Genomic DNA, 115,343 nt, shown 5'->3' on the forward strand with positions numbered 1-115,343 from the left:
CCGGACGAACACCCCAGAACCCGACCACGCACCATACGAACACCCCAACAACGACACCGGCGCCGCAGGAGAACCCTCCGACCCGGCCTCGGACACGGCGATCTCGCCGCCGTCGAGGGGAACGCGCAAGAGCTGGCCGGCCGTGGCCACCGTGACGGAGTCGGCCGAGCCCGAGGCCTGCTGCAGGACGGCCGAGTCGGCTTCGGGGATCTCGGTGCGGAAGCCGCCCGGCGTCGTCACGACGCCCTGAGCAGGATCGAGCACCACCGGGACGTCCCCCACGGCGGTGATGGTCGGCTCGCTGTCCTTCTTCAGCCCGTCCACACCGCCGGAGGTCGGCTCGAGGGGATCGCCCTGCGCGTCGACCGGGATCGTGTACACCCGGGCATCCTTCGGCGACACGGCGTAGACCGTCCCGTCGGCGCCGACGGTCACGTCCGCGTTCGCCCCGAGCTCGAGCAGCGGCTTCTCTCCGGCGACTTCGAATCCGGCCAGGCCCGTCACGGGCCTGATCCAGAGACCTCCCGACTCGGTGTCGAGGATCGCGGTGGTCTTCTCGCCCAGCGCCACCTTGCTCGCACCGGGGATCGCACCGCTGTCGCCGAGCTTCACGTTCGCGGGATCGACGGTCGTCACCGTCGACTCGTCGCGGTTGACGACGACCACGGTCGCCTCGTCCTGCAGGATGTCGAAGTTCTCACCCGTCGTCCGCAGACCGCCGTCGAGCAACGTCGACTCGTTGTTGAAATGCCCCACCAGCAGACTCGACGACTTCGTGATCCACACGCCCCCGTCGTTCAGATCCACCTCGGTCGTCGGGTTGCCCTCATACGCGAAAGCCAACGTGGTGATCGTCACCGCCGCGACCGTGACGGCGGCTGCCGAGGCCAGCGTCTTCGGGCGCGCACGGACCCAGCTCAGCACCTTCATTCGGCTGGTTCCCCCCTGGGACAGTTCGGACGTCATCGAACGCGGCGCGTTCGCTCTGGGCGCGGACATGCCCCGGCCATCTTAACCAGGGCTCCTGGGAACGCGGATGGGGAGAACTGCCCACCCGATCAGGCGGCGCGCCAGCAGCCCTCGACGTGATCGTCGACCATGCCGGACGACTGCATGAGCGCGTACATCGTGGTCGCTCCGACGAAGCGGAAGCCGCGCCGACGCAGTTCCTTGCTCATGGCGGTCGATTCGGGTGTCACCGCCGGGACGTCGGCGAACTCCCGCGGGCGCGGTCTCGGCGCCGGGGCGAACGACCACATCAACGCGTCCAGTTCCCCGTCGGCCATGGAGGCGACGAGCCGGGCGTTGCCGATCGTGGCCTCGATCTTGGCGCGGTTGCGGATGATGCCGGCGTCCCCCATCAACCGTTCGACGTCCTCGTCGTCGAACAGCGCGACGCGCTCGGGCTCGAACCCGGCGAACACCTCGCGGAATCGGGGACGCTTGCGCAGGATCGTGATCCAGCTGAGTCCGGCCTGGAACCCCTCGAGCGACATCTTCTCGAAGAGCGCGCGATCGCCGTGCAGCGGCCGCCCCCACTCCTCGTCGTGATAGCGCTCGTACTCGGCATCCGATCCGACCCAGGCGCAGCGTGTCCGGCCATCGGATCCGGAGGTGAGCGAAGTCATCCGCCCACGCTATCGCGCACAGCAGGACCGGGAGTCAGCGCTTCTTCGCCTTCAGCGCCTTCTCGGAGATCGGGGCACGACCGGATGCCTCGAGCTCGGCGTAGTACGCGCGGGCCTCGTCCTGACGCTGCTGCTCCGCGCCGGACGCGATGGGCGCGCGGACGTGCTCCGCCTCGTACCCGAACGCGTCGACCAGGTCCAGCGCATGCGGACGCAGTCGCGCGCAGAGCCGGTCGATATAGCTCGACACAGCGGCGGCTCGCTGCGTCGAGAGGCGCCCGTTGATGAGGTGCCAGGACAGGTGCTTCTCGATCAGGTGCAGGCCGAACAGGTCCCGCAGCCACGTGAGCACCTGCCGGGTGCCCTGATCGGTGACGCCGTGCACGGCATCCGTGAAGGCCTCCCACTGCAGGAGCTCGCCGTGCGCGCGAGCCGCTTCGATCAGCTCCGCCTGGTTCTCGTTGAACAGCTTCTCGCCGAGCGCCTTGTCCTTGCCGGCCGGACGCAGGCGCCCGGCGATGTCGGCGACCATCTGCTGCACGCGTTCGGTCAGCAGCTGGTGCTGCTGCTCCTCCCGCAGCCCGAGCTCCACCGAGCGCGCCGTCGAACCGAGATCGGCGACGGCCTGCCCGAGCGCGCGCAGTCCCGCGCCGTGGAAGACCTTCCCCGCGGTCTGGCCGACCGCGTACTTGGCGAGCGCCGCGGCATCCTTGCCCTGGAACTGGCGCGCGTAGTCGGTGAGGAGGCGCTTGCCGACCAGTTGCAGCAGCACGTTGTTGTCGCCTTCGAAGGTGACGTAGATGTCGAGGTCAGCACGCAGTCCCACCAGACGGTTCTCGAACATGAACCCGGCTCCGCCGCACGCCTCGCGCGCCTCCTGGAGCGTGTCCAGCGCGTGCCACGTGGACAGCGGCTTGAGGGCGGCGGCGAGGGTCTCGAGGTCCTCCCGGTCGTCCGGGGTGTCGGTGCGCCCGGAGAAGACGCCGTCGAACTTCTGCAGGAACTCGTCATGCGCGAAGATCTGCGCATAGGTCGTCGCAAGACGCGGCAGCAGGCGCCGCTGGTGCTTCCCGTAGTCGAGGAGCACGACCTCCTGCCCGTCGGCGCCGTCGAACTGCCGGCGCTGGGTCGCGTAGGTGATCGCGATCTTGAGCCCCAGTGCGGATGCCCAGGACGACGCTCCGTCCAGGGAGACGCGTCCCTGAACGAGGGTCCCGAGCATCGTGAAGAAGCGGCGCCCGGGGCTGTCGATCGAGCTCGTGTAGGTGCCGTCCGCGGCGACGTCGCCGTACTTGTTCAGCAGGTTGGTGCGCGGGATGCGCACCTGGTCGAAGCTGAGGCGGCCGTTGTCGATGCCGTTGAGTCCGCCCTTGAGGCCGTCGTCCTCGCGTCCGATGCCGGGCAGGTCCTGGCCGTCCTCTCCGCGCAGCGGGACGTAGAAGCAGTGGACGCCGTGGTTGACCCCGTTCGTGATGAGCTGGGCGAACACGGTAGCGGCGATGCCGTGCAGCGCCGCGTTGCCGAGGTACTCCTTCGTCGCACCGCGGAACGGCGTGTGGATGACGAACTCCTCGGTGTCCGGGTCGTACGTCGCCGTGGTGCCGACGGCCGCGACATCCGACCCGTGCCCGATCTCGGTCATCGCGAACGCGCCGGGGATCGTCAGGTCCATGACGCCGGGCAGCCACTTCTCGTGATGCTCGGCCGTGCCCAACTGCAGGATGGCCGAACCGAAGAGCCCCCACTGCACTCCCGACTTGATCTGCAGGCTGGGATCCGCGGCGACGAGCTCCTCGAAGCCGGCGATGTTGGCGCCGTTGTCCTCCTCGCCGCCGAACCGCTTGGGGAACGCGCGGTGCACGGCGCGGTTCTCGACGAGCAGGTGCAGCTGGCTCAGCACCCGCTCGCGGTGCTCGTCCTTGCCGAGTTCGTCCTTGCGCCAGAAGGCCGAGTCCTTGATCATCTCGCGGGCATGACGACGGGTGTCGGCCCACGTTCCGAGCAGCAGCTCGTTCACACCCGGGATGTCGATGCGCGGGGCGTTCTCATCGGTGGGAGCGGTCTGGGGGCGGACGGCGGCGTCGACCATGGATCTTCCTCTCGGAGGCAATCAGGATGCTTCGATGGTAGATCTGCGACAACGACCACGGAACTCGGCTGTGGATCTGGTCCAACCGGGACGCCCCGCGAGGTCGGCAGGCGTTGTCGCGTCCCCACAGATGCCGACGGGTGCTCAGTCGAGCGCGTCCTCGGCGTCGACGTCCTTGCCAGTGGGATCCCAGGTGATGACCAGCAGGGCGATGAGACCCGCCAGCGGTGCGAGCGCGACGATCCAGAACACGCCGGTCGACAGCGCCGCAGCCAGCACGGGGAAGAACACCAGCGAGGCGATGGAGAAGACGCGCTTGACGGCCTCGTTGAAACCGACGCCGACGCCGCGCAGTCGCGTCGGGTAGGACAGCGTCGCATAGCTCATCAGGTTCGCGCCGGGTCCGCCGGCCTGGGCGAACACGAAAGCCGCGAGCATCGCGATCGAGATCATCACCAGGGCGCCGGTCGGGATGCCGACGATCGCGAGCGTGATGAGCGACGCCGCCTGGATCGCGAATCCGATGATCGTGAGCCGTCGGGCGCCGAGGCGGTTGACCAGGCCGACGCCGAGGATGCCTCCGGCCGCACCGAAGCCGAGATTGATGACGAGAGCCGAAAGGATGGTGACGAGCGGACCCTGCTGGAAGAGCATCGAGATGATCAGCGGCGTGCCGTACGCCACCGCGTTGTACCCGAAGGTCGAGAACACCGACACGCACAGGGCGGCGATCGTGCGCAGCCGGTAGCGGGCGGCGAACAGCTCGCCGTACTGCCGCCAGTGCCCGGTGCGCGCCTTCGTGGTGCGGGTGGTGTCGGCATCCTCGGCGAGTTCGACGTCGAGGCCGTGGTGCGAACGCATGACGTCCACGGCACCGCGCAGGTCTCCCTGGTCGGCCAGCCACTGCGGCGACTCGGCCATGTACTTGCGTCGCACCAGCAGCACGATGATCGCCGGCACGGCACCGAAGCCGACCACGACGCGCCACAGGATGCCGTGCTGCGCGACCGGAAGCAGCAGGAACACCGCGAGCACCAGCAGGTAGCCGAACCCGGTGGCGATGTACCAGGCCGGAGACCACGCGTTCACGCGCTGCGACCGGCTGCCGGAGCCGCGCAGCTTGGAGAACTCGGCGAGGAAGGCCATGGCGACGGGAAGGTCGAGGCCGACGCCGATGCCCATCACGAAGCGGAAGAAGATGAGCACCCATTCGTTCGGTGCGAGGGCGCAGCCGATCGCGGCGACGACGAAGAACGCCATGTCCGCCATGAACAGCTTGTAGCGGCCGAACCGGTCGACCAGCATGCCGCCGAACACGGCACCGACCACCGAGCCCACCATGATGGCGGCGTTCACGATGCCGGTCATCAGCGGGTCCAGGCCGAACTCCTCCTTGACGGCGGTGATGCCGAAGGCGAGGGAGGAGAAGTCGTAGGCGTCCATGAAGATGCCGCCCAGGGCGAGCACGATGATCGCCTTCGTCTTCGCGCCCTGGGATCCCTTCTCCGCGAGCAGCGCGTGCACGTCTCGCGCCGTGCGGATGACCGCGGGCGCGGTGGTCGTCTGGTCGAGGCTCATGATCGCCAACGCTAGGACGCCGTGCGTCGATCGACGTCATCGGGCGTCACGAATCGTCATGCCCGTTCGGCGTCGTACGGTGGGAGCATGAGCGCCGTGTACCGCACCGAGGCCGTCAACCGCACCGGAGCGGACGGGGTCAGCGCCGTCTCCGGCGGACTCGCCGTCGCGGTCTCCTCACCGTTGGGCACCAATCGGGATGCCGAAGCCACCGATCCGGAGCAGCTGCTCGCCCTGGCGTGGGCGACCTGCCTGAACGGCACGGCTCAGGTGATCGTCGCCGGGGCCCGGCGCACGGCGGTGCGCGTGGAGGTCGAACTGCACCCGGCCGTGCCGGGACCGGGCTACGAGTTCCGCGTCGACGGCTACCTGTCGATCGAGGGAGCCTCGGATGCCGAGGCGCACGAGATCCTCGCGGCGGCGCACGCGCGCTGCCCCGTCTCGAAGCTGCTGCGCGACGCCGCGACAGTGCACGTGCACACGGAGGCGTACGCGATCAGCTGAGCGATCGCTGGGGCGGAGGTGCCGCCTTGGCCTCGTTCCATCGCCGGACGACACCCGCGCTCAGACGTCCCCAGGTGCGGTCCCGGATGAAGATCGCGTCGATAGCGATCATCGTGAGCGAGAACCACGGGAGCCCCATGAGCACGGCGATGCCGATGTGGAACGACAGGATGCCGAGCAGACCGATCAGACGCGTGGGCCGGGTGAGGAGCATCAGGGGGAAGGCCACCTGCAGCAGGATCGACCCCCAGCTGATGGCCACGACCATGGGTCCCCACGAGGTCACGAGGTCGCTCAGCACGGGCCAGGTTCCGAAGCGCGCGGTCTGCAGCGGATCATAGACCGCCCAGCCCTGGGCCCACGGGTCGCCGCCTGCCTTGTAGAGCGCGCCTGATGCGTAGACGAAGCACACCTGGGCGGTGAGGGCGACCAGAGCGAGATTGTGCAGCATCGTGCCGATGAGGGCAGGCTGGCTTCCCTGAGCGAACCATTCCCCCTTCTTCGCCCGTCGGCGCGCGTCGATCGACCAGCGTGCGGCCGGGTCGGCGAAGAACAGCAGGATGAGGGCGATGCGGAACATGTTGTCGCCCTGGTCTCCGACCATGTCGTTCGCCTCGATGAACCCCACCCACAGGCAGAAGAAGATCGGCAGGACGATCCGGAAGCGCCAGCCGATCGTGAAGAGCACGGCCATGCCCACCAGCACCACGTACAGCAGGGTGTACAGGGCCGCGTCGCCCATGACGGCATGGAAAGCGCTGAAGATCCAGATCCGCGGGAAGTCGCTCACCGGCTGGGCGAGCTCTCCGTTCCAGGCGGACCCGGGTCCGAACGTGTACAGCCGGGTGCCGAAGTTGGAGATCAGCAGCCCCAGGGCCGTGACACCGAACAGGATCCGGGTGACGGCGAGCCCGTAGAGAGCCTTCTTGCCGTTGAACAGCCAATCGTTCAGGAAGGCGGAGATGCGGTCGATCGCGGTGAGCACCATCGCCCAGAAGCCCGAGATCATCGAGCCCGCGAAGGTCAGCAGACGAGTGGGCAGGGATGCCTGCGGCGTCGGGAGCGCGTCGGCTTCGTCCGACGCCGACACCGTGGGCGCCTCTCTCACCTGGCTCATTTCTGCGTCCTCTCGAACTGGGAGCGGAAGACGTCGGCGAAGTCGTCACGGCTCTGCCCCTCCTCCTCGACGGGGCCGCGCCAGCCCGTCGTGGAGAACGTCGGGTCGGGCCGCTGCGCCGTCGGGTCGTTCCTTTCGGCGTACGGAACGACGTTCTGACGACTGACGCGGTACTGCACACGCACCACGTCATCGCCCCAGATCGCGTAGGCGACCTGCGTCGCGTAGGCGGTGGCGAGATGCTCCTCCCGCATGTACGCCTCGGTCGACGGCCCCTCGCCCAGCTCATCGAAGGAGCGCGCCATCCACTCCTCCCAGTCCTCGGCTGCGAAGTCCAGCGCGGCCACCGCCTGCTGCTTCTCGTCGAGCTTGTTGTAGGCGTTCATCTGACCGCTCGCGACCTCGCTGGACTGGATGCCGGCCCGCGGCGGGAACAGGTTGTATCGGATCATCGACAGCTCGACGTCGGTGGCGCTGACCCAGCCCGTCTCGATCTCCTCGCCGTCCTGCTCGATCACCGCGCGCACGTTGAAGTGGTAGTCGCCGTTGATCGGCTCGGGCGCGAACACGCTCCAGGACTGACCGAAGAGCGGGAGCATGTAGCCGGACAGCACCTCCTGCGAGGGGATCTCCCGCAATGCGGAGTACGGGGCGATCCACAGGAACGACGCGAAGATGTGCCACAGCGTCAGGAGGCACGCGGCGAAGGCGATCAGCTTCACCCACCATGCCGGGCGAGGTCTGGGCACGGCCTCCGTATCACCCTGCGCGGTTTCCCGCTCGTCCAGCGCCGTTTCGGGCTCATCGATCGTCGTGCTCATGCCTCATCCGTTTCACCGCTGAAGGTCGGGGCCGTCCAGACTGGACGACCCCGACCTTACAGTGTCGTGCCCTTACTCCGCGGCAGCGACCGCGCGCCGCGACCGGGCGACCAGCGCCGTGCCGAGACCGAGCATGAGGAGCAGGACTCCCAGCGCGATCCAGCCGAGCGGCACATCCGATCCGGTGCCGGCGAGTCCGTCGGCGACCACCTCGAAGGTCCCCGCGACGCTCCCCGACTCCGCGCCCGTCAGGGTCACGGTGTGCGTGCCCAGATCCGCGTCGGCCGGAATCGTCCACGTGAAGGTCACGGTGCCCTCGCCGTCGGCGACCTGCGTGCCCAGCGCGACCGGGTCGGACGTCATCACTCCGGTGACGACCTCACCCGGCTGGAAGCCGGTGCCGATGGCGGTCTGCTGGTCTCCGCGCTCCAGCTCGGGAACCTTGACCGTGATGCCGAGCTGACCGTCCGGGTCGGCGTTCGCCGAAGCGCTCGCCGCCGGGTCGGCAGCCGCCGCAGCCGAGGCGTCCGTCGCGGCGTTGGCCGAAGCCGCTGCCGAAGACGTCGCCGTCGACGCGGCCGAAGCCGCAGCCGCAGCGTTGGCATCGGCGGCAGCCGAGGTGTCCGCGGTCGTGCTCGCCGAGTTGTCCGCCTGCGCCGACGCCTGGGCGGCGACCGCCGCTGCGGCGTTGACGTCGGTGGTCGCGTCGGCGGAGGCAGCGCTCGTCGCGGTCGCCGTAGCTGCCGAAGCCGCAGCGGCCTCCGCGTTCGGGTCTGCCGCAGCATCCGCCGCCGTCGAGGCGTCCGCCAGGGCAGCAGCCACAGCGGCCGCCTGCGCGGCAGCGTTGTTGTCGCTGTCGGCCTGGGCGGAGGCCGCCGCCGAAGCCGTGGCGTTGGTGTTGACCTCAGCCGCAGCCGCCGGGTCCGCGTCCGCGTCGGCTGCCGCTGTCGCCGATGCGTCGTTCGACGAGGTCGCCGTCGCCGCCACGGACGCTGCAGCGGCCGCATCGGCATCCGCCGCAGCCGAGGCATCGGCCGCAGTGCTCGCCGAGTTGTCCGCCTGCGCCGCAGCCTGCGCGGCCACGGCCGCCGAAGCGTTGGCATCGGTGGTCGCATCCGCCGACGCGGCGCTGGTCGCCGTGGCCGTCGCCGCCGAGGCCGCGGCGGCCTCGGCGTCCGGCGTCGCGGCTGCATCCGCGGCCGTGGAGGCGTCCGCCAGAGCTGCGGCGACTGCCGCCGCCTGCGCGGCAGCGTTGTTGTCGCTGTCCGCCTGAGCCGACGCCGCCGCCGAAGCCGTGGCGTTGGTGTTGACCTCAGCCGCAGCCGCAGGGTCGGCATCCGCGTCGGCGTCGGCCGTGGCCGCCGTCGAGGCGTCGGTGGACGAGTTGGCGATCGCCGCCGCCTCGGCCGCGGACGACGCGTTCGCGTTGGTCGCGGCCGATGCCTCCGCAGCCGTGTCGCTGGTCGCATCGGCGAGAGCAGCGGCCTGAGCGGCAACCGCGGCGTTCGCGTTCGCAGCCGACGTCGCGTCGGCCGTGGCGGTGGACGACGAGGTCGCAGTGGCTGCTGCCGATGCCGCCGCTTCGGCGGTGGAGTCCGCCGCCGCCGTCGCCTCCGACGTGGCGTCGGCATAGGCGGCCGCCTGAGCCGCGACCTCGGCCACGGCATCCGTCGTCGCGTCGGCGTTCGCCGATGCGGACGCCGACGCCGCCGCGTTCGCGTTCGTCGAGGCCTCCGAGGAGGCGTCGGTCGACGAGTCCGCCGTCGCCGCGGCCTGAGCCGCCACAGCGGAGTTCGCGGTGGCCGTGGCCGTCGCCGCCGCTGCGACATCGTCCGAGGCATCCGCCTGCGCCGCGGCCTGCGCCGCCACAGCGGCCTGAGCGTTCGCGTCCGTCGTCGAGTCGGAGGAGGCGGTCGTGGACGCGTCCGTCGTCGCTGCGGCCTGGGCCGCGATGCTCGCGTCGGCGTTCGCCGCCGCGGTCGCGGCGGACGTGGCGTCGGCCAGTGCCGCCGCCTCAGCCGCCGCCTGAGCGGACGGGTCGCCGTCGGCGGTCGCGTCTGCCGACGCGGATGCCGAAGCCGCCGCGTTGGTGTTCACGTCGCCGGGATCGGCGGCCGTGACCTCGACCGTGTCCTCCGCGGTGATGGCGCCGGCCGTACCGGTGATGGTGAAGCCCGTGCCGGGCACCGTGTCCGCCGGGACGGGGTAGGACGTCGTGAACGCGCCGCTCGCGTCGGTGTCGACCGTCACGGCCGTGCCCACGAGAGCGTCACTCGCGTCCCTCAGCTCCAGCGTGACCGTCGTGCTCGGCGGCCAGCCGGTACCGGAGACGGCGAGGCTGCTGCCCGCCGGGACCGTAGAGGCGGCGTCGATGGCTGCGACCGCAGCAGCAGCCGCGCGCACCGTCGAAGATCCGAGATCGAGGTTGAGCGCGCCGAGCCCGGGGAGCAGTTCGAGACTCAGGGCGTTCGCCGTGAACGACTCCGCCCCCAGCACTCCCGGCTCCTCCTGCTCGTTGATCGTGATCTCGACGACCTGGTTCAGGGCGCCGAGCAGCGGGTCGAGACCGGTGACGACCGGGTTCACGATGCCGTCGACCGTGCCGGCCAAGCCACCGGTGACGGTGCCGAGCAACGTGCCGATGACCGGTGCGAGGCCGTCGGTGAGCAGGTTGATGACCGGGGTCGTGATCAGTCCGAGCAGCTGTCCCACGGGAATCCCGAGGAGGTCGCCGTCCACGGACACCACCGGATCGCCGGCGACCGCACCGGTCAGCTGACCGAGCGTCGCCTCGACGATGACGTCGACATCTGCCGCACCGACCCCGAGAACCGACAACTCGGCTCCCAGCGTGATCGTGACGGCCAGATTGTTGACCAGATCGGTGACGGCGTCGACGACCTTCGTGCTCAGCGTTCCGAGTGCCGCGCTGACCGCCGAGGTGATCGCCGTGATCGCCGCGTCATCCAGCACGAGCGTGTTGGGGTCCAGACCGTTCAGATCCGTCGCGTCCGGCCCGTTGACGACCTTGGCGAGATCGATCGAGACGACCCCCGTGCCGAGGTCGATCGACGCGATGCCGTTCGGATCGGCGAGCGGTTCGATGAGGAGCGTGTCACTCGCGGCGGCGATCGCGGCATCCAGATCGTCGATGGCGATCGTGCCGCCCCCGATGGCGATGTCCAGCAGAAGCGGGATGCCCAGATCCAGGTCGACCGCGCCGACGACAGTGTCCAGGACGCCGCCGGTCCCCACCGCGGCGTTGAGCGTGTCGCCCACACCGGTGAGAACGCCGTCGAGCGACGTCGCGACCGTGCCGACGAGCGGGCTGGAGATGTCCAGCGACAGATCGGTGACGGCGTACTCCGAGGTGAATCCCACATCACCCGGCACGCCCGTGGCGGTCGCGGTCGAGGCGAGAGCGCCGACCTCGAGCCCGAGGTTGTCGACCACCTGGTCGGTGATGCCGTCGATGCCCAGCTGCGCGAGCAGATCGGTGAGGTTCACCGTCGCGTTGTCGAAGGCCGCCGGGTTCTCGGGGTCGATCGCGATCGCGCCGTCGGCACCGATGACACCCGAGCTCGCGGTCGAAGACGTCGCGGAGGGCGAAGCGGCGAACGAGCTGAGCGTGCCGAAGTCGCCGAGGTCGAGCAGACCGGGTCCGCTGGGCCCCGAGATCAGGGGCAGCTGAAGCCCGCCGCCCAGGTCGACCGTCAGGGCGCCCAGCAGGCTGACGTCGAGCGGTGTGACATCGGGTCCCACGTCGCTCGGGTTGCCGCTGATCGCCTGCGAGACATCGAGGATGTCTCCACCCAGGAGCTCCGTGCGGATCACCTGTCCCAGGGACTCGGAATCGTCTGTGGGAAGGGCATTGGCCGCCATCGGCGCCAACCCGCCTCCCAGGACGACTGCCGCGGCGGTGATGCCGGCGAGTCCTCCTACCGCTCTGCGCCTGCGCAGAGTTCTGCCCTTGCTGTCCATCCAGTGCCCTCCCGTGATGCGGATAGCTCCGCTCCACAAGACCCTCCCCAGGCGTCGGCGCTCGCCGACAAGGCTCGTGTTCACGGGTCAGTATTGCGGTATTCCGGTACGCCTGTCCAGCGAACACTCAGAAACTTCGCGCCGACGAGCAGACAGGAAGAGGGCGTATCCGCGGATTTCCGCGGACGCGCCCTCTTCCTGTGCGGCGGAGTGTTACAGCACCAGACCGTGCCCGAACCGGAACAGCGGGTCGGCGGTGTCGAACGGGACGTCGGGTCGCGACGCCTCCACGGCCGCCATGGATCGCGGAAGGTCGAACGGCAGCCGCCCCCGAGCCTCGGCTGCGCCGGTGAGCACGTCCAGCAGCGCCGCCGCGGAGGCGCCCCAGTTCACAGTCACCGCGGCGGCCGTCTCCACGATCTCGGTGAGGATCGCCGGACGGTCGACGAGCACGTCGACGACGGTCGGGACGGCCGCCGCGACTGTGCGCACGTGCGCGATGACGTCATCGCCGAAGGCGAGAGAGCCCGCGTGGAAGAAGTTCTCGAACGCCGTCTCCCGTTGCTCGTAGGGAGCCTTCAGACGCAGGATCGCGACATCCGCCTCTTCCGGGCTCGAGACGACCTCGCCGTACTCCGCGGCGGTCTCCCGCTCGATCCCCTCCACGTACACCTTCCGCCCCGAGGCGACCGGCAGCGTGCCGTCGTTCGTCAGCACGGTGACGGACGCGCGCTGCGCGGCCTCGCCGGCGGCACGGAAGTCCGACCGGCCGACGATCTCCTCTGCGGCGTCCTCGTCCACGTACGGATTCTCGAACAGTCCGAGTTCGAACTTCTCGCGCAGGATGCGCGCGGCCGACACGTCCAGGCGCTCCTCGGAGACCGCCCCGTCCGCGACGAGTTCGAGCAGCAGGTCCGGGCAGGCTTCCCCGCCGAACTGGTCGGCCCCGGCATCCAGGATCTTCCGCATCCTCTCCTTCGGAGACAGATGCTCGACACCCCAGGCGCGCGCCGGGTGGTGATCGCCGAAGATCTCGGCATCCGTGATGAGCCCCCAGTCCGTGCAGACCAGACCGTCGAAGCCGAAGTGCTCCCGCAGGAGCCCGGTGATGACCGACTTGTTGAACCCGAATCCGACCTCCTCGTACTCGGTGCCCACGGGCATCCCGTAGTACGGCATGATCTGCCGCGTGCCCGCCTCGAAGGCCGCTGCGAAGGGCTTCAGGTGCAGCTCGAACCGCCCGCCCGGATAGACCTGCTCACGACCGTAGGCGAAGTGCGGATCCTCGCCGTCCTTCTGCGGGCCGCCGCCCGGGAAGTGCTTCGTCATGGTCGAGACGGATCCCGGTCCGAACGACTGCCCCTGGAAGCCGCGGATGTACGCCGCGCCGAGGCGCCCGGCCAGCTCGGCGTCCTCGCCGAACGTCGCGGTCTGGCGCGCCCAGCGCGGTTCGGTCGCGAGATCCACCTGAGGATGCAGCGCCACGCGCAGCCCCACGGCGGTGTACTCCTGACGGGCGATGTCGCCGAAGCGCTCGACGAGCTCCTCGTCGCGGATCGCCGCGAGACCGAGCGTCTCGGGCCACTGCGAGAAGGGTCCCGCCATGATCGCCGCGCCGGGATTGTCGCTGAACGAGTGACGCGGATCAGTCGACAGCGTCACGGGGATGCCGAGCCGAGTGGACGCCGCGAGCCGCTGGATCTCGTTCTGCCAGGCAGCGATCTCACGGCCGGTCGGCGCAGCGCCCAGCAGATTGAAGTGCGTCATCTTCCGGCCTTCGACGAACTCCCGCGCCGACGGCAGACCGAAGGCGGCGTTCGCCTCGTCGACGTCCGCGATCGCGATCATGGTGTGGAAGAAGAGCCCGGCCTTCTCCTCGATCGTCATGGCGTCCAGCAGGAGACTCACGCGCTCGTCGACCGGCAGGCTCGCGTCGAGCCAGGGGCGGTCGGTCACAGCAGCCGTCTCGGCCGTCCGGTTCGCGACATCCGTCATCACTTGACTCCCTTGATCCGATAGACGAGGACGGCACCGGCCAGCGCCACTAGGGCGCCGAAGAGGTACCAGACCGTGTAGCCGCCGAGCGGCGTCGCCGCACCGATCGCGATGATCGCGGGGGCGATGGCGGGCGCGATCGACTGCGGCAGCGCGTTCGCCATGTTCAGCACGCCGAGGTCCTTCGCGGTGTCCTCCGGGTTCGGGAGCACCTGCGTCGCCAGCGCGAGATCGACCGACAGGAAGGACCCGGCGCCGAAGCCGATGATGGCCTGCGCGATGATCACGACCGCGATGCTCGGCGCGGTCGTGAGCAGCACGAGTCCGAACACCATGACCACACCCGCGACGGCGACGAACGGGCGGCGCTTTCCGAACCGGTCGGACAGGATTCCGGCGATCGGGGACGAGACGACCATGGCCAGGGTCGACGCGATGTTGGCGAAGAGGATCGTGGTGACGGCCTCCTGCTCCCCCAGCGCGAACTTCGCCTGGAGGTAGTACGGCAGGTAGGTGGCGATGCCCGCGTAGCCGAACATGACGAAGAACTTCGTCAGCCACGTCCATCCGAAGTCGGGGTTCTTGCGCGGGTTGAACACGAACGAGCTGAAGAACATGCCGATCGTGAACCGCTCGGCGGGCTTCTGCTCGAGCCGGCGATCCTTCAGCACCAGCACGAACACGATCGCGAGGATCGTGGCGATCGCACCGGGGACGACGAAGCGCTCGAAGTCGCCGGGCAGGAAGTTGACGATGAAGCTTCCCGCGAGGATACCGAGCGGGGTCGCGATGCCGACGACGCCGGACACCTTGCCTCGGCTCGCCACCGGCGACTGGTCCGGGATGGTCGCGTTCGCCGCGGCGAGCACGGCGTTCATGGCGCCCTGCACGAGGCACCAGGCCAGCAGCACGACCCAGACGGATGTCGCGGCGCCGATGATGACGAAGCCGCCGAGCCCCACCAGGGACCCGCCGAGGATCCACGGCCGGCGCATGCCCCAGCGCGACGTCGTGCGGTCGGAGAGGCGACCGACCAGGGGGTTGCAGATCAGGGCGAAGAAGGCGCCGACACCGAGGACGAGTCCGAGGTTGGCGTCCGCGTTCGCGGCATCCAGGTGCTGGATCTTGAACGCCATGGCGACCATCACCGGCGTCAGCAGCGCCAGATAGACGCCGAAGTTCACTCCGGCCAGGGCCGGCGTGTAGCCGCGCGGAGTCTTCGCCGGCGTTGTCCCCGGCGCCTTGAATCCGGTCGTTCCGACGGCCGCGGCGCTCGCGGCGGATGACATCTCTGTCATGGGAAATAGGTCCTCTCGGGTGTGCCGCTTGTCCTCTGCGACGCGGCTGCATCCATGAGAATACATTAAACCCGACCGCTTGGTAACTGAAAGCAGTCTGATTGGTAACTGCACCTCGGTAGACTGCCGGAGGAGGACCGGATGATCGTCGCTGTACCGAAGCCTCGCCAGGCGAGCACGGCGCAGACGCGCGCCCGGATCGTGCACGCCGCGCGGGAGATGTTCATCGCGTACGGCTACCGATCGACCTCGTTGCGCAGCATCGCCGTGACGGCGGGCGTGAGCCATCCGGGGCTGCTCAAGCACTTCGCGTCCAAGGACGAGCTGCTGGCCACAGTCGTGGACGGCCTCGAGGACGCCAACGTCGAGCTGTACGACGAGGTCGTCGCGGCGAGCGAGCCCGGCGCGCTGCCGTTCGTCGAGATCGCGCGGCAGAACGAACGCACCCGCGGGTACCTGGCCCTGTTCGCCGCCCTGACCGGGGAGGCGTCGACGCCGTCGCATCCCGCCCACGACTTGATGCGTGCCCGGTACGCCCGCGTCACGGCGATGTCGACGGAGGTGATGGAGGACGCCGTCCTGCACGGAACCGTCTCAGACGATCGCGATCCTCACGGCGAGGCGATCCGGACGGCCGCGGCCTGGGACGGGCTGCAGTTGATCGAGCAGTACCTCCCCGACCGTGTCGACGTCGTGGCGATGCTCGAGGAGCGCGAGGCGTCCTGGGCGCTGCCGGTGGGATGGCGCGATCCCGAGGGGGAGACCCCGGATGCCGAGGCCGGCGTCTTCCGGCCGATGGTCGACATCGTGCCCGCCGAGGACGAGATCGGCTACGCCTCGGGACGACGCAAGCGCGCGAAGATCCTCGCCGACGCGATGGCACTGTTCGCCGCCGAGGGCTACGGGGACACCAGCCTGCGGGAGATCGCCGAGAAGGTGGGCGTGTCCAAGTCGACGCTCATGCACCATTACCCGACGAAGGAGGCGCTGCTCGGCGCCGTCCTCGCCGAACGCGATCGGACCATCCAGTCGCGCGCGTCCTACGTCCCGGCGGACACGGCGACGGCGGAGCTTCTCAGCCTGCCCGCCGGCGCCGCCGACAACGCCGCCACCGCGCCGGGGCTCATCGAGGTGTACGCGGTGCTGTCGTGCGAGGCCGTGCCCGCCTCGCACCCTGCGCACGGCCACTTCCAGGCGCGCTTCACCCACGTGATCGACCGGTTCGCCGAGCTCTTCCGCGGCGCCCAGCGCGAAGGATCGATGCCGGCGCACCGGGATCCCGAGCACGAGGCGATCTGGCTCGCCGCCCTGTGGGACGGGTTGCAGTACCAGTGGCTGTACGACCGGGATGCCGTGGACGTCGCCGAGCATCTCGCCGCGCACCTGGCGGACGTATTGCCGGGGCGCCATCCCGCTCGTTGAGCGAGGACGACGCAGTCGAGACGTTGGCCCGTTTCGACTCGCTCCGCTCGCTCAACGAACGAAGGAGGCGGTGAAGGTGCCGGACGCACCACCACCCCGCTCGTTGAGCGAGGACGACGCAGTCGAGACGTTGGCCCGTTTCGACTCGCTCCGCTCGCTCAACGAACGACGGGAAAGGGAAGGCGCGCCCCCCCGCTCGTTGAGCGAGGACGACGCAGTCGACCGAGTCGAAACGGGCTCACGACTGATGCACTCCGGATGGAGCGCGTTTCGACTCGCTCCGCTCGCTCAACGAACGACGGGAAAGGGAAGGGGCGAGCCGCCACCACCCCGCTCGTTGAGCGAGGACGACGAAGTCGACCGAGTCGAAACGCACCCACGCGGCCCGGACGCGAGCCCGTTTCGACTCGCTCCGCTCGCTCGACGAACGGCGGGGGCGTCAGGCGGCGGCGATCACGGCGAGGACCGCGTCCCCGTAGGCCTCGCGCTTCTTGGCTCCGATGCCGGTGATGCCGTCGAGATCCGCGAGCGATGCCGGCCGGTGCTCGGCGAGCGCGCGCAGCGTCGCGTCGCCGAAGACGATGTACGCCGACACGCCCTGCTCGCGCGCGGTCTCGGCACGCCATGAGCGCAACGCCTCGAACAGCCCGCGGTCGCCTTCGCCGAGCGTGTCGGCCGCCGACGCCTTGCGCGCGCGACCGGCGCCGCTCACGCGCCCCATCGTGTCCTTGCGCAGCGGGACCGGGGTCTCGCCGCGGAGGACGCCGGCCGCGGCATCCCCCGGGGCGAGCGTGCCGTAGTCGCCCTGAGCCACGAGAATGCCGCGCGCGAGAAGCTGACGGACCACGCTGCGCCAGTCCTGATCGGAGAGGTCCGCCCCGATGCCGTAGGTCGCGAGCTGATCGTGACCGAACTTGCGGACCCGGTCGTTCGACGATCCCCGCAGGATGTCGATGAGGTGACCAGCTCCGAAGGCCTGATTGCGCTCGCGCTTGAGCCGTACGACCGTCGAGAGCAGCTTCTGCGCCGGGATCAGGCCGTCGAACGTCTCCGGCTGCTCGAGGCACGTGTCGCAGTTGCCGCAGGGCTGCGAATCCTGGCCGAAGTAGCCCAGGAGGTTCTGCCGGCGGCACTGGACCGTCTCGCACAGCGCGAGCATGGCGTCGAGATGCTGCCCCATCCGCATCTTGAAGGTGCGGTCACCGGGACTCTGATCGATGAGCCGGCGCTGCTGGACGACGTCGCCGAGGCCGTAGGCCATCCACGCGACGGATGCCTCTCCGTCACGGCCGGCGCGGCCGGTCTCCTGGTAGTAGCCCTCGACGGACTTGGGCAGGTCGATGTGCGCGACGAAGCGGACGTCGGGCTTGTCGATGCCCATTCCGAACGCGATGGTCGCGACCATCACGACGCCGTCCTCGCGCAGGAACCGCGCCTGATTCGCCGCACGCACCTCGGCCGGCAGACCCGCGTGGTACGGCAGCGCGTCGAATCCCTGCGCGGCCAGATAATCGGCGGTCTGCTCGACCGACTTGCGGCTGAGCGCGTACACGATGCCCGCGGCGTTCTCGGGCTGCGACCGGATGAACGCCACCAGTTGCTTGCGCGGGTCGATCTTGGGGACGATGCGGTACTGGATGTTGGGGCGGTCGAAGCTCGCTACGAAGTGCTCCGCGCCGTCGAGGTGCAGTCGCTCGGTGATCTCCTGATGCGTGGCCCGCGTCGCGGTCGCGGTGAGCGCCATCCGCGGCACACCGGGGAACCGCTCGCCCAGGTCACCGAGGGCGAGGTAGTCGGGACGGAAGTCGTGGCCCCACTGGGAGACGCAGTGCGCCTCGTCGATCGCGATGACGCTCAGCGTCCCGCGCTGCAGAAGGGCGGTCGTGGCCGGACTCGAAAGCCGTTCGGGGGCGACGTAGACGAGATCGAGCTCGCCAGCGACGTACGCCCGCTCGACCTCGCGCCGCTCGTCGATCGACTGCGTGGAGTTCAGGTAGGCGGCCCTGACACCGTTGGCCCGCAGCGCGTCGACCTGATCGTGCATCAGCGCGATGAGCGGGCTGATCACGAGCCCGGTGCCCTCGCGCACCAGCGCGGGCACCTGATACGTGATCGACTTGCCGCCGCCGGTCGGCATGAGGACGACGGCGTCTCCGCCGGAGATCACCTGATCGACGATCGCCGCCTGGTCGCCCCTGAAGGCGTCGTACCCGAAGACCGTGTGCAACGCCTCCAGCGCTGTCGGATAGCGGCTCGGAGTCGCGGCCGGAGCGGGCGCCGGTACGGCAGTCGCGGGCCCGGGCCCCCAATCGAGCGGGGGCTCCCAGCCGTCCGCGGGCGGCTCCCAGTCCATGGGCTCCGGCGGGTACGCGTTGTCCCACGGCTCGTCCGGGAAGGGCAGGTCCTCGTACGGGTCACGGGGATTCTGCGGCATCCCCCCAGCGTAACCGTCGGCGCCGACACTCGCCCGGCTCCTCCACAGGCGTCCTAGTCTGGACGCAGACGGAAAAGGAGCCGCGATGACCGACACCGCAGTCACCCGCAACGACGAGGCCTCCCGCTACGAGATCCGCCTCGGCGACACGCTCGCCGGGTTCGCCGAGTTCGAGCGCCGCCCCGGAGAAATCCGTTTCACCCACACCGAGGTCGACCCCGCCTTCCAGGGCAAGGGGCTGGCCGGCGTCCTCGCGTCCGCCGCGCTCGCGGATGCCTCGGCATCCGGCGACACCATCGTGCCGTACTGCCCCTACATCGCGAAGTACCTCGAGACGCACGAGGTCGCGGGCGCCGAGATCCGCTGGCCGCAGGTGCCGGGAGCATGATCGGACGACGCCGCATCCCGCTCGAGCCGCGCGAGGTGCCGCTCGGAGGAGTCCGTGCCATGAACGTGCTGCGGACCCTCCCTCACAAGGACCTGCCCACGGTCGGCGCATGGTGCTTCCTCGATCGCTTCGGTCCGGGGCCGGTGCGCATGCGCGTCGAGCCGCACCCGCACATCGGGCTGCAGACCGTGACCTGGCCACTCGTCGGCGACATGCGTCATCGGGACTCGGTCGACAGCGACGTGACGCTGCGCCGCGGTCAGCTCAACCTCATGACCGCTGGAGACGGCATCTCGCATTCGGAGTACTCGCTCGGCGAGGATCCGATCCCGCTCGACGCTCTGCAGTTCTGGGTCGTCCTTCCGGAGTCCGCACGGCACGGCCCCGGCGGGTTCGAGCAGCACACCGAGCTGCCGACCGCCCCTCTGGACGAGGGGGCCGTGGCGACCGTGGTCCTCGGCGAATTCGCCGGGGTACGATCCCCGGCGACCGTGCACACGCCGATCGTGGGCACCGAGATCTCGGTGCCTGCGGGAGCCCGCGCCACACTGCCGCTGAGGCCGGAATGGGAGCATGCCGTCGTGCTCGTCGAGGGCGATGCGGCGCTCGACGGCGAGACGCTCGACCACAACGGCATGCTCTATCTCGGCGACTCGCAGGAAGCCGTCCGCGTCACGAGCGAAGAGGGAGCGCTGCTCTTCCTTCTCGGCGGCGAGCCGTTCGAGGAGGATCTCGTGATGTGGTGGAACTTCGCCGCGCGCACGCATGACGAGATCGTCGAGGCCCGTGAGGACTGGGAGTCCGGCTCCGGGCGGTTCGGCCACGTCATCGCGCACGGCGACGAGCGCATCCCGGCTCCCGAACTGCCCCACGTGCGGCTGATGCCGCGGCGTCGCCGGATCTGACCGCGCGGCTTCCGCGGGAACGTCCGGATCGATGCGGCATCCCCGGAGGGACACTCGCACCGATCCGGACGTCGGATCGGATGCAGCGGCTACTGCGCGTCGACCGTCACGATCGTCCGCACCGCCGAGTCGCCGTACTGCACGACCCCGAGATACTCGGTGCCCGCCGTGAGACCCGACCACGACAGGTCGTAGCTCGTCGGCTCACCGCGCACGGCATCCAGCGGGTTCGGCGTCGCCGTGAACGCTCCCTCGCCCTCCGGCTGCACGTTGGCGTAGGTCATGTCCCACGTCATCGGGCCGGTCGTGGAGTACATGTTGGCGACGACGAGGTACGTCCCTGCCGTGGGGGCCGGGATCGTCACCCGCTCGTCCGCGGACGCCGTCGCCGACTGCCACGCCTGGTAATAGCGCAGGTCCTCGGGGCTGACGACGCGGTACACCGTCAGATCCAGGTCGCTGCCCTCGTCGTCGGAGGAGTCGAGGTCGAAGCGCGACAGGGTCGTGCCCTCCGGCACGTCGACGATCCAGGACACGTCCTTGTTCGCGTCGCCCGAGTTCTCGTCGCCCGAGTGCCCCTCGACGGGGTTGGCCTCGTCGACGAGGAGCTGGAACGGCGTGAGGCCGGCCAGCGCGAGAGGCAGCTCGCCGCTGAGGCCCGGTGTGACCTCGACGGTCGCGCTGCCCTCGACTCCGGTGCCGGAGACCTCGGCCGGAGCATCCGCCGTGACCGGGAACACCGCGATCGGCGACCGGACCTCTCGGTCCTCGCCCGTCCAGGTGAGCGAACCGGTGGCCCACTCCTCGACCGGGGCGTCGACGTTGTCGATCGTGACCGTGAAGGTCGCCGTCTCCCCCGCCGCGCCGAACGTCAGCGTCGACGGCTCGACCGTGACGTCGAGACCCGGCACCTCCGCGGACGCGGTGTACGTGCCGGGTCCGGTCGAGGTGACCGTGCGTGTCACCGTCTGCTCGCTCGTGAGCGTGCCGATCGAGATCGACGCGAGGTTCAGGTCGCTGCCGTCGATCGGGTCGATGCCGTCGAACTCCGCGAGCTGCTTGCCCTCGAGGAACGCGGCCCAGTCGGACGGCCCGTTCATGTACAGCATCCCCGGCTCGAAGAACCGGGTCGGCTCGACCTGACCGGCTCCCTGCGCGAAGGGATCGGTGATCTCGGCGCCGGATGCATCCACCGTGTTCGAGGCGGTCGTCATCATCGCCGACTTGATCTCCGCCGGGGCGGCGTCCGGCCGCTCGGACAGGTAGAGCGCACCGAGGCCTGCGATGTGCGGTGCGGCCATGGACGTGCCGGACAGGATGCCGAAGGTCGGCTCCGCCTTGCGGGCGTTGTGCGTCGCCGCGAGGATCGCGACGCCGGGGGCCGCGATGTCGGGCTTGATGACGTCCGACCCGTCGGCGTTCATGGGACCACGGCTCGAGAAGCCGGCGATCTGCGGCGTCGGCGTCACGTCGTCGGTGGTGTTCTCCCCCACGAGCGTGATGGGCCGGTCTGTGCCGCCCTGGACGTACGCCAGCACCGCCTCGCGGTGGGCGGCGGCCAGGTGGACGGTCGGCACGACGTGGAAGTCGTTGTCGAGGGAGTCCGCTCCGCCCGGCACGTTCACGAGCACCATGCCGATGCCTCCGGCATCCTTCACGACCTGCGACTTCTCGGCGCGCGCGTTCTCACCGCGGTCGCACACCACGATGCGTCCCGCGACCGCGGCAGGGTCCAGGCTGCCCGGAAGGCACAACGCGGCGCCGTCGGCCGCTGCGGCGTCGCCGGCGTAGATCGACGGCCCCGTGACGCTCTCGCCGAACGGGACGGACACGCTGGCGCCCGCTTCGGCGAAGCCCTCGAACGTGACCGTGCCCTCCCACGTGGGAATGGTCGATGCGGCCACCGTGGTGTACCAGGGCGATGCGTGGTCCGCGGTCGCGGCATCCGGGCCGTCGTTGCCGGCGCTCACCGAGACGAAGACGCCCGCCGCGGCCGCGTTGAAGAACGAGATGTCGTCCGGCGCGAGCACGGTCGTGGCGGAGCCGCCGCCGATCGAGTAGTTGATCACGTCGACACCATCGGCCACGGCCTGGTCGATGGCCGCGATCAGGTCGCTCAGGGCGCAGATGTCGTCCGTGGTCACGAGGGGATCCGGACCCACGTAGCAGGCCTTGTAGGCGGCGACCTTGGCGGCCGGCGCGACCCCGGAGATCGTCCCGAAGTCGATGCCCTCGACGGATGCCTCGACACCGAACTCGCCCGCGGCCGTACTGGCGGTGTGTGAGCCGTGTCCGTCACCGTCGCGGGGCGACAGGTAGTCGTACTGGAAGTCGAATCCGGCTGCTTCCGCACCGGCGGAGAAGTACTGTCCACCGACGAGCTTGGTGGAGTACGCGTGCTTGTTCCAGTCCTGACCCTCGACGATCGCACTGCGGAACGTCGCTCCGTCGGACTTGTCGAAGTAGACGTAGGAGCCGTCCGTGTAGGGCTGCCCCTTGCTCTTCTTGTGGTCCTTCTTCTTCAGCTTGTCGCCGTCGAAGGAGGGATGCTCCGGGGCGATGCCGGTGTCGATGACCCCGACGACGACGCCCTCGCCGGCGTGCTCCACGCCGCCGGTCTCCTCCCACACGCCGCCCTTGCCCTTGCGGTCGTCGCCGAGCCCGAGGAACTCGGTGGACGTCACGGCGTCCGGATGCCGGATCTCGTCGGGGAAGACGCCGAACACGTCCTTCGATGCGCGCAGCTTGTCGACCTGTTCACCCGTGAGGTCGGCGCTGAACCCGTTGAGCGTGACCTGATAGGTCGTGTCCGGCGTCACACCGGCGTCCTGCGCGAGCTTGCGCTGCTCGTTCTTCAGGTGCGCGATGTACTTCTGCGAGTTCGCGGAGCGCGCGTCGAGCTGCTCGCCGGTGTCGGGCTTGGTGCTGCGCAGACCCCTGACCTCACCGGTGTACGTCGCGAGGGGATCGCCCTTCATCACCACGATGTAGTGGCCCGGCGTTCCTTCGACGGGTGCGGGATGCGTCACCTCCTCCGTCGCGTGCACTGTGGTGGCTGTGGATCCGACGAACAGGACGGCCAGGGTTGCGGCCGCTGCCAGTCGGAGACGGGTTCGTCCCATGTCTCTCTCCCGACGGTCGACGGTGCGACGTCGTTGCCGCACCGTCGATCACGGTAGTGCGAACCGCAGTCCGCGCACCATGGACGAATGGCTACACTCGCTCCGGCGTGTGCAGCCGGTCCAGGTAGCGGTCGGCGCGGGGCGGAGCACCGCGCGTGTCGAGCAGCGACACGGTCACCGTGACGGCCGTGGCGAGGGGAACGGTCCACGCCGCCGGCTGTGCCAGCAGCGGCGCCGCCGCGCCCACGCCGTTCACGGCCCCGTGCACGAGGAACGCGAGGGCGCACGACACGCCGCCGGTCACCATGCCCGCGACGGCACCGCGCGCCGTCAGGCGACGCCACCACACACCGAGCAGGACCACCGGCGAGAGACAGGATGCCGCGAACACGAAGACGATCCCGACGCTCGAGCCGAGCCCCGCCGGGATCGTCAGCAGCGCGAACGCCAGCGGCACGGCGCTGCACAGGAGTGCGGAGAGCCGGAAGGAACGCACGGACCCGGAGAAGACGTCCTGGCTCACGACGCCGGCCAGCGACACCACGAGCCCGGCCGAGGTCGCTAGGAAGGCGGCGAACGCACCCGCGACGATCAGGGCGGTCAGCAGTTCGCCGACCGGCCCCGGCAGCACGCGCGACGGCAGCACGAGCGCCGCGGTGTCGGCGATGCCCGGCAGCGCGAGATCAGGAGCCGCGATGCGCGCCAGCAGCCCCATGGAGCTGGAGACGGCGTAAAACGCGCTGACCATGACGATGACGAGGACCGTCGTGTGCCGAGCCGACACGCCGGTCGGACTCGTGTAGAAGCGCACGAGCACATGCGGCAGGCCCATGGTTCCCAGAAGCAGCGCCACCATCAGGGACACGGTCTCGTACGCGTCGAAGCCCGCTGGGCCCGCCTCGGCGGGGAACACCATGGCCGGGTCGATGTCGTGCGGTCCGCCGGTGAGCGCGAACGCGATGACGAACACGGGGATGAGCAGCGCCACCAGCTTCAGCCAGTACTGGAACGCCTGGACGTAGGTGATGGCCCGCATCCCGCCGGCGGCGACGGAGACCGCGACGAGGACGGCGATCGACACCTCGCCCACCCACTGCGGCAGTCCCGCCACCACGACGAGCGTGATGCCCGCCCCGTGCAGCTGCGGCACGATGTAGAGCCATCCGATGATGAGGACGGCGAGACTCGTGACCCGCCGGGCCCTGCGGGAGTCCAGCCGGGCCTCGACGAAGTCGGGGATCGTGTAGGCACCGCTGCGACGGAGCGGCGCCGCGGCGAACACGAGCACGAGCAGGTACCCGGCCGCATAGCCGATCGGGAACCAGAAGCCGCGGGACCCGTCCAGCAGGACGAGCCCAGAGAGGCCCAGGAACGTTCCGGCCGAGAGGTACTCGCCGCTGATCGCCGATGCGTTCCAGACCGGCCGCACGGTCCGTGAGGCCACGAAGAAGTCGCTCGTCGTGCGGGACACCCGTAGCCCGTACACGCCGATCAGAAGGGTCGCGATCACGACCGCCGCGATGCCGATCACATCCAGCACGGGATTCATCCGCGCTCCCGCAGGGCGCGATACCGCCGTTCGTTGCGCGCGGCCCCGCGCGCGTACAGGATGCCGAAAGTCACGATGATCGGATAGAACGCAAATGCGTGCAGCAGCCACGACAACGGCAACCCGGCCAGGACGATGCCGTCGATCTCGGGGACGAGCGCGAGCACGAGGGTGAGCGCGGTCGCCACGACGACGAACCCCGCCACCGTTCCCAGCGCGAGCCTGAGCTGGCTGACGCGCAGCGCCCTGGCGTACACCGCGTCCGCATCGTCCGCGGCCGACCCGGGGAGCGCGATCCCGCGAGTCGCCGCCGATCGCGGCGCGCGCACGGGGGCGGACGGGGCCGTGACACGCACGCGTCGGGGTGGCTCCTGCCCGGTCATCGCGTCGTCCCCTGGCGGACGAGCGCCTCGCGGACCGCGGACAGCAGCCTCCGGCTGACCGGCAGCACGATCGCACCCACCGACACCTGCGGCTCGGGTCCGGACAGGCGTGCTTCGGTGACGGCATCCCCTGCGACGAGATACGACCGGTGCACTCGGAGGAACCCGGCATCCGCCCAGCGCTGCTCCAGTTCCGAGATCGGGATGCGGACCAGATGCCCGAACCCGTCGCCGGTGTGCAGACGGGAGTAGTCGCCCTGCGCCTGCACCCAGCGGACGTCCGATCGATGCACGAAGCGCACGGCGGCCCCGACCGTGACCGACAGGACCTCGTCGGCGGCGGGCGCCGCGGTCTCTCCGAGTTCGAGCACCCGGTCGACCGCGCGGCGGAGGCGTTCCGCCCGCAGCGGCTTGAGCAGATAGTCCGCGGCTCGCAGGTCGAAGGCGTCGACCGCTCGCGCGTCGTCCGCGGTCACGAAGACGATCGCGGGTGGTTCGGAGAGAGCCGACACGGCGCGTGCGAGCTCCATCCCGTCCAGCCCGGGCATGTGGATGTCGAGGAACGCGATGGCGACCGTCCGCTCGGACAGGAGGGCGAGCGCCTGGGCACCGGAGGCCGCCGTGAGGACCTCGCCGATGCGGGGATCCGCCCGGAGGAGATGGACGATCTCGTCCAGCGCAGGACGCTCGTCGTCGGCGACGAGGACGTCGATCATGGACTCATCCCGCTTCCGCATCGTGCAGCGGCTGAGACTTCGGGATCCGCATCCGCACCAGCGTACCCGCGCCGACGTTCGTCTCCACCACCAGGCCGCCGTCGGGACCGTACAGCTGACGCAGGCGTGTGTCGACGTTGCGCAGGCCGACGTGCGCTCCGTCATCGGCCGCGCCGAGCAGAGTCCGCAGGGCCTCCGGATCCATGCCGACGCCGTCGTCCTCGATCGTGATCTCGGTGTGGGTCATGGCGTCGTCCGCCGAGATGCGGATCGTTCCGCCGCCCTCGCCGGGTTCCAGCCCGTGGCGCACGGCGTTCTCGACGAGCGGCTGCACCGAGAGGAACGGGATCACGGTCGCGAGCGTCTCCGGGGCGATGCGCAGCGTCACCTCGAGCCGGTCGCCGAATCGGGCACGCTCGAGCGTGAGGTAATGGTGGATGCTGCCGAGCTCCTCCGCGACAGTGGTGAACTCGCCCTGACGCCGGAACGAGTAGCGGGTGAAGTCGGCGAAGTCGAGCACGAGTTCGCGGGCTCGGTCGGGATCGGCATGGATGAAGGAGGCGATCGCGGTGAGCGCGTTGTAGATGAAGTGCGGCGAGATCTGCGCCCGCAGCGATCGCAGTTCCGCCTCGGCGAGCGCGGTGCGCGAGGCATCGAGCCCGCCCAGCTCGACCTGGGCAGAGCACCACTCGGCGACCTCGGCCGCGGCCCGGACGAGAGCGGCGCGCACCGGCGCGGCGAAGGCCACCACGACGCCGATCACGCGGCCGTCCACCGTGATGGGCGCGCCGACCGCCTCGAGGTCGTCCTCGGCGTCGTCGCGCTTCGGGAACACCTGACGCCGCCCCGTGTCGCGCACTCGCTGCGCGATGCGCACGGCGGCGGACTCCAGCCCGTCCGACGGGCCGTCGACGGCGACGGCCCCGCTGTCGTCGACGAGGGCCACGGCGGGGCTGCCGAGCAGCACCCGCAGATGCCGCGCCGCCCGCGCGGCCTCCGGCGCGCCCAGCCCGCCGCGCAGATGCCGTGCGGCGAGGCTCGCCTGGTGAAGGGCCTGATACGCGGCCTGCTCCGCCTCGCTGCCGAGTTCCGCACCGCTGCGGGCGAGTCGCCGGGCCAGCAGGAGCAGCACGGTCAGGACGACGCCGCCGACCACGCCCAGCAGGGCCGCGAGGACGACGGCGTCGGTCATGGAAACAGCCTAGGCTCGGCGCCGGCGCGAGTGCGCTCAGCAGCAGCGAGCACCGGGATTGCGGTCCTGATCGTCCATCTTCTGCCGCCAGAACTGCCGCTCGGTCAACGGCTCCTCTCCCGGGTGCCGCCGACGCTGATGGGCGACGTACGTCGCGTAGGCGCTGTCGCCCATCAGGTTCGTGACGTACCAGCGGATGCCGCGGCCGACCCGCCCGATGAACGCGAGGACCGTGGTCATCGGGCGGGGTGCGGCACCCGCCGGCGTCAGGGAGTCGGCCATGTCAGTGCCGCACCGCCCTGCGCTCCTCCGCGAGGATCGGCTCCCACTGCTTCTCGAGCTCCCGTTCGGCGGCCGTGGGGAGGAAGCCGGCCGGCGCGTATCGCCGCGAGGCCACCGGTGCGTCCTCGGTGTTCTCTCCGTCGCCGTTGATGATCGCCTTGACCGCGACGGTGGTCGCCACGACCATCACGATGATCGTCAGCACCACGAAGATGATCGACAGCGTGCCCTGCACGGCCGTGTTGCGGATGACCGCGTCCACGACCTCGGGTGCTCCGAGTGAGTCGTCACCGGCATCCCGCGCCGCGACGTACTTGAAGTGGTTCGCCCAGTACCCGATCGCCGGAACGGGCGAGAAGATCTTGTACATCGAGGCCGTGATCGTGATGACCGCCGTGAAGGCGAGCGGAACCGCGATGATCCACAGCCACTTCACGTAGCTCCTGCCGCGCTTCGCGACGATCGCCAGCACCACGGCGAGCGCGATCGCCGCCAGAAGCTGGTTGGCGATGCCGAACAGCGGGAAGAAGGTGTTGATGCCGCCCAGCGGGTCGGTGACGCCGAGGATGAGGATCCAGCCCCACCCGGCGACCATGATCGCCGTGCAGATCCACACGCCGGGACGCCAGGACACGTCCCGGAACTTCGGAACCCAGGCCCCGATCGTGTCCTGCAGCATGAAGCGCGCCACACGCGTTCCCGCGTCGACGGCAGTGAGGATGAACAGCGCCTCGAACATGATCGCGAAGTGGTACCAGAACGCCATCAGCGCCTGACCCCCGAGCGCCTCCTGCATGATGGTCGCGAGACCGAGGGCGAGCGTCGGCGCACCGCCGGTGCGTGACACCACGGACTCCTCGCCGACACCGGCCGCCGTGTTCGTCAGCATTTCGGGGGTGATGTTCACTCCGGTCAGGCCGAGGGAGTTGACGAAAGCCACCGCTCCCTCCACGGTGCCGCCGGTGAGCGCGGCAGGGGCGTTCATCGCGAAGTAGATGCCCTGGTCGATCGAGATCGCCGCGACCAGCGCCATGATCGCCACGAAGGACTCCATCAGCATGCCGCCGTAGCCGATGAAGCGCGTCTGACGCTCCTTCTCGACGAGCTTGGGCGTCGTGCCGGACGAGATCAGCGCGTGGAAGCCGGAGAGGGCACCGCACGCGATCGTGACGAACAGGAACGGGAACAGCGGACCGGAGAACACCGGCCCGAGGCCGTTCTCCCCGAAGATCGTGACCGCCGGGACCGAGATCTCCGGACGCACGAGGACGATCGCGCCGGCGAGCATGACGATCACGCCGATCTTCATGAAGGTCGACAGGTAGTCGCGCGGTGCGAGCAGCAGCCACACCGGTAGGATCGCCGCGATGAAGCCGTACACGATGATGCCCCACGCGATCACCTCACGGTCGAGGTGGAACATCGCGACGCCCCAGTCGGTGCTCGCGACCCAGCCGCCGGCGATGATCGCGCCGATGAGCAGCACGAAGCCGATGATCGAGACCTCGGTGACCTTGCCGGGGCGCAGGAACCGCAGATAGACGCCCATGAACAGCGCGATCGGGATCGTCATCGCGACCGAGAACACGCCCCACGGGCTCTCTCCCAGAGCGTTCACCACGACGAGCGCGAGGATCGCCACGATGATGAGCATGATCAGCAGAGACGCGATGATCGCGGCGGATCCGCCGATCTTGCCGAGCTCCTGACGCGCCATCTGACCGATGGTCCGGCCGCCCCGGCGCATCGAGAAGAACAGCACCGTGTAGTCCTGGACCGCACCGGCGAGCACGACGCCGACGATGATCCAGATCGTCCCGGGCAGGTAGCCCATCTGCGCCGCGAGGACGGGACCGACGAGCGGACCTGCGCCGGCGATGGCGGCGAAGTGGTGACCGTAGAGCACGCGGCGGTCGGTGGGGACGTAGTCCTTGCCGTCCTGCTTGACCTCCGCGGGGGTCGCCCGCTTGTCGTTGGGGCGGGTGATGTACCGCTCGATCACCTTCGAATAGAAGCGGTAGCCGATGAAGTAGGTGCAGACCGCGGCGAACACGAACCAGATCGCGTTCACGGTCTCGCCGCGGACGATGGCGAGCATCGTCCAGGCGACGGCTCCGAGCAGCGCGATGGCCACCCAGAGCACGATCTTCGGCCAGGTCCAGCGGGCCGCCTTGGCGTCCTGCTCCTCGGTGAGCGAGACCGGCGGAAGGGACGGATCGGTGATGATCTCGGGTTCGTCGTCGACGACGCCCGTGCCGCTGGATCGCGGCTGGGATGCAGACATGGTTCTCCTCGGGGTGCGCGTCTTTGCGTGACCCCACGCTAGGAGCACGGCGGATGCCGCGGCATCCGCGATCCGGTCGGCTGCGACGAGCGGTGCCGGCCGAGCGACGAGCGGCGCCGAGGAGACCTGCCGCCGATAGGCTGGATCGGTGCCGAAGAGTTCCGCCCTGCCCACGCGCGTGCTGCTGGTCTGCGCCGCGATCGGGGTCGCGACCGGCATCCTGGGCGGCATCGCCGGTCTCATCACCCCCGTGGTGCTGATCACCGCTCCGTGGGCGTACGGGCTCGTGCTCGGATCGCACGTGATGCCGGGGATCATCGCGCAGGAGGTGCTGCGCCGCCCCTTCGTCGCTCTCATCACGCATGTGTTCGCGGCGCTGATCTCGAGCGCGTTCAACCCGGCCTGGGCACTGCGCTTCCTCGGCACCGCTCTGCTGTTCGGCGCCATCCAGGAGGGAGTGGCCGCGCTCACGCGCTACCGCTCCTGGGGCCCGTGGCGGTTCTTCCTCTCGGCCATCGTGATCGGTGCCATCGTCGCGGTGGTGGTGTTCTTCGCCGTCGATCTGGGCGCGATGGCCGGATGGGCGCAGATCGCCTATCTCGTCATCAGCGTCCTGGGTCCGGTCGCCTGGACCGTCGTGGGACTGGGCATCGGCGATGCCCTGCGACGAGCCGGAGTGGCACGGGTCCACTGAGCGGATGCGACTCAGGTAAGGCTGGGCTAAGTTAGAGGGGTATCGATCACCGACCCGGGGTTCCGTCGTGCGCACACCCGCGCCCCTGCTTCGCGTGCGTGACCTCTCGCTCACCCACGCCGGAGCCGCGCACCCTTCGCCGAGCGACGTCTCCTTCGACGTCCGGCGCGGCGAGGTCGTCCTCGTCCTCGGTCCGAGCGGCTCGGGGAAGTCGACGCTCACCCTCGCGCTGAACGGGCTGATCCCGCAGTCCGTGCCGGCCGAGATCACCGGCACCGTCGAGGTCGGCGGACGCACCACGACCTCCACTCCGGTGGCCGAGCTCAGCACGGACGTCGCGATGGTGTTCCAGGACCCGGATGCCCAGCTCGTCACGGGCACGCTGCTCGACGAGGTCGCCTTCGCCCTGGAGAATCTGCTGCTGCCCGTGCCCGAGGTGCTGTCGAGGGCGGAGGACGCTCTGCGGCGCGTCGGATTGTGGGAGCGCCGGGGATGGAACCCCGACCGGCTCTCCGGCGGCGGGCGTCAACGGCTCGCGATCGCCTGCGCCCTGGCGATGGGCTCTGCGCTCATCGTCCTGGACGAGCCGACGGCGAACCTCGATCCCCAGGGCATCGACGACGTGTACGACGCCCTCGGCGACCTCGTGGCGAGCGGCGACCGTGCGGTCGTGCTCGTCGAGCACAACCTGGACGCCGCGATGCGCTTCGCGACGCGCGTGCTCGTGCTCGATCGCGCCGGCGCGCTCGTGTTCGACGGCCCGGTCGAGGACGTGCTGCGTCAGCACACCGAGGAACTGGTCGCCATGGGCGTCTGGCTTCCGGCAGCCACGCTGGCGGGCAGAATGCTGCGCGAGCGCGGCGTGCTCGACGCGGGTGCCCCGCTGCCGCTGACTCCGGAGGAGCTCGCGGCGGCGGTGCCGGCGTCCTCGGTGGGCGAGGGACGGGGCGCTGACGGAGTCGAGGGGGCGCTTGCGCTGGGACGCCGCGTTTCGACTCGCTCCGCTCGCTCAACGAACGACGGGGGCGTTTCGACTCGCTCCGCTCGCTCAACGAGCGAAGGAGGGGAGGCCCGCTCGGCGAGCGAAGGAGAGGAGGCCGGCTCAACGAACGAAGGGGGCGACGCGGACTCGATCATCCGGGCGCGGGGTCTGACCGTCCGCCGCGGGGGCGCCGAGATCCTGCATGGCGTCGATCTCGACATCCCCACCGGGTCGCTCTCAGCGATCGTCGGCGCGAACGGCGCCGGCAAGACCACCCTCATCCAGTCGCTGGCCGGCGTCGTGCCGCCGCCGAGACGGCAGGTCGACGTGGCCGGGCTGGATCCCGCGACCGCCTCTCCGCGCGACCTCGCCGCGCGCATCGGATTCGTGTTCCAGAATCCGGAGCACCAGTTCATCGCGCACACCGTCTTCGACGAGCTCGCGCACGGACTGCGGCTGCGCCGGACCCCGGACGCCGAGATCTCCGCACGCGTCGGAGCGATGCTCGAACGCTTCGGCCTCGAGCACAAGGCGGACGTGCATCCGTTCCTGCTCTCCGGCGGGGAGAAGCGACGGCTGTCCGTCGGCACGGCGCTGATCTCCCGACCGCGCGTGCTCGCTCTCGACGAGCCCACGTTCGGCCAGGACCGCGCCCGCGCCGCCGAGCTGCTGGGCCTGCTCGCCGACCTGCGCGACGCGGGGACGACGATCGTCATCGTGACGCACGACCTGCAGCTCGTCGCCGACCATGCCACGCACACCGTGATCCTCGCCGACGGGCGTGTCCATGCCGCGGGGCGGACAGCCGACCTGTTCGCCACGGACGGCCTGTTCGAGAACGCCGGCCTGCGCCTGCCGGCGTTGCAGCGCGCCCTCCCGGCCGACCTGCGGCGACTCGTCACCGAGGGGGCACGATGACCGCGACGACAGCCCCCACGCCGGCCATCGACCCGTACGCCGCGGTGGCTCCGGCATCCGCTCGGTTCTTCCTGCACCACCTCAACCCCCTCTCCAAGATCGCCGGGGTGCTGCCGGCGATGCTCCTGCTCGTCTTCGTGCGGGACCTCGCCACCCCGGCATCCTTCCTGCTGCTCGGCTACGCCCTCATCGTCTTCGGCGCACAGATCACGCGGCGCAGCGCCCTGCTGCTGTTCCTCGCCGTGCCCGCCGGCATCGTCCTGATCGGGGTCGGCTTCTCACTCTGGGTGGATGCCGCAGGCGTGGACACCACGGCCCCCGTGCTGCGGATCGGCGCCTGGACGCTGTACACCGGCGCGCTCGAGGTCGGCTTCGCGACCGCCCTCCGGCTGGGCGCGATCCTGGCCCTCGCGCTGATCGGCGGACTCACCACCACGGGACCGGACCTCGTGCGCGCAAGCGTCCAGCACCTGCACGTGCCGTACCGGATCGGCTACACCGCCCTCGCGGCCTATCGCTTCGTGCCCCGCTTCGGGCACGAGCTCGCCGTCATCCGGGCCGCGCACCGGGTGCGAGGGCACCACGGCGGCCGTGGACCGTTCGCGCGCATCGCCCGTGCATGGGGCTACGTCGTCCCCCTGCTCGCCGGCGCGATCCGGCACGCCGAGCGCGTCGCCCTCGCGATGGACTCCCGCGCCTTCGGAGCCCATCCCACCCGCACCGAGCGGCACCTCGTCCCGTTCCGCGCGCGCGACGTCGTCTTCATCGCCGCGGTCCTCGCGGCATCCGCGGTGCTCTTCATCGCGTTCTTCCCTTGGCAGCTGAACTGAGAGGAATCCATGGCCTACTCCAAGATGGTCAAGCCCGCGAGCGCGGAGCTCATCCACCTCACCGTGCTGCGCACGCAGCGCCTCGCCCCGCATTGGATCCGCGTGACCCTCGGCGGCGGCGAGATCGGCGGCTTCACGCCGATGGGCTACGACCAGTGGTTCCGGCTCTTCCTGCCGATCGGCGGCGAGGCAGGCCTCGAACGCGTGCCCGCCAAGGCCAACAAGACGCTCGGCTACCTGAAGTTCCTGCGCATCCCGGACGGCGAGCGCCCCGTCATGCGCAACTACACCGTGCGCGCCTACCGTCCGGCGACGCCGGAGACGGATGCCGAGATCGACGTGGACTTCGTCCTGCACGGTTCGGCCGCCGACGGCACGGCGGGCCCTGCATCCCGCTGGGCGGAGACCTGCCGTCCCGGCGAGAGCGTGCTGATCATCGACGAGGGGCTGACGTTCAACCCCGAGCGCGGTACCGACCGCGTCCTGCTCGTCGGCGACGAGACCGCCCTTCCGGCCATCGCCGGGATCAGCGCCTCTCTTCCCGCCTCGGCCACGGGCACGGCGATCATCGAGGTGCCGTCCGACGAGGACGCGCTCGAGTTCCCGCATCCGCCCGGGCTCGAGGTCGTCTGGATCATCCGTCCTCACGGCACCGCTCCGGGTGAGCTCGCGCTGGCGACCCTGCGCGACACCGACCTGCCGAGCGTCCCGTTCCACGCCTACGGAGCCGGCGAGCAGGCACTCGCCTCCGGCGTGCGCAAGCAGCTCGTCGGCGAACGCGACGTCGACAAGGGTCAGGTCAGCTTCTGCGGGTACTGGAAGATCGGTGCCGCATCGCCCGCCTCCAAGGCGGCGCGCGAACAGGCCGCGGAGCCGCTGGCATGACCGGCCAGGACGCCGCGTCGCCGGCGGAGCGGCGACGGTTTCCGACGGCGCTGCTGCTGACCTGCGCGGCACTCGGCGTCGCCGGCGGCCTGGTGCTCGCTCCCGCGAACTGGATCTCGACCGCGCTGAGCGGAGGGCTGCCGTTCGCGAGCATGGCGCTGGCGGGGTTCTGGCTGCTGCCGTCGGTGATCGCGCTGCGACTGCTGCGGCGCCCGCTGGTGGGGATGCTCGTCGCGCTCGTCGCCGGGCTCGTGCTCGTGCCCTTCTCCGGCTACGGGTTCTCGGCGATCCTCACCAACCTGTGGTGGGCCGCCTTCACGGAGCTGCCGTTCCTGTTCGTCGCGTGGCGCTATTGGGGCACGTGGATGCACTATCTCGGCGCCGTGGTCGCCGGCGTCGTCTATCCGATCTCAGCGTGGGCGTGGTTCGACCTCGGCGCCCTGTCGATCTGGGCCCAGGGCGGATTCTTCGCGATCACGATCGTCAGCTGCGTCGCCGCGACCGCTCTCGGGATCGTCATCGCCGATCGGCTCCGGGCCGCGGGCGTCGGCCGGCGCCGCTGAAGCGCGCAGCAGAAGTGCCGGTCCTGGGATCCCAGGACCGGCGCTTCTGCTCCCGCTGCGTGAGTGCTCAGCGCAGCTTCTTGCGGTAGACGGCCACCGCCCCGAAGTAGGCGACCACCAGGATGCCGACGAGCCATGCCAGCGCGACCCAGATGTCGGACCCGACCGGCTGCTCGGCGAACAGCGCTCGGATCGTGTTGACGATCGAGGTGACGGGCTGGTTCTCCGCGAACCAGGCGACCGGCCCCGGCATGGTGTCCGTGGGGACGAACGCCGAGCTGATGAACGGAAGGAAGATCAGCGGGTAGCTGAACGCGCTCGCACCGTCCACCGTCTTGGCCGACAGACCGGCGATCACAGCCACCCAGGTCAACGCCAGGGTGAACAGCACGAGGATTCCCGCCACGCCCAGCCACGCCGCGAAGGACGCCCCGGTGCGGAAGCCCATGAGCAGCGCCACGCCGATCACGATCGCGATCGAGACGAGGTTCGACACCAGCGACGTGAGCACGTGGGCCCACAGGACGCTGGATCGGCCGATCGGCATGGACTGGAACCGCTCGAAGATGCCGCCCTGCATGTCCAGGAACAGCCGGTACGCGGTGTAGGCGATGCCCGAGGCGACCGTGATCAGCAGGATGCCGGGGAGCATGTAGTTGATGTACGACTCATCGGAGCCGGTGTTGATGGCACCGCCGAACACGTACGTGAACAGCAGCATCAGCGCGACGGGCGTGACCGCCGTGGTGATGATGGTGTCGGGGCTGCGCAGGATGTGGCGCAGCGAGCGACCGGTCAGGACGCCGGTGTCGCTCAGGACGTGCGTGGTCATGACGCGCTCCCTTCCGTGGATGCCGCCGAGGCGGAGTCGGTCTCGCCGGTCTCTCCGACGAGGGCGAGGAAGACCTCCTCGAGGGTGGGCTGCTTCTCGACGTACTCGACGGTGGCCGCGGGAAGCAGGCGCTTGAGCTCGTCGAGCGTGCCGTTCTGGATGATCGTGCCCTTGTGCAGGATCGCGATGCGGTCGGCGAGCTGTTCGGCCTCGTCGAGATACTGGGTGGTCAGCAGCACGGTGGTGCCGCCCTTCGCGAGCTGGCGCACCGTGTCCCAGACCTCGATGCGCGACTGCGGGTCCAGGCCCGTGGTCGGCTCGTCGAGGAAGATGATCGGCGGGTTGCCGACCAGGCTCATGGCGATGTCCAGTCGCCGGCGCATCCCGCCGGAGTACTCGCCCGCCTTGCGTCCGCCGGCATCCGTGAGCGAGAACCGCGCGAGCATGTCGTCGGCGATCGCTCCGGGATTCTTGAGGTGACGGAGCTTCGCGATGAGCACGAGGTTCTCGCGTCCGGTGAGCACCTCGTCGACGGCCGCGAACTGCCCCGTGAGGCTGATCGACTCGCGGACGTCGTTCGGTGCCGACGCGACGTCGAAGCCCTGGACGGATGCGGTTCCGGCATCCGCCTTGAGCAGCGTCGAGAGGATGCGCACCAGCGTCGTCTTGCCGGCTCCGTTCGAGCCGAGCAGGGCGAAGATGCTGCCGGAGGCGACGTCGAAGTCGACGCCGCGGAGCACCTCGAGGTCCTTGAAGGACTTGCGGATGCCGCGCACCTGGATGGATGCGGTGGTCATGATCGGGTCTCCTTTCCGATGGCCTCGTCGAACGCCTTGTTCAGACGAGCGCGCTCCTTGTCGATCCATTCCTTGCCGCGGTAGGACTTGGCGAACGTCTCGGTGAAGTCCACCGGGTCGTCGCCGACGATGTCCCGGACCGGCGTGCCGTCGACGGCCGCCCGCTCCCAGAGGTCGGCGAGGTCGGTGAACATCGTCATCATCGTGTCGCCGTCGACGATGCCGCCGTAGTACAGGAAGTACCGGTGCATCGCGGTGGCCGCGGTGCGGTAGGGCTCCGGCAGAGCCTCGATCCGCGCCTTGTCCTGCCGGTACTGCTTCTTCTGCTCGAGCGATCCGGTGAGCGCTTCGATCCACTTCGCTGCCATTTCAGTTCCCTTCGGTCGTGCTGCTGTCGTTGCTGTCGATGTGGTGGAGCTGTTCGATGCGGTCTGCGAGGAAGCTCCAGGTCCTCCAGAACTCGGCGAGCTGGTCCCGCCCCTGCGCATTCAGCGAATACACCTTGCGCGGCGGGCCCTTCTCGGACGGGACCTTCTCCACGTCCACGAGGCCCTTCTGCTCGATGCGCACGAGCAGCGCGTACACGGTGCCTTCGGCGATGTCCGAGAAGCCGCGGTCCCGCAGCCACGAGGTGATCTCGTAGCCGTAGGCCGACCTCTCCGCGAGGATCGCGAGGACGATGCCCTCGAGGGTGCCCTTGAGCATCTCCGTCATCTGGCTTGCCATGCGATCACCTCCTTCTACTCAGTGATGTTGACTACCAGTAGAAAGTAACACTGAGTACCGGTACTTGGCAACACTGAATAGCAAAAGAGTTCCACCAGCGCCGTGCGGACGCGAAGAAGCCCCGGTCGGAGGACCACAGGGCTCGTGAAGGGGGCTCAGCGGGAGCGCACGCCGACTCTGCGGAGCCCTGCGCTCAGCGCGACCGCAGCGCCGGCCGCCGCGCCTTCGCCGAGGACGCGCGCGGCCAGAGTCGCGGTGAGGATGAAGGGTGTCAGATGAGCCGAGGAGAAGACGGGCAGCGAGACCACGAACAGGGCTGCGGCCGCGCACGCCGCGGCGGCTGCGAGGCGCCCCCGGCTCGGGACGCCGCGTCGTCGGAGGACGAGGTCGAACACGCTCGATCCGACGACGAGCACGATCAGCACGAGCGGGCCGACGGCACTGAACGGCCAGATGAGCACCCCGGCGACACCCGACGTGATGGTCGCCGTCCATGGCGTTCCTGTGAGCACCCGAGCCAGGAACGGCATGAGACTGTGGACGGCGGCGAGAAGCGCATACGCCGGCGGGAACACCGCGGCGGCTCCGGGCGAGAGCGCCGAGAGGGAAGCGGACAACACGGTCTGGACGGCGGCGAGCGCACCGCAGACCATAAGCGTCCGGGTCGTGAGGCCCGTGCCGCCTGATCGCGGAGCGGTACCTCCGCCCGACATCCGGTCCGTCACCGATCGACCGGCGGCGAGAGGAGGTGGTGGTGGAAGGCGGCCGCGAGCGCCTCCTCCCTGTTGCGCGCCCCGAGCTTCTTGTAGAGACGCTTCAGGTGGCTCTTGACGGTGTTGACGGAGACGAAGAGCTCCCCCGCGATCTCGCTGAGCACCCCGGATCGCGACAGGGCGTTGAGCACGGCCTGCTCACGTCCTGTGAGCTGCGGTCCGTCGGTGTGCGCCAGCAGCGGCTGAGGCGCCCACCTCCTGGTCAGGTCGTGAGCGCCTTCTGCCGTGAGGGCATCCGCGAGCACCAGGGCGTCCTGGGGCGGAACGAGCTGGATCGCGATCCGCTGGTCGGTCTGGCGCATCATCGCGATGAGCTGCTGCAGGACGGCACCGGTCCGACGATCACGACCGGTGCGAAGGCCGGCCGCCGCCTCGATCGCGAGGGCTTCGAGATGAGTGCGGGCGCTCTGCGGCGACCCGGCGATCGACCTCAGCTCCTTGAGCGCTTCTCCGGTGCGATCCGTCGCCAGGGCCAGGCGCGCCCGGTCGACGTGGTCCTGCGGCCGCTTGCCGGCATCGGTGCGCAGGATCCTCTCGGCAGCGGTGTAGTTGCCCAGCGCGACATGCAGAAGGCTTCGCGTCGAGGAGAGCCGCTGTCGCACGGCTCGCGGGTCGCCGTCCCCCTGGCGGAGCGCGGAGTACTCTTCGAGCTCCGCGAGCCCGAGCGAGGGATCACCGCCGAGCAGTCTCGCCAGCCCCTGCACGCGCACGATCGCGGTCCAATGCTCGATGCTCCGGCGGTCGTGCTCCATCGTGTCGAGGTGCGTCTGCGCTCCGGTCGTGTCGGCGTCCTCCAGGGCGAGCATCGCCTCGGCGAGTCGATAGAACGTACCCGGGTACATCCGCCGCTGCTCGTCGGTCCAGGGCTCGCCCCGCGCCAGGAGCACGAACTCGCGGGCTTCCGCGAGATTGCCGCTGAGCGCATGGATGCCGGCGGACATCGACAGGTTCCCGAAGCTCGACCGGTCGGAGGTACCGGCTTCGGCATACCCCCGCGCGAACACGCGCAACGCCTCGTCCTCCTGGTCGCCGTAGAAGAGACTGATCCCCAGTTGGGAGTAGACCCGCGGAAGGTAGCCGATGAGCGCGGCCCGCTCCTCGCGCATGCCGTCCAGGGTCTTCACTCCGGCCCTGGCCGAGCTGACCGACAGAGCATGCTTGCCGATCAGCCGCAGCGCCGAGCTCTCGCTCGCGAGGACCAGTGCCCGCTCCGCCGGTGACAGACGGGTGGGAAGCGAGCGCACGCCGGTCGCGGCGAGACCGAAGTAGTGGACGGCCTTGGATCGCCGGAAGCCGTCGCCGTTGATGGCGAGTCCGAGCGCCATCGCCAGGAGCGGGTGGGACATGAGCTGCGCGGCGCTGAGGCCTTCGAGGGCGTCGATCACGTGCGAGCGGTGGACGTCCTTGAGCAGATCGAACCAGCCGACCCGGAGCACGTCGACCGCCAGATCGAGATCGCCTCGCTCGATCGCCACGATCAGCGCTTCACCGAAGGCCCCTACCCGCATCAAAGTGAGAATGTGCTCGCCGGCGTGCTCGGGCAGGCTGTCGAGCAGTTCCCGTGAGGGTGCATAGGTCTCGTTCGACGTGTCCGAGGGTGGGTCTGCGATCGTCATGTCTCTTGGGGGGTCGGTGGTTTTCGGCCACCCCCAGGCTGACCTCTCTCTGATGCTAGTCGGCGCCGCGACCACGGCGGACCGGCTGGCGCGATCTGCGCCAGGTCTGGCACGTTCTGCCGGAGCGCGTCACCTCCGCATGCTGCGGGGGCGACGCGCTCCGGCACGGGTCAGTCGACGACCAGGGTCTCCCGCTCACGACGACGGATACCGAGCAACAGCGCTCCGCCGATCAGGAGCACGCCGGCCAGACCGGCGACGCCCCAGGCGATCGCTCCACCGGTGACCGCGAGCGGCGGTGCCGGAGGCACCTCGTGCGTGGTGGCGCAAGCACCGTCCGGATCGCAGATCGCCCGCTCGTCGGGGCTCGTGACCACGTTGCGGAGCTCGGCCGGACCGGCAGCGGTGACCGTGACGGAGTAGGTGATCGTTGCCGTCTCGCCCTGCGCGAGGTCTCCCGTCCAGGTCAGCGTGTTCCCGTCGCGGGAGACGTTTCCCGCCGACGCTTCGGCATCGTCGTTCCAGCGGGCGTCGTCGAGCACCTCGGTGAGGTCATCGGTGACGATCGCGTCCGTCACAGCACCGTCACCGCGCTGGGTCACGGCGACCGTGTACGTCACGGTCTCGCCGGCGCTCACCTCGGTTCCGGATGCCGGATCGGAGGTCTTGGAATACACGTACCCGCCGGTCTTGTGAACCGTGCGGCATCCCTCCGTGCCATCCTCCGCCGTCACGCACTCGCCCCCCGGCGACGGAGACGTCACGACGTTCGCCAGGGTCGTGTTACCCGCACCCGTCACCGTCACGGAATACGTGATCGTCACGGATTCACCGGGAGCCAGATCTCCGTTCCAGGTGAGCGTCGGCCCGTCGACTGCGGCCGTTCCGGCCGTGGCCGCCACGTCGCCGTTGTAGTCGGCGTCGTCGATCACGTCGGACAGGTCGTCGACCAGCGAACCCGCGACAGCGGCCGGGCCCTGCTGCTGGACCGTCACCGTGTAGGTCACGACATCTCCCGCCTGCACGTCGCTGTTGTGGATCGGGTCCGCCATCTTCGAGAAGGTGAACCGACCCGTCTGATGCGTGGTCGTGCAATCCGGGTTCTCATCCGCGGCCGGCACGCACTCGCCGTTCTCACCCGGCGTCACGACGTTCGTGAGCGTCATGTCGCCCTCGCCCGTCACGGTCACCGAGTAGGTGATCGTCGCCGTCGCGCCGACGGCCAGGTCGCCCGACCAGCTCAGTGCCGTGCTGTCGGCATCGAACGCCGCCTCGCCAGCGGACGCCGCGAGGTCGTCGTTCCAGGTGGCGTCGTCCAGCACCGCGGACAGGTCATCGTCGAACGAGGCATCCGCGACCGCTCCGGCACCGCGCTGGGCCACCGTGACGGTGTAGGTGATGGTGTCGCCGACGGCGACATCAGATCCCGGAGCGGCGACCGCGGTCTTCGACACGGAGTAGTCGCCGGTCCGGTGCGTGGTCGTGCACCCGTCCTCCGCACATCCGTCGCTGGTCACGACGTTGGTGAGTTCGGTGTCCCCGGCGCCGGTCACCGTCACCGAGTAGGTCACGGTGACGACGTCATCCACCCCGAGATCGCCGGACCAGGAGAGGATCGGTGCGCTGAAGTCGACATCGCCCGCGGACGCCGCGAGGTCGTCGTTCCAGGTCGCGTCGTCCAGCACCGCGGACAGGTCGTCGGTGAACGAGGCGCCCTCGACGGCCGCCTCCCCGACCTGGCTGACCGTGACCGTGTAGTCGATCGTGTCGCCGATCTGCACGTCGGAACCGGATGCGGGATCCGACGTCTTCTCGGTCTCGTACCGGCCCGTGAGGTGCTCGGTCGCGCAGTCGCCCGCGGTCTCGCAGCCCGGAGACTGCACCGTGTTGCCGATGAGCGTGTCGCCGGCCGCCGTCACCGTCACCGAGTAGGTCACCGTCGCGACGTCGCCGGGGCCGAGGTCTCCCGTCCAGGCGATGATCCCGTTCTCGTACGTGAACTCACCTGCGGATGCGGCAATGTCATTGTTGAATGTGGCGTCATCGAGCACGTTGGCCAGGTCGTCGTTGAAGAACTGACCGACCACGCGCCCCTCGCCCGACTGGGTCACGGTCACCGTGTACGTGATCACATCGCCGACCTGCACGGCCGAACCGGATGCCGGATCCGCCGTCTTCACGGTCGTGTACGTCGCGGTGTAGTGATCGGTGCTGCACGCGCCCTCCGAGGCGCAGCCTTCGCTGCTGACCACGTTGCGCAGATGCGTGTCGCCCTCACCCGTGACGGTCACCGTGTAGGTGATCGTCACGACGTCGTCTACCGCGAGGTCGCCCGACCATGTCAGCGACGCCGTGGCGGCATCGAAGTCCGCCGTGCCGGCCGAAGCACCCAGATCGCCGTTCCACGTCGCGTCGTCCAGCACTCCCGACAGATCATCGACCAGCGACGCACCGTCGAACGACGCTTCACCGATCTGCGTCACCGTCACGGTGTACTCGATCGTGTCGCCGATCTCGACGTTCGATCCGTCAGCGGGATCGGAGGACTTCTCCACGGAATAGTCCGCGATGAGGTGCTCCGTGCTGCACGCGTCCACGCAACCCGGGCTCGCGACCTGATTGCCGACGGTGTAGTCGCCGTCCGCCGCGAGGGCTGCCGAGTCCTTCACCGTCACGGAGTACGTCACCGTCGCGACCTCGCCGACCGGCACCGTGCCGGTCCACGACAGCACGCCGTCGGTGACGGATGCCGTGCCGATCGATGCCGACACGTCGCCGTTGTACACGGCGTCGTCCAGCACCGCCGACAGGTCGTCGCTGAACTGCGCGACGGCAGGAACGTCGCCCTGCTGGGTCACGGTCACGGTGTAGGTGATCGTGTCGCCGGGCTCCACCGTCTCACCAGAGGCCGGGTCGGACGACTTCTCCGTCTCGTAGTTCACGACCTGCACACCGGCCGGATCGCAGAGGATGGTCGGGGCCGCGGCGTCCGGCGGCGTGTCTGCCGTGCCGCACGCCGTGTTCACGACGGTGCCCCCGCCGGTCATCGTGACCGTGTACTCGTGCACGTCCTGCTCGCCGCGCGCCAACTCCTCGACGACGAAGGAACCCTCGGGGAAGAGGTCGTCCGTGATCTCGAGGTTGGTCAGCGTCCCCTGACCGATGTTCTCCACCACGATCCGGTACGAGACCTCGTCACCGACCCGGTAGGTCGGGAACTCCGCGGTGCTGTTGGCGTCCACCCACTCGCCGTCGACATCCTGCACGTACTTCTTCAGGTCGACGCCGTAGCAGTTGGCGATCTGCATGACCGCGGAAGACAGCATCGGCAGGGCCGTGTGCTCCGCCCACGAGCTGGCCGTGTTCACCAGGATCTGGCCCGGCTTGTTGTCGTCCTCGGCGGGAGCCTGACAGCTCGATCCCGCGGGAGTCTCGAACCCGATGCGGACGATCTGGCTCGCGCCCGGAGCGAGCTCCGGTCCGACGATGCGGATCGCCGTCGGATGATCGACGGGAGTCGTCGACCACCCGACCGTGTTGCCGCTGACCGACCCCGGCGTCCCGCCGTTCGACGCATCACGCGGGTCCGTGCTGAGATCGGCGAGCGGTGCCGTCGAGTAGTACACCGTCGCTCCCGCCGGCGCATCGACGCCCGTCACGGTGTACGTGCCGTCGATGTCCGTCCCGCGTCCGTCTCCGACAGCGGGCAGGATGTCGATCGTGTCGGTGAAGTCGCTCGCGACCGGGTCCTGGGAGTTGATCGTCAGCACCCACGCCGAGCTGTCGCCGTCGAAGGACAGCACGTTGGCTTCGGCGGACTTGCCGAACATCGTGGCGGATGCGCTCGGGACGGTGACCGTCGCCGTGGCGGTGCGACCCGGCGTGGTGGCCGGTCGATTGTCGCCGGGCACGTTGATCACCGCGGTGTTGACGAGGTTCGTGCCGGGCGCGATCACGCTGTCGGCGGGGCGCTGCGCCTGGTATCTGATGTTCTGGAACACGTTGGCCTCGACCCCGTTGAAGTTCCAGGTCAGGGTGCGACCGTCCGCGCTCACGCTCGTGGGGGCCGGCTCACCGGACCCGGCGACGTACTCCATCCCGGCGGGGAGGGTGTCCACGACCGAGAACGACACCGGAGGCGGACTCGTGACGAGGTTCTGCGCCTGTGCCCGCAACGAGTACGTCACCGGCACCCCCGGTTCGGCCGTCGTGCTCGAGACCGCCTTCTCCAGCAGCCCCATCGGACCCTGCAGCCGGAAAGCGTCTCGATACCCCTGCATATTAGGGCCGTAGGTGCTCCCCGGAAGGTTGACCCCGCCCGGCGTCGTGCTGATGTTCACCCAGTTGTTGAGGTTCGGATAGCCGGGCCAGGTGGTCGCCGGGTTGTTCGGCGAGTTGAAAGCACCGGCCGTCCACCCCTCACCGCTTGTCGGGGCGTCCTCGTCGATGGGGCCGAGTGCTCGCACGAAGGCGTAGCCCTGGGCAGTCCGCTGCCGGTCAACGGTCGGGTCCCAGGTCATCTTGACAGCAGTGACCCCTGCCGGGAGCTGCATCAGGATGCCGCTCCCGATGCGCGGGTCGGTCAACTGACCGTCCGGCGGCACGACCTCGATCCACTTCGAGCTCGGGGCGGCTTCACCGCACGTCTCCGTCTTGGTGTCGATGGGGGCGGTCGTGTAGTAGAACCGCGCCGTCGTGTAGTGGAGGTATCCCTGGCCGGCATCCCAGCCACCGCCGTCGAACCAGGTTGGCACGAACACCGGGTTCTGGCTCATCGTGCACAGACCCGCCAACTGCGCCCCTCCGGCCCCTTGATAGCCGTTCCACATCGCCGAGTTGGCCTGCATGTACAAGGGCAACCGGTCGATGGTGCCGTCCGCGATGGCTGCGTAATAATCGTCCAGGTCGTCGATGCCCGGCTGGGGCAGCTCGACGCCCGCGCCGGTACCGGGACTGACCCACAGGTTCGTGTCCCACGCCGAGCGAGAGGCGGCGACGTCTCCGGCCCAGTGGTTGGTGAAGCCGCCCGGGGGCACGAGAGTCGTGTTCGAGGAGTTGTTCGCCGCGTCCCCGTCGGAGCGCGTGGTGCCGTCGGCGAATGTGAACACACCCGGCGCGGCGGTGAACGTGACGTTGGTCACCTGCGTGACAGGGGCCGGAATGCTGAACCGCACGGTGCCCGAGGCGATGTAGGCGCCGTTGCCGGGCAGGGGCTGCCCCAGGCTGTCCTTGGTGGGCGTGTTGACCAGCGTGTAGTCCAGGTCCGACAAGGACACCGTGTAACTGGTGCCGGATCCGCTCACCGCACAGGACGGGAAATTGGTGCGGTCACTCTGCGCGGGATCGGAGTAGGGCTGCCCCGTTGCCGGGGAGCTGGTGCCGATCGGCGCACAGCCCTCCCACTGCAGCCCGTTGAGCGCGCCCGCGACGTTCGTGCCGAGCGTGACGGGGAACGAGTACGTCGCGGGTCCGGGCACGCTGCCCGCCGCGAGGATCAGCGAGTAGTTCATCGACACGAACGTGCGATCGCCACCCGTTCGACTCGGCCCGGTGCCGCCCTGGTATGCCTGCCCAGGTGCGGAGTTCAGCGAGAGGTCCATGCCGTATGTGTAGGTGATGGGAAGCGGCCCGGGATCGGCGGGACCGGCCTCATCGACGGCCGTGTCCGATGTCGCCGTGCCGACGACCGTCAGCTCCCCGCCATCCGCGGAAGAAGCTCGCAGAGGGGTCTGGATGACGGTCGAGGTGCCTTCCTCAACCGTCCCGAGGTTGCACAGCAGCGTCGTCCCGTCTTCCGAGATCTCCGAGACCGGCGTGACGTCGCGGACCAGACAGACCGACGGGATGCTGGTGAAGACGCCGTTGCCGGCGGTCAGCGTCGCACGGACGTTCTCGACCGGCTCGTTCGAGAAGGGGTCGCTCGAGTCGTTCGTGTTGACCCGCCACTCGGCCCTGACCGGCTGTCCGAACGGCGCCTCGGTCGGCGCGGGATCTCCGGCCCAGGTCGCGGTGATCTCATGCGTCGACTGCGGCGCCGCGGTCGCCGCCATCGCTGGGAACAGCGACAACGTCAGCGACGAGATCACGGCGGCGACGCCCAGTCCCATCGCCCTCCGCGAGGAGCCGAGCAGAGTGCGCTCGCTCTCATTCCTCCGGCGTCTTTCGGGCAACCACGATCGTCCCACGAATATCCCCTCCCACACTGCGGACAGAGCAGTCCAGGACCATTCCTATGCGGTTTCGATGCCCGCCGGAGCCGATTTCACCCCGACTTCACCCCGGGCGACCGCCTGTGGGCATGACGAAGGCCGCCCGCATCCGATGCGGACGGCCTTCTCGGGTCAGCGCGTCAGCGCTTCCCGGCGATCTGACGGCTCACGATGTCGCGCATGATCTCGTTCGTACCGCCGTAGATGCGGTGCACCCGGGCATCCAGGAAGGCGCGCGCGATCGGATACTCGGTGATGTAGCCGTAGCCTCCGTGCAGCTGGACGCCGATGTCGAGAACCTCCCACTCGCGCTCGGTCGCCCAGAACTTGATCTTCGCGGCCTCTTCGGCCGAGAGCTTCTTGTCCTTGTACGCCAGCAGCGCGCGGTCGATGTACGCCCAGAGCGCGTCGACCGTCGCGGACATGTCGGCGATCTTGAAGCGCGTGTTCTGGAAGTCGATGACGCGCTCCCCGAACGCCTCACGATCCTTCGTGTAGGCGACGGTCCAGTCGAAGGCGGCCTGGGCGGCCGCCGCGCCGGCGACCGCGATCGACAGGCGCTCGAGAGGGAGGTTCATCATCAGCTGGATGAACCCCTGTCCCTCCTGGCCGCTGATCAGGTTCTCGTCGGGGACGAACACGTCGCTGAACGAGAGCTCGGCGGTGTCGTGGCCGTGGAAGCCCATCTTGTTGAGCTTCTTGCCGTGGTCGAAGCCCTCCATGCCGTTCTCGATCAGCACGAGGCTGAAGGCGTCGGGGCGGTTGCCCTCGCCGGTCTTGACGAACGTGACGACGAGGTCGGCGGTCTTCCCGGAGGAGATGAACGTCTTCGCCCCGTTGACGATGTAGCCGCCGTCGACCTTCTTCGCGGTGGTCTTGATGCCCCGCAGGTCGCTTCCGGCGCCCGGCTCGGTCATGGCGAGCGCGCCGATGATCTCACCGGTCGCCATGCGCGGCAGCCACTTCTCCTTCTGCTCCTGCGTGCCCATGTGCACCAGGTACGGCACGGCCAGATCGTCCTGGATGCCGAAGGCGCCGGCGAGGGAACCGGCACCGGCCGCGATGATCTCCTCGTTCACGATGGCGCGGAACCGGTAGTCCTGCAGCATCCCCGCGCCGCCGAACTCCTCGGGAACGCTCAGCCCGATGATTCCGGCCTCTCCGGCAGCGAGCATCGTCTCGCGGTCGACCTCGCCCGCGGCATCCCACCGCTCGATGGCCTCATTCGTGACGTAGCGCTTCACGAAGTCCTTCACGAGATCCCGGAATGCCTCGTGGTCCTCTTCGTAGATGTCGCGTTCCATGCCGTCCTCCCGAACGTGTCGTGCGTCGTTGCTGCCGCGATTCTATGCCGACGCCCGATGCCGCCCCAGCCGATTGTGGAATGCGTTCCCACATTCAGTGAGACCGGGTACCGCCGTTGTGGGGTGGGACCAGATGCGCTCAGCCGGCGTAGTCGGGGGCGGCGGGGAGCCCGAAGAACTCCTCGAGCGTCGTGTATCCGCCGGCGTGATACGCGGCGGCGAGCTCCGGACCGATGTAGCGCAGGTGCCAGGGCTCCGGCGAATACCCGGTGACCGAGGTCTCGCCGTCGAGGTAGCGGACGATGTACCCGTACTCCCAGGCGTGCTCGCTCACCCAGTCGCTCTCGCGCGTTCCGCCGAAGTCGTGGATGCCGCCGCACCCGTTGCCGCAGGACACGACGTCCAGCGCGAGACCGGTCTGATGCTCGCTGTATCCGGGACGCGCGGAGACCTCGTCGGCGGCGTTCTGGCCGGTGGCTGCGACGTGCTGCCGGTAGGTGTTCTGCTGCATGCCGTACGACCGGTACCCGTTGTTCATTCCGAGGCGGCCGGCGCCGGCATCCGACAGCGCTCCGGCGAGCGCGTCGATCGCCTCCGTGGCCTCGGCGCGCATCGAACCCGCCGTCGTCGTGGTCTGCAGAGCCGTGTCTACCAGACCCGTCGGCGTGAAGTCCGCGTCGAGCGGTCGAGCCTTGTTGACCACCACCCAGATCCGATCGGGGTCGGTGAGCGAGATGCACGGCGCGTTCCCGGCGGCGACCGCCGCACGGAAAGCCTCGCCGCCGCCGAACGCCGCGATCGTCGCCGCGTCGTCGCCCGAGGCCACGGCATCCTGCACGGCCGCCTCCGCACACGGGTCGACGGCGACTGTCGCCTCGACGTCCACCGGAGGCAGGTGGAGCGCGACGGCGGGGACGGGCTGCTCGACGGGCGCGGGAGCCGGGACGTCCGCCAGCGCCCACAGCGCCCCGATCGCCGTCACCGCGACGCCGATGGGCAGCGCGATGGCCAGGGTCCGGGGTCGCGGTGCGGCGTGTCGGGGTGCCGTCGCCTCGCTCATCCGTCCATTCTCTCCTGCCCGGCTGAGCGCTGACCCGCCGGCCAGGAACCCAATTGATCATTCATCATACGTCCTAGTAATCTGGAGCTTCACGAGTGAGGAGCATTCAGTGCTGACTGCGAACTATGTGGGCGACCGCACCATCGACATCCGCGAGGCCGAGCCCGAACCGCCTGCCCGAGGCGAAGTGCAGATCGCTGTCGCCTACACCGGTTTGTGCGGCACCGATCTGCACATCCTGCATGGGCACATGGATGCCCGTGTCCGGACGCCGCTCGTCTTCGGTCACGAGATGAGCGGAATCGTCTCCGCTCTCGGCGACGGCGTCTCGGGATGGTCCGTCGGCGACAAGGTCACGGTCATGCCCCTCGCCTGGGACGGCACGTGCCCCGCCTGCGTCGCCGGCAACCAGCACATCTGCCAGAACCTGGACTTCATCGGAATCGACTCCCCCGGATCGCTCCAGGGGCGATGGAACGTCCCCGCCGCCGCCCTCGTCGCGGTCCCGAGTGCTGTGCCGCTGGATCATGCCGCCCTGGTGGAACCCGTGGCCGTCGCGGTGCACGACGTGCGACGCTCGGAGCTCACGGCGGGCCAGAAGGCCGTCGTCATCGGTGGCGGTCCGATCGGCACTCTGATCGCGACGGTCGCCCGGCACGCCGGCGCTGACGTCACTCTGATCGAGATCGACGGCGAACGCCGTGCACAGGCGGAGGGTCTCGGATTCACGACCCTCGACCCGTCGACCGTCGACCAGGTCGCGTGGGTCGACGAGTGGACGGGTGGGGCGGGAGCCGACGTCGTGTTCGAAGTGTCCGGCGCAGCGGCGGCCGTGCGCGGCATGACCGCGCTGGCCAAGGTGCGCGGGACGATCGTGGTCGTCGCGATCCATCCGACGCCGCGTGAGGTCGACCTGCAGCGCGTCTTCTGGCGCGAACTCCGCCTTCTCGGGGCGCGCGTCTACCAGCGCGACGACTTCGAGGCAGCCATCGAGCTGATCGCCGCAGGGGTGATCCCGACCGATCTCGTGATCAGCCGGGTCGTGCCGCTCACGGAGACCGCGGCCGCGTTCGCCGAGCTCGAGGCCGGACGGGCGATGAAGATCCTCGTCGACGTGCAGGCGGGCACCCGATGAGCGGGCCTTTCGACCTGACAGGTCGTCTCGCCGTCGTGACCGGCGCGAACCGCGGCATCGGCTTCGGCATCGCCACCGCTCTCGCGGACGCCGGCGCTGACATCATCGCGGTGAGCTCTCGCATCCCGGATTCCGGCAGCGAGATCGAGGCGGAGGTGAGAGCGAGGGGGCGCGAGTTCCGGGCGGTCCGGTGCGACCTCGCGGACGCCGACGCCGTCGCCGCCCTCGGCGCCGAGCTGCGCACGAGCGACGTGGACATCCTCGTGAACAACGCCGGGACCATCCTGCGCGCCCCGGCCGCCGAGCATCCGATGGAGTGGTTCGAACGCGTCCTCCGGATCAACCTCACGAGCCAGTTCGCGCTCGCGCAGGCCGTCGGAGGACGGATGCTCGAGCGCGGACGCGGGAAGATCGTGTTCACGGCGTCGCTGCTCAGCTTCCAGGGCGGGATCAACGTGCCCGGGTATGCCGCGGCCAAATCGGGGCTGACCGGGGTCGTCAAGGCGCTGTCGAACGAGTGGGCAGGGCGCGGGGTCAACGTCAACGCCATCGCCCCCGGGTACATCGCGACCGACAACACGCAGGCCCTGAGGGACGACCCTGAGCGCTCACGAGCCATCCTCGACAGGATCCCCGCGGGACGATGGGGCGAGGCGTCCGACCTCGGCGGAGCCGCGGTGTTCCTGTCGTCCCGCGCCTCCGACTACGTCGACGGCGTCGTGCTGCCGGTCGACGGCGGATGGCTGGGCCGCTGATGCAGGCCACCGCCCTCCGAACCGGCACGAGGCTCACGCGATTCGGGCTCGGCGGAGCCCAGCTCGGCAACCTCGGACGCGTCACGACGGACGCGCAGGCGCACTCGGCGGTGGAGGAGGCCTGGAACCGCGGCGTGCGCCTGTTCGACACCGCACCCCACTACGGGCTCGGATACTCCGAGCGGCGGCTCGGCGCGCTGCTGGCGGACCGGACGCGCCACGACTACGTGCTGTCGACGAAGGCCGGTCGCACTCTCGTCCCGCAGGATCACGCCACGGGGCAGCTCGATGACGGCGGATTCGCCGTGCCGGCCGCCTTCCGTCGCGCCTTCGACTTCTCGCGCGACGCGATTCTGCGCGGAATCGAGCAGAGCCTGGAGCGGCTCGGCCTCGACCGTCTCGACATCGTGTACCTGCACGATCCCGACGAGCACTGGGAGCAGGCTTCGAGTGACGGAATCGGCGCTCTCATCGAGCTGCGTGACCAGGGCGTCGTCGCCGCGATCGGCGTCGGCATGAACCAGTCCGCGATGCCGGCGCGCTTCGTGAGGGAGACGGACATCGACGTCGTGATGCTCGCGGGACGATACACCCTGCTCGAGCAGCCCGCACTGGACGACCTGCTTCCTGCGGCGCTCGAACACGGCGTCGGGATCGTGAACGTCGGCGTGTACAACTCCGGGCTGCTCTCGCGCCCCCGTGTGGCGCCCGACGCGACCTACGACTACGCGCCCGCCCCTCGGGACCTGATCGAGCGCGCCAACGCCATCGCCGTGGTCTGCGAGCAGTTCGGCAGCGACCTGCCCACCGCGGCGATGCAGTTCAGCATGCGGCATCCGGCCGTCACGTCCGTGGTTCTCGGATGCCGCGACGGCCGGCAGGTCGCGTCCAACGTCGACCGCCTCGAGGCGGACGTCCCCGACGCCCTGTGGGAGGCGCTCATCGAGCGGCGTCTGCTTCCCGAGGGCGTCTTCGGCTGACCGGCAGGTGCGGGGGTGACCCGCCGGACTCGCCCCGCTCAGCGGGAGGCGAGTTCCAGCGCCCCGTCCACGCGGCGGGGGATGTCGACCGGGCCGTCGCGCAGCTCGTCCGGGAGCACGTCGGAGGGGGCATCCTGCCACGCCAGCGGCCGCAGGAACCGGCGGATGGCTGTCACGCCGACCGAGGTGTGCTGGGTATTGGTCGCCGGCCACGGCCCGCCGTGGTTCATCGCCCACGACACTCGCACGCCGGTCGGGTAGCCGTCGTACACGATCCGTCCGACGAGCTCTCCGACGGCCTCGGTGAGCGCACGCCGGAGCTCCTCCTCCCCGGTCTCGGAGTGGATGGTCGCGGTCAGAGAACGCGGCACGGCCCCCAGCGCCTCGCGGACCTCCCCGATGCCGTCGTAGCGGATGAGCACGACGAGCGGCCCGAACGCCTCTTCGGCCACGGCCGCCGTCACGTCCGCAGCATCGATCTCGAGCACCGCGGGCGTCACCGAGAATCCCTCGGCCCCCACCCTCGGCTCGACGAGACTGCGGGCCCCGCCCTCGGCGATGAGCCGGGTGCGGATCTCGTCGAACGCGCCGTGGATGCGCGCGTTCAGCAGAGTCTGCTCCGCGGCGCTCTCCGCCCGATCGACGATGTCCGCCACGAGGGCGTCGCCGGCCGCTCCCTGCGGCACGAACGCGATCCCTGGTTTGGTGCACAGCTGACCCGCCGAGCCGGTGACCGAGCCGTACAGCCCCTCGCCGATCGCAGCGGTGCGCTGCACGGCGGCGCCGGGACTGACGATCAGCGGGTTGAGACTCGACAGCTCTCCGTAGAACGGGATCGGCGTCTCGCGCTCGTCGATGATCCCCTGCAGGACCCTGCCCGTGGACAGCGACCCGGTGAAGCCGACTGCGGCGATGCGCGGATCCGCGACGAGAGTCGCGCCCGCCTGCTGCCCGTAGACGATGCCGAGGGTTCCGGCGGGCACTCCGTACGCCGCTGCGGCGCGCTCGAGCGCGTCGAACGAACGCTGCGAGGTGACCAGGTGCGATCCGTGTGCCTTGATGACCACCGGGTTGCCCGCGGCGAGCGCGGACGCCGTGTCGCCCCCGACGACCGAGAACGCGAAGGGGAAGTTGCTCGCTCCGAACACGGCGACCGGCCCGATCGGGACGAGCATGCGCCGCACGTCGGGCGCGGGACCGAGCGGAGTGTCGCCGGCGTGATCGATGACGGCTTCGAGGTAGCCGCCGTCCTCCACGGCGTCGGCGAACAGTCGGAACTGGAACGCGCTGCGGCTCAGCTCGCCGTTCAGGCGCGCTTCGCTCAGGCCGGTCTCCGACATCGCGGCTCCGACGAGCGCCACCCGGTCCGTCTCGAGGCCGTCCGCCAGCGCACGCAGCAGCCCGGCCCGCCAGGTACGCGGTCGGGTACGCAGGTCCGCGAACGCCTCGGCCGCGGCAGCGGTGATCGCTGCGACACCGGCGTCGTCGGTCGCCGTGATGCGCGTGGGCGTGCTGGCTCCGGTGCGCGGGTCGACGGTCGACAGTGTCGTCATGCGTTCTTCCTTCCGATCAGGTCGCGCTCGGCGAGGTTGGCGATGAGCGCTCCGATGCCGAAGTCCCACGGCGCGATCTGCTCGCTGTGCCGTACGCGGTTCACGAGCGCACCGAGTCTCGGCGAGGCGATCCGCACCACGTCGCCGACGTGATGCGTGAAGCCGTGACCCGGTTCATCCCGATCGTCGGTCGGCGCGAACATCGTTCCCAAGTACAGCACGAAGCCGTCCGGATATGCATGGTGCGCACCGCTCGCCTGCCGGACGAGGTCGGCGGGGTCGCGGCTGATCTGCTCCATGTGCGAGCTCGCCTCCATGCGGAATCCGTCCAGGCCGCGCACGGACAGAGTGACGGTCTCCGTGCGCACGTCATCGAGACCGAAACCGGCGTCGAAGAGGCGGATGAACGGGCCGAGCGAAGCCGAGGCGTTGTTGTCCTTCGCCCGACCGAGCAGCAGGGCCGATCGGCCTTCGACGTCCCGGAGGTTGACGTCGTTCCCGAGAGTCGCCCCGACGATCGCTCCTGTCGACGAGACGACCAGGACCACCTCGGGCTCGGGGTTGTTCCACTGCGACTCGCTGAGGACGCCGACATCGCCGCCGGCGCCGATCGTGGCGAGCACCGGAGCCTTCGTGAAGATCTCGGCATCCGGGCCGATCCCGACCTCGAGGTACTGGCTCCACAGCCCCGCGTCGATGAGGACGTCCTTCAGGCGCAGAGCCTCGGCAGAGCCGGGAACGAGATCTCGCACGTCACCGCCGAGCGCGCCCAGGATCGTCTCGCGGATCCCCGAGGCGTCTTCGGCCTCACCGCGTGCCCGTTCCTCGATGATGCGCTCGAGCATCGAGACGGGAAACGTGACACCCGACGCCTTCACGACCTGGAGATCGATCGGAGACAGCAACCACGGCCTGCCGGTGTCGCGGTCATCGGGCGCCGTGTTCGCCCAGACATCCTCGAAAGCGCCGATCGCCCTGCCCGCGGCAGCGCGGACGGCGGTCGCCGGTTCCGCGGACTCGGTGAGCTCGCGCATCGTGGCGAACCTCGCCGACAGGTCGTACAGAACCCCGTCGCGGAGCGCGACGACGGCGGGTCCCTCCGGCAGCTGTACGCGGCCGACCAGCAGCGCGGCCGCCGCATCGATCGGCAGGATGTCCTGGAAGTCCTCGGTCATGATGCTCTCCTGTCTGTCCGTGAGCGTCCGTCAGCGTCCGCGGAAGGCGCCGGGACGCTTCTCCGCGAAGGCCGCGCGGCCTTCGACCGCGTCCTCCGTCGCGAAGGCGATGCCCTGCATCTCCCTTTCATAGGCGATCGCCTGGTCCTGCGGCAGGTTCCACGCCGCGCGCAGGTTCGCCTTCGCGGTCTCCGCCGCGATCGGGGGCCGGGCGGCGATGGTCGCGGCCAGCTCCTGCGCGCGTGCGAGCAGCGCGTCGGAGGAGACCACCTCGCTCACGAGACCCCAGGCCAGCGCGCGCTGCGCATCGATCGGATCACCGGTCATCAGCATGTACGCCGCATTGCTCGCTCCCACCGAACCTGCCAGCAGCGCGGACATCCCTCCCCCGCCGATCCAGCCGAGCTTGATCTCGGGGGCGGCGAAACTCGCGCTCTCGGCCGCGACGCGGATGTCGCAGGTCAGCGCGGCCTCCAGGCCGCCGCCGAACGCATAGCCGTTGACCGCGGCGATGACCGGCTTGCGCAACGCGCGCAGCGCATCGCAGTAGTCGCGCCGGTTGCGGAACTCCCAGGGCGTCGCGTACTGATCGAGCGTCGAGATGTCGCTGCCCGCGCTGAAGGCGCGCCCCGTACCGGTGTAGACGACGGCTCGGATGCCGGGGTCCTCGTTCAGCGCCCCGACGATGCCGACGAGCGAATCGCTCATCGCCTGTGTGACGGCGTTCAGCTTCTCGGGACGGTTCAGCCGCACCGTGGCGACCTGCCCGTCCGTCTCGACGACGATGAGGTCCGTGTCGGAGGAGATCGTCATGCGGGTTCCTTCTGTTCGAGCGGGATGGGCGTGCTCTGCAGCAGCGCGAAGCGCTCCTCGATCTCGTCGAGCGCGTCGTCCGGACGCCGCGCTCCCGCCAGGACGGCACGGACCGCCGCAGAGGCCAGGGACTGGAAGGGGATGTATCCCGGGAGCCGTGGACGGACCCAGGACGACTCGATCGTCGCGAGCGTCGCGGAGTAGAACCCGTGCGCCGCGGCATCCACCTCGGCATCGGTCCACGCCGCTCGGAGCCCTGGCTGACCGGCGTGCTGCGGGATGAAGCCTCGCTGCACCGGCTCGGAGAGCAGCCAGGCGAGGTGATCGAGCAGCCGCGCCGACGGCTCCGAGCGACGGGTGATGGCGATGCCCGTACCCCCGATCGTCGAGCCGACACGGCCGTCCGAAGCCGGCGGAGCGCCGAACGCGACGGAGTCCGAGCTGTAGTTCACGTAGCCGTAGACGAGCGGGACGAATCCGATGTCCCCGCGGTCGCGCATCCGGTCGAGCAGAGCGATCGGGTTGAGACCGTGCGTCCCTTCGGGGGCCCGCTGACTCAGGGACGTGAGGATGTCGAGCGCGCGAAGGGCGATCGGGCGATCGAACATCGCGCCGGCGTGACCGGGGTCGTCTCCCAGCGAGACGACGACGGAGCACAGGGAGAGGAACGCGTGCGGACCCGCCAGGCTGGTCGCCACGAGCCCGCTCTCGGCCAGGTCGACGGCCTCATCCCAGGTCTTCGGGGCGTTCGGCACCAGATCTCTCCTGCGGGCGGAGACCTGCGTCGCGGCATCCAGCGGCAGCGCCCACAATCGGCCCTGCATCCGGTACGAGGAGATGCTCGGCCCGACCGCGCCATCCGCCCATCGCGAGATCTGCGTGGAATCGAACAGCTCGTCGAGCGGGCGCAGACTGCGGGTCGACAGCGCATCGCCGAGGTGCGGATGGTCGAGGACCAGCAGGTCGTACCGCTGCGCCAGCTCATCGATCGGCGCGGACTCGAATCCTTCCAGGGACTGGACCTCCCACCGAAGCGTGTCGCCGTCTCCGAGGTCGCCGGAGGCGGCTTCGAGCGCACGACGTCCTCGTGGGTGGTCCCAGGTGAGCCCGATGTAGTCGGTCACGCGCTCACCGGGGTCCCCGCCGTCTGTGCGACGACTCCGGAGTCCAGCAGTGCACGGACCCGGTCCGCCCCGATGCCGAGCTCGGCGAGGATCTCACCGGTGTGCTCTCCGACGAGCGGCGCACCACGATCGATGCGCGCCGGAGTCTTCGTGAACCGGTACGGGAAGCCCGGCGTCTTCACCCGCCCCTCGGTGGGGTGGTCGTACTCGACGAACGTGCCGTTGTGGATGACCTGAGGATCGTTCACCAGCTCCTCGTACCCGTATACCGGCCCGACCCACATTCCCGCAGGCAGCAACGTGTCCAGCCAGTGCTGCGTCGTCCGCTCGCGCAGGTGCCCCGCGACGGCCGCGTACAGCTCGTCCCGGTGCGTCCAGCCGTGCTCCTCCGGGTCGAGTCCGGCGAACGACGGCTCTTCGAGAACCTCGCCGAGCTTCTCGAGATCCGCGAATCCGAGCGCGAGGTAGCCGTCCGAGGTCGCGAACACGCCGTACGGAGCCCGGATGTAGACGTGCGCGTTCGGCTCGGAACCGCGCTTCTGCGGCACTCCTCCCACCGTGTACACGCTGAGCTCCTGCATCTGGAGGGTCGTGAGGGCGTCGAGCATGTTGACGGTGACGAGCTGCCCTTCGCCGGTGCGCTCGCGGTGCAGCAGAGCCGCCAGCACGGCCTCGAACGCCGTGGATGCCGTCACGGCGTCCGCCAGGTACTGGCCGGCCGGGGACGGCGGCTCGCCTTCGCGCCCGGCCGAGAGCATGGCCCCGCTCATGGCCTGCAGGATGAGGTCCTGACCGGGACGGTCCTTGTAGGGTCCGTCCTCGCCGTAGCCCGACATCGAGACGTACACGAGCGACGGGTTGATCACCGACAGCGTCTCGTAGTCGAGCCCGAGCCGGGCCGCGACCCCGGGGCGGTAGTTCTGCAGGAAGACGTCGGCGCCGGCGATGAGCTCGCGCACGACCTCCTTGCCCGCCTCGGACTTGAGATCGACCGCGAGCGATCGCTTGTTGCGGTTGAGCGACAGGAAGGAGACGTTGATCTCGTTGCCCTTCGCACCTCCGGCGGCGGCGAAGCGCTGCCACTCACCGGCGGTCGGCTCGACCTTGATGACGTCGGCGCCCAGATCGCCCAGCCGCTGGGCGGCGAAGGGGCCGGCCATCGCGATCGAGCAGTCGATGACGCGATAGCCGTCGAGGATGCCGCGGGGAGTCGGGGATTCTGTCATGTCCTACCTCGGTTGTTCAGACGGGAGTGTCCACGCCGCCCGCCGCGGACGAGCGCAGCAGGGCGTCGATGAGTTCGACGGAGCGCGCGCCGACCGCGGCGTCGGAGTTGTTCTCGCTGTGCGTCCCGGTGATGAGCTCGATGAATCGCGCGGGCGGGACCAGGCACTCGTACTCGCCCTCGTCCGGAGCGATCGCGAGGTCCTCGCGATGCCCGTCGTAGCGGCTCAGCGTCACACGCTCCCTCTCCACGTCGATCATGAGAACGCCGTCGGTGCCGAACAGCCGGATGTCGACCTGATACTTGTCGCCGTCGGCGAGGGTCGCGGCGCCGGACAGGGAACCGAGAGCGCCGTTCTCGAACCGGATGACCCCCGCGTCGAACAGGTCGACCGGGGCGCCGGCGGCGATCACCCGGCCGGCGACGGATGCCGCGCGCAGGCCCGTCAGCCAGAACAGCAGCGCCGAGGAATGGGTGATCTGCCCGTGGGCATATCCGCCGCCGTGCTCCGGGCTCGACCAGGTCGTCGGATCCGGTGCGGTGTCGGAGTTCCAGCGCTCGAGCATGTGGGTCGGGTCGGAGCCGAACAGTCCGCGCGTCGGCGAGGCCATATGACACAGTGCGTACTGGATCTCGCCGATGGCGCCGGCCTCCAGCATCCGCTTGGCCGCGACGGTGAACGGCTTGTAGTTCCAGCCGTACGGGACCAGGAACACCGTGCCGGCCTGTTCCGCGCGGGCGACGAGATCCCAGGCCTCGTCCGCTCGCAGGGTCATCGGCTTCTCGCACAGCACGTGCAGCCCGCGCTCCAGCGCCCGCGCGGCGAGCGGATGGTGGAGGTCGTGCGGCGTGGAGATGACGACGGCGTCGATGTCGGCTGCCAGCAGCTCCTCGGCGTCCTCGGTGGCGAAATCGAAGCCGAACTGCGTCCGCACCCCTTCCACGCCGGGGCCACGGCCGCAGACGCCGACGAGCTCGACGTCCTCCCGAGCGGCGAAGATCGGGAAGTGGTTGCTCGTCGCCCACCAGCCGGCGCCGATCGCGCCGAGCCGCACGGGGCGCGAGGTGATCGTGGTCGTCATGCGCTGCGCCTCCAGGTCCGGATGCCGTCGCGTTCGCCCTCGAGGACGAGACCGCGCTCGACGAGTCGCTCCAGATTGCCGGTCATGGGGAAGATGAGGTACTCGGCAGCGGGCTCCGGCCACGGGCCGAGGTCCGGAGCCGCGCGATGGATGAGCTCGAGAGAGGTGAGCTCCTCCCCATCGGCGAGCACGTCGGCGATCACGCGGTCGATGCGCTCGGTGTACGCGAGCGACCGGCCGAGGAACGCCGCGACGGCGGCGCCTTCGTAGACCGGGTAGTGCGCGGTGAGCAGGAGGTCGGCGTCGAGCTCCTGGAGACGCCGGATGGTGTCGACGTAGGCGACGGTGTCCCGGTAGGTCGGAGGGAACGCCGGGTTCCCGTCGGCGGTGGGGACGGTCTCTCCGAGCACGGCGTCCGAGATGAGCAGCGTGCGGTTCGCGCCATCCCACAGGGCGAGGTGCCCCGGGGAGTGCCCCGGGACGGAGAGGACCTCGATCGTTCGGTCGCCGAGGTCGATGCGCTCACCGCCGTCGAGCGCGCGCTCCACGGCGACCAGCCCGGTGGAGCGTCGGACCTCCGCGGTCGTCTCCGGCGGGTCGTCGAACCGGTCCTTCGCGGCGAACTCGCCGTAGCGGCCCGTGATCAGGAGTTCGATGTCCTCGGTCATCGGCACATCGGCGCGCCCGGCGAGGAACTCGGCGTCGGGCGCTGCGGCCTTCAGCGCGGCGTTCCCGCCCGTGTGATCGAAGTCGCAGTGCGAACTGATCACCCAGCGCAACCGGTTCCGGTCGAATCCGATCCCGTCGAGATATGGCAGCAGAGTCCCGGTCACGGACTCCGCGACGCCGGTGTCGAACAGCAGACCGCCTTCCGGACCCGTGAGCAGGTACATGGCGATGAAACGCTCGCCCAGGGGCGCCTGGATGCGGTGGATGCCGGGACGGATCTGCATCATTCCCCCCAGGTCCCGGTGTCGACCAGGCGCAGGCCTGCGCGCGGCGAACGCACGTGCGGCCCGGCCGGCTCCTGCCAGTCCCCGGAGCGCCGGGCCGATTCGATGGCGCGCTCGTCGACCTGGATCCCGACGCCGGGGAGATCGCCGAGGACGACGCCTCCGTCGGCGAACTCCTGGTCCAGCGTGAGCCCCAGGGGGGAACCCAGGTCCTGGACCTCCGCGGAGAGGTGGTTGGGCACGGCCGCCGCGGCGGCGGTGACGGCGTGGTTGGCGGTGAGGCCGACGGGGCTGACGGGCAGATCCCTGCTGTGCGCGGCGATGGCGACGCGCAGGAAGTGCGTGATGCCCCACACGGCGCCGGCCTGGACGATGTCCGCGCCTCCGGCGTCCAGCAGCGGGCGGTACTGTTCGAGTCCCGTCAGGTTCTCCCCCGTCGCGATGGACGCCTTGACCGCACCGCTCAGTCGGGCGTGCCCCGGCGCGTCCCATCGACGCAGCGGCTCCTCGATCCACGTCAGATCGATGTGCTCCTCGAGGGCGCTGACGTACCGCACCGCCTGCTTCAGGTTCCACGACTCGTTCGCGTCGAGCATCAGAGCCGGCGACGAGCCGGGTCCCGAGAGGATCTCGGTGAGGATGCCGAAGCGCCGCAGGTCGGCTTCGAGATTGCGTCCGCCCTTGAGCTTGGCCGCGGTGAACCCTCGCTCGGCGAAGCCGCGGTACTGCGCCGCGAGCTCGTCGTCGGTGAGCGCGGCATCCAGGGCTGACGCGTACCCGGGGACGAACCGGTCGCCGGCGCCGAGGACGCGCCACAAGGGCTCGCCGATCAGCTTGGCCTTGATGTCCCACAGCGCCGTGTCGAGGGCTCCGATGCCCCCGAAGGTCGCGCCGCCATGCGAGGACTTGAAGACCCGCGCCAGCATGGCGTCGTAGAGGGTCGCGACGGCTCGCGGATCCTGCCCCTCCAGGGCAGGGAACAGGCGCTCGAGGTCGGCGTGCGATCCCATGCCGACTCCCTCGACGCCCTCATCCGTCTCCAGGATCACGATCGGGACGTCGGTGACGCCCGACGCGATGTAGCCGTTGACGTCGCCGACGGGCCGCCCCCAGTCGTGGACGGTGCGCAATGTGCGAAAGCCGGTGATCTTCATGTCGCCCTTGAGTGTGAGATCGAAGAAGTGCTAAACACCATACATCATATGTCTGCCGTTTGGCGAGTGTCTACGCGGCCGCACCCGAGGAGGTCAATAGAGTGGCACCCATGACCATGCCTGCAGAGCGCGACGCGTCAGGCCGCACGCGCACGCCGATCGATCGCATCGGCGTGACCGTCCTGAACGAACTCGTCCAGTCGATCGTCACCGGGGAGTTCGCCCCCGGCGACGCCCTGCCGCCGGAGAGCGTCATCAGCGTGCAGTTCGGAGTGAGCCGCACCGTCATCCGCGAGACGATGAAGCGCCTGCAGGAAAAGGGCATGGTCACCGTCGCCCAGGGACGAGGCACGCACGTCACGCCGTCGACGAGCTGGAACGTGCTCGATCCGCTGGTGCTGTCGACCATGATCCGCAACGACTCGACGCTCGGCGTCCTGGACGATCTCAGCGTGGTCCGCGGCGCCCTGGAGGCGGCAATGGCCGCCGCCGCCGCGAAGTCCGTCGACGACGAGGGACGCACTCGGTTGCGGGAGAGCCTGGAGGCGATGGCGGAGCGCGTGGAGGATTCGGTTGCGTTCCGCGAGGCGGATGTCCGGTTCCACCTCGCCGTCATGGAACTGTCCGAGAACGGGCTGGCCGAGAACATCTCACGGGTCCTGATCGCGCACGCCGTCGGAAGCGACCGCTTCACGGGACAGGACCCGGCGCACGCCTTCGAGCTGACCCTCGCGGAGCACGAGAAGATCGTCGAGGCGATCTCGGCCGGCGACCCCGAAGCCGCACGCGTCGCCATGAGCGAGCACATCCTCGGATCGTGGGAGCGTCGCCGCCTGCCCTCCGAACGCCACCCGGACTGAACCCGCCCACCGGCGCTCGCCGCCTTCGGACCCCCCGGTGTGCCGCCGAGGTCACGGTTGAACATCAGTCATGTGATGTTTGGTTGACGGAGTTCATAAGACGTAGTACGTTTCCTGTCAACTGACCTGCACCCTCAGGTCCCTGCAGCACCCATCAACGTTGAGAGGATCGCAATGAAGCGAAGGATCGCCATCCCCGCCATGGTCGGCGTGGCCGCACTCGCACTGACCGGATGCGGCGGCGCGTCGCCGACCGGATCGACCGGCGACGCCGGTACGGCCGACAAGCTCGTGGTCTGGAACTGGGGCGACGCCGACGAGGCGGCCGCGGCCTACACCGAAGACGTCAAGGCCGCTTTCGCGGAGGCTCACCCCGATGTCGAGGTCGAGATCGTCAATCAGCCGTTCGACCAGTACTACACGCTGCTCGGCAGCGCCGTCGAAGCGGGCACGGGCCCGGACGTGGCGCTGTTCAACGGTGGAACGCAGCTCAAGAGCCGCGCCTCGACTCTCGTCCCCGTCACCGACGAACTCGCCGATCTTGAGGACAAGCTGGCCGGCTGGCCGGCGTTCCAGGCCGACGGCGAGACCTACTCGGCCCCGATGTTCCTGCAGGGCTTCCCGATCTACTACAACAAGGCGCTCTTCACCGAGGCCGGCCTCGATGCGGACACTCCGCCCACGACGTGGGACGAGCTGACCGCGGCGTGCACGGCCATCCTCGAGAAGACCGACGCTTCGTGCTTCGCGCTCGGGAACAAGGAGGGTCTCGGCATCGAGTTCTTCCTGTCCGGGTTCGGATCCGGTGTCTTCACCCCCGAGGAGTACGACGCCTGGATCGACGGCGAGCGCGACTGGACCAGCGAGCACGCGACCCAGGTCCTGCAGATGTGGGCCGACTCCGCCGCCGACGGCTGGTACAACGACGGCGCCAACTCCACCGCGATGTTCAACGACTCCTTCGACCTGTTCTCCGGCGGCAGCGCCGGCATGGTCATCGGCCTCATGAGCGGCACCGCGCACTGGAAGCAGTTCGACGAGTTCCTCGGCGAAGACCTCGGCTTCATGATGCCGGTCACGGTCAACGACGGCACGGCACTGGCGCTGCCCGCGGAAGGCGGCATCGGCTACGGCATCCTGAACGAGGACAAGAAGGACCTCGGCGTCGACTGGATCAAGGCGACCGTCGACCACGACGCCCTGTCGAACTACTCGCTCGCGGGCGGCCAGATCACGTCCGACACGACGATCGAGCTCGACACGGACATCGCGTCGGCCAACGACATCGTCGCGGAGCTCCCGGGCAGCAAGCCGCTGCTTCACACCGCCCTCGAAGCCGAGACGCTCGACCTGCTGCACCGTCTCGGCCAGCAGCTGCTCGGCGGCGAGGTCACCGTCGAGGACGCGGCAGCCCAGCTGGCAGCGTCGGAGGGCTGATCCCTTGTCGATCGACACCACCTCGACCCGGAGCGTTGTCCTCAAGGACAAGGCTCCGGGCCGCGGGCGCGTCACCACGGACGTCCCGCTGCGCAAGAAGCCGTGGACGTCCGAGCGGATCGCGCCCTACCTCATGGTGCTGCCGGTCATCCTGATCCTCGCGATCTTCCGGGTCTATCCGCTGGTGCTGGGGATCAACTTCTCCTTCACCGGAGACAAGGAGCTCAACGGCCAGTTCATCGGCCTCGACAACTACATCGCCCTGCTCGGCGACGAGCGCTTCCAGGCCTCCGCGCGCAACGTCCTGGTCGTGCTGCTGTTCGTGCCGATCCAGGTCTTCGTCGCGGGGATCCTCGCGACCCTCGTCTTCCTGAAGGTCCCCGGCCACCGGTTCTACCGCAGCGTGTACTTCCTGCCGGTCGTGCTGTCCCCGATCATCATCGGCGCGATCTTCAACATCATCCTGGCCGCGAACGGCCCGCTCAACGCGGCTCTCGGCGTGGTGAACATCCCGGGCGTCGACTGGCTCGGCCTGCCGTCGACGGCCCTGCCGACGGTGCTCGTCGTCCACATCTGGGCCACGTTCGGCATGGCGTTCACGATCTTCCTCGCCGGCTTCGCGACCCTGGACGCCGAGCTTCTGGATGCCGCGAAGATCGACGGGGCGAGCATGTGGCAGCAGGTCGTGCACGTCATCATCCCCGGACTCAGCCAGACGATCCAGTTCGTGTTCGTCACGACGACGATCGGCATGCTGACGGGCCTGTTCGGCCTGCTGTACACGATGACCGCCGGTGGCCCCGGGACCGCGAGCTACCTGCCCGAGTTCCTCATCTGGAAGCTCAACGGCGAGGCGCGTCCCGCCCTGGCGTCCGCCGCCTCCGTCTTCCTGCTGCTGATCGTGCTCGTCATCGGCCTGATCCAGATCCGCGTGCTCCGCCGCGCCACGAAGGAGTCCTGATGCGCAGGGAACGCGCCGCCCGGTGGGCGCTCGCCGTGCCGATGATGCTGCTGGCCATCGCGACCATCTATCCGATGGTCTTCGGCCTGAACGTGTCGCTGAAGACGCGCAAGGACTATGTCCTCGACCGACTCGGCATCACGCAGACTTTCAACGTCCAGAACTACATCGACGCCTGGGTGAATGCGGACATGGGCCGCTACTTCCTGAACACGATCATCGTGACCGTGGCGTCCGTTGTCCTTCTGCTCGTGCTCGCGTCGATGTGCGGCTACGCCCTGAGCCACCTCACCTTCCGCGGCAGCAAGCTGGCCTTCCTCATCATCCTCGCGATGATGATGATCCCGTTCCAGGTCATCATGGTGCCGACGATCAAGGTGCTCAGCGACATGGGTCTGATCAACACGTTCCCGGGCCTGATCATCGCCTACGTCGCCCAGTTCCTGCCGTTCACGGTGTACTTCATGACGGCGTACTACTCCGGCATCCCGAAGGAGCTGACCGAGGCCGCCCGCGTCGACGGGAACGGCCTGTTCGGAGTCTGGTGGCGGATCATGGTCCCGGTGGGCAAGCCCGCCCTGATCTCGATGGGCATCCTCAACTCCCTGTTCGTGTGGAACGACATCCTCATCGCGCTGCTCATCATGCAGTCGCCCCAGAACCGGACGGTGATGGTCGGGGTCAGTGCTCTGCGCGGCCAGTACCCGGACAACGTGCCGACGTACATCGCCGGTGTGCTGCTCGCCGTGCTGCCGATCATCGTCGTCTACCTGATCTTCCAGCGTCAGATCACCGCCGGCGTGACCGCGGGCGCCACGAAGGGCTGAGCGATGAGCACGGACAGGATCGAGGTGCATGTCGCGCCCGACGGCTCACCGTACGCCGACGGGTCGCGCGGTTACCCCGCGAACGACCTCGAGCACGGGCTGCGCCTGGTGCGTGCGCGTCGGGAGCCGGGACAGCGCGCGGTCATCTGGATGAGCGGCGGCGAGTATCCCCACGCCGAGCCCGTCGTGTTCACGGGCGGTGACTCCTTCACGTCCGTCGTGGCGCGGGACGCCGACGACCCGCCGCTGCTGCGGGGATCGGTCCGCATCAGCGGGTGGCGGCCCGTCAGCGTGAACGGCGTGCAGGCCTGGGCCGCGCCGGCTCCTCGCACCGGGGGACGCCGCCTGTACGTCGGGGGCGTCGCCGCACCACGCCCTCGCTTTCCGCGCGATGGGTTCCTGCGCGTCGAGGAACAGGACGGACTCGATCCGGCCGGAAGCTTCGTCGGCACTCTTTTCGACGGCGCCGCGTCGTTCCGCTACGTCGACGGCGACATCCCCGAGCTGGCACAGCCCGAGGCCGTGGAGGTCGTGGTGCCCCATTACTGGGTCCAGGAGCGCATGCCGATCACCGCGATCGACCGCGAGACGCGCACCGTCACGAGTTCGCTGCGCAGCATCTTCGCGCTCCGGGACGACGCGGCGGCCCTGTTCGCCCGGTACTACCTGGACAACGTCGCGGAGAGCTTCGGCGAGGTTCCGGGCGAGTGGTACCTGGACGCCACCGGTGCACTCGCCGGGGCGAGCGGGCCGCACGTGCTCTACCTGCCGCTCGAGGGTCAGGACATGACCGACCTCGATGTGCGGATGCCGGTGACCGACGCGTTCGTCGAGCTCGCCGGGACCGCACAGGATCCCGTGCGGGAGGTGCGGTTCGAGGGCATCCGCTTCGCCGAGGCGGATTTCGCGTCCGTGCCGCCGGCCATGCCGCCGTTCGGCGTGCGAGAAGACCCGCAACTGCCGGCCGACGGTCGGTATGCGGCCGATGTTCAGGCCGCGAGCACCGTGCCGGCGGCTCTGCGGTTCACGCATGCGCGCTCCTGTGCGCTCATCGGCGGGGCAGTCGAACGCGTCGGCGGATACGCTCTCAGCCTCGGGGCGGGATCCCGCGGCACCCTCGTGAGCGGAGTCCGCTTCACCGATCTCGGCGCGGGCGCCGTGCGATCCGGCGGAGGGATCGATGCCCTCGGCCCGGACTACAACCAGGCGAACGAGGTCTCGGACTGCCTCATCGAGCGCGGCGGTCAGGTGTACCCGAACACGGTCGCCGTCCTGTTCCAGCACGGCTCCCACAACGTGATCGCGCACAACGAGATCCGCGACTTCTTCTATTCCGGCATCTCCGTCGGGTGGATGTGGGACTACCTGCACAGTCCATCCGAAGGCAACCGCATCGAGGGCAATCACATCCACGACCTCGGCAAGGGGCTGCTCAACGACATGGGCGGCGTCTACCTGCTCGGCATCGCGCCGGGAACGGTCGTTCGCGGAAACCATATCCACGATGTCGAATGCGCGAACTACGGCGGCTGGGGGATCTACCTCGATGAGGGTTCGTCGCACGTGGTGATCGAGCAGAACGTCGTCCACGACGTCTCGAGCCAGTCATACCACCAGCACTACGGCCGTGAGGTGATGATCCGCGACAACATCTGGGCGTACGGCCGGAGCGGGCAGGTGTCCATCACACGCCCCGAGGAGCACGTGTCCTTCACCTTCCACCGCAACATCGTCGTGAGCGAGGGCATGCCCGCCTTCGTCGGCTATCCGGATCATCGCGACATCAGGAACTTCGGGATCGACAGCGACCTGAACCTGTTCTGGGATGCGACGCCGATACCGGGCGCGGAGCGCGCGGCGAACGCCGCGCGCGAGACCCGGGCGGACGGCTCCGTCGGTTTCGAGATCGTCGAGCCGCTGGATGACGAGTGGGCGCGACTCGGCCACGATCGTCATTCGGTGACGGCCGATCCGCTGTTCGTGGACGCCGAGTCCCGCGACCTCCGCGTGCGACCCGGTTCCCCCGTCGACGGGCTGGGCATCCGGGTCCCCGATGTCTCGACGGCCGGGCCCCGACCGACGCGCGAGCGACGACACCCGCTGGCCGCGCCGACGCGGCCCGACCCGTTCCTCCCCACGCAGGGATAGAACTCTTCTTCGAAGACGACTTGACATCACATCGGCCTTTTGTTCGAATGAAGGCATGCGATGGCAGGGGCAGACGATCGACGAAGTGGACGACTCCGCTCTGCCGGGACTCGAGAACCGCAGCGGCATCGTCCGGTCCGTGACGACCCCCGAGTTCGCAGGCATGACCTTCCACGAGGTGCTCGCGAAGTCCGCGCTGAACAAGGTGCCGGGTCCGTCGCGCATGCCCTTCTCATGGACGATCAACCCGTACCGCGGATGCAGTCATGCGTGCGTGTACTGCCTTTCTCCGGACACCTTGATCCTGTGCGCCGACGGAAGGCAGCGTCCCCTGAGCGAACTCGAGATCGGGGACGAGATTTTCGGCACGGTCGTGCAAGGCATGTACCGCCGATATGTCCGCACGATCGTCAAGGCGAAATGGCACACACGGAAGACCGCGTATCGCGTCAACCTGGCTGACGGTACGCAGATCGTCGCGAGCGGGGATCACCGCTTCCTCACGGATCGAGGCTGGAAGCACGTGACGAGTGGTGAAACCGGACAGCGTCCTCATCTGACGACGAACAATCGACTGCTCGGATTCGGCACTGGCCCCATCTTGGCGCTCGATACAGGGACCGCGGGAGAGCTCTCGATCGAGAACACGGCGGTCAAGACGGCTTCGGACCTGCGTGTGGTGAGCATCACCCCGCTCGAAGGCGAACGCGACCTGATCGACATCACGACAGGCACGGGTGACTTCATCGCAAACGGAGTGATCAGCCACAACTGCTTCGCCCGCGGCACACACCAGTACCTCGATCTCGACGGCGGCTCGGACTTCGATACGCAGATCGTCGTCAAGACCAATGTCGTCGAGGTGCTCCGACGCGAGCTGCGCCGGGGCAGCTGGCAGCACGAGACCGTGGCCCTGGGGACCAACACCGACCCGTACCAGCGGGCTGAGGGGCGGTACCGTCTGATGCCCGGCATCATCGAGGCGCTGGCCGAGTCGGGGACTCCGATGTCTCTCCTCACGAAGGGGACGCTCGTGCGCCGCGACATCCCGCTCCTGGTCGATGCGTCCGCACGCGTGCCCGTCGACATCCAGATGTCCATCGCGATGTACGACGACGACCTGCAGAAGAGGATCGAACCCGGAACCCCTTCGACGCAGGCGCGCCTGGACACGGTCCGGGCGCTCACGGATGCCGGTTTCCGCGTGACGGTCTTCCTCATGCCGATCATGCCGCACATGACGGACTCGGTCGCCGCCATCGACGCCGCACTGGCGCGCATCAGGGAATCCGGTGCGGCGCGCGTCATCTACGGCGCCCTGCACCTGCGCCCCGGGGTGAAGCCGTGGTTCATGCAGTGGCTCGGCGAGCACCGACCCGACCTCGTCTCGTCCTACCGCGGGCTCTACCCCGGAGTCTCCGCCGAGGCGCCCAAGGCGTACCGGCAATGGCTCGCGAAGCGCATCCGGCCGCTCATCCGGATGCATCGACTCGACGGACGCGACGAGGACGATCTGTATGCCGCGAGCCCGCGCGGCACGCGCGCCCTTCCACCTCGGCCGGGAGCACCGGCGCCCCCGGCGTCCGCTCCGGCGCAGCCGATGCTCTTCTGACGTGCACATCGCACGAACCGGCGACGCGTAGGCTCGAGAGCTATGGCGATCGGCGCGATGATCCACACCTTCACCGTCCAGTTGGCGGACATGGACCGCGGGGTGTACGACGATCTGACGCTCCGGGTGGCGAAGCATCCCTCCGAGACGGACGCCTACATGCTGACGCGCGTCCTCGCCTACTGCCTGGAGTTCACCGACGGCATCGCGTTCAGCGAGGGCCTCTCCTCCACCGACGAGCCCGCGATCGTCGTGCGCGATCTCACCGGCAGCATCACGGCGTGGATCGAGATCGGCGCCCCGGACGCCGAGCGCATGCACTTCGGCAGCCGCGCGGCCTCCCGCACCGTCGTCTACACGCACCGCGATCCGGTCAAGGTCGTCGCCGCTTGGGAGGGCAAGCGCATCCACGACGCCGACGCGGTCCGCGTGTACGGCTTCGATCCCGGATTCATCGACGCCGGCACGCGCGTACTCGAACGGCGAAACGCCGCCACGCTCACCGTCACCGAGGCGCAGCTCTACCTCGACCTCAACGGCACGCCTCTGGAGTCGACGCTGCACGCGCACCGGATCGTCTGACCGCACGCGCGAGACTTGGGCTGCGGCGTGAGACTTGGCCCAATCAGCCAAGTCTCACGCCGCAAAGGACGTCTCGCGAGTGTCAGGCGGTCAGATCCGCCGCGGTCGGCACGCGACCGGCGATCTCCTCGATGACCTCGTCGCCGACGCGCGCCTGCTCGAACGGCGCGTCGATCTCGGCGCGGTCCAGGAGCTCGGACATCCGGCGCTGACGCTGGCGGGTGATGAGCGTCACGACGCGACCCGACCGGCCGGCGCGGCCGGTGCGGCCGCTGCGGTGCAGGTAGGTCTTGTACTCGTCCGGAGCATCGGCCTGGACGACCAGATCGATGTCATCGACGTGGATGCCGCGGGCCGCGACGTCCGTGGCGACGAGCACCTGCACCTTGCCCGAGGTGAGCCGAGCGAGGTTGCGCGTACGCTTCGCCTGGTTCAGGTCGCCGTGCAGCGAGACGGCCGGGATCCCGGCATCCTCGAACTGCTCGGCGAGCATCTCGGCGTACGCCCGGGTGCGCGCGAAGACGAGCGTCTGACCGTCGCGATCGACGAGCGAAGCGAGGATCTCGGCCTTGTCGCGGTGGTCGATCACGAGCACGCGGTGCTCGATCGTGCCGGTGTCCTGGTTCTCGCCGGCGACCTCGAAGACGGCAGGGTCCACGAGGAACTCGTCGACGAGCGCGGCGACCTCACGGTCGAGCGTCGCCGAGAACAGCAGCTTCTGGCTGCCGTCGGCGGTGCGGCGGAGGATCCGCTGCACCGGCTCGACGAACCCGAGCTCGCACATGTGGTCGGCCTCGTCGAGCACCGCGATGCGGCAGTCGGAGAGGTCGAGCTTGCCCTGGTTGATGAGGTCCTCGATGCGCCCGGGAGTGCCGATCACGATGTCGACGCCCTTCTTCAGCGCCCCGACCTGGCGGGCCTGCGGCACACCGCCGTAGATCTGAGTCGTGAAGAGTCCGACGCTGCGCGCGATCGGCTGGATGGTGCGGTCGATCTGCAGCGCCAGTTCGCGTGTCGGCGCGAGAATGATCGCCCGCGGGGCACGGCCGACCTCGCGCCGCTTGCCCTTCTGGGACGTGAGGATGCTCTCGACGAGCGGGGCGCCGAACGCGATCGTCTTCCCGGAGCCGGTGCGACCGCGCCCCAGGACGTCACGGCCTTCCAGCACCGCGGGGATGCTGGCCGCCTGGATCGGGAACGGCGTCTCCGCGCCCATGTTCGCCAGGGTCTCGACGATGTTCGAACCCAGCCCGAGGTCCGCGAACGTCACGTTCTCGACCTCGGTCGCCTGCACGGTCTTCGCCTCGAGCCGCTCGTGGACGACGTCCTCGGTGGGCTGGAAGGATGCCGCCGGCTTGGCGTTCCAGTCGTCGCGACCGGGACGGTGCTCACCGCGACGATCGTCGCGACGCGGGCGGTCCTCGCCGTAGCGCTTCGGGCGGTCCTCGTCGTAGCGCGAACGCTGCGGTGCGCGCTCGCGGCGCGGGCGGTCCTCGACGTCGCGACGCCGACGGGCGTCGTTCCGGTCGGACTCGTAGCGCGGGCGATCGCCGTAGCCGTCGCGGCGAGGCCGATCGCCGTCACGGCGCGAACGGTCCTGATCGCGGTCGCTGCCGTACCGCGGACGATCTCCCTCGTACCGCGGACGGTCTCCGCCGCGCGCGCCGTCGTAACGCGGGCGGTCGGGGTCGCGGCCTGCCCGCCCGGTGCCACGGTCGTCGCGGGCATCGCGCCGCGGTCGCTCGCCGTCGTAGCGCGAGCGATCCTGACCGCGATCCCCGCCGTACCGCGCACGGTCTGCGCCGCGGTCGCTGCTGTACCGCGGCCGGTCGGCGTCGAAACGACGGCCACCGCCGCCGGATCCTGCCCGCTCGCCCGTCGCCCGCTCCCCGCGGTGATGCGGAGCCTCCCGGCGTCCGCCCTCCGCGCGACCGCGGATCGAACGTGCCTCATCACGGCCGGCGCGCTCCTGCTCGGTCCAGCGACGCTTGGGAGCTCCGGACGCGGGCTCGGGCCGATAGCCGCGATGCTTCGGGCTCCGGCTCCCCGGTCCGGAGGGCCGGTAGGAGGAGCGCTCGTCCCCGGCATCCGAGCGCGAACCGCGCCCCTCGCCGTGGCGGTCGTGGAACGGGGTCTTCTTGGCGTAGCGCGGCTCGAAGTTCCGCGCGGGCCGGCCGCCCTTGGGCTTGTGGTTCTTGGGCATGGGTGTGTCCTTCAGTTCTCTGCACGAGAACAGCAGCCTGCGCGCACGCAGACGATACCCGGACATCCGTCGGCCGGGGCCATTCATGTGATGGTTCATGCGCGTCGATCGACGCTCACCATCGGCCCCTGGACTCACACTTCACACAAAAACGCCCGCGCCGCTGCGCGGCTGTCCGAAGCCGACCCCTCCAGAGTATCGCGCCCGGCTGAGAAGTCACCCGTACGATGTCGTGGTGACTTCTCTCTCCCCCACCGGCACTCAGATCCATCTGCAGCGGGGCGCGGTCACCGCGCAGATCGCGCAGGTCGGAGCATCCCTGCGATCCCTGACCGTCGGAGGCACCGGCCTCGTCCCGCCGTACCCTCTCGGGGAGCCGACGCCGGCGTGTTCGGGTGTCGTGCTCGCGCCGTGGCCGAACCGGGTCAGAGACGGCGTCTGGGACGACGACGGCACCGCCCGCCGACTCGCGATCACGGAGCCGAAGCTGGACAACGCCAGTCACGGACTGCTGCGCTTCACCGCGTACGAGGTCGTGCAGAACGGCTCGCAGGCATCGCTGCGCGCGACGATCGTGCCGCAGACCGGCTGGCCGTACGAGATCGGAACGACGGTCACGTACACGCTCACCGAGACCGGCATCGCGGTCGAGCACGTGCTGGAGAACCGTTCGGATGCCGCGGCCCCCGTCGCCCTGGGCACCCATCCGTTCGTGACGATCGACGACGTGGATCCGCGAGAGCTCGTGCTCACGGTCCCCGCACGGACGCAGTTCGAGGTGGACGACCGGATGCTCCCGACCGGGACGTCGCCGGCACCGGCGGAGCTGCGCGACGGCGTCCGCCTGGGTGACATCGTCCTCGACACCGGTTTCGCGGATCTCGCGAGGGACGCCGACGGGCGCGTGCGTCACACGCTCACTGCTCCCGACGGCCGTCGGGTCACGCTCTGGCAGGGCGACGGCTTCGACTACGTCCAGGTGTACACGACCACGTCCTACCCGGGGCAGCAGCTCGCCGTCGCGATCGAGCCGATGACGGCGCCAGCGGACGCGCTCAACAGCGGCCTCGGCATCCGCCGGCTGCTCCCCGGCGAGAGCTGGACCCTGCACTGGGGCATCGAACTGGGCTGACCGCGCCCGGCGCGGTCCCGTCGACGGCGGTCCGGGATCCGGACGATCGCGCGAGATCCGGATGCTCCGGCGCCGTTCGTCCGGATCTCGCGTTGTTCTCCGGGTCTCGGGAGCCGAGCAGGCGGTCAGCGCAGCGGGTTCGCCGGCGGGAGACCGGTGTGACGCTCCCGCAGCTCACGTCGGGTCCGCGCGTGTTCGCTCTGGTCGACGGACGCGGCCACGGCCGATGCCGCGGCGGCGGCAGCAGCGGCCGCGGCGGCAGCGGCGGAGGCGGCGGCAGCAGCGGCGACCGCGGACGTGTTCGAGGAGTGCTCCGGCTCGGCGTCATAGGCCGTCAGCCGATGCGCAGGAGAAGCCGACCGCTCCATGTCCGTCGACCGCGATGCCTCCGCCGGCTCTCCGACGCCCTGATGGCCGTCCGTCGCACGCTGTCCGGACGGCCCGGCAGGCGCCCCCTGCTCCGTAACCGGAGCTTCGGCGCCCGCGCCCACGAACGACCAGGCCCGTGCCGGGGCATCCGCCGCGGCACCGCTCTCGGGCGCGTCGGTCCGCGGACCGGATCCCGGCGCCGGGTCCGCGGGACCGCCGTCGCCGTCGCGTCCGGCGCGCTTCGCCGCCCGTCGCTCCTTCGCCCCCTCGACGAGGTTGTAGAGCGTGGGCAGCACGATGAGCGTCAGCACGGTGGACGACACCAGCCCGCCGATCACCACGATCGCGAGCGGCTGCGAGATGAACCCGCCGTGACCCGTGATGCCGAGAGCCATCGGAGTGAGGGCGAAGATCGTCGCGAGCGCCGTCATGAGGATCGGGCGCAGACGCTTCTCGCCACCCGCCATGACGGCGTCGTGCGCCGAGAGCCCCTTCTCGCGGTACTGGTTCACGAGGTCGACGAGCACGATGGCGTTCGTCACGACGATGCCGATGAGCATCAGCACGCCGATCAGCGAGGCGACGCCGAGCGGGATGCCGGTCACGATCTGCAGCAGGATCGCACCGGTCGCCGCGAACGGCACCGAGACCAGCAGCAGCAGCGGCTGGCGCAGCGACTTGAACGTCGCGACCATCACGACGTACACGATCAGGATCGCGGCCAGCATGGCCAGTCCGAGCTGCGAGAACGAGTCGGCCTGCTGCTCGGCGACGCCGCCGACCTCGGCATCCGCGCCATCGGGCAGATCGACGTCCTCGAGGGCTGCGGTCACCGACGCGGTCGCGACCGCGAGGTCGTCGGATGCCGGGGGCACCGTCACGGTGGCGGTGCGTCGCCCCTGTTCGGTCGTGATCGACGTGGGTCCCTCGCGTTCTTCCACGGTCGCGACGTCCTGCAGCTCGATCATGCCGGCGGGCGTCGGGATCGCCAGCTCGCGCAGCGCGGCCACGGTCGTGGGCGGCTCGGGGTCGGCCAGGTAGATCGTCAGCGCGGTGCCGTCCAGCTCGATGGACCCGATCTGCTGCGGTTGCATCGCACCGGACACGATGGATCCGACCGCGACCTCGCTGAGCCCGGCCTGGGCCGCGGCCTCACGGTCCACGACCACGGCGATGTACGGCAGCGAGGCGGCGAGGTTGTCCGTCACGGTTCCGATGCCGTCTCGTCCGTCGAGCTCGGAGGTGACGGCATCCGTCGCCTCCTGCAGCGCCTCGGCGCTCGGAGCCGTGATGTCCACCTCGATGTCCGTGCTGCCGAAACCGGCCGAAGCCGCCACGGTCACCTCGCCGACGTTCTCGAGATCGTCGACGGCGTCCTGCACGTCGGAGCGCAGCGCCTCCTGGTCGGCGTCGGGATCGGTCTGGATCGAATACGTGATCCCGGCGCTGCCGGAGAAGGCGTCGCGCAGCGAGGATCCGCTGGATCCGATCGAGACCTGCACCGTCTCGATGCCGTCGACATCCATCAGGGCGTCCTCGACCACGGCCGCGGCCTCGTCCTGCGCCTGCAGGCTCGCGGTCGGGCCCAGATCCTGGGTGACGGTCATCGTGTTCTGCCCCGAGTCGCTGAGGAAGTTGATCTTCATCAGCGGGGCGGCGGCGAGCGTGCCGGCCAGGACCACCACGGCGAGGAGCACCGTGATGCCGGAGTGCTTGAGCGTCCAGCTGAGGATCGGCCGGTACGCCTTCTGCAGAGGCGTCGGCGGCGCATCGGGGTGCTCGGGGTCGATCTCCTCGCCGTTCTCGTCGAGCAGCGGCTTGCCGGGACGGAGGAACCAGTACGCCAGCACGGGCACGATCGTCAGGGCGACGAGGAGGGACGCGGCCATCGCGATGGTCACCGTCATCGCGAACGGCCGGAAGAGCTCCCCGACCATGTCGCCGACGAACACGATCGGCAGGAACACGGCGACAGTGGTGATGGTGGATGCCGTGATGGCGCCGGCCACCTCGCGCACGGCGAGAACGATGGCGCTCATCTTGTCGGCGTCGCCGACGTAATGGCGTTTGATGTTCTCGATCACGACGATCGAGTCGTCGACCACGCGCCCGATCGCGATCGTCAGGGCGCCGAGGGTGAGGATGTTCAGGGTGTACCCGAACGCCTGCAGGCCGATGAAGGTGACCAGCACGCTGGTGGGGATCGAGATCGCCGTCACGAGCGTGGAGCGGACCGACAGGAGGAAGACGAGGATCACGATCACCGCGAAGGCGAGGCCGAGCAGTCCCTCGGTCGCGAGAGTCTCGATGGACTGCTGGATGAACGGCGCCTGATCGAACACGACCGTGAACTCGGCGTCCGGGAACGCGTCCGAGATCTCGTCCAGCGCGGCGATCACGCCCTGCGACACCTCGACGGTGTTGGCCGAGGGGAGCTTGGTGATCGAGATCGTGATGGCGTCCTCACCGTCGACCCGCGAGATCGAGGTCACCGGATCGGAGCCGAGGCCGACGGTCGCGACGTCGCCGATCGTGGCGTCGGATCCCACGAGCGGGAGCGCGGCGATCTCGTCGACCGTGGACAGCTTCGCGCCCGTCTGCACGGTCAGCGTCTCGTCGCCCTCGGTGATCTCGCCGCCCGGGAAGAGCACGCCGTTCTGCTCGAGGGCCGAGCTGATCGCCTGCGTGCTGAGCCCTCGCTCGGCGAGCGCGGCGTCATCCGGGGTGATCGTGACCCGCTGGCCGATGCCGCCGACGATCTCAGCGGCGTTCACGCCGTCGACGTCCTCGAGATCGGGGATCGCGACGTTCTCGAGATCGGCCTGAGCGGTCTGGGCGTCGTCGAATCCGGTGACGGCGATCTGGATCACAGGGAGGTCGTCGATCGAGACCGACAGCACCTGGGGTTCGACCTCGTCGGGCAGCTGCGAGGAGATCCGGTTGATCGCCTGCTGCATCTTCTGCTCTGCAGTCGCGAGGTTCTCGCCGTAGGCGAAGGTCGCCTGCACGATCGAGGCGTTCGTGGTGCTCGTCGCGGTCGTCGATTCGAGTCCCGGAACCCCCTGGATCGCGGTCTCGATCGGCGTGGAGACGTCGTTCTCGACGACCTCGGGCGAAGCGCCGGGGTAGCTGGTCATGACGATCAGCGCCGGCAGCTCGAGCGAGGGGATCAGCTCCTGCTTGAGGTTGTTCAGCGCGAGTCCGCCGAACACGGCTGCGACGATCGTGACGAGGGCGATGAGCGCGCGGTTGCGCAGACTGAGGACGGCGAGCTTCGACAAGGCGGCTGACTCTCGGTAGAAAAGCGCGACAGGGGTGCGGGCGTCAGTATTCCACAGCCGGCATGCAGCATCCTGTGAACCCGTTCACAGGATCAGGCCGATCCAGAGCCCGAGGATCGCGGCGAGCACGGATGCCCCGAACGTGCCGACCAGATGAAGCGCGGATGCCGCGCGGGCCCCGTCGCGCCAGAGGCCGATGCTGTCCAGCACGGCGGTGCTGAAGGTCGTGTATCCGCCGAGGAATCCGGCTCCGAAGACGAAGGCGGCGTCCGGGAGCAGTGCGGTCAGGACGCCCAGGGCGAACGACCCCGTGACGTTCACGACGAGGATCCCCCAGCCGAAGGCAGGTGCGGCGGACGGGCGGCCGCGGCGCAGCGCGGCCGTCACGCCGACGTCGACGAGGTAGCGCACGGCCGCGCCGAGTCCCCCGGCGCCCGCCGCCAGCGCGAACACGAGCGTGCTCACACCGGCCTCCGTGGCGCGCCCAGGCGGATGCCGGCGAGCGCGGCGAGGACACCGAGGACGAGCGTCAGCAGGACGTAGAGGGCTGCGAGCAGCGGTGCGGCCGTCCACAGCTGCACGGTTCCCACGGCGAAGGCGCTGTACGTGGTGAAGCCGCCGAGGACGCCGGTCCCCAGCAGGATCCGCAGATCGGCGGAGGCGGGGAGCCGCGCCGACAGGATGCCGATGAGGAACGCGCCGAGGATGTTCACCACAAGGGTGGAGATCGGGATGCCCGCGGCATCCGGGATCGCCAGGCCGATGGCGAGCCGCGCCGCCGTGCCCAGCGCACCTCCGAGCGCCACGAGCAGGGCGCGGCGCACATGGATCACGCTCGCCACTGTATCCGGCCGCTTCGGCCCGTCGGTGTCACCCTGTCCGCCGGAGATCGACGGACAGGGTGAACACGAATGAGGATCGGCCTACAGATTCGCCTCCGCGTAGATGCGGAGCGCGTCGCGGACGAACTCGGCGCCGGCGGTGCCGCCGTCGGAGGTGGCGTAGTTCGCGCCGAAGCGCGGGTCGGCCACGTACATCTCGCCGAGCCCGATCACGTAGCCCTTGACGTCGCCGTCGGGCCGTGCGGCCGGAGTCCCGGGGACGCCGGTCAGCCACTGCACGTGGCGTCTCGCGATAGCCTGCGCCTCGTCGGAGGCGGGATCGATGCCGCGCTCGGCGGCGGCGATCCAGTCGCGTCCGAGGTCGGACACGAGCTGCTGCCATTCGGCGCGCTCGGCGTCGGTCATCCCGCGCCACCAGCGGTCGCTGTCGGCGTAGGCCTTGGTTCCCCAGCGCTGCTCGACCTCTTCCTTGTACTGGGTGTGGTCGAAGCCGTCGAACATGTTCTCTGCCATGAGTTCTTCACCTCCTCTCAATGCGGCGATGGTGGATTCGACCGACGCGATCTGACGCGTCAGCCTCGTCTGCTCCTCGCGCAGGAGCGCGAGGTGGGTCTCGAGCGCGGATGCCTCGGCGCGCTCGCGGGAGAGCACCTCGGCGATCTGCGGCAGCCCGAGTCCGAGCTCGCGCAGCAGCAGGATCCGCTGCAGCCGGACGAGCGCCTGCTCGTCGTAGTGGCGGTAGCCGTTGTGCGCGATGCGGGTCGGCGGGAGCAGCCCGATGTCGTCGTAGTGACGCAGCGTCCTGCTCGTCGTGCCCGCGAGGCGGGCGATCTCCTGGATCGACCAGTCCCGTGTGGCCACGGCATCCTCCTTCCGTTCTCGATATCTCGACGATAGAAGTTGACGTTGCGTCAATGTCAACTCCGTTTCTGCCGGAGTTCTTGACAATCTCGAGATATATCGTGTTACCCTTCTGGCACGCGATATATCTCGATATCGCCGAACAGGAGAGACGAACATGACCGAGAAGTGGCTCATCGCCCCCGGCGACGAACGCGTCATCGACATCGCCCAGGCGTCCCGGCTCAAGGTCGGCCTCGTCGGCGGCCAGGTCGATGTCATCGCCCACGACGAACCCGGCATCCGCATCGAGGTGCACGGCGTCACGACCAAGGACCTGCGCATCGAATCCGATGGCACGCAGATCGAGATCGATCACCCCCAGCTCGGCTGGGACAACTTCCTCGAGGTCTTCCGCAACTTCGGGTCCGGCGGCCCCAAGGCCGAGGTCAGTGTCGCGGTCCCCCGCGGCATCGCCCTGACGCTCGGCGTCGTCAGCGCGGGTGCACTCGTGTCGGGCCTCGCGAACGACGCGAAGCTGAACACGGTGTCCGGCGACATCATCGTCGACACGCACACGGGCGACCTGTCGGTGAACTCGGTCTCCGGTGACGTGCAGATCCGCGAGCTGACCGGAGCCCTCAGCGCCAACAGCGTCTCGGGCGACGTCGCAGTGACCGGTTCCGTCCGCAAGGCCACCATCGACACCGTGTCCGGCGCGATGTGGGTGGATGCCGCGGGCAACGTCAACACGATCAACCTCAACACGGTGGCCGGCGACAGCACCATCCGTCTCGAGGAGACGCTGCCGGCGAACTACGTGATGCGCTCCATGAGCGGTCGCGTCCTGATCGACGGCATCGACCGCGGTTCGTCCGGCCCGACCAACTACACCGGATCGGCCGGAGAGCTGGCCGGCAGCTTCGTGGACATCCGCGCCAATTCCGTCTCCGGCGACATCACCGTGCTGCGCCAGCCCGTGCGCACCGTCGCCGACGACGCGGAGTGGGAAGCATGAGCCCCGCGGTCTTCTCCCACGGCGACCTGCGCCTGTATCTGCTGTCGCTGCTCGCGGAATCCCCGCAGCACGGGTACGGCATCATCCAGGCGTTGACCGACCGGACGGGAGGCACGTACACCCCGAGCGCCGGCACCATCTATCCCCGGCTCGCGAAGCTCGAGGAGGAGGGGCTGGTCACCAAGACCGTCGACGGCCGCACCACGATCTACGCGATCACGGACGCCGGCCGCGCCGAACTCGCCTCCCGCGAGGACGACCTGGCGGGCATCGAGAACGATCTCGCGGACTCCGTCCGCCTGATCGCCAACGAGGTGCGCCAGAGCGTCCAGGAGGCGATGAAGAGCCTGCGCGCGGATCTCGCCGCTGCGGCCAAGGACGAGCGTCAGGGCTCCAAGGACCGCTCGCGCTCCACCGGTCCCGATGACGTCCGCGTCACGAGCCGGGAACAGCTGCAGCGCGCGGATGCCGCGGTCAACGGCTTCCGCGGTCGCATCCGGGCGGACCTGCGCACGCACGTCGCCCGCGGCGGCGCGCTTCCGGCGACCGTCGTCGACGAGCTCGAGCGGGCCCTGGATGCCGCAGCCAAGGATGTGACCCGGGCCCTCGCGGAGTGAGGCGTCGCCCTCCCCGTGCGTCGCACGGGGAGGGCGCTCGTCTATTCGGTCCAGATCTCGGCCTGGTCGTCGGGAACCGGCTCCTCGAGCGGGACGACGAGGATCGAGCGGTGCTGGCGGTGCGCGAGACGCGCCGCCACGGATCCCGTGAAGAACTCCCGGATCGACTCGCCGATGCCGCGCTTGCGCGTGCCGATCACGATGAGCTGGGCGTCGAGCTTGCCGGCGAGCTGCTTGATCGCAAGAGCGGGGTCGCCGACGAGTTGGCGCGCCGTCCAGGTCAGCCCCGTCCCCTCGAGCGCCTTGGTCGCGGCCTCCTGGACGTGCTCGAACTCGGCTGCACCGGTCTCGATGTTCATGTCGATGGGAGCGGAATGCACGTAGCCGTCGGGGTCCTCGTACGTGACGAAGCGCGTGACGTCGACGTGGACGACCACCAGCGGCGCGCTCAGAAGAGTCGCGTAGCGGACGGCCTCCTGCAGCACGCGCGCGGGCTGATCCGGCTGGACGCCGACGATCACGGCCTTCTGCAACTCGCTGTTCTGGACGGCTTCCTCGGACGACGCGGAACCGGCATCTGACATGCGGATCGCCCCCTTCCCCTGGTCTCGATCGGCCAGTCGCTCTGGCCCTCGTGCTATCCTGAATGCTACTCTTACCGGCCGTCAGCCGGTGTCGTGAATGCGCGGGCCGCAGCTGCCCGCAGCTTAGATCGTGAGGGGGTCTCGCGCATGGGCCGTGGCCGTCAGAAGGCGAAGCACACAAAGATCGCCCGCGAACTCAAGGCGTACAGTCCGTCGGTGAACTACTCTGCGCTGGAGCGCGAGCTGGGTCATCCGAGCGACTCGGAGGACGACGCCTACGTCGACAAGTGGGCCGACCAGTACGCGGACGAAGACGAAGACGAGCTCGAAAGGGCTTGACGCCCGGGTTCGCTCATCGATGACCCCGTCGCACCGCGGCGGGGTCATCGTCATGCCCGGATGCCCTGGGCAGGCGTGACAGGATGACAGACATGCCTCGCGTCGTCGCCCTCTTCCGTCACCCCGTCAAGGGGTTCACCCCCGAGGCTCGCGACGAACTGGTCGTGCAGCCGGACGGACGCATCGCCGGCGATCGGGTTCTCGCCTTCCGGTTCGCGGACGCCACGACCCCCGAGGATCGCGACGGCCTGGACTCCTGGCCGAAGTCGAAGGGACTCGCGCTGGAGTCGTTCCCCACGCTCGCCGAGCTCCGACTCACGTACGACGACACGGCGCGACGGGTGCGGATCATGCGCGGGGACGCACTGCTGGCGCAGGCCGGCCTGGACGAGGACGGTCGTCGCGAGCTGTCCGAGGCCGTCACCGCCTTCGTCATGGAATCCGCCGAGGCGAAGCGCCTGCGTCGCCCGGGGCGGCTGCCCATCGTGCTGGTGGGCGACGGAGAGCGCTCGCGATTCCAGGACCGCGCTCGCGGTTACGTGTCGGTGCACAGCACCGCGAGCGTCGCGGCGCTCGGCGCCGCGCTCGAGCAGGAGATCGACGATCGCCGCTTCCGCTCCAACATCGTGATCGACGGCGTCGAGGCCTGGGACGAATTGGACTGGACGGGAGACGTGCGGATCGGAGACGTGCGATTCACGCCGGCAGGACCGATCGTGCGATGCCTCGCGACGCACGCCAACCCCGATACCGGCGTCCGCGACGCCAGAGTCCTCACCACGCTGACGTCGCGCATCGGCCAGGCGGAGCCGACGCTCGGGCGCCTCCTGCTGCTGCCGGGTGTGAGCGGGGACGTCGACGACCGCTCCGGCCGGGGCGGCGTCATCCGCGTCGGCGACGAGGTCGTGTTCGACTGATCGTCAGCGTGCAGCGCCTTCGGTCGCTGAGAACGCCCGGACACAAGCGGCTCACCAGCGTCCGTGCCGCAGCTCCCACTCGTCCTCGACGGTTCGGCGGCGGCCGGCGACGATGCCGAACGGGATCGAGAGCACGAGGACCGCGATGATCACGAGCAGCGGCGCCGTCCACGCATCCGTCGCGTCGTGCAGGATGCCGACGGCGAACGGGAACGCCGCCGCCATCACGTAGCCGGCGCTCTGCACGAAGCTCGACAGCGCCACAGCGCTCTCCGGGGTGCGCGCCCGGATGCTGATGAGCACGAGAGCCAACGGGAACATCGCCCCGACGATCCCGAACAATGTGATCCACAGCCAGACCAGGACGGGCCCCGGCCAGAGCAGGAGACCCACGATGCCGACGATCCCGCTCACCGCGGACACGAGGAACAACGGCCTCGTCGCCTGGAACCGCACGACCAGCACCGGCACAAGCAGCGAGGACGGCAGGCCCATGAACGCGAACAGCGACAGCAGCAGGCCCGCCGTGGCGGCTGAGACCCCGGTGAGATCGGTGACGATCGAGGGCAGCCAGGCGAAGGAGACGTACGCCATGGTCGAGGAGGTGCCGAACACGATCGCGAGGGCCCAGGCGAGCGGCAGCCGCGCGAGCCGTCCGAAGATGCGCGAACTGGTCGGTGCGACCGCGATCGGTCCGGTGGACAGCGTCGCGGGATCGATCTCGGGATCAGCCGGCTGACGCATCACGGGCGGGGCTGGGGCCGTCGCGGCCGCGGTCCTGTCCCTCACCAGCATGATGATCCAGGGGATGACTCCGGCGATCGCGAACACGCCCCACATGCCCAGCGAGAGCCGCCAGCTCGCGGCATCCGCCACCGGCACGGCGACGAGCGGCGGCAGGAACGTCGACAGCGACATCGACGTCGTGTACAGCGTCATCATCGTGCCGAGGCGATCAGGGAAGTGCTTCTTCACCAGCGGCGGCAGCAGGATGTTGCCCATGCCGACCCCAGCGAAGATCAGCGCCGTCGCGAGCAGCAGCGTCACGGCATCCACCGAGAAGCCGCGCAGCACGAGTCCGGCGGCGATCGCGGTGAGCGCGATGACCGTGACCCGCTCGAGGCCGAGCCGACGTTCGAGTAGGGGTGTCGCCAGCCCGAAGAGCGCGAAGCACACCGGAGGCGCCGTGCCGATCAGGCCGAGCACGGTCGACGAGAGCGTGAAGTCCGCGGCGATGTGGTCGATCAGCGGTGAGAGCGAGGCGACCGCCGAGCGCAGCGAGAACGCGCACAGCAGGATGCCGAGGACGGCGAGCGCCCGTCCCCGCCAGAGCGGACGAGCACTCACGTCCGCCGTCACGACGTCTGGGTGCTTTCCACCCAGCCGAGATACTCCTCCGACACCGTTCCGGTGACGTAGTTCCCGTCGAACGGGCTGAGGTCGAGCTCGGAGACCGCGGACCCCTCGGTGATCGCGGCCTTGAGGTCCTCCACCTCCTGGTAGACGAGATGGTCGCAGCCCAGCTCGGCCGCGATCTCCGGGATCGTCCGCCCGTACGCCACGAGCTCATGACGCGACGGCATGTTGATGCCGTACACGTGCGGATGCCGGATGGGCGGCGCGGCCGACGCGAAGGTCACCGACAGCGCCCCGGCGTCCCGGGCCATCTGGATGATCTGCTGGCTGGTGGTGCCCCGGACGATCGAGTCGTCGATGAGCAGGACGTTCTTGCCCTGGAACTCGGTCGACATCGCGTTGAGCTTCTGCCGCACGCTCTTCTTGCGCACCGCCTGCCCGGGCATGATGAAGGTCCGGCCCACATAGCGGTTCTTGTAGAAGCCCTCGCGGTACTCGATGCCGAGCTTCCGTGCGACCTCCATGGCCGCCGGACGCGAGGAGTCCGGAATCGGCATGACGACGTCGATCTCGTCGAGCGGGACGTGCTTGGCGATCGTGTCCGCGAGGCGGTCGCCCATGCGCAGTCGCGACTCGTAGACCGAGATGCCGTTCATGATCGAGTCCGGCCGTGCGAGGTAGACGTACTCGAACGCGCAAGGGGTCAGTTGCGTGGACGTCGCGCACTGGCGCGTGAACAGCTCGCCCTCGTTCGTGATGAACACGGCTTCGCCGGGCTCGACGTCGCGGACGACCTCGTAGTCGCCGTTCTCGAGCACGAGCGATTCGCTCGCGACGACCCACTCGTCGCGCCCCTCGCGTCCCTCGACGGTCGACGGTCGGCGTCCGAGGATGAGCGGTCGGATGCCGAACGGATCGCGGAACGCGAGCAGACCGTATCCGGCGATCACGGCGATCACGGCGTATGCGCCCTCGATGCGCTCATGGGTGCGAGTGACCGCCTCGAAGATCCGCTCGGGCTCGAGGTCCACGGGGGACGTGGTCTCCTGCAGCTCGCCGGCGAGGACGTTCAGCAGCAGCTCGGTGTCGCTCGAGGAGTTCAGGTGCCGGCGATAGCGGCGGGCCATGTCGGCGGTCAGCTCACGCGTGTTGGTCAGGTTGCCGTTGTGGATGAGGATGATGCCGTACGGCGCGTTCACGTAGAACGGCTGGGCCTCCTCCTCGCTGGACGCCGTGCCCTTGGTGGCGTACCGGACGTGGCCGAGGCCGACGTTGCCGAGCAGGGACCGCATGTCACGGGTGCGGAAGGCCTCGCGCACCATGCCGGAGGCCTTCGCCATGTGCATGACGCCGCTGGTCTCGGCCGTCGCGATGCCGGTGGCGTCCTGTCCGCGATGCTGCAGCAGCAGGAGCGCGTCGTAGATGTCCTGGTTGACCGGGGCGTTCCCGACCATGCCGACGATTCCGCACATGGGGTGTTACTTCGCTCCGTCCGCGTAGGCGCCGATCAGGCGCACCGCTCCGCCGTCGACGCCCTTGGCGCCCTCTTCGAACACTCCGGCGGGACGCGCGCCCGTCGAGACGGTCGCGACCTGCCAGGCGGGGATGCCTTCCGCGGCGAGCGCGCTGATCGCGGCATCCTTCTTCTCCGCCTGGACGACCGCGAGGAACCCGATGCCGAGGTTCCAGGTGCCCTCCGCCGACTCGAGCGTCGAGCCGGCGATGTCGCTGAGCACACGGAAGACCGGGCTCGGCGACCACGTCGAACGATCGACCTCGGCCCAGCTGCCCTGCGGCAGGACGCGGGCGAGGTTCGCGGCGATGCCGCCGCCCGTGACGTGGCTGAGCGCGTGCACTCCGCCGTCGAGCGTCGAGATCAGCCGCAGCAGCGGCTGCGTGTACAGGCGGGTGGGCTCCAGGAGCACCTCACCCCAGGTCGCTCCGAAGTCGGCCGCGTTGTCGCCGTAGCCGATGCCGGCTCCGGCGACGATGTGGCGGACCAGGGAATAGCCGTTGGAGTGCAGCCCGCTCGACTCGAGCGCGAGCACGACGTCGCCGTCCTGGACGCGCTCCGCGCCGAGCACGGCATCCGCCTCGACGACGCCTGTCGCGGCTCCGGCGACGTCGTAGTCGCGCGGGCCGAGCAGACCGGGGTGCTCGGCGGTCTCGCCGCCGACGAGGGCGGTGCCGGTCGCCTTGGCTCCCTCGGCGATGCCGCGCACGATGTCAGCGATGCGCTCCGGGACGACCTTGCCGCACGCGATGTAGTCGGTCATGAACAGCGGTGCGGCCCCCACCACGACGATGTCGTCGACGACCATGCCGACCAGGTCCTGCCCGATCGTGTCGTGCTTGTCGATCGCCTGCGCGATGGCGACCTTCGTCCCGACCCCGTCGGTGCTGGTCGCGAGCAGCGGCTTGCGGTAGCTCAGCAGTGCCGAGGCGTCGAACAGGCCCGCGAAACCGCCGACCCCGCCGAGGACCTCGGGGCCGTGCGTCGCGCGCACGGACGACTTCATCAGCTCGACGGCCAGATCACCGGCCGCGGTGTCGACGCCGGCTTCGGTGTAGGGGTTGGTGGGAGAGGCAGCCACCCGACAAGACTACCGCCGCCGACACGGCCCCAGATCCGCGGATGCCCCGGCCGCGGTGTCCTCCTACGATGGGGCTATGTCCGACAAGCCGCAGTGGCTGATTCGCGAGGATGCGAGCGTTCCGGTGCTCGTCGCGCTCGCCCTGCGCCAGGAGCTGGGCGTTCGGGCTCCCGAGGACCTGCCGGCCCTGCGCGACCTGGTCGTGCGGGCACCGGATGCCGCGGATGCCACGCCGGAGCTCGAAGAGCAGTGGCGGGACTACTGGGACATGACCGTCGAGCCGCGGGCGCATCCGGCATCCGTTCCGCTGGAGCTCGTCGACGGCTTCGACACGCTGGTCGCCCTTCCACAGGCGGGCGCCGACGAACTGCGCGCGGCTATCGCCCCGTACGCCGCGTCCTCGCTGCAGTACGCGCGCGCCGCGCACCGCCGGTACTCCGACACCATGCGCAACGCGGCGGGCGGGGACGCGTACCGCGCGTACGCGTCGGCGATCGCCGAGTTCGAGCGCGAGATCGGGCGGCGCGCCCACTCGTTCGAGCTGAACGTGCAGGTGCTGCCGTTCACCCAGCGCGGGATCTGGTGGATCGGCGCGCTCACCGTCGCCGTGACCGACGGCCTGCGCCGAGATGTCGTGGCCTTCGACACCGCGATCCGGCCGGTGATCGCCGAACTGGCCTGAGTTCAGGACCCGTTCGCGGCGTCCCCCGCCGGATCGCCGGTGACCGTCTCATGGTCGACGCGGACGACGCGGTCGTGCCGGCGGGCGACGCGCTCGAGGACCAGTGCGACGACGCCGCCGAGGGCGAGGCCGATCGGGACGGTCCACAGCAGCGCGAAGCCGAACACCTGGCCCGGCGGGTAGACGATGCCGAGCGCCTCGGACTCCTCGTAGCTGCCGACCATCGTGACGATGCCCGCGGCGATGACCCCCAGCACGATGCCCAGGCCCATGAACACGCCGAAGCGCGGCACGCGGCGGACGGTCGCCTCGGTCGTCTCGTGGGAATCGGAGGTGGTCATGTCTCCATTGTCCCACCGTCGGCGGAGGCTCGCGCCCGCAGCGTCACGGCCGCAACGGGAGCAGGTCGGCCAGATCGGCGCGGATGCCGGACGCGCTCACCCGCCCGGATGCCGCCGCATCCGCCCAGACTTCGGCGCCGGTCGCGACCGCGATCCAGGTCGACGCGTCCATCTCCACGACGTTGGGCGGAGTCCCCCGGGTGTGGCGGGGACCCTGCACGACCTGGACGGCACCGAACGGCGGGACGCGCACCTCGACGCTGTTGCCCGGCGCCTTCTCCTCGAGCAGCTGGAGGAGATATCGCACGGCGGTGGCGAGATCGGTGCGAGACGGCTTGGTCCCGGCATCCTGGGCGGTCCCGACCGCGGCGAGAGCCGTCCGCCCCGCCGCCATGTCGATCTTCCGCGCCATGGGCTCAGCCTAATCCGGGCTGTCACTGCGGCGTTCACCCTCAGGACGACGGGTCGATGAGCCGCACGAAGCGGACGACGAGGTCGTCGGCCGCGTCGTCCGCTTCGTCCAGCGCGATGCGCAGGCGCGTGGCCTCGGCTCCGACCGCCCCGGCAGGCAACGCGATCGTGGCCGTGCGCCACCGGCCGGAACCCGTGCGCTCCACCGCGACGGTGTCCCCGGCATCCGTTTCGACGACGAACGAGCCCGCCCCCTCGTCCAGGAAAGTGACCTTGAGCACGGCACCGCCCTGGACGGCTCCGGCGAAGCGCTCGTCGACGGAGAACACGAAACCGGTATCGCCGCCCGCGACGTCCGTGGACAGCCCCTCGTGCGCGGTGCCGTTCTCGGCCTCGACCTCGCCGGTGTGCACGTCGACGTCCGTGCGATGCGCCACGGACCCCGTCTCGTCCACCTGCACGAGCCAGCGCTCCAGGTTGCGCACCCACGGCTGCGCGTCCCACTCGCCGGGGAAGTCCTCGTCGATCCAGAAGGTGTCCTCGGCGTCGCGCAGCGCCGCCCAGGCGTCGGAGGACGTCTCGGCGGTCTGCCCGAGCGAGAGGCGCACCCAGTCCCAGTGCTCGGGGAACTCGGTCAGGTACGCATCGTCCGGCACGACGTACATCCAGTTCATCCGCAGTTGCAGCGCCTTGAGATTCGCCTGCCGCACGGCGTAGTACGGATCGGTCGTGGCGTACCCGCAGTCGTCGAAGCACTCGTGCTCGGTCGCGACGATCCGGTCCCCGGCGTGGATGGGCAGCGATTCGTCGACGACGAGATGACCGTCCGACTGGACGTGCGAGCCGTAGGACGGCGCTTCGGAGAGGTGGAAGTTCGACACCTCGGTGATGCCGTTGCGGATCCCGAGACCGGCGTCCACGGCATCCGCCGCGAGGAGGTCGTCGGCCGCGCCGAACGGCCCCCAGGGGTAGTCCTCACCGGTGAAGACGAGCTTGTTCGCGTGGTTCCCGAACAGGTCGACGAGGTCCGCCCACGCCTGCGAATACCACGCGAGATAGGCGTCGGCGTCGAAGTCGCCGGCAGCCACGGCATCCGAGACGATGTCATAGTCGAACTCGGCCCAGTCGAATGCTCCGGGGACGTAGACGAACCGCAGACGCGGGTCGGCGGCCAGCCCTTCGTCGACGAACAGCCTCTCGTAGGCGTTCAGCAGGTGCCCCCAGACGCACTCGTCCCAGATCGGCAGATGCTCCTGGCCGTCCTCGTCCGGACCGTAGGTCGTGACCCCGCAATCCTCGGCGACCCACGCGGGCGCCCAGCCCTCGGCGCTCGCGAACAGGCGCATCCAGAAGTCCCCGGGCTCCGCGAGCTGCTCGTCGAGAGGGGCGAGCTCCATGCCCTGGGCCTCTCCGGTCGCGGTGCGGTCCACGGCCCCGGGCTCCACGGGCTGCAGCTGCGCCCAGGTCACGTCGACGGAGTGCACGAGCACGAGGTCGTCCTCGCTGGTCTCCTCGGAGAAGAAGCCGGAGTTCGCCGCCGGAAGCGCCGAGGCCGGCAGGGTCCAGTCGTCGCCGTCGACGACGGTGACGCCGCGCGGCCCGGGTTCCACGAACGCCGCTCGCGGACCGACGTCGGGGGTCGTGTGCAGCGGCGCTCCGGTCGGCAGCGGTTCCGCGGCCGGTGCGCAGCCGGCGAGGACGATCGCCAGGGCCGCGGCAGCGGCCGACGGTCCTCGTCGCTTCACGTCGTCTCCTGTCCGGGGGTCGCGAGGCTTGGTCTGCGGAGTGAGACTTTGCTCGGCAACGCAAGTCTCGCTCCGTAGACCAAGTCTCACGGATCCGATCGCGCCGCCACGTCATAGGCTCGAGGAATGACCGATCCGCAGCATCCGGAGGGCGCACGCGCCGAGCTGCTGCGCGCCACCGCCGCGCATGGCTGGGGCGGCCCGTTCCCGCAGCTGGCGGATCCGGATGCCGCGCGCGAGGCGGCGGTGCTGATCCTGTTCGGCGTGCTCGACGGCATCCCGGCGCCGACGCCCGACGCGGCCGTCGCGCGCGATCTCGACGTGCTGCTGCAGCGACGGGCTCCCACGCTGTCGTCGCATCCGGGGCAGGTGTCTTTCCCGGGCGGCGGCCGGGAGCAGGGCGATGCGGATGCCGCGGCCACCGCCCTCCGGGAGGCGGAGGAGGAGACCGGTCTCGACCCCGCCGGCGTCGAGGTGCTCGCGACGCTGCCCGAGATCCCGCTCGCCGCGAGCAATCACCGCGTCACGCCGGTGCTGGGCTGGTGGCGACGGCCTTCGCGCGTGGCCGCGGTCGATCACGCCGAGACCGTCGAGGTGTTCCGGGTGCCGGTGGCGCAGCTGCTGGATCCGGCGACGCGCTTCACCTCCGTGATCGAACGACGCGGGATGCGCTTCAGCGGACCGGCGTTCGACATCGACGGGACGATCGTGTGGGGGTTCACCGCGATGGTCCTGGACGGGTTGTTCGAGGCCTGCGGATGGAACGTGCCCTGGGACCGAGCGGTCGAGCGCCCGGTCGAGGTCTGACGCGGGGAGCCCACCGTCTCCGACCGAAACCCGCCGGCTCGGCCTCGGTAGTCTGGAGGGGTGAAGATCCTCGTCCTCGGTTCCGGTGCCCGTGAGCACGCGATCATCCTCGCCCTGCGCGCGGAGGACGCGGAGCATGAGATCTTCGCCGCGCCCGGCAACGCCGGCATCGCGCAGGATGCGGCGCTCGTCGCCCTGGACCCGCTCGACGGTGCTGCCGTCACCTCCTTCGCCAACGAGAAGGCCATCGACCTCGTCGTCGTCGGCCCCGAGGCTCCGCTCGTCGCGGGTGTCGCGGATGTCCTGCGCGAACGCGGCATCCCCGTGTTCGGCCCCGGGAAGGCCGCGGCGCAGCTGGAGGGGTCCAAGGCGTTCGCCAAGCGAATCATGGATGCCGCAGGCGTCCCGACCGGACGCGCCGTGCGCGCGGCCACAGCGGCGGAGGTCGAGGAGGCGTTCGACGCGTTCGGCGCCCCGCACGTCGTCAAGGCCGACGGCCTCGCCGCGGGCAAGGGCGTCATCGTGACCAGCGACCGCGCCGAGGCTCTGGCGCACGCGGCGCACTATCTTCCCGAGGGCCCCGTGCTCGTCGAGGAGTTCCTCTCCGGACAGGAGGTGTCGCTGTTCTTCCTCAGCGACGGGGACACCGTCCGCGCGCTGAGCCCGGCGCAGGACTTCAAGCGCGCGTTCGACGGCGACGAGGGCCCGAACACGGGCGGCATGGGCGCCTACACTCCCCTGCCCTGGCTCGCCGAGCAGTTCGGCAGCGAGGAGGAGTTCGTCGCACTCGTCACCGAGCAGGTCGCCCTTCCGGTCATCCGCCGCCTGGATGCCGAGGGCACGCCGTTCATCGGCCTGCTGTACGCGGGACTCATCCTCACCGAGTCCGGTGTGCGCGTGATCGAGTTCAACGCCCGCTTCGGGGATCCGGAGACGCAGGTCGTGCTCCCGCGCCTTCGCACGCCGCTGTCCGAGCTGCTTTTCGCCGCGGCATCCGGGACCCTCGAGGACCAGCCGCAGCCCGAGTTCAGCGACGACGTCGCGATCACGGTCGTGCTCGCGAGCGAGGGCTACCCCGAGGCGCCGCAGACCGGCCGCCCGATCGAGGGGCTTGCCGAGGCCGCCGCGGTGGAAGGCGTGCGGATCGTGCACGCGGCGACGGCGGGGCCCGACGCTCCCGGCGGAGATCTGCTGGCCACGGGCGGTCGTGTGCTGAACGTCGTGGCGACGGCATCCGATTTCGCCACCGCGCGCGCGAAGGCGTACGACGCGATCGGGCGGATCACGCTCGAGGGCGCTCACTTCCGCACCGACATCGCCTCCCGCGTCGCCGAGTAGCCCGCCCGCCGCGGGCGGATTCTGCGACACTTCTCGACTTCTGCGACAGAAACTTCCTGGCGCATTCGCGGACAAGTGTCGCGGAACCGGGCGCGGGACGCGTCAGAGCTCGATCCAGTAACGGCGCAGCCGCGGGTGACCGGTATCCGACGCGTCGATGATGTCCTCCAGCTCACCGCCGGCGCCCTCGATCGTGCGGTACGACCCGGGATTGTCGTCGTCGCACGTCAGCATGACCCGCTCGTATCCGTCGGCCCGCGCGATGGCGAGCACCTGCCGCAGAGCGGCCTTGACGATCCCCTCACGACGGCGCGACGGGATCACCGAGTAGCCGATGTGCCCGCCGACCCGGCGGAGCCAGTCGTTGAGCTCACGGCGGAACGCGATGAATCCGACGACCTGATCGGCCTCGACGATCCAGAAGAAGTCGCACGGCACATGCCCGTCGGGGAGTTCGGCCGCGGGGTCGGCGTAAAGCCGCGCCTTCTCGACGAACGCCTCGCACGCGGCCCGATCGGGCACGAGGCCCTTCTCGTAGCCGCCGCCGTCGATATGCGCGCCGTCGAACTCGGCGACCGCGGCCGCCCAGCTCTCGAAGAGGTCGGTGGTGGGACGGGCGAGCTCGATCGTCATCGCCCCAGCACACCAGACGCGGCGCGCGGGAGCAAACCGATTCCCCCGGGTTCTGCCACACCTCTCGGCATCCGCGACAGGAAGTTCCTGGCGCATTCGCGGAAAGGTGTGGCAGAACCCGGTGGGAGGGCCCGGAAGGGGCGGGCCGGAAGGAGCGGGAGCGGGATGCCTCAGGTGCGCCGGCGCCGCAGGAACAGCACCGCCACGACGCCCAGCAGGATGGCGGCCGCCGGCAGCAGCATGGTCTGCGCCATCGCGTCGGCGAACGGTGCCGCGACGACATCCGGCATCGGGCCCTCGCCGAAACCGCCGGTGGCATCGGACGCACCGGGGAGATTCGCCTCGAGCCGGTTCTGCATGAAGGCGGCGATCGCGGCAGAGCCCAGCACGGAACCCACGGTACGCGTCGTGTTGTAGATGCCGGAGCCCGCGCCCGCCTGACGGGGCGGCAGGTCGCGCGTCGCCGTCGTGGCGAGCGGCCCCCACATGCCGGCGTTGCCGAAACCGAGGATGGCGGAGGGGATCAGCAACCAGCCGATCGGGATGTCGGTGTTCATCATGAAGGCGAACAGGAACAGCGAGATCGACACCAGCAGCAGGCCGGGCACGAGCATGAGGCGCGGGTCGATCCGATCCAGCAGCCGGCCCGCGAACGGAGAGACGATGCCGGCCGCGAGCGCCATCGGGATCAGCAGCAGAGCGGATTCGGTCGGAGTCAGGCCGCGGGCGAGCTGCAGGAAGAACATCAGCGGAAGCCCCTGTGCCGTCACGGTGAAGCCGACGACGGCTATCGCGACGTTCGACCAGGCGAAGTTGCGGTTGCGGAACAGCTCCAGCGGCACGAGCGGCTCGTTCTTCGTGCGCGACTGGTACCAGAGGAAGAGCACCAGCACCACGACACCGGTGATGATCAGGCTCGGCACGGAGATCGGCCCCCAGATCGTGCCCCAGTCGTACGCCTCGGCCTCCTGCAGCCCGAAGACGATGAGGAACAGCGCGATCGCACTGAGGAATACGCCGGGGATGTCGAAGCGGTGCTGATGCGTCTGCAGCTTCGGCACGAGGATCCAAGCGAGGATGAATCCGACGACGCCGACCGGCAGGTTGATGAAGAAGATCCATTCCCAGCCGAGACCGTCCACGAGGAATCCGCCGGCCAGCGGCCCGACGAGCATGGCGACGCCGGATGCCGCACCCCACAGTCCCATCGCCGCACCGCGGCGCTCGGGCGGGAAGGTCCGGGTGATGACCGCCATGGTCTGCGGCGTCAGCAGCGCCGCCCCGAGCCCCTGCACCGCGCGCGCCCAGATCAGACCGTCGAGCGTGGTCGACAGCCCGCACCACAGCGACGCGAGCGTGAACACGGCGAGCCCGATGAGGTAGATGTTCCTCGGCCCGAAGCGGTCGCCGAGCCGACCCGTGACCAGCAGCGGCACGGCGTACGCCAGCAGATAGGCGCTCGTGACCCAGACGACCCGGTCGAGGTTGTTCGACGTCGGATCCAGCGCCTCCTTGATCGCGGGGTTGGCCACCCCGACGATCGTCGTGTCGACGAGGATCATGAAGAATCCGATGACCATCGCCCAGAGGGCGGGCCACGGACTGCGGGGGCGGTGCCCGGTGGCGTAGGTCCCGGTCGAGGGCCCGGAAGCGGGAGTGTCTGTCATCGTCGTGCGGCCTTTCGCTGAGCGCGGTAGCGGTCCGAGTCCTCGAATCCGGCGGGACCCCAGGGAATCTCGTCGGCCTCGAGCCGGTCGATCAGGGAGCGCATCCACTCGAGCTCGGCGTGCAGCAGCACTTGCTGCCGCTCGATCTCGAGGAGGAACTGCAGGGGAACGCCTCTCGCGCGCGCGTCGTCGATCCCGTACGCGTGCAGGGCGTGCTCCTCTTCGAGCGCGACCTGACGGATGCGCAGCAGGTCGACGACCTCCTGACGATCGAGGTTGTGGGCCTCGGCGAGCGCGACGCGGAACGTGGTCGAGAGCTCGGCGCTCGAAAGCTCGCGCCGCACCCAGTCGCGCACGACCTCGCCGCCCCGGGGCGTGAGCGTGTAGGTGGTGCGCTCGGGGCGATTGCCCTCGCGATCCACGCCGACCTCGGCGATGAGGTCCTGCTCCAGCAATCGCGCCACCGAATGGTAGAGCGTGCCGTTCGTGATCTTGAGCAGCCGGTCGTCACGGCGCTGCCGGAGCAGCCGCACCATCTCGTACGGGTGCATGTCGTCCTCGCTGAGCAGCGCGAGGATCATCACGCCCATCGGCGTGATCTTCGTCACCGGCTCTGCCATGGATGCTCCACTTCAAATAGTCCACATGGACTATACCCCAGCGCGGCGGTCGCCTCCGCATCGTCTGCGAAGATGGGCGGGTGAGCGAAGCGATCAAGATCCCCGGCTGGCGGCACATCTACTCGGGCAAGGTCCGCGACCTGTACGCGTCGGAGGATGCCGCGGACCCGCGCATCCTCGTCGTCGCCAGCGATCGCGTGAGCGCGTTCGACTTCGTGCTCTCCCCCGGCATCCCGCAGAAGGGCGCCCTGCTCACCCGCCTCAGCCGCTGGTGGTTCGAGCAGCTCGACGATGTTCCGAACCACATCGCCGACGGCGAGATCCCCGCCGTCGTCGCCGACCGTGCCATGCTCGCCCAGTCGCTCGAGATGCTTCCGATCGAAGGCGTCGTGCGCGGGTACATCACCGGCTCCGGGTGGCTCGAGTACCAGCAGAGCGGCACGATCTGCGGCATCCCCCTGCCCGCCGGACTCGAGAACGGCGACCGCCTTCCCGAGCCGCTGTTCACCCCGGCGTACAAGGCTCCCCTGGGCGAGCACGACGAGAACATCACGTTCGACCGCGTGATCGAGCTCGTCGGCGAGGAGCGGGCGGTGCAGCTGCGCGACACGTCGCTGAGCCTGTACACCCGAGCCGCCGCGATCGCCGAGGCCAAGGGCCTGATCCTCGCGGACACGAAGTTCGAGTTCGGCACGGATGCCGACGGCACGCTGCGTCTCGCCGACGAGGTCCTCACGAGCGACTCCTCCCGCTACTGGGACGCCGAGGCCTGGGAGAACGGCACGACCCCGGCCGAGCGGATGGCCAGCTTCGACAAGCAGATCGTCCGCGACTGGCTGGCATCGAACTGGGACAGGCAGGGGGAGCCCCCGGCACTGCCCGAGGAGATCGTTCAGCGCACGGCCGATCGCTACCGCGAACTCATCGACCGCCTGACCGCCTGACCACCTGAGGGCCTGGGCGCTCAGCGAACGCCCAGGAATCGGTAATGTTGCCCCAGCATCCCTCGACATTCCCGAGCCCTGAGGAGCCCCCATGCCCGTGTGGAAGATCCACGGCGACGGCCGCACCGTCGAACCCGGTCAGGTCGTCAAGCCCGAAGAACGGCTGAGCTGGCCCGCGACCATCGCGATCGGCGCCCAGCACGTCGTCGCCATGTTCGGCGCGACGTTCCTGGTGCCGATCCTCACCGGCTTCCCGGTCACCACGACCCTGCTGTTCTCGGGCGTCGGCACGCTGCTCTTCCTCCTGCTGACCCGCAACCGCCTTCCCAGCTACCTCGGCTCCTCGTTCGCGTTCATCGCCCCGATCACGGCGCTGAACGCCGGACAGGCGCTCGAGACGCCGGAGCAGATCACCCAGGCGCTGGTGGGCGTGGCCGCAGCGGGCATCCTTCTCGCCGCGATCGGATTCCTGGTCCAGGCGGTCGGAACCGGCTGGATCGACAAGCTCATGCCACCCGTGGTGGCGGGATCCATCGTGGCGCTGATCGGCTTCAACCTGGCCCCCGCAGCATGGAACAACTTCCAGGCGCAGCCGGAGCTGGCCACCGTGACGCTGGTCGCGGTCGTGCTGTTCAGCGTCCTGTTCCGCGGGTTCCTCGGCCGCATCTCGATCTTCCTCGGCGTCATCGTCGGGTACATCGTCGCCGCGGCCACGGGGCAGCTGAAGTTCGAGGGCATCGAGGACGTCGCCTGGATCGGCCTGCCGGACTTCCACCTCGCCGCCATCACGGATCCGGCGGCGTGGGCGCTGGTGCCCATGTTCCTGCCGGTCGTCCTCGTGCTGATCGCCGAGAACGTCGGTCACGTGCGGGGCGTCGCTACCATGACCGAGGACCCGTCGATCAACCGCCACACCGGCCGGGCGCTGGTCGCGGACGGCCTCGCCACGACGATCGCCGGCGGTTTCGGCGGATCGGGCACCACCACGTACGGCGAGAACATCGGCGTCATGGCCGCCACGCGCGTCTACTCGACCGCCGCCTACTGGGTGGCGGGCATCGTCGCGATCCTGCTGGCGTTCTCCCCCAAGATCGGCTTCGTGTTCAACACGATCCCGCAGGGCGTGCTCGGCGGCGTGACCACCGCGCTGTACGGCCTCATCGGCGTCATCGGCATCAAGATCTGGGTGGACAACCGGGTGGACTTCTCCCGACCGGTGAACCAGTACACGGTGGCGGTGTCGTTCGTGATCGCGATCGCCGGTTTCGCGATGGGCTGGGGCAGCTTCCAGCTCGGCGCGATCGTGCTGGGCACGGTCGCCGCGCTGCTCATCTACCACCTCGGCAACGCGATCGCCCGCTGGCGGAAGACGGGTGCCGACGACGGCGGACCCATCCCGGCCGTGGGCCCGCTCGGCGGCGACCCGGAGTAGGCGCCGGCCACGGCGGCATCCGGCGACCGCCCGAGCGGACGATGCCTTCCGGGTCTCCGGGACGGATGCGCCGCCAGGCCGGCACGGGACGCGATCAGACCACACGGAACCGGATGCGGGCACCGGGCGGCAGCTGACCGGACGTGTCCAGCGCGGCATCCGTGAGCGCGGCGATGATCGGATACCCGCCCGTGACCGGATGATCGGGCCCGAACAGCACCGGCTGCCCATCCGGCGGCACCTGGAGAGCGCCCGCCACGGCGCCTTCGCTGGGCAGCTCGCCGGTGATCGCGCGCTCCAGCGGCCGATCCCCCTGCAGCCGGACGCCGACCCGGTCCGATCGCGGCGTCACCAGCCAATCCTGGCTCACGAGCGCGTCGAGCGCCGCCGGCGTGAACCAGTCGTCGCGCGGTCCGAGGGTGATCGGGAGCTCGACGACCTCGCCTGTCGCCGGCAGCGCGCGCGGCGAGACGCCCTCCTCCACAGACCCGGCGACGTCCCGGCCGACCCCGACGACGTCGCCGGCGACCAGCGGCGCCGGCCCCAGCCCGGCCAGTGTGTCCGTGGCCCGACTGCCCAGAACGGATGCCGCGGCCACCCCGCCCCGCACCCCGATGACGTACCGGATGCCGCGTTCCGGATGCCCGAGATGCAGCTCGTCGCCTTCGGACGTGGCGAATGGGACGCCGTGCGCGATCGGCCGCGCCCCGCCGTCGGCCGTCACGAGTTCGAGTTCGCCCTCTGCTCCCGTGATGACGGCGACGCCGGAACCGTGCAGGCGCAGCACCGCCGATCCGACGCACTCCAGAACCGCGGCGGTCGGCGCGTTTCCGACCGCGCGGTTCGCGTCATGCAGCGCGCGCCGGTCCGCTGCGCCGGACGAGGACACACCGAGCGCCGCGAAACCGGTCCGTCCGGCATCCTGAACGAGCAGCTGGAGCGCCGGACGCACGACCTCGAGGCCCGGCGTGCGGGGCCGGGGATCATCGGCCTCGACCCGTCGCGGCGCGCGCACACCGCCCCTGGATCGGACGACCTCCCGGTCCGCCCGCTCGAACCGTACCCCGGTGCCCGGTGACAGCAGCGCCGGCGGATCGCGGTCGATGTCCCACATCACGGCGTCCGTGCGGCCGATCAGCTGCCAGCCGCCCGGGGACTCCCGCGGATACACCCCGCTGAACACGCCGGCGAGCCCGACCGACCCGGCGGGCACGCGCGTGCGCGGCGTGGAACGACGAGGAACGTCGAAGAGCGGATCACCGCTGACCGCGTACCCGAACCCGGGCGCGAAGCCCGAGAACGCGACCGTCCACTCGGCTGCGAGATGCCGGCGCACGAGCTCTTCCGGTGACACCGAAAGCATCCGCGCGGTCTCCTCGAGGTCCTCGCCGTCGTAGCGCACGGGCAGGACGACTTCTCTCGTCGGCGACGGCGGCTCGGCATCCGCCGTTCCGGATGCCACGGCGGCGGCGATCGCATCCGCGGACGTGCGCAGCGGATCGAAGCGCACGAGCACGGTACGCGCGCCGGGGACGCGCTCGACGATGCCCGGCAGGTCGCCCAGCCGGACGTTCACCCGCATCGCCTCGGCCAGATCGACGGCTTCGATGAGCATCGCGCGATCGGATGCCGTGAGCACACGCATCAGCACCGGCCCTGTCCAGGTCGCGCTCTCTGCCGCTCTGACCGCCCGGGAGCAGCAGGATCCGCGACGCGAACAGCCGTCACCTCCGCGCCTCGACGAACGGGGCGATCATCACGCCGGATTCCGACAGTCGCCTCCGGATCTCGGCGGCCATCGCGACCGCACCAGGGCTGTCGCCGTGCACGCAGATCGACTGGGCGGAGACGGCGACGTCCGTGCCGTCGACCGCACGGATCAGTCCGTCGGCGGCCAGGCGCGTCATGCGCTCGGCGACGGCTGACGGATCGTGCAGCACGGCGCCCTCCTGGCTGCGAGGGACCAGCCGGCCGTCCGGAAGGTACGCGCGGTCGGCGAAGGCCTCGGTGGCGACGGTCAGCCCGGCCCGTTCGGCGACGTCGAGCACGACCCCGCCGGCGAGACCCAGCAGCACCAGTCGGGGATCGACGGCGCGGATCGCCGCGACGACATCCCGCGCCTGCCGGTCGTCGCGGGCGATCGTGTTGTACAGCGCGCCGTGCGGCTTCACATACGAGACCCGGCCGCCGACAGCGGAGGCGAGTCCGATCAGCGCGCCGAGCTGATACTCCACGTGCGCCTGCAGCGTCGCCGAATCCAGGTCGACCGGCACGCGCCCGAAGTTCTCCTCATCGCGGTATCCCGGGTGCGCTCCGATCACCACGCCGCGGCTCACGGCGGCGGCGAGCGTCTCGCGGATCCCCTCCGGGCTTCCGGCGTGGAAACCGCACGAGACGTTCGCACTCGTGACGATCTCGAGCATGCCCGCGTCGTCGCTGACGATGCGGTCGGGGACGTTCTCACCGACATCGGAGTTCAGATCGATGATCGCCATCACGCCTCCAGCCCGTATCTCTCGAGCACCCAGCCTCGCGCGGCATCGAGCGGGAAGAACTCACCGACCGCCGAGTACTTCAGGGCGACGCCCTCGAGCAGGGTGCGCAGCATGACCTCTTCGAGCGCGGGGTCGGCCGCACCGCGCTCCGCGAAGATCGCGCGGACCGCCTGTTCGGCCCCGGCCGCGCCGTCCGCATTGCGCGCGGCCGCCTCGGCGAAGAACCGCAGCTGCGCCGGATCCTGCTGCATCGTCATGACCGCGCGGTGCAGCAGGCGGTGGGCGGATGCTGCGGCGAGTGCGCCCTCGATGATGGCGCGCAGACGATCGTCCGCGCTCCCTTCCCCCATCGGGAAGCCGATCAGCAGACGGAACCAGCGATCGACCACCTCGCCGACCAGCTGGTCCTTGCCGCCGAAGTGATAGTTGACCAGCCCCTGGGCGACGCCCGCTCGCCCGGTGATCTCGGCGATCGTCGCACCGTGGACTCCGCGTTCGGCGAAGACCTCGATCGCGGCCGTCAGGATGCTCTCGCGAGCGCGCTCGCGCGCACGGCGGTTCTGCTCCTCGGAGCGCGCCATGCGGCATCCTCCCGACGCATTTCCTGAAACCTGCGGCCACCCGCTATGGTACTGACTGAATGAGCATTCAGTCATTCAACACGGAGATGGAGCTCGTCGGGGAGCTCGCGAGGCGCTCCCGCCGCTCGTGCCGGAGGGACACCGCGGGTCGCGCCCCGCACATCTTCGCCCCCACTCCTCATGGGGAGGGTGCTCGATCTCGGTCGGGGGGCCGAGATCGAGTGCACCGCGCGGGTCTGCCGGGCTCGGGTCAGCGTCGGATGATCCGCTGCTCGATCGCCGCGGCGACAGCGCCCGCCCGCGTGTCGACGCCGAGCTTGGTGTAGATGTGCGACAGATGCGACTTCACGGTCGCCTCGGACACGAACAGCGCCTTCGCCATCTCTCGGTTGCCCTGCCCGTCTGCGAGCAGCTCGAGCACCTCGACCTCGCGCTCGGTCATGCGCGGCTCAGGCGACGCCGCACGACGCATGAGCGTCGCCGCGACGGAGGGAGCGAGCGCGGGCTCGCCCTTCGCGACGGCCCGGATGCCGGCGAAAAGCTCGGCAGGGGGCGCGTCCTTGAGCAGGTAGCCGCGCGCCCCGGCATCCAGAGCCCGCAGGATGTCGGACTCGGTGTCGTAGGTCGTCAGCACGAGGACCGCGGGGGCATGCTCTCCCGCGGAGAGTCGCCGCGTCGCCTCGATGCCTCCCACGCCGTCGCCGAGGCTGAGGTCCATGAGAACGACGTCCGGGCGCTCCGCGGCGACCCGCTCGACGGCCGAGGCCGCGTCCCCCGCCTCGCCGACCACGTCGAAGTCCTCGCTGGACTCGAGGAGCGCGCGCAGGCCCGCACGCACGACCGGATGATCGTCGACCAGCACCAGGCGCAGCGTCATGGTGTCTCCTTCTCCGCGGCAACCGTCGCCGCGGACTCGCCGAACACGGATGAGTCCGAACCGGCGGACAGCGCGGACGCGGGGAACACCGCCGACACGGTCGTCCCCTCCCCCGGAGCCGATTCGATCTCGAGGCTTCCGCCCACGGCGGCGATCCGCTCCTCGATGCCCGCGAGGCCCCTTCCGCGACCGGCGGATCGGCGCTGCCGGACCCGCTCCCTCCGAGCGGCCGGCCGCGCATCGAAGCCGATGCCGTCGTCACGGATGTCGAGGCGCAGCTCGTCGGGCTGGGCGGTGAGGCTCACCACCGTCCGCGAGGCCTGCGCATGCTCGGCGACATTGGCGAGCGCACCACGGACGGTGCGGATCACGGCGGCGGCAACCGGCAGCGGCACGTCGCCGAGCGCACCGTGACTCCGGAACGAGGCGTCGACGCCGACCGCCTCGGTCACGAGCCGCTCGATCGCCGCCGGTAGTGAGCCGGCGACGCCGTCGAGCTCGGACGGAGCCAGATCACGCACGACACGGCGCACCTCGTCGAGTCCCGCGCGGGCCGTGTCGGCCGCCGTGCGCACCTGCGCGCGCGCCGCGTCGGGCCGGCGGTCCCACTGCTGCTCGGCCGCCTGCAGGAGCAGATGGATGCTGGACAGGTTCTGGCCCACGGAGTCGTGGATCTCGCGCGACAGACGCGCGCGTTCGGCGAGCGCTCCAGCGCGGTTCTCGGCGGCGGCGAGCTCGGACTGCGTCGCGGTGAGCTCGTCCACCAGCTGCTCGCGCGCCCGCGCCTCGCGATCCAGCGCGCGGTACGCGACGACCGTCGCGAAGGCGATGCCGAGCGGGCCCGCGATCAGCGTCGGATCCGCCTCCTCGGCGAGCCTCAGTTCCGCGGCGATCACCACGGCCGTCATCGCGGCCACGACGCCGGCGGCCGGCCAGAACGGCAGGATCTGCAGCACGGCGAAGGCGAGCGGGACCGCGCACCATGCGAAGGACGGCGCCGTGAGCGTGAGCAGGATCCACAGGGCTGCGACCACCAGCGTCCAGACCACCGGCCAGGCTCCCCTCCGCGGCACGACCGGGCGCAGAAGGGCGACGGCCGCGAGCAGCGCGGCACCGGCGAGGATGTACGGCATCGCCACGGCATCCTCATGGCGCAGGGCGTAACGCACCGCGCACACGACGATCATTCCGAGCAGCACGACCTGCAGCGCGCGCCCGAAGCGCACGGGCGCCAGGATGCCGCGCACACCCTGCTCCGGAGAACTCATGCGCCTCAGCCTAAGGACAGGCGCACGCCGCCCACATCATCCGTTCGGCTATCGTCGCCGTTGCGCCCGTGCCATCGCTCTAGGCCGAGCCGCGCACCACGAGCTCGGTGGGGAGCATCGTCGTCCGCTCCGGCGTGCCGCCGGAGAGACGCGCCAGCAGCACCGCGGCCATCGACTCCCCCTGCTTGTACATCGGCTGACGGATCGTCGTCAGCGGCGGATCCGTCGTCAGCGCCACCGAGGAGTCGTCGAACCCGACCACGGCGACGTCGTCCGGCACCCGCAGTCCCGCGCGGCGCAGCGCGGCCATCGCTCCTCGGGCCATCAGGTCGCTCGCCGCGAAGAGCGCATCGGGCGTCCCCGCCGCGAGGATGCGCCGCGCGGCCTCAGCCCCGCTCGATTCGCTGTAGTCGCCCTCCTCCTCGGCGAACGGCGCGAGGCCGGCATCCGCCAGCGCATCGCGGTAGCCCTGCACGCGGTCCCCCGCGGCGAGCATGGTCAGCGGGCCCGTTATCGTCGCGATCCGGCTGCGCCCGATGTCGATGAGGTGCTGCGTCGCGAGCCGAGCGCTGGCCACGTTGTCGACGTCGACGACGTAATCGGAATCGCGACGATGGATCGGACGGCCGCCGAACACGACGGGAACGGCGTCGGCGATGCGATCGATGTACGCGTCACTGGTGTGGTGCGACACGATCAGCGCCCCGTCCACGCCTCCGTTGCGCACGAAGCTGGTCATCTTGTCGCCCGGGTCGTCGCTCGCGATGAGGAGGTTGAGCAGGTAGTCGGATCCCCCGAGGGCTCCCGTGATCCCTGCCACGATCGCGGCGAAGAACGGGTCTCCGAAGAAGCGGGTGGTGTCCTCGGGCACGATGAGCGCGATGGCGTGCGTCTGCCGCGAGGCCAGCGACCTCGCGGCACGATTGGGCACGTAGTTCAGCTCGTCGATGGCGCGCCGGACGGCCTCGAGCGCCTCGGGGCTCACCGCCGTCGAGCCGTTCACGACCCGCGACACCGTCGAGCGCGACACCCCGGCCGCCGCCGCCACCTCTTCGATCGTCGCCCGTGACGCCGTCATCGCCCGCTCATTCCCATCGCCCTATTCTCACCGGTCGACGCCGTCGCGGGGCGCACGAACCTCCGGGCGGCTCAGAGCGATCGTGCGGCGATGATGCGGGCGTACTCCCGCCCCGAGTCCTTCAGGCTCCGCTCCTGCGTGTCGTAGTCGACGCGGACGATGCCGAACCGCTTGTCGTAGCCCCACGCCCACTCGTAGTTGTCGAACAGCGACCAGTAGAAGTAGCCGCGCACGTCGACGCCGGCGTCCGCGGCATCCAGCACCGCGCCCAGGTGCAGGCGCAGGAACTCCGTGCGCTCGGCATCGTGGACGCGCGTCTCGCCGCTCTCGATGACGGCGACGTCGTCGTAGGCGGCACCGTTCTCGGTCATGTACAGCACGACGCCGGCGGGCTCGGCGTACTCCGTCCACACGCGCTGCAGCAGCCGGGTCAGCCCCTCCGGCTGCACCTCCCAGTTCTGCGCCGTGCGCGGCAGCCCGCGCTCGACCGAGTGGATGCCGGCATCCGACGGATAGGGGCTGCGCCCCGGGCGCTGCGTGGCGGGTCCGCCCGAGACCGGAGGGACCTCCGGAGCGGTTCCGGACACGTAGTCGCCGTGGTAGTAGTTCACGCCCTGCGTGTCGATGCGCTCCGAGATCGTCTCGAGGTCGCCGTCCAGGATCGCCGCCTCGAAGCGCTCGATCGCCTCGGCATCCACGGCGCGGATGTCCTCGACGATGTCCGCCGGATACGACGCGCGGTAGATCGGATCGAGGAACCACCGGTTGAACTGGCCGTCGACCCGGCGGGCGGCATCGACGTCGGCCGGGTCCGCCGGATCCACCGCGTCGGCGACGGTGTGGTTGAGGGTGATCCCGAGGTTCAAGGAGGCGTCGCGCCCGCGCAGTTCGCGCACCGTCGCGCCGTGCGCGAGCAGGAGGTGATGCGAGGCGAGCAGCCCCTCGGCGATGCTGGTGTGCCCGGGGGCGTGCTCGCCGCCGGTGTACGACAGGAACGACGAGCACCACGGCTCGTTCAACGTCGTCCACACCTTCACGCGGTCGCCGAGCGCGTCATGCATCGTGCCCGCGTACTCGAGGAAGCGCTCGACCGTGTCGCGGCTCGTCCAGCCCCCGGCATCCTGCAGCGCCTGCGGCATGTCCCAGTGGTAGAGCGTGAGCCAGGGCAGGATGCCGGCGCCGAGCAGCTCGTCCACCAGGCGCTCGTAGAAGTCGACCCCCTTCGGGTTGACCGCGCCGCCGTCCGGACGCACGCGCGACCACGACGTGGAGAACCGGTACGTCTGCAGGCCGATCCGCTTCATGAGCGCGACGTCCTCGGCGTAGCGGTGGTAGTGGTCGCACGCCACGTCCCCGTCGTCTCCGCCGATCACGGCCCCGGGCACCCGGGCGAACGCGTCCCAGATCGACGCGGTGCGCCCGTCCTCGAACGCGGCGCCCTCGATCTGGTACGCGGCGGTGGCTGCGCCGAAGAGGAAGTCGTCCGGGAACGGCCGTGTCGTCATAGCGGTCATCCTTTCACCGCGCCCGCCATGATGCCACTGACCAGCTGCTTGCCCGCCACCACGAAGAGGATGAGCAGGGGCAGCGTCGCGAGCACCGCGCCGGCGAGCACGATCGAGTAGTCGATGTAGTACCCGGACTGCAGCTGGCTCAGCGCCGTCTGCAGGGTCGGATTCTGGGGCGAGAGCACGATGAGCGGCCAGAGGTAGTCGGTCCAGGCCGTCATGAAGGTGAACAGCCCGAGGATCGCCATGGCCGGCCGCGCGGCCGGCAGACCCACCGTGAGGAACGTGCGGAACTGGTTGGCGCCGTCCATGCGTGCGGCCTCGATCAGTTCGTCCGGGATTACGTCGACGAGATACTGCCGCATGAAGAACACGCCGAACGCCGTGACGAGTGTGGGCACGATGACGGCGCCGATCGACCCGGTCCAGCCGAGCTCGCGCATGAGCATGAACAACGGGATGATGCCGAGCTGCGTGGGGATCGCCATGGTCGCGATGACGAACACCATCAGCCCGTCGCGGCCCCGGAACCGCAGCTTCGCGAACGCGTAGCCGGCGAGCGTCGAGAACGTCACGACCGAGACGGTGATGATCGTCGAGATGATCACGGAGTTGCCCAGCGCCAGCCAGAACGGGATGGCGTCGAACACCTTCGCGGCGTTGGTGAAGAAGTTGCCGCCCGGGATCAGGGGCAGAGTCTCGCCGCGGGTCGAGTTGTCTCCCGAGGCGACCACGACCGACCACCACAGCGGGTAGACGCTGCCGATGATGAAGGCGGCGAGGAGGCCGTACGTGAGGAAGCCGGGCCGGCTGCCGATGCCTGCGATGCCCGAGCTCGTTCCGCGCCGGCGGCGGATGCGCTCGGGAACGCTCATGGCCTGGGTGGCGGTCATCGGGCGTCCTCCTTCGTGGGCGCCTGGGCCGCTGCGCGACGGGCGGCGCGATTGCGCTTCGGGGCGTCGCCCGAGGCGATCCCTCGGGAGATGAGGAAGTTGATCACGCCGATCCCGACGATCAGCAGGAACAGCAGGATGGCGATCGCGGACGCCTCGCCGAGGTCGCGGCGGAAGAACGCCATCTCCCACAGGAACAGCACGGTGGTCTGGAACTGCCGGTCGCTTCCGCCGATGCCGCCGGCGGTGGAGACGTCGAACAGGCGCGGCTCCGCGAAGATCTGGAGGCCGCCGATCGTCGCGGTGATGATGACGAAGATGAGGGTCGGCCGGATCGTCGGGATCGTGATCGAGAAGAACCGACGGGCGGCTCCCGCGCCGTCCAGGGCGGCGGACTCGTACAGGTCCCGCGGCACGGCCTGCATCGCGGCGAGCAGGATCAGGGCGTTGTACCCGGTCCAGCGGAAGTTGACCATGATCGCGATCGCGATGTGCGACAGGAACGTGTTGTGCTTCCACTCCTGGTCGGCGATCCCGATGAGGTTCAGCAGGTTGTTGGCGAGGCCATCGGCCTCGTTGAACACGCTGGAGAAGATGATGGCGACCGCGACGGGGGTGACGACGAACGGGATGAGCACGCTCATCCGCCAGAACGTCGGCGCGCGCAGACCGCGATCGAGGAGGTACGCGATGACGAGAGCCACGCACAGTTGCGGGATCGCCGACAGCAGGAAGATGCTCAGCGTGTTGACGATCGAGTTCCAGAACATCGGATCGCCGAGGATCTCGGCGAAGTTTCCGAACCCGACGAACGGCCCCTCGCCCTTGAGCAGGTCCCACTCGTGCACGGCGACGTACACCGTGTAGACGAGCGGGAACAGCCCGATCAGGCCGAACAGCAGGAAGAACGGCGACACGTAGAGATACGGCGACGCGTTCTGGTCGAACCGCGAGAGGCGGTGGCGCCAGGGGCGTTTCGTCCCCGAGTCCGTGCGAGCGGATGCCGGGGCGACGCGCTCCTCGGGCGGAGCGGTGAGAGTCATTTCTATCCCGTCGAAGGTGGGCGTCTCCGGTCGCAGTCCCTGCGGCTCTGGCGGCGCCGAGGCGGCAGGGACTGCGACCGGAAGGAACGACTGAGGGTCAGCCGACCAGTTCGTTCAGCAGGGACAGGGCCTGATCCCACGCGCCCTGGGTGTCGGTCTCACCGCGGTCGAGCGAGCTCAGCGCCGGGCCGAACACGTTCTCCTGGATGACCGAGTCATCCGGTCCCTTGAACTGGGCGACGACGCCCTTCGCGCGCTCGGCGAGGATCGCCCCGGTGGGGGCGTCGTTGAACAGCTCGTTCGGGGTGGCCTCGGCGGCGAGGGTCTCCTGCGCCTCGACGGTCGAGGGGAAGTTGCCCGCGGCGGCGGACTGCTTCACCTGCTGCTCGGGCTGGGTCAGCCAGTCGGCGAGGGCCGCGGCCTCCTCCTTGTGCTCCGACGTCTCCGGGATCGACAGCCAGGCGCCGCCCCAGTTGGCCGCACCGCCGGGGAAGACGTCGGCGAAGTCCCAGCCGGTGGAGGCGTCTCCGCCGCCGGCTTCGAGCTGACCGGCGATCGTGCCCAGCATCCAGCCGGGGCAGACGAACGTCGCGAAGGTGCCGTCGACGAACGACTTGCCGCCGTTCCAGTCCCAGGCCGTCTGCGCGGCGGACTGGCCGCCCTCGGTCGCCGCGCCCAGCAGCTCGAACCGCTCCTTGAGCAGGTCGTTGCCCTCGACGTTCAGCTCGCCGTCCGCGGTGTAATAGCCCTCGTCGAGCTGGTTGACCATGGAGTTCCAGACGAAACCGGAGTGGTCGTACCAGGCCTTGCCGGTCTTGTCGGTGTACTCCTGGCCGACGGCGAAGTAGTTCTCCCAGTCGCCGTTCAGCAGTTCGGCGACGGACTCGCGGTCGCTCGGGAGACCGGCGGCCTCGAACGCGGGGCCGTTGTAGCAGATGCCGGTGGGCCCGACGTCGGTGCCGTAGCCGATCACACGGCCCTCGGCATCCGTCGCCTGGGCGTACTTCCAGTCCAGCCAGTCGTCCTTGCGGTCCTCGATGCCGTGGTCGCGCAGGTCGACGAACGTGTCCGAGACCTCCATGATCGCGCCGAGCCAACCCTCCTCGATCGCGACGATGTCGCTGAGGCCGGAGCCGGCAGCGATCTTGGTGAACGCGTCCGTGCGGGCGTTGCCACCGGTGTCGATGTTGTTCGCCTCGATCGTGATGTTCGGGTGCAGGTCCTCGTACTCGTCGTACAGGTCCTCGTAGCCGAACGTCCCGAACGTGGTGATCGTCAGCGTGATCTCCTCGTCCGAGCTCCCCTCGGCGGCGTCGCCGGAGCCGGTGCAGCCGGCGAGGGCGAGAGCCGAGACGGAGGCCAGGGATGCCGTCACCAGCATCCGGCGTCGTGCGCGTGTGTTCACGGGTCACTCCTTTGTGCGGAATCTGTTGCAGTGGGTCGTGCGTGTGTGATGCGGTCGTGCTTCGGGCTGTCGTGGGAGCGCTCCCACGAACTGAGCAGTCACTCTATGGGAGCGCTCCCACGCATGTCAAGCCTGTCGTCCTTCCGGATGGCTCAGCGCAACGGAGTACCCTTGGCCGGTGCCCTCCACCCCGCTGTCGCCCGCACTCGTCCGCGCCGAATCCCTGATCCGCAGCATCCCGGACTACCCGGAACCCGGCGTCGTCTTCCGCGACATCACGCCGCTGCTGGCGGATGCCGAGGCCTTGCGCGTCACGACCGAGGCGATCCTCGAGCCCTTCGCCGGGCAGTTCGACGTCGTCGCCGGAATCGAGGCGCGCGGGTTCATCCTCGCCGGCGCCGCGGCGATCGCCGCCGGCACCGGACTGATCCCGATCCGCAAGGCGGGCAAGCTGCCCCGCCCCGCGGCATCCGTCGACTACGCCCTCGAGTACGGGACCGCGACGATCGAGATGCACGACGACCTGCCGACCGGGTCCCGCGTGCTGCTCATCGACGACGTGCTCGCCACGGGCGGCACGCTCGCCGCCGGACGCCAGCTCGTGGAGCGGCTCGGCAGCCACGTCGCCGGCATCTCGGTGCTGTTCGAGATCGACGGCCTGGGCGGCCGCGAGCTGATCGGCGACCTGCACACCGTCTTCCACTCCTGACCCTCGCGCGTCGCGGCATCGCGGGGCCAGTAGACTGGGCCTGCCCGCCTTCCCGCGACTTTTGGAGCCCGAATGCCCACCATCGTCGTCGACGTCATGCCCAAGTCCGAACTGCTCGACCCGCAGGGAAAGGCCGTCTCCGGGGCGTTCGCGCGCATCGGCGTCGAGGGCTTCAGCGACGTCCGCATCGGCAAGCGCTTCGAGCTCACGGTCGAGGGCGAGGTCACCGACGAGCTGCTCGCCGAGGCGAAGCGCGTGGCGGACGAGGTCCTCTCGAACTCCGTGATCGAGGACGTCGTCGGCATCGAGGTCGTCGAATGAGCATCCGGATCGGGGTGGTGACGTTCCCCGGTTCGCTGGATGACCGCGACGCGCAGCGCGCTGTCCGCCTCGCCGGCGCCGAGCCGGTCGCCCTATGGCACGGCTCCCACGACCTCGAAGGCGTGGACGCGCTCGTCCTTCCCGGCGGGTTCAGCTACGGCGACTACCTGCGTGCCGGCGCGATCGCCGCGCTCTCGCCGATCATGACGGAGGTCAGGGATGCCGCGGCGAAGGGGCTTCCCGTACTCGGGATCTGCAACGGATTCCAGATGCTCGTCGAGTCGCACCTGCTGCCGGGCGGGTTGATCCGCAACGACCACCAGCATTTCGTGCGCCGCGACCAGAAGTTGACGGTGGAGAACGCCGACACCGCCTGGACCAACGCGTTCCGCACCGGCCAGGAGATCGTCATCCCGCTGAAGAACGGCGACGGCGGCTACATCGCCTCGGAGGAGACGCTCGACCGTCTGGAGGGCGAAGGCCTCGTCGCGTTCCGCTATGCCGGCGTCAACCCCAACGGGTCGCTGCGCGACATCGCGGGCGTGACGAACGAGGCGGGCAACGTGGTGGGCCTCATGCCGCACCCCGAGCACGCCACCGAGCCGGGCTTCGGCCCCGACACCGTCGCCGCCATGCGCAGCGGCGTGGACGGTCTGGACTTCTTCACGAGCGCGATCGCCGCGGTCGCCCGCGTCGCCGCATAGGGAACCCCGACCGTTCGTTGAGCGAGGACGGCGGAGCCGACCGAGACGAAACGCGGTGGAAGCCGATCAGCAGTAGCCGCGTTTCGGCTCGCTTCGCTCGCTCAACGAGCGAGATGGGCGCGAGCGAAAGGAACGTCAGCCGAGCGGCGGCGGCCACACCCCGATGATGAGCGCCATGACGGCGACGGTGACGAGCTCGTGCGCGATGTTCAGCGTCGTGAGCTGAGTCGGTCTCCCCTCGAACGCATCGTGCGTGATGAATCGCGCACCCGTGAATCCGCCCCAGAGCAGGATCGCGGTGACGAAGGTGGCAGCGAAGAACGACCCCTCGTAGAAGTGCCAGGCGATCGCCGAGGCTCCGGCGAGCACCCACGCCGTGCCGAAGCTCACCAGTACGGTCGCCACCATCGGCCACAGCGGACCCCGTGAGGGATTGTCCAGATCCACGTGCGCGAGCTTCGCCCAGCGCCGGCCGAAGACGCCCGGCGCGTACCAGACGGCGCCGACGACCATGCTCGACACCGTCGCCAGCAGCACGGCCCAGTAGTTGATCTCGGGAATCATCGGACGTCCTCTCGTCGGGAGACAATCCGAACGCTACTCCGCGCCCGGCGCGCACGCGAGGATAGGCTCGAGGGGTGAGCCTCGTCGTCACCGTCCCCACCGATCGCCTCGCCGCCGACATCGCCCCCGTCCCCGACGGTGTGGAGGTGCTGATCTGGGACATGCAGTCCCCCGCGCCCCGAGAGCGTCTCGACATCGTCGTCCCGCCGTACATGAATGCCGGCGAGGCGCTCGGCGCGCTCGAGGGCGTCGAGGTCGGGCTCGTGCAGGGGCAGATGATCGGTTACGAGAGCATCATCGACATCCTGCCCGAAGGCCAGCGCTTCGCGAACGCCGCCACGGTGCACGAGACCGCGACGGGCGAGCAGGCGCTCGCACTGACCCTCGCCGCGCAGCGGCACATCCCGGAATTCGTGCGCTCGCAGGATCGCGGCGCCTGGGAGCGACTGTGGTCCCCCGGTCTCGCCGATCGCCGTGTGCTGCTGCTGGGCTTCGGCGGCGTCGGCCAGGCCATCGCCGAGCGGCTGGCCGGCTTCGAGGCCCGGCTGACCGTGGTGGCCCGGACGGCGCGCACCGTCGAGCACGATCGGCTGGGCACCGTGGAGGTGCACGCGATCGACGAGCTGCCGGCACTGCTTCCGGATGCCGAGATCGTCATCCTCGGCCTGCCGGACACCTCCGACACGCGTCACCTCATCGACGACGCGGCTCTGTCGGCCCTGCCCGACGGCGCCTTGGTCGTGAACGTCGGACGCGGCGTCCTCATCGACACGGACGCGCTCGTGGACCACGCGACCCGCGGCCGGATCCGGGCGGCGCTCGACGTCGTCGATCCGGAGCCGCTGCCCGCCGGGCATCCGCTCTGGACCGCCCCCGGCGTCCTGATCGCACCGCATGTCGGCGGGTCCTCCGACGCCATGCATCCGCGCATCGCGCGCGTCGTCCGCACGCAGATCGAGCGGCTGCTCGCCGGCGAGCCTCCGATCAACGTCGTCCTCAACGCCTGACGCACCGTCCGCGCCGGTCCGACCGCGGCGCTCGCGGAACTGTAAGCGCTTGCAGTAGGCTCATCGCATGACTCAGCTCGAACAGTCCGCCGCCCCCGGTTCCGAGTGGTGGCGCAGCGCCGTCATCTATCAGATCTACCCGCGATCCTTCGCGGACGCGTCGGGCGACGGCATCGGCGACCTCCCCGGCATCACGAGCCGCCTCGATTCCCTCCAGGAGCTCGGCATCGACGCGATCTGGCTGAGCCCCTTCATGACCAGCCCGCAGAAGGATGCCGGCTACGACGTCGCCGACTACCGCGACGTCGACCCGATCTTCGGCACGCTCGCCGACTTCGACACGATGCTCGCCGAGGCGCACGCCCGCGGCATCCGGGTCATCGTCGACCTCGTCCCGAACCACTCCTCCGATCAGCACGCCTGGTTCCAGGCCGCGCTGAAGGCCGGCCCCGGCAGCCGGGAGCGCGCACGGTACGTGTTCCGCGACGGCCGCGGCGAGAACGGCGAACTGCCCCCGAACAACTGGGAGAGCGTGTTCGGCGGCGGCATGTGGGAACGCGTCACCGAGGCCGACGGCACGCCGGGCCAGTGGTATCTGCACATCTTCGACCCCACCCAGCCCGACTTCGACTGGACCAACGAGGAGGTCAAAGAGGAGTTCCGCTCGATCCTGCGCTTCTGGCTCGACCGGGGCGTGGACGGCTTCCGCGTCGACGTCGCGCACGGCATGGCCAAGCAGGCGGGCCTGCCGGACTACGCCCCCGTCCCCGACGCCGACTCGATGGGCGGCGGCGAGGAGAACGTCCCGTACTGGGGCCAGGACGAGGTGCACGACATCTACCGCGACTGGCATCAGGTGCTCGCCGAGTACGACGGCGACCGCGCGCTGTGCGGTGAGGCGTGGCTGCCGACGCTGAAGAAGACCGCGCTCTGGGTACGTCCGGACGAGATGCACCAGACGTTCAACTTCCCGTACCTCATGACCCCGTGGGACGCGAAGGAGCTCGGCGCCGTCATCCGCGAATCGCTCGAGGAGTTCGGCAAGGTCGGCGCCCCCAGCACCTGGGTGCTCTCGAACCACGACGTCGTCCGCCACGCGACGCGTCTGGCGTTCACCGACGACAACCCGCAGGGCGAGGGCATCGGCCCGCTCACGCCGAACAAGCCGGACACGGCCGTCGGCCTCGCCCGCGGACGCGCGGCCACCACGGTCATGCTGGCGCTCCCCGGCTCGTCGTACCTGTACCAGGGCGAGGAGCTCGGCCTCCCCGAGGCGATGGAGATCCCGGACGAGTTCCGTCAGGACCCCACCTGGTTCCGCACCGAGGGCAAGCGCTACGGCCGGGACGGATGCCGCGTCCCGCTGCCCTGGGAGGTCGACGCCCCCGCGTTCGGCTTCAATGACACCGGCGCCTCGTGGCTGCCGCAGCCGGCGGAATGGGGCGCGTACGCGCGGGCCGCGGAGGAGAACGACCCGACCTCGACGCTCTCCCTGTACAAGCAGTTGCTGCGTCTGCGTCGCGAGCACGAGCTCGGCTCCGGGACGCTGGTCTGGGAGGACCTGGACCCGGATGCCGTGGCCTTCCGTCGCGGGGACCTGCATGTCGCGGTGAACCTCGGCACGGAGTCGATCGAGCTGCCGGCCGGCGCGACCTTCGTCGTGCAGAGCCGGCCGTTCGAGGGCGCGGCACTGCCCGTCGACACCGCCGTCTGGTACACCCTGTCCTGAGCTCCCTCCCCGCGAGACTTGGTTTGCGGAGTGAGACCGACCCACCCTGGCCAAGCCTCACCCCGCAAACCAAGTCTCGCGATCCCGAATGAAAGAACCACGATGACGAGCATCGACGAGGTCGCGAAGCTGGCGGGGGTCTCCACCGCCACGGTCTCGCGTGCGCTCAGCGGACGGGGGCATGTCTCGGCCGCGTCCCGGGAGCGCGTGCTGACCGCCGCGAACGCGCTGGGCTACGTCGTCTCCTCCCGTGCGTCCTCGCTCGCCTCCGGGCGCACGCGCAACGTGGGCGTGGTCGTGCCGTTCCTGGACCGGTGGTTCTTCAGCACCGTGTTGTCCGGCGTCTCCAGCGCCCTCATGCGCCAGGGCTACGACATCACGCTGTACAACATCACGGCCGACCGCGACGTGCGCCGCGAGGTGTTCACCACCGCTCTGCGACGTCAGCGCGTCGACGCCATCATCGCGGTCTCCATCGAACTCGATGAGGACGAGACCAGCCAACTGCTGAGCCTGGGCCTGCCCGTGATCGCGATCGGCGGCCCGAACCCGCGGCTGGACACCCTCACGGTCGACGATGTCGCCGTCGCCCAGCTCGCCACCGAGCATCTGCTGAGCCTCGGACACCGCGACATCGCGCACATCGGAGCGAACCCGGAGTTCGACCTCGACTTCCACATCCCGACCCAGCGCCGGCAGGGATTCGAGAAGGCGCTGGCGGATGCGGGCATCCCGCTCAACCCCGCCTTCCTGGAGCCCGCCGACTTCACGGTCGAGGGCGGCTATCGGGCGGCCAAGCAGCTGCTCGGCCGCCCGGGCCCGCGCCCGACCGCGGTGTTCGCGGCATCCGATGAGATGGCGATCGGGGCGATCCTCGCCGCGCGCGACCTCGGCTTCCGTGTCCCGGAGGACCTTTCGATCGTGGGCATCGACGGGCACGAGCTCGGCGAGTTCTTCCGCCTGACGACCGTGGACCAGTTCCCCATCGGCCAGGGCGAGCGCGCCGCCGACACGGTGCTGGCACGGCTCGAGGATGCCGAGCCCGCCGCCTCCCACGGCGCGCTGCCGTACGAGCTCATCGTCCGGGGCACGACCTCCCGGATCTGAACGCGGGCGCCGGTGCGATCTCGCGCGGCCTCTGGCCGTCGGATGCCGCGGACCGACATACTGGGCCGATGGACGCGCTCAACGACTTCGTGCTCTCCGCCGGCGACACCCTGTGGACCTGGATCGTCTTCCCCGTGCTCGCCGTGCTCGGGGTGTACTTCACGCTGCGTTCCGGCGTGGTGCAGTTCCGGCTGATCCCCGAGATGTTCCGAACGCTCACCAACCGCACCCCACGGGACGCATCCGGCGAACCCCAGTCCGTCTCGGCGTTCCAGGCGTTCACGATATCGGCGGCCTCGCGCGTCGGTGTCGGAAACATCGCCGGCGTCGGCACCGCGATCGCGATCGGCGGTCCCGGTGCGGTGTTCTGGATGTGGACGATGGCGTTCATCGGCGGTGCCTCCAGCTTCATCGAGTCGACCCTCGGACAGACCTACAAGGTCCGCGACAAGGACGGCTTCCGCGGCGGACCGGCGTATTACATGCAGCACGGTCTGAAGGCCCGCTGGATGGGGATCCTGTTCGCGGTCGTGCTGATCCTGTGCTTCCCTCTGTCGTTCAACTCGCTCCAGGCGAACACGATCAGCGCCACGCTCTCCGGCAGCTTCGGCGGCGAGGTCGGCTGGATCCCGTGGGTGGTGGGCGCGGTTCTCGCCGTCCTCACGTCCCTCGTGGTCTTCGGCGGGGTCCGCCGGATCGCCTCGGTGTCCCAGGCGGTGGTCCCCCTGATGGCTCTGCTGTACCTGATCCTGGGCCTGGTGATCGTCGGCATCCACATCGACCGGCTGCCCGAGGTGTTCGCGTCCATCTACACCCAGGCCTGGGGCACGCAGGAGGTAGCCGGCGGAACGATCGGCGCCATCATCATGGTGGGCGCGAAGCGCGGCATGTTCTCGAACGAGGCGGGACTGGGCTCCGCGCCGAACGCGGGCGCGACCGCCGCCGTCACGCACCCGGTCAAGCAGGGGCTGGTCCAGACGCTCGGGGTCTACTTCGACACGTTCCTCGTGTGCTCCATCACCGCCTTCATCGTGCTCGTCTCGACCCCGGACCTCATGAACGCCGAGCGGGGCATCGTGCTCACCCAGAACGCTCTCGTGAGCGCGCTCGGCCCCTGGGCCAACGTCCTGCTGAGCGTGATCGTGTTCCTGCTGGCGTTCAGCTCGATCCTCGGCAACTACTACTACGGCGAGGCGAACATCGAGTTCCTGAACACCAAACCGGTCGTCTTGACCACGTTCCGCGTCGTCGTCGTCGCGGTGGTCTTCCTCGGATCGATCGCCTCGGCCGACCTCATCTGGAACACGGCGGACGGGATCATGGGGATCATGGCGCTGATCAATCTCATCGCCATCGCGCTCCTGTCGGGCGTCGCGTTCAAGCTGCTGAAGGACTATTCGCAACAGCGCCGCGAAGGCCTGGATCCCGTGTTCACGAGGGCGAGGATGCCGGAGGTCACCGGCATCCAGTGCTGGGAGGACGAGCTGTCGGTGACCGGGCCGATCGATCTGCCCGCGAGATCACGCCGCAGCTGACGCGCCGCGCTTGCCTCCTGTATTGATCCCTGTCAATATAGACGCGGATCAATACAGGAGGCGCCCGTGACCGTCACCGCACCCGCCGTCAGACGACTGCCCACGCTCGACCGCTTGCTGCCGCTCTGGATCGGCCTCGCGATGGTCGCCGGCCTCCTGCTGGCGCGCTTCGTCCCAGGACTCTCCGGCCTGCTGGCGGCCTTCGAAGTCGGCGGGATCTCGATCCCGATCGCCATCGGGCTGCTCGTGATGATGTATCCGGTGCTCGCGAAGGTCCGCTACGACAGGGTCGCCGCCGTCACCGGAGACAAGAGGCTCCTCGTCTCCTCGCTGGTGCTGAACTGGCTCGTCGGGCCCGCGCTGATGTTCGCGCTCGCATGGACGTTCCTGCCCGATCTCCCGGAGTACCGCACCGGGCTCATCATCGTCGGACTCGCCCGCTGCATCGCCATGGTCGTCATCTGGAACGACCTCGCGTGCGGCGACAGGGAGGCCGCCGCGGTGCTGGTCGCGATCAACTCCGTGTTCCAGGTCGTCGCGTTCTCGCTGCTGGGCTGGTTCTACCTCACCGTCCTCCCCGGCTGGCTCGGCCTGGACGTCCAGGGACTGCAGGTCTCGGTCTGGCAGATCGCCCTCAATGTGCTGATCTTCCTCGGCATCCCTCTGGTCGCCGGTTTCGCCTCGCGCTACCTCGGCGAGCGCCTCAAGGGCCGCGAATGGTACGAGGAGGCCTTCCTCCCCCGCGTCGGACCGTGGGCGCTGTACGGCCTGCTGTTCACCATCGTGCTGCTGTTCGCGCTGCAGGGCGATCAGATCGCGCAGCACCCCTGGGACGTCGCCCGCATCGCCGCGCCGTTGCTGGCGTACTTCGCGATCATGTGGGCAGCAGGTCTCCTCACGGGCAAGGCGCTCGGGCTCGGCTACGCCCTCTCCACGACGCTGGCGTTCACGGCCGCGGGCAATAACTTCGAGCTCGCGATCGCCGTCGCGATCGGAACATTCGGCGCGACATCGGGTGAGGCGCTGGCGGGCGTCGTCGGCCCGCTCATCGAGGTACCCGTGCTCGTCGGGCTCGTCTACGTCTCGCTGTGGACGGCGAGGCGCTGGTTCCCCACCGATCCGCACACCGCAGAGAGGATGCCGTCGTGAACATCGCGCTGACCGTCCAGGACACCTGCAGTCCCGTCGCCACCCATGCCATCGGCGCGGATGCCGCGGCCTCCGTCGCATCCACGCTGAAGGCTCTGTCGGATCCGCTGCGACTGCGGATGCTGTCGGCCATCGCCTCCGACCCCCGCGGTGAGTCGTGCGTGTGCGATCTCGCCGAACTCGCCGAGGTATCGCAGCCGACCGTCTCGCATCATCTCAAGGTGCTCAAGGAGGTCGACGTCCTGACGTCGGAGCGCCGGGGCACCTGGGTCTGGTACCGGATCAACCCGGACCGCCGCGCTGCGGTCACCGCGCTTCTGGACTCGTTCGCTCCCGCGACCGTGGCACCCTGGAGCGACGTCCGCGACGATTCGGGCGGTCCCGACTTCGACGAGCGGATCACGC

At 69.6% G+C, this 115,343-nt stretch carries 97 protein-coding genes and 1 pseudogene (1 of these 98 running past the window's edge); 38 read left to right on the plus strand and 60 right to left on the minus strand.

From position 1 onward, the window contains the following. The 4 genes and pseudogenes from AC3RXZ_RS09190 to AC3RXZ_RS09205 all read right to left on the minus strand — a co-directional run. Nucleotides 1-999 (minus strand): annotated as a pseudogene (locus tag AC3RXZ_RS09190) (Ig-like domain-containing protein); the annotation flags it as partial. A 59-nt stretch (nt 1,000-1,058) separates the two neighbouring features. Continuing rightward, nucleotides 1,059-1,628, minus strand: coding sequence for a DNA-3-methyladenine glycosylase I (locus AC3RXZ_RS09195; RefSeq protein WP_491493820.1), 570 nt, complete (start codon nt 1,626-1,628; stop codon nt 1,059-1,061). A gap of 34 nt (nt 1,629-1,662) precedes the next feature. Beyond that, the gene (locus AC3RXZ_RS09200) at nt 1,663-3,717 is read right to left on the minus strand and encodes an acyl-CoA dehydrogenase family protein (RefSeq protein ID WP_491493821.1); all 2,055 of its coding nucleotides are present in this window, start codon (nt 3,715-3,717) and stop codon (nt 1,663-1,665) included. Nucleotides 3,718-3,861: 144 nt separating this feature from the next. After that, nucleotides 3,862-5,295 (minus strand): MFS transporter, encoded by a 1,434-nt coding sequence (locus AC3RXZ_RS09205; protein WP_491493822.1) that lies wholly within the window; start codon nt 5,293-5,295, stop codon nt 3,862-3,864. Nucleotides 5,296-5,382: 87 nt separating this feature from the next. Between AC3RXZ_RS09205 and AC3RXZ_RS09210 the strand changes: the two genes are divergently transcribed. After that, nucleotides 5,383-5,799: an OsmC family protein gene (locus AC3RXZ_RS09210; RefSeq protein WP_243229174.1), complete on the plus strand. Its 417-nt coding sequence runs from the start codon at nt 5,383-5,385 to the stop codon at nt 5,797-5,799. Here the strand turns inward: AC3RXZ_RS09210 and AC3RXZ_RS09215 are convergent. The 5 genes from AC3RXZ_RS09215 to AC3RXZ_RS09235 all read right to left on the minus strand — a co-directional run bounded on the left by AC3RXZ_RS09215 (nt 5,792) and on the right by AC3RXZ_RS09235 (nt 15,011). Further along, entirely contained in the window at nt 5,792-6,916 is a 1,125-nt protein-coding gene (locus AC3RXZ_RS09215; RefSeq protein WP_491493823.1) for an HTTM domain-containing protein, read from the minus strand. The genes AC3RXZ_RS09210 and AC3RXZ_RS09215 overlap by 8 nt on opposite strands. Continuing rightward, a complete protein-coding gene (locus AC3RXZ_RS09220; RefSeq protein WP_491493824.1) occupies nt 6,913-7,737 on the minus strand; it encodes a DUF5819 family protein in 825 nt (274 codons plus the stop codon). The genes AC3RXZ_RS09215 and AC3RXZ_RS09220 overlap by 4 nt, the downstream gene beginning before the upstream one ends. A gap of 72 nt (nt 7,738-7,809) precedes the next feature. Further along, nucleotides 7,810-11,718: a choice-of-anchor G family protein gene (locus AC3RXZ_RS09225; protein ID WP_498265585.1), complete on the minus strand. Its 3,909-nt coding sequence runs from the start codon at nt 11,716-11,718 to the stop codon at nt 7,810-7,812. A 213-nt stretch (nt 11,719-11,931) separates the two neighbouring features. Then, entirely contained in the window at nt 11,932-13,713 is a 1,782-nt protein-coding gene (locus tag AC3RXZ_RS09230) for a glycoside hydrolase family 3 protein (protein WP_491493826.1), read from the minus strand. Further along, nucleotides 13,713-15,011 carry an MFS transporter gene (locus tag AC3RXZ_RS09235; RefSeq protein ID WP_491493827.1) on the minus strand — a complete coding sequence of 433 codons (1,299 nt, stop codon included), beginning with the start codon at nt 15,009-15,011 and terminating at the stop codon, nt 13,713-13,715. The genes AC3RXZ_RS09230 and AC3RXZ_RS09235 overlap by 1 nt, the downstream gene beginning before the upstream one ends. 141 nt (nt 15,012-15,152) lie before the next feature. Between AC3RXZ_RS09235 and AC3RXZ_RS09240 the strand changes: the two genes are divergently transcribed. Then, complete coding sequence (locus AC3RXZ_RS09240) at nt 15,153-16,433, plus strand: TetR/AcrR family transcriptional regulator (protein ID WP_491493828.1); 1,281 nt, start codon at nt 15,153-15,155, stop codon at nt 16,431-16,433. 439 nt (nt 16,434-16,872) lie between these two features. Here AC3RXZ_RS09240 and recQ read toward each other — a convergent pair whose 3' ends face one another. After that, nucleotides 16,873-18,867 carry a DNA helicase RecQ gene (gene recQ, locus AC3RXZ_RS09245; RefSeq protein ID WP_491493829.1) on the minus strand — a complete coding sequence of 665 codons (1,995 nt, stop codon included), beginning with the start codon at nt 18,865-18,867 and terminating at the stop codon, nt 16,873-16,875. 85 nt (nt 18,868-18,952) lie between these two features. On the opposite strand from recQ, the gene AC3RXZ_RS09250 reads away from it, so the two are divergent. Together AC3RXZ_RS09250 and AC3RXZ_RS09255 are read left to right on the plus strand one after the other, a co-directional pair. After that, a complete protein-coding gene (locus AC3RXZ_RS09250) occupies nt 18,953-19,255 on the plus strand; it encodes a GNAT family N-acetyltransferase (protein ID WP_243229158.1) in 303 nt (100 codons plus the stop codon). Beyond that, entirely contained in the window at nt 19,252-20,160 is a 909-nt protein-coding gene (locus AC3RXZ_RS09255) for a pirin family protein (RefSeq protein WP_243229156.1), read from the plus strand. The genes AC3RXZ_RS09250 and AC3RXZ_RS09255 overlap by 4 nt, the downstream gene beginning before the upstream one ends. 89 nt (nt 20,161-20,249) lie before the next feature. Here the strand turns inward: AC3RXZ_RS09255 and AC3RXZ_RS09260 are convergent, their stop codons facing one another. The 7 genes from AC3RXZ_RS09260 to AC3RXZ_RS09290 all read right to left on the minus strand — a co-directional run bounded on the left by AC3RXZ_RS09260 (nt 20,250) and on the right by AC3RXZ_RS09290 (nt 29,688). Beyond that, nucleotides 20,250-23,282 carry a S8 family peptidase gene (locus AC3RXZ_RS09260; RefSeq protein ID WP_491493830.1) on the minus strand — a complete coding sequence of 1,011 codons (3,033 nt, stop codon included), beginning with the start codon at nt 23,280-23,282 and terminating at the stop codon, nt 20,250-20,252. Nucleotides 23,283-23,373: 91 nt separating this feature from the next. Next, complete coding sequence (locus AC3RXZ_RS09265) at nt 23,374-24,831, minus strand: sodium/solute symporter (protein ID WP_491493831.1); 1,458 nt, start codon at nt 24,829-24,831, stop codon at nt 23,374-23,376. Beyond that, nucleotides 24,828-25,214, minus strand: coding sequence for a heavy metal transporter (locus AC3RXZ_RS09270; protein WP_491493832.1), 387 nt, complete (start codon nt 25,212-25,214; stop codon nt 24,828-24,830). The genes AC3RXZ_RS09265 and AC3RXZ_RS09270 overlap by 4 nt, the downstream gene beginning before the upstream one ends. Beyond that, nucleotides 25,211-25,930 carry a LytR/AlgR family response regulator transcription factor gene (locus tag AC3RXZ_RS09275; RefSeq protein WP_491493833.1) on the minus strand — a complete coding sequence of 240 codons (720 nt, stop codon included), beginning with the start codon at nt 25,928-25,930 and terminating at the stop codon, nt 25,211-25,213. Before AC3RXZ_RS09275 ends, AC3RXZ_RS09270 begins: the two co-directional genes overlap by 4 nt. Nucleotides 25,931-25,934: 4 nt before the next feature. Continuing rightward, on the minus strand, nt 25,935-27,122 hold the full coding sequence (locus tag AC3RXZ_RS09280; protein ID WP_491493834.1) for a sensor histidine kinase: 1,188 nt from the start codon (nt 27,120-27,122) through the stop codon (nt 25,935-25,937). A 36-nt stretch (nt 27,123-27,158) separates the two neighbouring features. Continuing rightward, on the minus strand, nt 27,159-27,362 hold the full coding sequence (locus AC3RXZ_RS09285) for a YbdD/YjiX family protein (RefSeq protein ID WP_491494113.1): 204 nt from the start codon (nt 27,360-27,362) through the stop codon (nt 27,159-27,161). A 43-nt stretch (nt 27,363-27,405) separates the two neighbouring features. Continuing rightward, the gene (locus tag AC3RXZ_RS09290) at nt 27,406-29,688 is read right to left on the minus strand and encodes a carbon starvation CstA family protein (protein ID WP_491493835.1); all 2,283 of its coding nucleotides are present in this window, start codon (nt 29,686-29,688) and stop codon (nt 27,406-27,408) included. Between the two features lie 148 nt (nt 29,689-29,836). On the opposite strand from AC3RXZ_RS09290, the gene AC3RXZ_RS09295 reads away from it, so the two are divergent. The 5 genes from AC3RXZ_RS09295 to AC3RXZ_RS09315 all read left to right on the plus strand — a co-directional run bounded on the left by AC3RXZ_RS09295 (nt 29,837) and on the right by AC3RXZ_RS09315 (nt 34,560). Next, the gene (locus tag AC3RXZ_RS09295) at nt 29,837-30,382 is read left to right on the plus strand and encodes an ECF transporter S component (protein WP_491493836.1); all 546 of its coding nucleotides are present in this window, start codon (nt 29,837-29,839) and stop codon (nt 30,380-30,382) included. Nucleotides 30,383-30,449: 67 nt separating this feature from the next. Then, the gene (locus AC3RXZ_RS09300) at nt 30,450-32,282 is read left to right on the plus strand and encodes an ABC transporter ATP-binding protein (RefSeq protein WP_491493837.1); all 1,833 of its coding nucleotides are present in this window, start codon (nt 30,450-30,452) and stop codon (nt 32,280-32,282) included. Beyond that, a complete protein-coding gene (locus AC3RXZ_RS09305) occupies nt 32,279-33,112 on the plus strand; it encodes an energy-coupling factor transporter transmembrane component T (protein ID WP_491493838.1) in 834 nt (277 codons plus the stop codon). Before AC3RXZ_RS09300 ends, AC3RXZ_RS09305 begins: the two co-directional genes overlap by 4 nt. 9 nt (nt 33,113-33,121) lie before the next feature. After that, nucleotides 33,122-33,997, plus strand: coding sequence for a siderophore-interacting protein (locus tag AC3RXZ_RS09310; RefSeq protein ID WP_491493839.1), 876 nt, complete (start codon nt 33,122-33,124; stop codon nt 33,995-33,997). Next, a complete protein-coding gene (locus AC3RXZ_RS09315; RefSeq protein WP_491493840.1) occupies nt 33,994-34,560 on the plus strand; it encodes an ECF transporter S component in 567 nt (188 codons plus the stop codon). The genes AC3RXZ_RS09310 and AC3RXZ_RS09315 overlap by 4 nt, the downstream gene beginning before the upstream one ends. Nucleotides 34,561-34,627: 67 nt before the next feature. Here AC3RXZ_RS09315 and AC3RXZ_RS09320 read toward each other — a convergent pair whose 3' ends face one another. The 9 genes from AC3RXZ_RS09320 to AC3RXZ_RS09360 form a co-directional block, all read right to left on the minus strand. Next, nucleotides 34,628-35,392, minus strand: a complete 765-nt coding sequence (locus AC3RXZ_RS09320) for an ABC transporter permease (RefSeq protein WP_243229127.1) — start codon at nt 35,390-35,392, stop codon at nt 34,628-34,630. Beyond that, nucleotides 35,389-36,189, minus strand: coding sequence for an ABC transporter ATP-binding protein (locus AC3RXZ_RS09325; protein WP_243229125.1), 801 nt, complete (start codon nt 36,187-36,189; stop codon nt 35,389-35,391). The genes AC3RXZ_RS09320 and AC3RXZ_RS09325 overlap by 4 nt, the downstream gene beginning before the upstream one ends. Beyond that, nucleotides 36,186-36,557: a DUF1048 domain-containing protein gene (locus AC3RXZ_RS09330; RefSeq protein WP_243229124.1), complete on the minus strand. Its 372-nt coding sequence runs from the start codon at nt 36,555-36,557 to the stop codon at nt 36,186-36,188. The genes AC3RXZ_RS09325 and AC3RXZ_RS09330 overlap by 4 nt, the downstream gene beginning before the upstream one ends. A 1-nt stretch (nt 36,558) precedes the next feature. Next, the gene (locus tag AC3RXZ_RS09335) at nt 36,559-36,915 is read right to left on the minus strand and encodes a PadR family transcriptional regulator (RefSeq protein ID WP_243229122.1); all 357 of its coding nucleotides are present in this window, start codon (nt 36,913-36,915) and stop codon (nt 36,559-36,561) included. A 155-nt stretch (nt 36,916-37,070) separates the two neighbouring features. Continuing rightward, the gene (locus AC3RXZ_RS09340) at nt 37,071-37,628 is read right to left on the minus strand and encodes a hypothetical protein (protein WP_498265586.1); all 558 of its coding nucleotides are present in this window, start codon (nt 37,626-37,628) and stop codon (nt 37,071-37,073) included. A gap of 8 nt (nt 37,629-37,636) precedes the next feature. After that, a complete protein-coding gene (locus AC3RXZ_RS09345; protein ID WP_243229118.1) occupies nt 37,637-39,304 on the minus strand; it encodes a helix-turn-helix domain-containing protein in 1,668 nt (555 codons plus the stop codon). Nucleotides 39,305-39,474: 170 nt separating this feature from the next. Further along, the gene (locus AC3RXZ_RS09350; protein ID WP_243229117.1) at nt 39,475-45,411 is read right to left on the minus strand and encodes a DUF7927 domain-containing protein; all 5,937 of its coding nucleotides are present in this window, start codon (nt 45,409-45,411) and stop codon (nt 39,475-39,477) included. Nucleotides 45,412-45,653: 242 nt separating this feature from the next. Next, a complete protein-coding gene (locus AC3RXZ_RS09355; RefSeq protein WP_243229116.1) occupies nt 45,654-46,817 on the minus strand; it encodes an acyl-CoA dehydrogenase family protein in 1,164 nt (387 codons plus the stop codon). Between the two features lie 139 nt (nt 46,818-46,956). Next, entirely contained in the window at nt 46,957-47,877 is a 921-nt protein-coding gene (locus AC3RXZ_RS09360) for a M15 family metallopeptidase (RefSeq protein WP_243229115.1), read from the minus strand. A 109-nt stretch (nt 47,878-47,986) separates the two neighbouring features. Here AC3RXZ_RS09360 and AC3RXZ_RS09365 point away from each other — a divergent pair, with 109 nt between their 5' ends. The 3 genes from AC3RXZ_RS09365 to AC3RXZ_RS09375 are packed head-to-tail and all read left to right on the plus strand — an operon-like array spanning nt 47,987 to nt 50,747. Continuing rightward, complete coding sequence (locus AC3RXZ_RS09365) at nt 47,987-49,012, plus strand: zinc-dependent alcohol dehydrogenase (protein ID WP_243229114.1); 1,026 nt, start codon at nt 47,987-47,989, stop codon at nt 49,010-49,012. Further along, nucleotides 49,009-49,767, plus strand: coding sequence for an SDR family oxidoreductase (locus tag AC3RXZ_RS09370; RefSeq protein ID WP_243229112.1), 759 nt, complete (start codon nt 49,009-49,011; stop codon nt 49,765-49,767). Before AC3RXZ_RS09365 ends, AC3RXZ_RS09370 begins: the two co-directional genes overlap by 4 nt. Then, nucleotides 49,752-50,747: an aldo/keto reductase gene (locus AC3RXZ_RS09375; protein ID WP_491493842.1), complete on the plus strand. Its 996-nt coding sequence runs from the start codon at nt 49,752-49,754 to the stop codon at nt 50,745-50,747. Before AC3RXZ_RS09370 ends, AC3RXZ_RS09375 begins: the two co-directional genes overlap by 16 nt. A 38-nt stretch (nt 50,748-50,785) precedes the next feature. Here the strand turns inward: AC3RXZ_RS09375 and AC3RXZ_RS09380 are convergent, their stop codons facing one another. From AC3RXZ_RS09380 to AC3RXZ_RS09415, 8 genes are read right to left on the minus strand one after another with little or no spacing between them, the layout of a single operon-like run. Then, nucleotides 50,786-52,300 (minus strand): aldehyde dehydrogenase (NADP(+)), encoded by a 1,515-nt coding sequence (locus tag AC3RXZ_RS09380; RefSeq protein WP_491493843.1) that lies wholly within the window; start codon nt 52,298-52,300, stop codon nt 50,786-50,788. Then, nucleotides 52,297-53,475, minus strand: coding sequence for a fumarylacetoacetate hydrolase family protein (locus AC3RXZ_RS09385; protein ID WP_491493844.1), 1,179 nt, complete (start codon nt 53,473-53,475; stop codon nt 52,297-52,299). Before AC3RXZ_RS09385 ends, AC3RXZ_RS09380 begins: the two co-directional genes overlap by 4 nt. 30 nt (nt 53,476-53,505) lie before the next feature. Continuing rightward, nucleotides 53,506-54,288: an enoyl-CoA hydratase/isomerase family protein gene (locus AC3RXZ_RS09390; RefSeq protein ID WP_243229104.1), complete on the minus strand. Its 783-nt coding sequence runs from the start codon at nt 54,286-54,288 to the stop codon at nt 53,506-53,508. Continuing rightward, complete coding sequence (locus AC3RXZ_RS09395; RefSeq protein ID WP_491493845.1) at nt 54,285-55,412, minus strand: type 2 periplasmic-binding domain-containing protein; 1,128 nt, start codon at nt 55,410-55,412, stop codon at nt 54,285-54,287. Before AC3RXZ_RS09395 ends, AC3RXZ_RS09390 begins: the two co-directional genes overlap by 4 nt. Continuing rightward, nucleotides 55,409-56,638, minus strand: coding sequence for a CaiB/BaiF CoA transferase family protein (locus AC3RXZ_RS09400; protein WP_491493846.1), 1,230 nt, complete (start codon nt 56,636-56,638; stop codon nt 55,409-55,411). The genes AC3RXZ_RS09395 and AC3RXZ_RS09400 overlap by 4 nt, the downstream gene beginning before the upstream one ends. A 16-nt stretch (nt 56,639-56,654) precedes the next feature. Then, entirely contained in the window at nt 56,655-57,719 is a 1,065-nt protein-coding gene (locus AC3RXZ_RS09405) for a Gfo/Idh/MocA family protein (RefSeq protein WP_491493847.1), read from the minus strand. After that, entirely contained in the window at nt 57,716-58,672 is a 957-nt protein-coding gene (locus AC3RXZ_RS09410; protein WP_243229096.1) for an MBL fold metallo-hydrolase, read from the minus strand. Before AC3RXZ_RS09410 ends, AC3RXZ_RS09405 begins: the two co-directional genes overlap by 4 nt. Beyond that, nucleotides 58,672-59,826, minus strand: coding sequence for a mandelate racemase/muconate lactonizing enzyme family protein (locus AC3RXZ_RS09415; protein ID WP_243229095.1), 1,155 nt, complete (start codon nt 59,824-59,826; stop codon nt 58,672-58,674). Before AC3RXZ_RS09415 ends, AC3RXZ_RS09410 begins: the two co-directional genes overlap by 1 nt. A 110-nt stretch (nt 59,827-59,936) precedes the next feature. On the opposite strand from AC3RXZ_RS09415, the gene AC3RXZ_RS09420 reads away from it, so the two are divergent. The 7 genes from AC3RXZ_RS09420 (at nt 59,937) to AC3RXZ_RS09450 (ending at nt 68,253) form a co-directional block, all read left to right on the plus strand. Next, nucleotides 59,937-60,686 carry a FadR/GntR family transcriptional regulator gene (locus AC3RXZ_RS09420; protein ID WP_491493848.1) on the plus strand — a complete coding sequence of 250 codons (750 nt, stop codon included), beginning with the start codon at nt 59,937-59,939 and terminating at the stop codon, nt 60,684-60,686. A 174-nt stretch (nt 60,687-60,860) separates the two neighbouring features. Beyond that, nucleotides 60,861-62,123 carry an ABC transporter substrate-binding protein gene (locus AC3RXZ_RS09425; protein ID WP_243229091.1) on the plus strand — a complete coding sequence of 421 codons (1,263 nt, stop codon included), beginning with the start codon at nt 60,861-60,863 and terminating at the stop codon, nt 62,121-62,123. Between the two features lie 4 nt (nt 62,124-62,127). After that, nucleotides 62,128-63,084, plus strand: a complete 957-nt coding sequence (locus AC3RXZ_RS09430) for a carbohydrate ABC transporter permease (protein WP_491493849.1) — start codon at nt 62,128-62,130, stop codon at nt 63,082-63,084. Beyond that, the gene (locus AC3RXZ_RS09435; RefSeq protein ID WP_491493850.1) at nt 63,084-63,911 is read left to right on the plus strand and encodes a carbohydrate ABC transporter permease; all 828 of its coding nucleotides are present in this window, start codon (nt 63,084-63,086) and stop codon (nt 63,909-63,911) included. The genes AC3RXZ_RS09430 and AC3RXZ_RS09435 overlap by 1 nt, the downstream gene beginning before the upstream one ends. Nucleotides 63,912-63,914: 3 nt before the next feature. Continuing rightward, nucleotides 63,915-66,059 carry a right-handed parallel beta-helix repeat-containing protein gene (locus AC3RXZ_RS09440; protein ID WP_491493851.1) on the plus strand — a complete coding sequence of 715 codons (2,145 nt, stop codon included), beginning with the start codon at nt 63,915-63,917 and terminating at the stop codon, nt 66,057-66,059. Nucleotides 66,060-66,114: 55 nt separating this feature from the next. Continuing rightward, on the plus strand, nt 66,115-67,671 hold the full coding sequence (locus tag AC3RXZ_RS09445) for an Rv2578c family radical SAM protein (protein ID WP_491493852.1): 1,557 nt from the start codon (nt 66,115-66,117) through the stop codon (nt 67,669-67,671). A 42-nt stretch (nt 67,672-67,713) separates the two neighbouring features. Continuing rightward, entirely contained in the window at nt 67,714-68,253 is a 540-nt protein-coding gene (locus AC3RXZ_RS09450) for a YaeQ family protein (protein WP_491493853.1), read from the plus strand. An 82-nt stretch (nt 68,254-68,335) separates the two neighbouring features. On the opposite strand, the gene AC3RXZ_RS09455 is transcribed toward AC3RXZ_RS09450, so the two are convergent. Continuing rightward, a complete protein-coding gene (locus tag AC3RXZ_RS09455; RefSeq protein ID WP_491493854.1) occupies nt 68,336-70,456 on the minus strand; it encodes a DEAD/DEAH box helicase in 2,121 nt (706 codons plus the stop codon). 235 nt (nt 70,457-70,691) lie between these two features. On the opposite strand from AC3RXZ_RS09455, the gene AC3RXZ_RS09460 reads away from it, so the two are divergent. Continuing rightward, on the plus strand, nt 70,692-71,588 hold the full coding sequence (locus AC3RXZ_RS09460; RefSeq protein ID WP_491493855.1) for an aldose 1-epimerase family protein: 897 nt from the start codon (nt 70,692-70,694) through the stop codon (nt 71,586-71,588). Between the two features lie 125 nt (nt 71,589-71,713). On the opposite strand, the gene AC3RXZ_RS09465 is transcribed toward AC3RXZ_RS09460, so the two are convergent. From AC3RXZ_RS09465 to AC3RXZ_RS09480, 4 genes are all read right to left on the minus strand, one after another. Beyond that, nucleotides 71,714-75,238 (minus strand): efflux RND transporter permease subunit, encoded by a 3,525-nt coding sequence (locus tag AC3RXZ_RS09465; protein ID WP_491493856.1) that lies wholly within the window; start codon nt 75,236-75,238, stop codon nt 71,714-71,716. Between the two features lie 84 nt (nt 75,239-75,322). After that, a complete protein-coding gene (locus AC3RXZ_RS09470; RefSeq protein ID WP_491493857.1) occupies nt 75,323-75,703 on the minus strand; it encodes a fluoride efflux transporter FluC in 381 nt (126 codons plus the stop codon). Next, on the minus strand, nt 75,700-76,071 hold the full coding sequence (locus tag AC3RXZ_RS09475; RefSeq protein WP_491493858.1) for a fluoride efflux transporter FluC: 372 nt from the start codon (nt 76,069-76,071) through the stop codon (nt 75,700-75,702). The genes AC3RXZ_RS09470 and AC3RXZ_RS09475 overlap by 4 nt, the downstream gene beginning before the upstream one ends. 90 nt (nt 76,072-76,161) lie before the next feature. Further along, entirely contained in the window at nt 76,162-76,941 is a 780-nt protein-coding gene (locus tag AC3RXZ_RS09480; protein ID WP_491493859.1) for a MerR family transcriptional regulator, read from the minus strand. A 157-nt stretch (nt 76,942-77,098) separates the two neighbouring features. Between AC3RXZ_RS09480 and AC3RXZ_RS09485 the strand changes: the two genes are divergently transcribed. Both AC3RXZ_RS09485 and AC3RXZ_RS09490 read left to right on the plus strand, forming a co-directional pair. Continuing rightward, on the plus strand, nt 77,099-77,938 hold the full coding sequence (locus tag AC3RXZ_RS09485) for a DUF4097 family beta strand repeat-containing protein (protein ID WP_243229072.1): 840 nt from the start codon (nt 77,099-77,101) through the stop codon (nt 77,936-77,938). Continuing rightward, nucleotides 77,935-78,555, plus strand: coding sequence for a PadR family transcriptional regulator (locus AC3RXZ_RS09490; protein ID WP_243229070.1), 621 nt, complete (start codon nt 77,935-77,937; stop codon nt 78,553-78,555). Before AC3RXZ_RS09485 ends, AC3RXZ_RS09490 begins: the two co-directional genes overlap by 4 nt. A 41-nt stretch (nt 78,556-78,596) precedes the next feature. Here the strand turns inward: AC3RXZ_RS09490 and AC3RXZ_RS09495 are convergent, their stop codons facing one another. Further along, entirely contained in the window at nt 78,597-79,139 is a 543-nt protein-coding gene (locus AC3RXZ_RS09495; RefSeq protein WP_243229068.1) for a universal stress protein, read from the minus strand. Nucleotides 79,140-79,286: 147 nt separating this feature from the next. On the opposite strand from AC3RXZ_RS09495, the gene AC3RXZ_RS09500 reads away from it, so the two are divergent. After that, complete coding sequence (locus AC3RXZ_RS09500) at nt 79,287-79,478, plus strand: DUF3073 domain-containing protein (protein ID WP_243229067.1); 192 nt, start codon at nt 79,287-79,289, stop codon at nt 79,476-79,478. A 92-nt stretch (nt 79,479-79,570) separates the two neighbouring features. Continuing rightward, complete coding sequence (locus AC3RXZ_RS09505) at nt 79,571-80,395, plus strand: MOSC domain-containing protein (RefSeq protein WP_243229065.1); 825 nt, start codon at nt 79,571-79,573, stop codon at nt 80,393-80,395. 51 nt (nt 80,396-80,446) lie between these two features. On the opposite strand, the gene AC3RXZ_RS09510 is transcribed toward AC3RXZ_RS09505, so the two are convergent. Genes AC3RXZ_RS09510 through purM form a run of 3 tightly spaced genes read right to left on the minus strand, consistent with a single transcriptional unit; the run spans nt 80,447 to nt 84,345 of the window. Beyond that, the gene (locus AC3RXZ_RS09510; RefSeq protein WP_491493860.1) at nt 80,447-81,754 is read right to left on the minus strand and encodes an MFS transporter; all 1,308 of its coding nucleotides are present in this window, start codon (nt 81,752-81,754) and stop codon (nt 80,447-80,449) included. Next, nucleotides 81,751-83,223, minus strand: coding sequence for an amidophosphoribosyltransferase (gene purF / locus AC3RXZ_RS09515; protein ID WP_243229061.1), 1,473 nt, complete (start codon nt 83,221-83,223; stop codon nt 81,751-81,753). The genes AC3RXZ_RS09510 and purF overlap by 4 nt, the downstream gene beginning before the upstream one ends. A 6-nt stretch (nt 83,224-83,229) precedes the next feature. Further along, nucleotides 83,230-84,345 (minus strand): phosphoribosylformylglycinamidine cyclo-ligase, encoded by a 1,116-nt coding sequence (purM, locus tag AC3RXZ_RS09520; RefSeq protein ID WP_491493861.1) that lies wholly within the window; start codon nt 84,343-84,345, stop codon nt 83,230-83,232. A 76-nt stretch (nt 84,346-84,421) separates the two neighbouring features. On the opposite strand from purM, the gene AC3RXZ_RS09525 reads away from it, so the two are divergent. Then, complete coding sequence (locus AC3RXZ_RS09525) at nt 84,422-85,027, plus strand: zinc-binding alcohol dehydrogenase (RefSeq protein WP_243229057.1); 606 nt, start codon at nt 84,422-84,424, stop codon at nt 85,025-85,027. A gap of 2 nt (nt 85,028-85,029) precedes the next feature. On the opposite strand, the gene AC3RXZ_RS09530 is transcribed toward AC3RXZ_RS09525, so the two are convergent. The 3 genes from AC3RXZ_RS09530 to AC3RXZ_RS09540 are packed head-to-tail and all read right to left on the minus strand — an operon-like array spanning nt 85,030 to nt 87,524. Beyond that, a complete protein-coding gene (locus AC3RXZ_RS09530; protein ID WP_243229055.1) occupies nt 85,030-85,368 on the minus strand; it encodes a potassium transporter Trk in 339 nt (112 codons plus the stop codon). Between the two features lie 43 nt (nt 85,369-85,411). Beyond that, on the minus strand, nt 85,412-85,780 hold the full coding sequence (locus AC3RXZ_RS09535) for a sterol carrier family protein (RefSeq protein ID WP_491493862.1): 369 nt from the start codon (nt 85,778-85,780) through the stop codon (nt 85,412-85,414). 40 nt (nt 85,781-85,820) lie between these two features. Continuing rightward, nucleotides 85,821-87,524 carry a hypothetical protein gene (locus AC3RXZ_RS09540; RefSeq protein WP_491493863.1) on the minus strand — a complete coding sequence of 568 codons (1,704 nt, stop codon included), beginning with the start codon at nt 87,522-87,524 and terminating at the stop codon, nt 85,821-85,823. Between the two features lie 126 nt (nt 87,525-87,650). Between AC3RXZ_RS09540 and AC3RXZ_RS09545 the strand changes: the two genes are divergently transcribed. Next, nucleotides 87,651-88,331, plus strand: coding sequence for an NUDIX hydrolase (locus tag AC3RXZ_RS09545; protein WP_491493864.1), 681 nt, complete (start codon nt 87,651-87,653; stop codon nt 88,329-88,331). Nucleotides 88,332-88,391: 60 nt separating this feature from the next. Continuing rightward, on the plus strand, nt 88,392-89,669 hold the full coding sequence (gene purD, locus AC3RXZ_RS09550; RefSeq protein ID WP_491493865.1) for a phosphoribosylamine--glycine ligase: 1,278 nt from the start codon (nt 88,392-88,394) through the stop codon (nt 89,667-89,669). A gap of 102 nt (nt 89,670-89,771) precedes the next feature. On the opposite strand, the gene AC3RXZ_RS09555 is transcribed toward purD, so the two are convergent. The 3 genes from AC3RXZ_RS09555 to AC3RXZ_RS09565 form a co-directional block, all read right to left on the minus strand. Then, nucleotides 89,772-90,302: a GNAT family N-acetyltransferase gene (locus AC3RXZ_RS09555; RefSeq protein ID WP_491493866.1), complete on the minus strand. Its 531-nt coding sequence runs from the start codon at nt 90,300-90,302 to the stop codon at nt 89,772-89,774. 170 nt (nt 90,303-90,472) lie between these two features. Further along, on the minus strand, nt 90,473-91,969 hold the full coding sequence (locus tag AC3RXZ_RS09560) for a DHA2 family efflux MFS transporter permease subunit (RefSeq protein WP_491493867.1): 1,497 nt from the start codon (nt 91,967-91,969) through the stop codon (nt 90,473-90,475). After that, nucleotides 91,966-92,589 carry a PadR family transcriptional regulator gene (locus AC3RXZ_RS09565; RefSeq protein WP_243229045.1) on the minus strand — a complete coding sequence of 208 codons (624 nt, stop codon included), beginning with the start codon at nt 92,587-92,589 and terminating at the stop codon, nt 91,966-91,968. Before AC3RXZ_RS09565 ends, AC3RXZ_RS09560 begins: the two co-directional genes overlap by 4 nt. Before the next feature lie 80 nt (nt 92,590-92,669). Here AC3RXZ_RS09565 and AC3RXZ_RS09570 point away from each other — a divergent pair, with 80 nt between their 5' ends. Then, nucleotides 92,670-93,533, plus strand: coding sequence for a phosphoribosylaminoimidazolesuccinocarboxamide synthase (locus tag AC3RXZ_RS09570; protein ID WP_243229044.1), 864 nt, complete (start codon nt 92,670-92,672; stop codon nt 93,531-93,533). Between the two features lie 91 nt (nt 93,534-93,624). Further along, nucleotides 93,625-94,965 carry a uracil-xanthine permease family protein gene (locus AC3RXZ_RS09575; protein ID WP_491493868.1) on the plus strand — a complete coding sequence of 447 codons (1,341 nt, stop codon included), beginning with the start codon at nt 93,625-93,627 and terminating at the stop codon, nt 94,963-94,965. Nucleotides 94,966-95,059: 94 nt separating this feature from the next. On the opposite strand, the gene AC3RXZ_RS09580 is transcribed toward AC3RXZ_RS09575, so the two are convergent. From AC3RXZ_RS09580 to AC3RXZ_RS09625, 10 genes are all read right to left on the minus strand, one after another. Further along, on the minus strand, nt 95,060-96,610 hold the full coding sequence (locus AC3RXZ_RS09580; protein ID WP_491494114.1) for a 5-oxoprolinase subunit B/C family protein: 1,551 nt from the start codon (nt 96,608-96,610) through the stop codon (nt 95,060-95,062). A 79-nt stretch (nt 96,611-96,689) separates the two neighbouring features. Then, a complete protein-coding gene (locus AC3RXZ_RS09585; RefSeq protein WP_243229040.1) occupies nt 96,690-97,460 on the minus strand; it encodes a LamB/YcsF family protein in 771 nt (256 codons plus the stop codon). Then, nucleotides 97,460-98,041, minus strand: coding sequence for a TetR/AcrR family transcriptional regulator (locus tag AC3RXZ_RS09590; protein WP_491493869.1), 582 nt, complete (start codon nt 98,039-98,041; stop codon nt 97,460-97,462). Before AC3RXZ_RS09590 ends, AC3RXZ_RS09585 begins: the two co-directional genes overlap by 1 nt. A gap of 250 nt (nt 98,042-98,291) precedes the next feature. Next, a complete protein-coding gene (locus AC3RXZ_RS09595) occupies nt 98,292-98,918 on the minus strand; it encodes a response regulator transcription factor (RefSeq protein WP_243229037.1) in 627 nt (208 codons plus the stop codon). Beyond that, entirely contained in the window at nt 98,915-100,186 is a 1,272-nt protein-coding gene (locus AC3RXZ_RS09600) for a sensor histidine kinase (RefSeq protein WP_491493870.1), read from the minus strand. The genes AC3RXZ_RS09595 and AC3RXZ_RS09600 overlap by 4 nt, the downstream gene beginning before the upstream one ends. Before the next feature lie 79 nt (nt 100,187-100,265). Next, entirely contained in the window at nt 100,266-101,264 is a 999-nt protein-coding gene (locus AC3RXZ_RS09605) for a LacI family DNA-binding transcriptional regulator (protein WP_491493871.1), read from the minus strand. Between the two features lie 71 nt (nt 101,265-101,335). Beyond that, nucleotides 101,336-102,778 carry a glycoside hydrolase family 1 protein gene (locus AC3RXZ_RS09610; RefSeq protein WP_374208974.1) on the minus strand — a complete coding sequence of 481 codons (1,443 nt, stop codon included), beginning with the start codon at nt 102,776-102,778 and terminating at the stop codon, nt 101,336-101,338. Next, entirely contained in the window at nt 102,775-103,665 is an 891-nt protein-coding gene (locus AC3RXZ_RS09615; protein WP_243229031.1) for a carbohydrate ABC transporter permease, read from the minus strand. The genes AC3RXZ_RS09610 and AC3RXZ_RS09615 overlap by 4 nt, the downstream gene beginning before the upstream one ends. After that, the gene (locus AC3RXZ_RS09620) at nt 103,662-104,708 is read right to left on the minus strand and encodes a carbohydrate ABC transporter permease (protein WP_243229029.1); all 1,047 of its coding nucleotides are present in this window, start codon (nt 104,706-104,708) and stop codon (nt 103,662-103,664) included. Before AC3RXZ_RS09620 ends, AC3RXZ_RS09615 begins: the two co-directional genes overlap by 4 nt. Before the next feature lie 97 nt (nt 104,709-104,805). Beyond that, nucleotides 104,806-106,113, minus strand: a complete 1,308-nt coding sequence (locus AC3RXZ_RS09625; protein WP_243229027.1) for an ABC transporter substrate-binding protein — start codon at nt 106,111-106,113, stop codon at nt 104,806-104,808. A 178-nt stretch (nt 106,114-106,291) separates the two neighbouring features. Between AC3RXZ_RS09625 and AC3RXZ_RS09630 the strand changes: the two genes are divergently transcribed. The 3 genes from AC3RXZ_RS09630 (at nt 106,292) to purQ (ending at nt 107,847) form a co-directional block, all read left to right on the plus strand. Next, nucleotides 106,292-106,822, plus strand: coding sequence for an adenine phosphoribosyltransferase (locus tag AC3RXZ_RS09630; RefSeq protein WP_491493872.1), 531 nt, complete (start codon nt 106,292-106,294; stop codon nt 106,820-106,822). A 72-nt stretch (nt 106,823-106,894) separates the two neighbouring features. Further along, nucleotides 106,895-107,143, plus strand: coding sequence for a phosphoribosylformylglycinamidine synthase subunit PurS (purS, locus tag AC3RXZ_RS09635; protein WP_243229024.1), 249 nt, complete (start codon nt 106,895-106,897; stop codon nt 107,141-107,143). After that, complete coding sequence (purQ, locus tag AC3RXZ_RS09640) at nt 107,140-107,847, plus strand: phosphoribosylformylglycinamidine synthase subunit PurQ (RefSeq protein ID WP_243229022.1); 708 nt, start codon at nt 107,140-107,142, stop codon at nt 107,845-107,847. Before purS ends, purQ begins: the two co-directional genes overlap by 4 nt. Nucleotides 107,848-107,982: 135 nt before the next feature. Here the strand turns inward: purQ and AC3RXZ_RS09645 are convergent, their stop codons facing one another. Then, nucleotides 107,983-108,411 carry a DUF1761 domain-containing protein gene (locus tag AC3RXZ_RS09645; RefSeq protein WP_243229020.1) on the minus strand — a complete coding sequence of 143 codons (429 nt, stop codon included), beginning with the start codon at nt 108,409-108,411 and terminating at the stop codon, nt 107,983-107,985. A gap of 74 nt (nt 108,412-108,485) precedes the next feature. Here AC3RXZ_RS09645 and AC3RXZ_RS09650 point away from each other — a divergent pair, with 74 nt between their 5' ends. From AC3RXZ_RS09650 to AC3RXZ_RS09675, 6 genes are all read left to right on the plus strand, one after another. Further along, nucleotides 108,486-109,418, plus strand: coding sequence for a 2-hydroxyacid dehydrogenase (locus AC3RXZ_RS09650; protein WP_243229019.1), 933 nt, complete (start codon nt 108,486-108,488; stop codon nt 109,416-109,418). Between the two features lie 67 nt (nt 109,419-109,485). Continuing rightward, nucleotides 109,486-111,147 carry a glycoside hydrolase family 13 protein gene (locus tag AC3RXZ_RS09655; protein WP_491493873.1) on the plus strand — a complete coding sequence of 554 codons (1,662 nt, stop codon included), beginning with the start codon at nt 109,486-109,488 and terminating at the stop codon, nt 111,145-111,147. A 102-nt stretch (nt 111,148-111,249) separates the two neighbouring features. Continuing rightward, the gene (locus tag AC3RXZ_RS09660; protein WP_243229014.1) at nt 111,250-112,254 is read left to right on the plus strand and encodes a LacI family DNA-binding transcriptional regulator; all 1,005 of its coding nucleotides are present in this window, start codon (nt 111,250-111,252) and stop codon (nt 112,252-112,254) included. A 68-nt stretch (nt 112,255-112,322) separates the two neighbouring features. Further along, nucleotides 112,323-113,789 (plus strand): alanine/glycine:cation symporter family protein, encoded by a 1,467-nt coding sequence (locus tag AC3RXZ_RS09665; RefSeq protein ID WP_491493874.1) that lies wholly within the window; start codon nt 112,323-112,325, stop codon nt 113,787-113,789. A gap of 141 nt (nt 113,790-113,930) precedes the next feature. Beyond that, nucleotides 113,931-114,938 carry an ACR3 family arsenite efflux transporter gene (gene arsB, locus AC3RXZ_RS09670; RefSeq protein WP_491494115.1) on the plus strand — a complete coding sequence of 336 codons (1,008 nt, stop codon included), beginning with the start codon at nt 113,931-113,933 and terminating at the stop codon, nt 114,936-114,938. Further along, nucleotides 114,935-115,343 carry the beginning of a metalloregulator ArsR/SmtB family transcription factor gene (locus tag AC3RXZ_RS09675; protein ID WP_491493875.1) on the plus strand. It continues 578 nt past the right edge of the window, so 409 of the gene's 987 nt are visible here — the first part of the coding sequence; its start codon is at nt 114,935-114,937; its stop codon lies off the right edge, out of view. Before arsB ends, AC3RXZ_RS09675 begins: the two co-directional genes overlap by 4 nt.

It is taken from the genome of Microbacterium cucumeris, from assembly GCF_058349845.2.

Coding starts and splice junctions, on each gene's coding strand:
- AC3RXZ_RS09195 (WP_491493820.1), bottom strand. CDS start 1,628: ATGACTTCGCTCACCTCCGGATCCGATGGCCGGACACGCTGCGCCTGG.
- AC3RXZ_RS09200 (WP_491493821.1), bottom strand. CDS start 3,717: ATGGTCGACGCCGCCGTCCGCCCCCAGACCGCTCCCACCGATGAGAAC.
- AC3RXZ_RS09205 (WP_491493822.1), bottom strand. CDS start 5,295: ATGAGCCTCGACCAGACGACCACCGCGCCCGCGGTCATCCGCACGGCG.
- AC3RXZ_RS09210 (WP_243229174.1), top strand. CDS start 5,383: ATGAGCGCCGTGTACCGCACCGAGGCCGTCAACCGCACCGGAGCGGAC.
- AC3RXZ_RS09215 (WP_491493823.1), bottom strand. CDS start 6,916: ATGAGCCAGGTGAGAGAGGCGCCCACGGTGTCGGCGTCGGACGAAGCC.
- AC3RXZ_RS09220 (WP_491493824.1), bottom strand. CDS start 7,737: ATGAGCACGACGATCGATGAGCCCGAAACGGCGCTGGACGAGCGGGAA.
- AC3RXZ_RS09225 (WP_498265585.1), bottom strand. CDS start 11,718: ATGGACAGCAAGGGCAGAACTCTGCGCAGGCGCAGAGCGGTAGGAGGA.
- AC3RXZ_RS09230 (WP_491493826.1), bottom strand. CDS start 13,713: ATGACGGATGTCGCGAACCGGACGGCCGAGACGGCTGCTGTGACCGAC.
- AC3RXZ_RS09235 (WP_491493827.1), bottom strand. CDS start 15,011: ATGACAGAGATGTCATCCGCCGCGAGCGCCGCGGCCGTCGGAACGACC.
- AC3RXZ_RS09240 (WP_491493828.1), top strand. CDS start 15,153: ATGATCGTCGCTGTACCGAAGCCTCGCCAGGCGAGCACGGCGCAGACG.
- recQ (WP_491493829.1), bottom strand. CDS start 18,867: ATGCCGCAGAATCCCCGTGACCCGTACGAGGACCTGCCCTTCCCGGAC.
- AC3RXZ_RS09250 (WP_243229158.1), top strand. CDS start 18,953: ATGACCGACACCGCAGTCACCCGCAACGACGAGGCCTCCCGCTACGAG.
- AC3RXZ_RS09255 (WP_243229156.1), top strand. CDS start 19,252: ATGATCGGACGACGCCGCATCCCGCTCGAGCCGCGCGAGGTGCCGCTC.
- AC3RXZ_RS09260 (WP_491493830.1), bottom strand. CDS start 23,282: ATGGGACGAACCCGTCTCCGACTGGCAGCGGCCGCAACCCTGGCCGTC.
- AC3RXZ_RS09265 (WP_491493831.1), bottom strand. CDS start 24,831: ATGAATCCCGTGCTGGATGTGATCGGCATCGCGGCGGTCGTGATCGCG.
- AC3RXZ_RS09270 (WP_491493832.1), bottom strand. CDS start 25,214: ATGACCGGGCAGGAGCCACCCCGACGCGTGCGTGTCACGGCCCCGTCC.
- AC3RXZ_RS09275 (WP_491493833.1), bottom strand. CDS start 25,930: ATGATCGACGTCCTCGTCGCCGACGACGAGCGTCCTGCGCTGGACGAG.
- AC3RXZ_RS09280 (WP_491493834.1), bottom strand. CDS start 27,122: ATGACCGACGCCGTCGTCCTCGCGGCCCTGCTGGGCGTGGTCGGCGGC.
- AC3RXZ_RS09285 (WP_491494113.1), bottom strand. CDS start 27,362: ATGACCACGGTCCTCGCGTTCATCGGGCGGGTCGGCCGCGGCATCCGC.
- AC3RXZ_RS09290 (WP_491493835.1), bottom strand. CDS start 29,688: ATGTCTGCATCCCAGCCGCGATCCAGCGGCACGGGCGTCGTCGACGAC.
- AC3RXZ_RS09305 (WP_491493838.1), top strand. CDS start 32,279: ATGACCGCGACGACAGCCCCCACGCCGGCCATCGACCCGTACGCCGCG.
- AC3RXZ_RS09310 (WP_491493839.1), top strand. CDS start 33,122: ATGGCCTACTCCAAGATGGTCAAGCCCGCGAGCGCGGAGCTCATCCAC.
- AC3RXZ_RS09315 (WP_491493840.1), top strand. CDS start 33,994: ATGACCGGCCAGGACGCCGCGTCGCCGGCGGAGCGGCGACGGTTTCCG.
- AC3RXZ_RS09320 (WP_243229127.1), bottom strand. CDS start 35,392: ATGACCACGCACGTCCTGAGCGACACCGGCGTCCTGACCGGTCGCTCG.
- AC3RXZ_RS09325 (WP_243229125.1), bottom strand. CDS start 36,189: ATGACCACCGCATCCATCCAGGTGCGCGGCATCCGCAAGTCCTTCAAG.
- AC3RXZ_RS09330 (WP_243229124.1), bottom strand. CDS start 36,557: ATGGCAGCGAAGTGGATCGAAGCGCTCACCGGATCGCTCGAGCAGAAG.
- AC3RXZ_RS09335 (WP_243229122.1), bottom strand. CDS start 36,915: ATGGCAAGCCAGATGACGGAGATGCTCAAGGGCACCCTCGAGGGCATC.
- AC3RXZ_RS09340 (WP_498265586.1), bottom strand. CDS start 37,628: ATGTCGGGCGGAGGTACCGCTCCGCGATCAGGCGGCACGGGCCTCACG.
- AC3RXZ_RS09345 (WP_243229118.1), bottom strand. CDS start 39,304: ATGACGATCGCAGACCCACCCTCGGACACGTCGAACGAGACCTATGCA.
- AC3RXZ_RS09350 (WP_243229117.1), bottom strand. CDS start 45,411: ATGGGACTGGGCGTCGCCGCCGTGATCTCGTCGCTGACGTTGTCGCTG.
- AC3RXZ_RS09355 (WP_243229116.1), bottom strand. CDS start 46,817: ATGGAACGCGACATCTACGAAGAGGACCACGAGGCATTCCGGGATCTC.
- AC3RXZ_RS09360 (WP_243229115.1), bottom strand. CDS start 47,877: ATGAGCGAGGCGACGGCACCCCGACACGCCGCACCGCGACCCCGGACC.
- AC3RXZ_RS09370 (WP_243229112.1), top strand. CDS start 49,009: ATGAGCGGGCCTTTCGACCTGACAGGTCGTCTCGCCGTCGTGACCGGC.
- AC3RXZ_RS09375 (WP_491493842.1), top strand. CDS start 49,752: ATGGCTGGGCCGCTGATGCAGGCCACCGCCCTCCGAACCGGCACGAGG.
- AC3RXZ_RS09380 (WP_491493843.1), bottom strand. CDS start 52,300: ATGACGACACTGTCGACCGTCGACCCGCGCACCGGAGCCAGCACGCCC.
- AC3RXZ_RS09385 (WP_491493844.1), bottom strand. CDS start 53,475: ATGACCGAGGACTTCCAGGACATCCTGCCGATCGATGCGGCGGCCGCG.
- AC3RXZ_RS09390 (WP_243229104.1), bottom strand. CDS start 54,288: ATGACGATCTCCTCCGACACGGACCTCATCGTCGTCGAGACGGACGGG.
- AC3RXZ_RS09400 (WP_491493846.1), bottom strand. CDS start 56,638: ATGACAGAATCCCCGACTCCCCGCGGCATCCTCGACGGCTATCGCGTC.
- AC3RXZ_RS09405 (WP_491493847.1), bottom strand. CDS start 57,719: ATGACGACCACGATCACCTCGCGCCCCGTGCGGCTCGGCGCGATCGGC.
- AC3RXZ_RS09410 (WP_243229096.1), bottom strand. CDS start 58,672: ATGCAGATCCGTCCCGGCATCCACCGCATCCAGGCGCCCCTGGGCGAG.
- AC3RXZ_RS09415 (WP_243229095.1), bottom strand. CDS start 59,826: ATGAAGATCACCGGCTTTCGCACATTGCGCACCGTCCACGACTGGGGG.
- AC3RXZ_RS09420 (WP_491493848.1), top strand. CDS start 59,937: ATGACCATGCCTGCAGAGCGCGACGCGTCAGGCCGCACGCGCACGCCG.
- AC3RXZ_RS09425 (WP_243229091.1), top strand. CDS start 60,861: ATGAAGCGAAGGATCGCCATCCCCGCCATGGTCGGCGTGGCCGCACTC.
- AC3RXZ_RS09435 (WP_491493850.1), top strand. CDS start 63,084: ATGCGCAGGGAACGCGCCGCCCGGTGGGCGCTCGCCGTGCCGATGATG.
- AC3RXZ_RS09440 (WP_491493851.1), top strand. CDS start 63,915: ATGAGCACGGACAGGATCGAGGTGCATGTCGCGCCCGACGGCTCACCG.
- AC3RXZ_RS09445 (WP_491493852.1), top strand. CDS start 66,115: ATGCGATGGCAGGGGCAGACGATCGACGAAGTGGACGACTCCGCTCTG.
- AC3RXZ_RS09450 (WP_491493853.1), top strand. CDS start 67,714: ATGGCGATCGGCGCGATGATCCACACCTTCACCGTCCAGTTGGCGGAC.
- AC3RXZ_RS09455 (WP_491493854.1), bottom strand. CDS start 70,456: ATGCCCAAGAACCACAAGCCCAAGGGCGGCCGGCCCGCGCGGAACTTC.
- AC3RXZ_RS09485 (WP_243229072.1), top strand. CDS start 77,099: ATGACCGAGAAGTGGCTCATCGCCCCCGGCGACGAACGCGTCATCGAC.
- AC3RXZ_RS09490 (WP_243229070.1), top strand. CDS start 77,935: ATGAGCCCCGCGGTCTTCTCCCACGGCGACCTGCGCCTGTATCTGCTG.
- AC3RXZ_RS09495 (WP_243229068.1), bottom strand. CDS start 79,139: ATGTCAGATGCCGGTTCCGCGTCGTCCGAGGAAGCCGTCCAGAACAGC.
- AC3RXZ_RS09500 (WP_243229067.1), top strand. CDS start 79,287: ATGGGCCGTGGCCGTCAGAAGGCGAAGCACACAAAGATCGCCCGCGAA.
- AC3RXZ_RS09505 (WP_243229065.1), top strand. CDS start 79,571: ATGCCTCGCGTCGTCGCCCTCTTCCGTCACCCCGTCAAGGGGTTCACC.
- purF (WP_243229061.1), bottom strand. CDS start 83,223: ATGTGCGGAATCGTCGGCATGGTCGGGAACGCCCCGGTCAACCAGGAC.
- AC3RXZ_RS09525 (WP_243229057.1), top strand. CDS start 84,422: ATGTCCGACAAGCCGCAGTGGCTGATTCGCGAGGATGCGAGCGTTCCG.
- AC3RXZ_RS09530 (WP_243229055.1), bottom strand. CDS start 85,368: ATGACCACCTCCGATTCCCACGAGACGACCGAGGCGACCGTCCGCCGC.
- AC3RXZ_RS09535 (WP_491493862.1), bottom strand. CDS start 85,780: ATGGCGCGGAAGATCGACATGGCGGCGGGGCGGACGGCTCTCGCCGCG.
- AC3RXZ_RS09545 (WP_491493864.1), top strand. CDS start 87,651: ATGACCGATCCGCAGCATCCGGAGGGCGCACGCGCCGAGCTGCTGCGC.
- AC3RXZ_RS09555 (WP_491493866.1), bottom strand. CDS start 90,302: ATGACGATCGAGCTCGCCCGTCCCACCACCGACCTCTTCGAGAGCTGG.
- AC3RXZ_RS09560 (WP_491493867.1), bottom strand. CDS start 91,969: ATGACAGACACTCCCGCTTCCGGGCCCTCGACCGGGACCTACGCCACC.
- AC3RXZ_RS09565 (WP_243229045.1), bottom strand. CDS start 92,589: ATGGCAGAGCCGGTGACGAAGATCACGCCGATGGGCGTGATGATCCTC.
- AC3RXZ_RS09575 (WP_491493868.1), top strand. CDS start 93,625: ATGCCCGTGTGGAAGATCCACGGCGACGGCCGCACCGTCGAACCCGGT.
- AC3RXZ_RS09580 (WP_491494114.1), bottom strand. CDS start 96,610: ATGCGTGTGCTCACGGCATCCGATCGCGCGATGCTCATCGAAGCCGTC.
- AC3RXZ_RS09585 (WP_243229040.1), bottom strand. CDS start 97,460: ATGGCGATCATCGATCTGAACTCCGATGTCGGTGAGAACGTCCCCGAC.
- AC3RXZ_RS09590 (WP_491493869.1), bottom strand. CDS start 98,041: ATGGCGCGCTCCGAGGAGCAGAACCGCCGTGCGCGCGAGCGCGCTCGC.
- AC3RXZ_RS09595 (WP_243229037.1), bottom strand. CDS start 98,918: ATGACGCTGCGCCTGGTGCTGGTCGACGATCATCCGGTCGTGCGTGCG.
- AC3RXZ_RS09600 (WP_491493870.1), bottom strand. CDS start 100,186: ATGAGTTCTCCGGAGCAGGGTGTGCGCGGCATCCTGGCGCCCGTGCGC.
- AC3RXZ_RS09605 (WP_491493871.1), bottom strand. CDS start 101,264: ATGACGGCGTCACGGGCGACGATCGAAGAGGTGGCGGCGGCGGCCGGG.
- AC3RXZ_RS09610 (WP_374208974.1), bottom strand. CDS start 102,778: ATGACCGCTATGACGACACGGCCGTTCCCGGACGACTTCCTCTTCGGC.
- AC3RXZ_RS09615 (WP_243229031.1), bottom strand. CDS start 103,665: ATGACCGCCACCCAGGCCATGAGCGTTCCCGAGCGCATCCGCCGCCGG.
- AC3RXZ_RS09620 (WP_243229029.1), bottom strand. CDS start 104,708: ATGACTCTCACCGCTCCGCCCGAGGAGCGCGTCGCCCCGGCATCCGCT.
- purS (WP_243229024.1), top strand. CDS start 106,895: ATGCCCACCATCGTCGTCGACGTCATGCCCAAGTCCGAACTGCTCGAC.
- purQ (WP_243229022.1), top strand. CDS start 107,140: ATGAGCATCCGGATCGGGGTGGTGACGTTCCCCGGTTCGCTGGATGAC.
- AC3RXZ_RS09645 (WP_243229020.1), bottom strand. CDS start 108,411: ATGATTCCCGAGATCAACTACTGGGCCGTGCTGCTGGCGACGGTGTCG.
- AC3RXZ_RS09655 (WP_491493873.1), top strand. CDS start 109,486: ATGACTCAGCTCGAACAGTCCGCCGCCCCCGGTTCCGAGTGGTGGCGC.
- AC3RXZ_RS09660 (WP_243229014.1), top strand. CDS start 111,250: ATGACGAGCATCGACGAGGTCGCGAAGCTGGCGGGGGTCTCCACCGCC.
- AC3RXZ_RS09665 (WP_491493874.1), top strand. CDS start 112,323: ATGGACGCGCTCAACGACTTCGTGCTCTCCGCCGGCGACACCCTGTGG.
- arsB (WP_491494115.1), top strand. CDS start 113,931: ATGGTCGCCGGCCTCCTGCTGGCGCGCTTCGTCCCAGGACTCTCCGGC.